The sequence below is a fragment of the Isoptericola sp. b408 genome (assembly GCF_030588085.1).
GTDB classification, from domain to species: domain Bacteria; phylum Actinomycetota; class Actinomycetes; order Actinomycetales; family Cellulomonadaceae; genus Isoptericola; species Isoptericola sediminis.
This window is the reverse complement of sequence record NZ_JAUQYQ010000001.1, coordinates 955,076-1,069,066: the sequence shown is the minus strand read 5'-3', so window position 1 is coordinate 1,069,066 and position 113,991 is coordinate 955,076. Positions and strand designations below refer to the sequence as shown.

The following is a 113,991-nucleotide window of genomic DNA, read 5'->3' as shown; positions in this document are numbered from 1 at the left end:
AACGAGATCGCCGGGGCGCCGACGGGCGGCATGGACCAGGCGGCCTCGCTGCGGTGCTCGGCGGGGCACGCCCTCCTGCTCGACTGCCGACCGGGCCTCTCGGCCCTCGACTCGGCCACCGCCGTGCCGTTCGACCCGGCCGGCGCCGGGCTCGCCCTCCTGGTGGTCGACACCCGTGCCGAGCACGCCCTCGTCGACGGCCAGTACGCCGAGCGTCGCGCCTCCTGCGAACGCGCCGCCGAGATGCTCCGTGTGGCGTCCCTGCGCGAGGTCTCGCCGGACGCCCTGGAGGACGCGCTGCGGCGGCTCGGTGGTGCCGAGGACGCCGAGGTGCTCCGTCGGCGCGTGCGCCACGTGGTCACCGAGATCGCTCGGACCGAGGAGTTCGCGGCGCGGGTGCGCGCCGGCCGCGTGGACGAGGTCGGGCCGCTCATGACCGCGTCGCACGTGTCGCTGCGCGACGACTACGAGGTGTCGGCCCGCGAGCTGGACCTCGTGGTCGACGCCGCGCTGGCCGCGGGTGCGCTCGGGGCCCGGATGACCGGTGGCGGGTTCGGCGGGTCGGCCATCGCCCTGGTGCCCGTCGGGCAGGTCGACACCGTGGTGACCGCCGTCCACGAGGCCTTCGCCGACGCAGGCCTGCCGGCCCCGGGGTTCCTCCTCGCCCCGCCGTCGGCGCCCGCTGCATGACACAGGGCCCGGACCCCGGCGGAACGCGGGGTCCGGGCCCTGAGGAGCCGCAGGGTCGGGGATCAGGCCGGCGAGCCGGTCCCCAGGTCGTCGGCGGGCGTGGACGGCTCCGCCCCGGCGTCCTCCCGGTCGCCGCGGAGCTGCTGCAGCGCCTCCTCGAAGAACTCCCCGACCTCGCGCCACTGCACGGTGGCGTTCGCGAGGTGCTCCTCCAGCCGGTCGATCTCGGCGTGCTGCGCCTCCTGCTGACGCCGCTCGGCCAGCTCGCGGCGGACCTCGGCGAGCCGTGCCTCCGCCTCCTCGACGACGCGCGCGAGCTCCTGCTCGAGCGCAGCGATGTCCTGGCTGCGCTCCGTCGATGACCGGTCGCGCCGGTCGTGGGACGCCGTCACAGCAGCACGGTCAGCCCGATGAGCGCCATCGGCACGCCGACGAACACGCCGAGGACCCAGGCCGCCGCCCAGAGCTTGTTGGCCGCCGCCACGTTGCCGAGCCAGACGGCTCCGCGCAGCGGCACCTGCCGCAGCAGCGGCATGCCGAAGATCACCAGGGCGGCGAAGACGTTGAACATCACGTGCACGAACGCCGCCTGCAGGGCGACCTCGCCCTCCGCCCCCGTGAAGGCGAAGGCCGCGATCAGTGCCGTGACCGTGGTGCCGATGTTGGCACCCACCGTGAAGGGGTAGACCTGCTTGAGGGAGAACGTGCCGGACCCGGCCAGCGGGATCATGAGGCTGGTCGTGGTCGAGGAGGACTGGACCATCATGGTCACGGCCGCACCGCTGGCGACGCCGCTGATCGGCCCACGGCCGACGGACGAGTGCAGCATCTGGGCCGCCTTGCCCACCATGAGCACCTTGAGCAGGCGACCGAGCCAGTTGATGACGCCGAGGATCAGGCCGATGCCCAGCACGATCATGAGCACGCCGTGCCACGGGTCGGGCAGGAACGAGGTCCCGGCCTCGAGGAGGTTCGCCAGCGGCTCGGTGACCGTGTCCACCACGGTGCCGATCGCGGCGAAGAGGGTGGCGACGATGCCGCCGTCGGCTCCCGAGCTCGCGCCGGCCAGCCAGCCGGAGACCCGCTGCAGCAGGCCGAAGGCCAGCTCCAGCGGAAGGAAGATCGCGACGGCGAGGAGGTTGAAGAAGTCGTGGACCGTCGCGGCGGAGAACGCCCGACGGAAGCTCTCCCGGTCGCGGACCATCCCGAGGCTCACCAGGGTGTTGGTCAGCGTGGTCCCGATGTTCGCCCCCATCAGCATGGGGATCGCGATCTGGATCGGCAGACCGCCGGCCACCAGACCGACCGTGACCGACGTCGTGGTCGAGCTCGACTGCGTGGCGGCGGTGAACAGCACGCCGACCATCAGCGCGACGAAGGGGTTGGACGCGAACGCGAACAGCGACTCGGCCGTGTCACCCGTCGCCGCCTTGAACCCGGAGCCGATGAGCTCCACGGCGGTGATCAGCACGTAGACACCGGCGACGACCCCGAGCCAGTTGACGGTCCGCAGCGGCCGGCCGGTCAGGCCGAACCGCTCGAAGGGGCTACGCAGCCGCTTGGGCTCGACCTGCGACGTGTTCGCGGTGGTCACGGACGCCTGCGGGACGACGTCGGTCATGAAGTGGCTCCCATCGGGGTCGAGACGGCGCCAGGTCAGGCCGTCTCAGGGCACGGTGATACCGAGCCAACCAGTGCTGGATGACGACATCTCAGCCTGAAGGTGAACAGCAGATGAACACGCGCCGCGGCGTGCATCACACGTTCATCTTGCCGCGGTGATCTGGGAGGTCGTAGGTCGCGACGACCGGCGCGTGATCGCTCCAGCGGGCGTCGTAGGAGGCGGCACGGTCCACCTCGACCTTCAGGGCGCGGTCCGCCAGCACCGGGTTCGCGAGCTGGTAGTCGATCCGCCAGCCGCGGTCGTTGTCGAACGCCTGGCCCCGCCAGGTCCACCACGTGTACGGCCCCGGGCCGTCGCCACCGAGCGCGCGGCCGAGGTCGCGCCAGCCGGCCTCGAACCACCGGTCCAGGTAGGCCCGCTCGGCGGGCAGGAACCCGGAGCTCTTGAGGTTGCCCTTCCAGTTGGCGATGTCGACCTCCCGGTGGGCGATGTTGACGTCACCGGCCACGAGCACCGGGTGCTCCTCCGCGACGAGCGCGTCCAGGCGCCGCGACACCTGGTCCAGGTGGTCGTACTTGGCCGCCAATGTGTGCTCCTGCCCCGGCTTCGCCGACCCCGAGTGCAGGTAGGCCGAGACGACCGTGAGCCGGTCACCGCCGGGCAGCTCCAGATCCGCCTCGAGCCACCGACCGGAGTCGACGTCCGGCTCGTCCTCGCCGGACCCGACGCCGTCACGGACCGCGGCGAGCGGGAGGCGGGAGACCACGGCGACACCGGCCCGCCCCTTGATCCGGCTGGGCAGGTGGGCGACGTGGTGGTCGGCGAAGTGGGCACGGACGAGCTCGTCGGGGGCGCGCACCTCCTGCAGCAGCAGGACGTCCGGCTCCCGGCGGGCGATCCAGTCGTCGATGCCGCGGCGGACGGCGGCACGGATCCCGTTGACGTTGGCGGTGGCGACGGTCAGCACGCGGGCCATCCCACCACACGCCGCGGACGGCGTCAGCGACGCACCTCACGCACCGCGGTGGGCGGCCTCCAGCGTCGCCACGTCGATCTTGCCCATCTGCAGCATCGCCTGCATCGCGCGCTGGTTCGCCGGCGTGGTGTAGTCGCCGCACAGCTCCTCGAGCTGCCGGGGGATCACCTGCCAGCTCACCCCGAACCGGTCGGTGCACCAGCCGCAGGGACCCGGCTTGCCGCCGTCGGCCGTCAGCAGGTCCCAGTAGTGGTCGACCTCCTCCTGCCCGTCGCACCGCAGGTAGAAGCTGAACGCCTCGTCGAGGCGCAGCGCAGGCCCGGCGTTCAGGCCGACGACCTCGACGCCGCAGACGGTGAACTCCACGATGAAGGGCGCGCCGGCCGTCGCGCCGGGGATGCCCTCCGCGGCGGTGAGCACTCGTTGCACGCTCGAGTCGGGCAGGTGGTCGGCGTAGAACGCGGCGGCCTCGTGGGCCCGGTCGTTCCCGAACCAGAGGTGCGGTCGCACGGTCACCATGGCGGTCCTCCTCGCGTGACGGCCCCGCCGGTCGGGGCCCTGCAGGAGGGACGTCGCACCGCGTCACGACTCATCGGTGCCGCACCGGGGCGACGGTGGCGCCGGCCCCTTCCGGTCGGCGCCACCCTGCCGCGCGGTCAGGCCGCGGGGCCCGCCTGCCGCTCGGCGGTGTCGACGACGTTGGCGAGCAGCATCGCGCGCGTCATCGGCCCCACGCCGCCGGGGTTCGGCGAGTACCAGGCCGCCTGCTCGCGCGCCTCGGGGGCGATGTCGCCCACCACGCGGGACCTCCCAGTCTCCGGGTCGGTGCGGCGCGAGACGCCGACGTCGATCAGCACGGCGCCGGGCTTGACCATGTCGCCCGTGACGATGCCCTCCACACCGGCCGCCGCGACGACGACGTCGGCCCGTCGCACCAGCTCCGGCAGGTCGCGCGTCCCGGTGTGGGTGAGCGTGACGGTGGCGTTGACGGCCTTGCGCGTGAGCAGCAGGCCGATCGGGCGCCCCACGGTGACGCCGCGGCCGAGCACGACGACCTCCTTGCCGGCCCAGTCGACGCCGTGCCGCTCGACCAGCTCGACGATGCCGCGCGGGGTGCACGGCAGCGGGGAGGTGATCTCCCCGCCCACCCGGAGCACGAGGCGCCCCAGGTTGGTGGGGTGCAGGCCGTCCGCGTCCTTGGCGGGGTCGACGAGCTCGAGGATGCGGTTGGTGTCGATGCCGGCGGGCAGCGGGAGCTGCACGATGAACCCGGTGCAGGCCGGGTCCTCGTTCAGCCGGGTGACGGCGGCCTCGATCTCGGCCTGGGTCGCGTCGGCGGGCAGGTCCTCGCGCAGGGACTCGATCCCGACCTCGGCGCAGTCGCGGTGCTTGCCGGCGACGTACCACTGCGAGCCGGGGTCGTCCCCGACGAGCAGCGTCCCGAGCCCGGGCACGACGCCCCGTGCGCGCAGGGCGTCCACCCGTCCGCGCAGCTCGTCCTTGATGGCGGCGGCGGTGGCCTTCCCGTCGAGCTTCTCCGCCGTCACTGGTGCAGACCCGGGTACAGCGGGAAGTCGGCGGTGAGCTTCGCGACCCGCGCGCGCAGGGCCTCGGCGTCGGCCGCGGTGCCGTCGCGCAGCGCCGCGGCGATGATGTCGGCGACCTCGGTGAACTCCTCGTCGCCGAACCCGCGGGTCGCGAGCGCCGGCGTGCCGATCCGCAGGCCGGAGGTCACGCGCGGCGGACGCGGGTCGAACGGGACGGCGTTGCGGTTGACGGTGATGCCGACGGAGTGCAGCAGGTCCTCGGCCTGCTGACCGTCCATCGCCGAGTTCCGCAGGTCGACGAGCACGAGATGGACGTCCGTGCCACCGGTCAGCACGGAGACGCCGGTCCCGGCGACGTCCGCCTGGTTCAGTCGGTCGGCGATGATCCGCGCCCCGCGCCGGGTGCGCTCCTGGCGCTCGACGAACGCCTCGGTGCCGGCGATCTTGAACGCCACCGCCTTGCCGGCGATGACGTGCATGAGGGGGCCGCCCTGCTGGCCGGGGAAGACCGCGGAGTTGAGCTTCTTGGCGTGCTCGTCCGAGGACAGGATGAACCCGGAGCGGGGTCCGCCGATGGTCTTGTGCACGGTGGAGGAGACCACGTCGGCGTGCGGCACCGGGGACGGGTGCAGTCCCGCAGCCACCAGGCCGGCGAAGTGCGCCATGTCCACCCACAGCTTGGCGCCGACCTCGTCGGCGACCTCCCGGAAGGCTGCGAAGTCGAGCTCGCGCGGGTAGGCGGACCAGCCGGCGATGATGACGTCCGGCCGGTGCTCGATCGCGCGCTTGCGCACCTCGTCCATCTCGATCCGGTACGACTCGGGGTCGACGCCGTAGCCGGCCACCTCGTAGAGCTTGCCGGAGAAGTTGATCTTCATGCCGTGGGTGAGGTGACCGCCGTGGGCCAGCTCCAGGCCCATGATCTTGTCGCCGGGCTTGATGAGCGCGTGCAGGACCGCGGCGTTGGCCTGGGCGCCCGAGTGCGGCTGGACGTTGGCGTACTCGGCACCGAACAGCGCCTTCGCCCGCTCGATCGCCAGGTTCTCGGCGATGTCGACCTGCTCGCACCCGCCGTAGTAGCGGCGGCCGGGGTAGCCCTCGGCGTACTTGTTCGTCAGCACCGAGCCCTGTGCCTGCAGCACGGCGCGCGGGACGAAGTTCTCCGACGCGATCATCTCGAGGGTGTCGCGCTGCCGGGCGAGCTCACCGTCGAGGACGGCGGCGATCTCCGGGTCGACCTCGGCGAGAGGGGCGTCGAACGTGGGGTCGGGAGTGCTCATGGGGGCGTTCTCCTGCTGTGTCGGCGGTCCACGGATGTCGTCCGACCGGGCCCAGGCGACCGACCCGTCGTCAGCACAGCGTTGTCGCTTCCCGGTGGTGATCCACCTGCACGCCAGTCACGACCAGTCGATCGTAGCAGCGTCGGTGCGGTCGGGATCGGACGACGAGAGCTCGACGACCCGCGGACCGTCGAACACGACACACGGACGCCTCCGTCGGGGAACCGGGTGCCGGTTCCGGACGGAGGCGCCCGTGGGTCGTTCTGCGGTCCCGGGCACGCCCGGGACCCGGGGTCAGACGGTGGCCAGCTCGAGGTCGTCCGCCGACCGCGAGCGCTCGGCCTTCTGGTCCTCGTAGCGGCGCACGACACGGGAGACCGTGGATCGCGATGCGGAGACCTCGTCGGCGATCTCCCGCTGGGTCAGTCCCTGACGGGCGAGCTCGACGATGCGACGGTCACGGCCCGAGGCCGGCAGGTCGGACGCGTCGGTGCGCGACTCCTGCTCCGCGGCGCGGTCCGACGCCGGGTCACCGGCGGCCGGGGCCGGCGTCTCCTCCGCCGTGTCGGTGTCCACCTGCGGGGAGTCCGCGCCCTCGCTCACGGCGGACCAGGCCGGCCCGTCGGCCTGTGCGGCGCGCTCGGCACGCGCGCGGTCGACCAGGTCGAACATCTCGACCCGGCGTGTGTGCCCGGTCTCCGGCAGCGGTTCCCGGGGCTGCGGCGCCTCGGACGGCGTCGTCTCGGACGGCGTGGTCTCGTCGGTGTGCCGGACCGGCTCGGACTCGGATGCCGGCTCGGCCGTCCCGTGCGTCTCGGCGGCCGCGGCGTCCTCCACCGGTGCCGACCGCTCGTCGTCGACGTCCTGCCGGTCGGAGGACACGGTCGGGGCGGGCGCGGGCGTCTCCTCGACGGTCAGCGCCGCACGAAAGGTGTCGGCGAAGGTCTCGGCCTGCTCGTCCTGCACCTCGGCCGTCGCCGGCTCCCGGGTGGCCGCGGGGGCGAGGACCTCACGCCGCGCGGGCGGCAGGGTGACGGCGGTCGCCTCGCGTGCCGACCCCGGGGTCCTGCCCCGCTTCACCGAGCTGGCGCCGATCGTGTCGAGGCGGTTGCCGTGCCGTTCGGCGGCCTCGAGCCGCTCGACCCAGACCTGCATCCGACGCTCGAAGTCCTCGACCGTCAGGAGCTTCAGCGCACGGTCCCGTGCGGCGCGCTGGCGCTCGTGCAGGGCCCGGACCCGGCGCATGCTGTTGCGGGTGCCGGTGCTGTCGAGGCGAGCGTCCCGCCACAGCTCCAGGGCGGTGACGTACTGGTGCACGCGGTGCTCGCGGCGGCGTTCGTCGAGCGTGTGGCCCGTGACGAGGTGCCGCTCGCCGACGAGCGCCAGGTGCCACATCAGGGCGGCGACCAGCGGCGGCACGAACCGGAAGACCACCATGTAGGGCGTCGACTCGTTCGGGACGGCGATCTCGTGCAGCGCCGCGAACACGCCGGAGGTGCCGGACAGGACCCACGTCAGGGTCAGGAGCACCCCGTACGGACGCCCCTCGAGGGCCGCGTTGCGCGCCATGAGCGCGACGGCCACCAGGCTGACCTCGAGGAACCCGGCGAGTGCGTAGGCCTCGACCGGCGCCATGTTCGCGACCTCGAGCCCGAACAGGACCATGCCGCTGTAGGCCAGCGCCGTGGCGATGAACGCGGCGATGACGACGGCCACCATCGGCAGGTGCCGACCGCGGTACCGGGGCCTCGGTGCGGCGCCGCTCGAGGTGGTCGCCGAGACGTCCTGCTGAGTCACGTATTCCTCCGAAAAATGGTGATGACGCCATATATCAACAGGTGCACGTTCGAGAAGTCAACGCTTCACAGGGCATCGGAGGCCGATCGTGACCAGGCCGGAACACTCGAGGCGCCACCGGGAGCACGCGCGCGAGCGTCCCGGTCCCGGCGGGTCAGCGGGTGACCGCAGGGACAGGGACGCTCGTCGCCTCACGGGTGGGGCGGGTCAGAGCCCCTGGGCGAGCTTGTAGTAGACCTGGTTCCAGCGCACCTGGTCGGCGAACCCGCGGCGCGTCGTGTCCTCGTCGATGACCAGCAGCTCGGTCCCGCTGATCTGCGCGAACATCTCGAACGCCTCGATGCCGACGGCCGTGGACATCACCGTGTGGTGCGCGCCGCCGGCGGTCAGCCAGGCCTCGGCCGACGTGGGGAAGTCCGGCCGCGGCCTCCACACGGCCCGGGCCACCGGCAGGTTCGGCAGCTCCTGCGCGGGCGGCACGACGTCGACGACGTTCGCGGTGAGGCGGAACCGGTCGCGCATGTCGGCCAGCGACACGACGACCGCGCCCTCGGTGGCGTCGGTGTCGAACACCATGCGCACCGGGTCCTCCTTGCCGCCGATGCCGAGCGGGTGGATCTCGACCCGGGGCCTCGACGTCGTCAGGGACGGGCAGATCTCGAGCATGTGCGCCCCGAGGATCAGCTCCGACCCGGGCGTGAGGTCGTAGGTGTAGTCCTCCATGAGGGAGGCGCCGCCGGGCAGACCTTCGCCCATCACCTTGGCGGCGCGCACGAGCACGGCCGTCTTCCAGTCGCCCTCGGCGCCGAAGCCGTAGCCCTTGCTCATGAGGCGCTGCACCGCGAGGCCCGGGAGCTGGCGCAGCGCGCCGAGGTCCTCGAAGTTCGTGGTGAACGCCTTGGCGCCGCGCTCGACCAGGAAGGCCTCCATCGCGAGCTCCTGGCGGGCCGCGTACCGCAGCGACTCGTGGCGCTCTCCCCCGGCGCGCAGCTCGGGAGCGACGTCGTAGCGCTCCTCGTACTCGGCGACCAGCGTGTCGACCTCGGTCGCGGCGACCGCCTCGACGCCCCCGACGAGGTCGTTCACGCCCCAGGTGCTCACGCTGACGCCGAACTGCAGCTCGGCCTCGGTCTTGTCACCCTCGGTGACACCGACGTTGCGCATGTTGTCGCCGAAGCGGACCAGCTTCAGCTCCTGGGTGGCCAGGCGGCCGGCCGCGGCGCGGACCCAGGTGCCGACGCGCCGCTGCACCGCGGGGTCGGACACGTGGCCCACCACGGTGGTGCGGGCGACGCCGAGGCGGGTCAGCATGTAGCCGTACTCCCGGTCGCCGTGCGCGGCCTGGTTGAGGTTCATGAAGTCCATGTCGATCTCCGACCACGGGAGCTCGACGTTCGCCTGCGTGTGCAGGTGCAGCAACGGCTTGCGCAGGGCGTCCAGGCCGGCGATCCACATCTTGGCCGGGCTGAACGTGTGCATCCAGGTCACGACACCGAGGACGTCGTCGTCGCTGTTCGCCTCGAGCATCGCGCGACGGATGGCGGCGGAGTCCTTCAGGACCGGCTTCCACACCACCTTCGCGGGCACGTCGCCGGATGCGTCGAGCGCGGCGGCGACCTCCTGGGACTGCCGGGCGACCTGCTCCAGCGTCTCGGGACCGTACAGGTCCTGGCTGCCGGTGAGAAACCAGACCTCGCGGTCACCGTAGGGCTTGCTCATCATCTGTCCTTTCGAGTCCGACGGCGCCGTCAGCGCTGGCCGTAGACGTTCTGGTAGCGGTCGTAGAGGGCGTCGACGTGCTGCTGCGCGATCGGCACGGGCTCGCCGACCTGCCGGGCGACGTGCACCGCCCGGGCGACCTCCTCGCACAGCACCGCCGCCTTGACCGCGGCCCTGGCGTCCCCGCCGATGGTGAAGGGGCCGTGGTTCGCCATCAGCACCGCCGGGGAGCGGGACCCGCGCAGGGTCTCGACGATGCCGCGGCCGATGGAGTCGTCCCCGATGACCGCGAACGGTCCGACGGGGATCGGCCCGCCGAACTCGTCGGCCATCATCGTCAGCACGCAGGGGATCTCCTCACCCCGCGCGGCCCACGCCGTCGCGTAGGTCGAGTGGGTGTGCACCACGCCACCGACCTCGGGCATGTGCGCGTAGACGTAGGCGTGCGCCGCGGTGTCGGACGAGGGCGAACGGTCCCCCTCGACGAGACGGCCCTGCAGGTCGCACACGACCATGGCCTCGGGGGTGATGTCGTCGTAGGAGACCCCGGACGGCTTGATGACGAGGAGGTCGCTCGCGCCGTCAGGCCCTCCCTGATCGTCCCGGACCCGCTCGGAGACGTTGCCGGCGGTCCACACCACGAGCTCCCAGCGGGGCAGCTCGGCGTGCAGGGCGGCGACCTTCTGCTTGGCGGCGTCGACGGCGGCGCGCAGGTGCGCCGGCACCTCGGTCGGGCGGGCGGCGTTCGGCATGGGGTCTCCCGTTCGGTTCCGGTGGTCGTCAGAGGGCTTCGGTGGCGGCACGTTCGACGGCGAGACCGGCGGAGTACCGCTCGAGGTAGGCCGCGAAGCCGGCGACGTCGTCGGCGTCGGGCCGGGCGACGTCCAGCTCGGCGTCGGCGAAGACGCGGTCGGCGAGGTACCCGTCCAGGGTCAGACCGGGCTCCGCGGCGGCCGCGCGGGTGAAGGCGGCGAGGACCGCGATCCCCCAGGCGCCGCCCTCCGAGGCGGTCCGTCCGACGGCGACGGGCGCGTCGACGGCGGCCGCGAGCAGACGCTGGGCGACGCCGGCCGTCCGGAACATGCCTCCGTGGGCGAACATCGTGTCGACGGCGACGCCCTCGCCGTGCAGCACCTTCATGCCCAGCGCCAGGGTGCCGAAGGCGCCGTAGATCTGGGTGCGCATGAGGTTGGCCAGCGTCAGGCGGCTGTCCGGGGTGCGCACGACGAGCGGACGCCCCTGGTCGAGCCCGGTGATCGGTTCCCCGGCGAGGTAGTTGTAGGCCAGCAGCCCACCGCCGTCGGTCTCGCCGTCGAGAGCGGCCCCGAACAGGGCCTCGAAGACGGCGTCGGCCGGGCTGGGGTGCCCGAGCGCCGTCGCGAACTCGGCGAAGACCCCGGCCCACGCGTCGAGCTCGCTCGCGCCGTTGTTGCAGTGGACCATCGCCACGAGGTCGCCGGCGGGTGTGGTCACCAGGTCCAGCTCGTGGTGGACGCCGGTCAGCGGCTTCTCGAGCACGACCATGGCGAAGATCGAGGTGCCGGCGCTGATGTTGCCCGTGCGCGGCGCGACGGCGTTCGTGGCGACCATCCCGGTGCCGGCGTCGCCCTCGGGCGGGCACAGCACCGGACCGGCCCGCAGCTCGCCGGTGGGGTCCAGCAGGGCGGCGCCCTCGGCGGTCAGGTGACCGGCGTCGGCGCCGGCGGGCAGCACCTCGGGCAGCAGACCCTCGACCTGGAGACCGGGCCGTTCGGCGGCGACGAGGTGGCGGAACTGGTCGAGCAGCCGCCGGTCGTAGTCCCGGGTGACCGGGTCGATCGGGAACATGCCGGAGGCGTCACCGACACCGAGGACGTGCCGGCCCGTCAGCATCCGGTGGACGTAGCCGGCGAGCGTGGTGAAGGACGCGATCTGCGGGACGTGCGGCTCGTCGTCGAGGATCGCCTGGTACAGGTGCGCGATCGACCAGCGCAGCGGGATGTTGTGGCCGAACAGGTCGGACAGCTTCGCGGCGGCGGGGCCCGTGCTGGTGTTGCGCCAGGTCCGGAACGGGACGAGCAGCTCGCCGTCCGCGTCGAACGCGAGATAGCCGTGCATCATCGCCGAGACGCCCAGCGCGCCGTACGTGGTGGGGCGCACGCCGTACCGCTGCTCGACGTCCGCCACGAGCGCCGCGTAGGCGTCCTGCAGCCCGGCGTGCACGGCCTCCAGGGAGTAGGTCCACAGCCCGTCGGAGAGCTCGTTCTCCCAGCCGTGCGTCCCGCTGGCCAGCACCTCGTGCTCCGGGCCGACCAGGCACGCCTTGATGTTCGTCGAGCCGAGCTCGATCCCGAGCGTGGTCCGCCCGGCGGTGATGGCGTCCCGGCTGCCGGTCGCCTCGTCGTGCCGCGTCATCCCAGGTTCCTCCTCGCGTGGTCCGCCTATGTTAACGCTCACATCGTGGATGCCCAAACCTCGGCGTCCGGGCACGTCCGGTTACCTCGCCGTCGGCCGCGGCGGCGCCGTCGAGGACCGCACGACCAGCTCCGGCGCGATGCGCCGGGTCGCCACCGTGTCCCCCGCCAGCGAGCCCAGCACCATCGCCACCGCGTGCGCCCCGACCTCGCCGAACGGCTGACGCACCGTCGTCAGCGGCGGCACGAAGTACGCCGCCCCGGCGACGTCGTCGAACCCCACCACCGACACGTCCTCGGGCACCCGCAGGCCGCGTTCCCACACGGCGCGCAGGACGCCGAGGGCGAGCTGGTCGTTCCCCGCGAAGACCGCCGTCGGCCCCTCCCCCGCGGCCACGGCCTCGGCGAGGTCCCGCCCCGCCGCGTAGCCGTCACCGGCGGACCAGGAGCACTCGCGGGGCCGGGCGGGACGCACCCCGTGCGCGTCGAGCGCCTCGCGCCAGCCGGCCAGGCGCTCGCGCGCGTCGAACCAGTCCTGCGGGCCGGCGACGTGCACGACGTCGGCGTGCCCCAGGTCGAGCAGCAGCTCGGTCGCGAGCCGGGCACCGGCCCGTTGGTCCACGGCGACCGACAGGGTGGACGGCCCGGAGGCGTCCGCCGACGACGGTTCCAGGGCCGCCACCAGCACGACGGGGACCGGGGAGCGGAACGACTCGACCGCGGCGGCCACCGCGTCGTGCGGCGCGATGACGACGATCCCGTCGACGCCCTGCGCCATGAAGTGCTCGAGGACCTGGTTGATCGACGCCGTGTCGTAGCTGCGCAACGTGGCGACCGAGACGAAGTAGCCCTGGTCCCGTGCCGCCTCCTCGACCGCGATGAGCGTGCTCGTCGGACCGAACAACGCCGACCCGGTGGTCACCACGCCGAGCGTCGCGGAGCGGGACGTCACCAGGGCCCGGGCGGCGCTGTTGCGGCGGTACCCGAGCTCCTCGATGGCGGCCAGGACCTTGTCACGGGTCGCCTCCCGGACGCTCGGGTGGGCGTTGAGCACGCGGGAGACGGTCTGGTGGGACACCCCCGCGAGCGCCGCGACGTCCGCCATGGACGGCCGGCGCACCGTGCGCGCCGCCGCCGGACCGGTCACGGGCGGTCGGCGGGCGAACCGGCCGGACGCTCGCCGGCGTTACGCGCGTTCACCTCGTGCAGCACCCGGCGCAGGTAGGTGTAGGTGAGCTCACCCGCCGCCTCGTCGTACTGGGCCTCGTAACCGTGCTTGGTGTACATCGCCAGGTTCTGCTGCGAGTCCTTGCCGGTGAAGGCCCAGATCTCGGACACGTCATCGGGCAGGTGGTCGAGGATCGCGAAGAGGAGCGTCGTCCCCAGGCCACGGCCCTGCTGGTCGGGTGCGACCGCCAGCCGCCCCAGGGTGGCCCGGCCGTCCTGCAGCTCGACCCGGATCGAACCCACGAGACGCTCCCCGGTCCAGGCGCCGATCGTGACGACGTCGTCCCGCGCCATGTCCTCGCGCAGCTCGTGCAGGGTCTGCGTCAGCGGCGGGATGTTCGGGTCGCCGTAGACCTGGGCCTCGGAGACGAACGCCGCGCGGCGCAGCGTCAGCAGCTCGCCGGCGTGCGCGTCGTCGACGAGGGCGATGCGGGTCGGCGCCTCCGAACGGGCAGGCACCTCGTCGGGCCGGCCGGACGTGGCGGTGGTGTCGCTCATGGGTCCATCGTGGCAGAACTGGGCGACAATGGCGTGCGTGACCACGCAGCCGACCTCCGCACCTGCCGAGCCCCCCGCCGCACCGCCCACCGAGTGGGTGCTGACGCTGTCCTGCCCCGACCGGCCGGGCATCGTCCACGCCGTCAGCGGGATGCTCGCCCAGCACGACGGGAACATCACCGAGTCCCAGCAGTTCGGCGATCCGAGCTCCGGGCTGTTCTTCATGCGCGTCCAGGTCGAGTCCCACGCCTCGCGCGACGAGCTGGAGCCGGCCGTCGCGGACGTCGCGGACCGGTTCGGCATGACCTGGGCCCTGGACGTCGTCGGACGGCCGATGCGCACGCTGGTCATGGTGTCCAAGGCGGCGCACTGCCTGGTCGACCTCCTCTACCGCGAGCGCGACCAGGGGATGCCGATCGACGTCGTCGGCGTGGTGGGGAACCACCCCGACCTGGCGGACATCGCCGACTTCTACGGCAAGCCGTTCCACCACGTGCCGGTCACGTCCGCGACCAAGGCGGAGGCGGAGGACCGGTTGCGGTCCCTGGTGGACGAGCTGGACGTCGAGCTGGTCGTGCTCGCCCGGTACATGCAGATCCTGTCCGACGAGCTGTGCCGCGACCTCAACGGCCGCGTGATCAACATCCACCACTCGTTCCTGCCCTCGTTCAAGGGCGCCCGCCCCTACGCGCAGGCCCACGACCGCGGGGTCAAGCTCATCGGGGCGACGTCCCACTACGTCACCGGCGACCTCGACGAGGGGCCGATCATCGAGCAGGACGTCGAACGGGTCGACCACTCCCGGGCCGTCCGTCAGCTCGTGGCGCTGGGCGAGGACGTCGAGCGGCGCACGCTGGCCCGCGCGGTGCGGTGGCACGCCGAGCACCGCGTGCTCCTCAACGGTCACCGCACCGTCGTCTTCCACTGAGCCGGAGGTCAGGGAGCAGGGGGAAGCCCGGGGCACGGTCGCGTTCACGGTCGCTGCGCGACCTGCACTTCGCGATGGACGACCGCGCCCCGGGCTTCCCCCTGCTCCCCGCTCTCGCCGCCGATCAGCCGACCGACACCTCGACGAGCGTGTTCCAGGGGTCGTCGAAGCGCAGGGTCCGGCCGTCGTCGCGCACCGGCACCCGCGCGTGGCGCAGCCGGTCGCGCAGGGCGTCGACGTCGTCCTGGCCGGGGACGGTGAGCGCCACCTGCCCCAGGCCGAGCGACGCGGCCCGCGGCCCCGCCCCGGCGCTGTTCCAGGTGTTCACCGCCAGGTGGTGGTGGTACCCGCCCGCCGCGACGAACAGCGCGCCGGGCAGGTCCGCCATGACCTCGAAGCCGAGGGTGTCGACGTAGAACCGCTGTGCGGTGGGGATGTCGCCGACCTGCAGGTGGACGTGGCCCACCTGGGCTCCCTGTCCGGAGGCGCCGGCCAGCGCCGACTCGTCCAGGTGCTGCTGGAGCCAGGCCTGCGGGTCGAACCAGTCCGTCCCCATCGCGACCCGGCCCCCGGACCGCTGCCAGGTGTCCCGCGGCCGGTCCCAGTAGAGCTCGATGCCGTTGTCCTCGGGGTCGGTGAAGTAGAACGCCCGGGAGACCCGGTGGTCGGCGTTCCCCACGAACCGGGACAGCGGGTGCCGGGCGGCGTGCACCACGGCGGCGGCCAGCGCCTCCTCGGTGTCGAACAGGACGGCCGTGTGGAAGAGCCCGGCCTGGTGCCGTGACGTCGCCGGCAGTCCCGGCGTGTGCCGGAGCACGACGACGGGGGTCCGTCCCCGCCCAAGGACGACCCGGTCGGGTGCGCCGAGGTCCGGCAGCTCCGTGAGGGCGATCGCCTCGCGGTAGTAGGCGCTCATCGCGGCGAGGTCGCCGACGTGGAGCGTGACGGCTCCCATCGTGGTCTCGGCCGCGAGGAGGTCGTCGGTGCGCGGGGTCGCGGTGTTCATGGGTCGGCTCCTGGGCGGGGTGGACGGGGTGGGACGGGTCAGAGCAGCGCGAACCCGGTGGTCCACGCGGTCTTCTCGCCGGCGGCGAGGGTGAGCTGGAGGAAGCCCAGCGCCTCGAGCTCCCGGGCGCGCTGCAGCGACCCGGCGTCGACGACGCGGATGGCGGACCCGTCGAGGGCGGCGGCGAGGGCGGCCTTGGCGTCGGCGTCGTCACCGGCCACGAGGACGGTGGTGGGCACGTCGCCGACGGTGCCGGTGGCGAGGGTGGCGGCGAAGTTGGTGTTGAACGCCTTGAGCACCGAGGCGCCGGGGACGGCGGCGGCGAGCTCGGCGGCGGCGGACGAGTCCGCGGGCACGACGAGGGCGTCGAAGGTCTCGACGTCGAGCGGGTTGGTGATGTCGACGACGGTGCGCCCGGCGAGCTGGTCGCCGTAGGTGGCGACGACGTCGTCGAGGGCGGGGTACGGCAGGGCGAGCACGACGACGTCACCGGTGAGCGGCTTGCCGAACTCCGCGGCGTCCACGGCGGGGTCGACGGCCTCGGCGGCGGTGACCTCGCGGGCTACGACCTGGACCTCGGAGCCCGCGGCGAGGGCGAGGCCGGCGATCGCGGTGCCCATGTTCCCGGCGCCGATGATGCTGATGCTGCTGGTCATGAGTGTTCCTCCTCGGTGGGGGCGCCCGCCATTTGGTTGACGCTACAACCAAGGTAGGACGGTACAGTTGTCGTGTCAACCAATCAGGACGAGGAGACCTTCCCATGGACGAGGGCGAACCCCCGCGCTGGCTCGACGACGAGCAGATGCGCAGCTGGCTCCGCCTGCAGGCCGTCATCAGCCTGCTACCCGCGCTGCTCGACCAGCAGCTCCGCCGTGACGCCCACCTGACGCACTTCGAGTACCTGACGCTGGCGATGCTGTCCGAGGCCCCGGACCGGTCGCTGCGCATGAGCGACCTCGCCCGGCTCACCAGCGCCACGCTGCCGCGGCTCTCCCACGTCGCGCGCCGGCTCGAGGAGCGCGGCTACCTCACGCGCGGCCCCGCGCCCGACGACCGCCGCGCCACCGTCGCCCGGCTCACCGACGCCGGCTGGGAGAAGGTCGTGGCGAGCGCACCGGGGCACGCCCGCACGGTGCTGGAGAACGTCTACGACGACCTCGAACCCGCCGACGTGCGGTCGTTGACGCGGGTGCTGGACGCGATCCTCGCGCACGTCGACCCGCACGACACGTTCGGGCTCGCCGACCACGAACGCCGCTGAGGCGACCCGGGACTCAGGCCGCCCCGGTGATGGCGGCCAGGATCGACTCGTGCGAGGCGGTGGCGCGGAAGGACCCGTTGTTGCGCCCGTGGCGCAGCACCTCGATGCGGTCGGCGACCGCGCGGACGTCGTTGAGGTTGTGGCTGATGAGGATCACGCCCAGACCCAGGTCGCGCAGCCGCTGGATGTGCGTGAGCACCTCGCCGGTCTGGGCCACCGACAGCGCGGCCGTCGGCTCGTCGAGGACGACGATGCGCGGGTCGCCGATGAGCGTGCGCGCGATCGCCACCGCCTGGCGCTGACCGGCCGAGAGCTGGCGCAGCGTGGTCCGCACCGACGGGATGCGCACGGTGAGCCGCTCGAGCAGGCGCCGCGTCTCGACCTCCATCGCGCCGTCGTGCATCAGCCCGAACCGGTTGCGCTGCTCCCGCCCGAGGAACACGTTCGCCGTGACGTCGAGGTTCTCGCACACCGCCAGGTCCTGGAACACGCTGGCCACGCCGAGCTCGTTGGCCGCCGACGGCGAGGAGATCGTCACCGGCTTGCCGGCGATCTCGATCTGGCCGGCGTCCGGGGACAGCACCCCGGCCACGATCTGCGCCAGGGTCGACTTGCCGGCGCCGTTGTCCCCCACGAGCGCGACGACCTCGTGCGAGTGCACCTCGAGGTCGACGCCCACCAGCGCCTCGACGGCGCCGAAGTACTTGCTCACCTCGTGCAGGGCGAGCAGGGGTGTGCGGTGCGGTGCCGGCGGCCTCATCGTCCAGCCATCTCCTCGTCGGTACGGTCGGGGCGCTCGAACACGTCGGTGTGCTGGAGCGCGAGGGCGACGGCACCCACCAGCTCGGCACGCAGACCCAGCGCGGCGGGCACCACCTCGGGGCCGCCGGCCTGGTTGAGCACCGTGCGGCGTTCGAGCGCCGCACGCAAGGGTGCCAGAAACGTCTCGCCCGTCTCGGCGAGCTCCCCGCCGACGACGACGCCCTGGGGCCCGAGCCCCGTCGCGAGCGCGGCGATGACGGCGCCGACCCGCTCCCCGGCGTCGGCCACGATCTCCCGGCAGCCGGGGTCGTCGTCCCCGGCCAGCCGCACGACGTCGCGCAGGGAGAGGTTGCCGTGGCTGGTCTGCAGCGGTTCGAGCAGCGCGGGCAGCCCCACCACGGTGTTCAGGCAGCCGCGGCTGCCGCACAGGCAGATGCGTCCGGCCGGGTCGACCTGGACGTGGCCGATCTCCCCCGCCGTGCCGTCGACGCCGCGGTGCACCGTCCCGCCGATGACGATCCCGGCCCCGACGCCGTGGGAGACGCTGACGTAGACCATGTCCCGCCACGGGCGCCCGACGCCCATCGTCGACTCGGCGAGCGCCCCGAGGTTGGCGTCGTTGTCGACGAACACCGGGCGGGCCAGCCGCTTCTCCAGCACCTGGGCGATCTGCACGGAGTCCCAGCCGCGCAGCACGCCGCGGACGCTGATCATCCCGGTGGTGGGGTGCACGGGCGCGGGGACCCCGAGCCCGATGCCGAGCAGGTCGTCGAGGGTCGAGCCGACCCGCTCGAGCAGGTCCACGACGAGCAGCGCTGCCCGGTCGAGGCTGGTGTCGGACCGGTGGTCGGCCGGCAGCGGGAGCGTCTGCTCGGCGAGGACCTCGTGGGCGACGTCGGCGAGCGCCACCCGCATCGTGCGGTACCCGACGACGACGCCGGCCACCAGGCCGACGCGGTGCGAGAGCGTGACGAGCTGGGCCCGCCGCCCGGAGCGGACGGTGTTGCGGACCTCGACCACCTCGGAGGCGACGAGCTCCTTGACGATGGTCGAGACGGTGGCGGCGGACAGGCCGGTGGCACCGGCCAGCTCCACCTGGGTCAGGCTGCCGTACTTCTTGACGGCGTCGACCACGCGGGAGCGGTTGGCCTCCCGCAACGACGACTGCGTGCGCGCCATCGACTGCCGTCCCTTCACGACCTGGAGTGTAGAGGGGATGCCGACGGGCGGGTGGGACCTCCCACCCGCCCGTCGGCATCGAGCTCCGGACTCAGCGGGCGGCCGCGGCCCGCTTCTTGTTCCAGATGTCGAAGGCGACCGCCAGCAGCAGCACCAGGCCCTTGACGACCTGCTGCATCGACTGCGGCACACCCATGAGCTGCATGCCGTTGGACATGACCGCCATGATCAGACCACCGATCATGGCGCCGCCGACCCGGCCCACGCCGCCGGTCGTCGAGGCACCGCCGATGAAGCAGGCGGCGATCGCGTCGAGCTCGAACATGTTGCCGGCGCCCGGCTGGGCACCGTTCATGCGCGAGGAGTAGACGATGCCGGCGACCGAGGCCAGCACGCCCATGTTGACGAAGATCCAGAAGTTGATCTTCTTGACGGCGACGCCGGACAGCTCCGCGGCGTGCCGGTTGCCGCCGACGGCGTAGACGTGGCGGCCGAACACCGACTTCTGGGTGACCAGCGTGTAGGCGATGATCAGCACGGACAGGATGATCAGCACGACCGGCAGACCGCGCGAGGACGCGAGCTGGTAGCCGAACCACATGACGACCGCCGCGACGAGCACGAGCTTCAGCACGAACAGCGGCATGGACTCGACCGACTGCTGGTAGGCGATCTTGCCCTGACGGGTCCGCCACTGGGAGACGGCGAAGCCGACGACGGCGATGCCGAAGATCACCAGGGTGAAGACGTCGTACCCGTACCCGCCGAGCAACCCGTTGAGGAACCCGTTGGCGATGTCGTAGTAGGTGCCGCCGAACGGCGACAGCGAGGCGTTGTCGAGCACCAGGAAGGTCAGGCCGCGGAACAGCAGCATGCCCGCCAGGGTCACGATGAAGCCGGGGATGCCGACGTAGGCGACCCAGAAGCCCTGCCAGATGCCGACCATGAGGCCGACGATCAGCGCGGCGAGCACACCGGCCCACCAGGGCATCCCGTTGCGGACGACGACGACCGCCGAGACGGCTCCTGTCAGCGCGACCACCGACCCGACGGACAGGTCGATCTGGCCGGCGACGATGATCATCACCATCCCGATCGCGAGGATCAGGATGTAGGAGTACTGCAGGACGATGTTCGTCAGGTTCGTCGGGGACAGGAAGGCGGGGTGCAGGGCGGCGAACAGCGCGACGATCGCGACGAACGCGATGAGGATGCCGCTCTGGCGCATGTTCCGGGTCAGCGCGTCCCGGACCGAGGCGATGGCGTTCATGAGGTGAGTTCCTTCGTGGGCAGGGGCTGGTCGCGCTCGAGGGTCATGAGCTCCATGAGGCGTTCCTGCGTCGCCTCGGCGACGGGGAGCTCACCGGTGATGCGACCGAAGGCGAGGGTGTACACGCGGTCGCAGATGCCGAGCAGCTCGGGCAGCTCGGAGGAGATGACGACGACCGCCTTCCCCGCCGCGACCATCTTGTTGATGATCGTGTAGATCTCGTACTTCGCACCGACGTCGATGCCGCGGGTCGGCTCGTCGAGGATGAGGACGTCCGGGTCGGTGTAGAGCCACTTGGACAGCACGACCTTCTGCTGGTTGCCGCCCGAGAGCTTGCCGACCTCCGCCACGACGTTGGGGGTCTTGATGTTGAGCGAGTCGCGGTACTCCTCGGCGACCTTCAGCTCCTCGTTGCTGTTGACCCAGCCACCGGGGGCGAGCTTGGACAGGCCGGCGGCGGAGATGTTGTGCCGGATGTCGTCGATGAGGTTGAGACCGTACTGCTTGCGGTCCTCCGTGGCGTAGGCGATGTTGTGCCCGATCGCCTCCGCGACAGTCCGGACCTGGATCCGCTTGCCGTCCTTGTAGACGGAGCCGCGGATGTTGCGTCCCCAGGACCGGCCGAAGATGCTCATGGCCAGCTCGGTGCGGCCGGCGCCCATGAGCCCGGCGATCCCGACGACCTCGCCGGCGCGGACCGTGAACGAGGCATCGGTGATGACCCGGCGCCCGGCCTGGGTGGGGTGGTCGACGTTCCAGTCCTCGACCCGCAGCACCTCGTCGCCGATGTCCGGCGTGCGGTGCGGGTAGCGGTTCTCGATGTCGCGTCCCACCATGCCGCGGATGATCCGGTCCTGCGTGGACTCCGTCTCGGACATGTCGATCGTCTCGATCGTCTGCCCGTCGCGGATGATCGTCGTGCGGTCGGCGATCTCCTCGATCTCGTTGAGCTTGTGCGAGATGATGATGCAGGTGATGCCCTCGGCGCGCAGCGCGCGGAGGAGCTCGAGCAGGTGCTCGGAGTCCGTGTCGTTCAGGGCGGCGGTCGGCTCGTCGAGGATGAGCAGGCGCACCTCCTTCGAGAGCGCCTTGGCGATCTCGATGAGCTGCTGCTTGCCGACGCCGAGCTGGCCGATGGGCGTCGTCGGGTTCTCGTGCAGGCCGACGCGCTCGAGCAGGGCGGACGCCTGGTGGTTGGCCGCGTTCCAGTCGACCAGGCCGAAGCGTCCCCGGGTCTCGTTGCCGAGGAAGATGTTCTCGGCGACCGACAGGTACGGCACCAGGGCGAGCTCCTGGTGGATGATGACGATGCCCTCGCGCTCGGAGTCCGAGATGGACCCGAACTCGGCCGCGGACCCGTCGAAGACGATCTCGCCGTCGTAGGTGCCGTGCGGGTAGACGCCCGACAGCACCTTCATCAGCGTCGACTTGCCGGCACCGTTCTCACCGCAGATGGCGTGGATCTCGCCCTGCTCGACGGTGAGGGTGACGTCCGACAGCGCCTTGACGCCGGGAAACTCCTTGGTGATGGAGCGCATCTCCAGGATGGTGCTCATCTACGCTCTCGTCCCTCCTTGGGTGGGGGTACGACCGCGGCGGCTGGCCGGCGGCGGACCCGGGGCGGGCCGTCCGTCGTGGCGGGGTGGCGCACGACGGACGGCCCGGCCGTGATGAGGTGGGTCAGACCCGCGGGATCACTCCGCGGTCTGGCCGGACTCGACCTCGTCCATCGTGTAGTAGCCGGAGTCCACGAGGACCGGCTCGATGTCCTCGGCGAAGACGGTCTCGACCTCGAGGAGGTACGACGGGACGACCTTCACGCCGTTGTCGTAGGTCTCGGTGTCGTTCGCCTCGGGCTCCTCGCCCTCGACGAAGGACTGGGTCGCGGCCACGGCCTGGTCGGCAAGCTTGCGGGTGTCCTTGAAGATCGTCGAGGACTGGACGCCGTCGTTGATCAGGTTGACGTTGGCGATCTCGGCGTCCTGACCGGTGACGATCGGCAGGCCCTCCTCGATCGTCGGGCCCATGCCCGAGCCCTGCAGGGCGTTGATGATGCCGCGCGAGAGCACGTCCGCCGGGGCGAGCACGCCGTCCAGCTTCTTGTCGTTGCCGGTGTAGGTGGAGGTCAGCAGGTCCTCCATGCGGCTCTGGGCGGTCTCGAGCTCCCAACGCTGCGTGCTGACCTGGCCGAAGTCGGTCTGGCCGGACGGGACCTCGACGACGCCCTCGTCCATCAGCGGCTGCAGGACCGACATCGCACCGTCGAAGAAGAAGTGCGAGTTGTTGTCGTCGGGCGAACCGGCGAAGAGCTCGATGTTGTACGGGCCCTCCTCACCGGTCGGCTCGCCGTTCTCGTCCAGGTAGCCGAGGCCGCGCAGCAGGGCGTTGGCCTGGGCGACGCCGACCGCGAAGTTGTCGAACGTGGTGTAGAAGTCCACGTTCTCGCTGTCGCGGATGAGGCGGTCGTAGGCGATGACCGGGATGTTCGCGGCCGCGGCGGCCTCGAGCTGGCTGGTCAGGGCCGTGCCGTCGATCGAGGCGATGATGAGGACGTCGACGCCCTCGGTGATCATCGAGTCGATCTGCTGGGTCTGGGTGGGGATGTCGTCGTTCGCGAACTGCAGGTCGACGTCGTACCCGAGCTCCTCGAGCCCGGCCTCGACGTTGCCGCCGTCCTGGATCCAGCGCTCGTAGGTCTGCGTCGGCATCGCGACGCCGACCTTGACGTTCTCGTCGCCGTCGCCCGCGGCACCGTCCGTGCCGGAGCCCGCGCCCTCGCCACCGCAGGCGGCCAGGGAGAGCGTCAGCGCCGCACCCGCGGCCACCGCGCCCATCTTGTTGCCGAGTCGCATCCTCGCGCTCCTTCTCGTCGTCGAGGGTCCCGCCGGCGGCGACCTTCACCGCCGGTGCCCACCGAGGGCCGGACCAAGGCCGCCGTCATGACGACCGAGGAACACTCTGCTGAGTTCGGGACTCGAAGTCAACGCTCTGAACGGACAAGATCATCACGATCCGGTTACAGGTGAACGTTAACAAGCATCTCTCGGGGCCCGAATTGACCGAAAGAGGAACTTCCTGCGTTTGACTCTCGAACCTATGCGCACCTCGGTCGCCGAGACCGGGGAGCGCAGCAGGCCCCCACGATGCCATGCTCGGAGCATGGACGCGGTCACCGTCTCGGGCCGGCGGATCACCTACCGACGGACGGGCCGAGGCGATCCCCTGGTGCTGCTCCACGGCGGCTTCGGGTTCGACAGCCGGGCGTGGGAGCCGCAGCTCGACGCGCTCGCCGACCAGTTCGACGTCGTCGCCTGGGACGCCCCGGGCGCCGGCGGCTCCGACGACCCGCCGGAGGACTTCACGCTCGACGACTACGCCGACACCCTCGCGGGGTTCGTCGCCGCCCTCGGCCTCGACCGGCCGCACGTCCTGGGGCTCTCGTTCGGCGGCGGGGTGGCGCTCGCCCTGGCGACCCGGCACCCGAAGCTTCCCCGAAGCCTCGTCCTCTGCGGCGCCTACGCCGGCTGGGCCGGGTCGCTCCGGCCGGACGAGGTCGGCCGCCGGCTCCGGCGCGCTGCCGACGACGTCACCCGCGACCCGGACGAGTGGCTGCCGGAGTACCTGCCCGGCCTGCTGACCCCGTCGGCACCGGCCTCTCTGCGGGCGCGGACGCTCGACCTGATGTCCGGCGTCCACCCGCGCGCGAGCCTGACCATGCTCCATGCCATGGCGGCCGCGGACCTGCGCGACGCCCTCGGCGACCTCCGCGTGCCCACGCTCGTGCTGCACGGCGAGCTCGACGTCCGTGCCCCGCTGCCGGTCGCTGCGGCCCTCCACGAGGCGATCCCGGGCTCCCGGCTCGTCGTGCTGCCCGGCGTCGGGCACCTGAGCAACGTCGAGACCCCCGACGCCTTCACCCGGGAGGTGCGGACCTTCTTGGCGGACGCGGGCTCACCGGCGTGAGGACGAGGCGAGGAACGGCGCAGACATGCGCAGGCCGGGAGGCCGACCCTGAGCTCCGCCTCCCGGCCTGCACGTTGCTGTGGACCCCCTGTCAGCCCTGGGGCTCGACCAGCACCGCGACGGTCCGCGCCGGCACCGTCACGCTCCCGGCGTCACCGTCCCAGGAGGTCTCCTGGACGACGGGGTCGACGCCGCCGGCCTGCACCGGCGAGAGCTCGAAGCCCCGTCCGGCGAGGTCGGGCAGGTCGATCGTCGCCGCCTCGGGCGAGGCGTTGAAGACCACGAGTGCCCCGTCGAGCGCCGGGTCGACGTCGGTACCGACCGTGTCGTCGATCGCCATGACGATGACGCCCGGAACGGCGTCCGGACCCGAGCCGGGGAAGGAGACCTTCTCCTGGATGAGCTCGGCCGACCCCAGCCGGAACAGCCCGGTCGACGAGCGCAGCTCCAGCAGCTCCCGCGCCTGCGCGGAGGCCGTGGCGATGTGGTCCGGCGTCGGCTTGAGCGCCGGGTCGGCCAGCAGCGGCGCCATGAGCGGCCACTTCTCCTCGTTGTCCGCGGCCATCGGCAGACCGCGGGCGAACCCGTTGTCCTGACCGGACCAGTCGATGGCGTTGAACCAGTCGCCGGAGTCGTAGGAGTTGCGGTCCAGCGACTTCGAGCGGAGCAGGTCCGTGCCCGCGTGCCAGAACGACGGCGTCTGGGCCAGTGCCGCCGTGCCGAGCGACACGGTGTTCATCCGGACGCGGTCGTCCATCGACGTCGCCTGCGGCAGCTTGAGCGTGAGCAGGTCGAACAGCGTCTCGTTGTCGTGGGCGTCGACGTAGGTCACGACCTCCTCCGGGGACTCGGCGTACCCGGCCGGGGAGCCGCGGTAGTCGAGGTCCTCGCCCCGGGTCATCTCGCCGTCCGAGGTGAGGAACGTGTAGTCCCGCAGGTTGCCGGCCAGACCCAGGCGGACCAGGTCCGTCTGGTGGGCGAGGTCGGCCGCCTCGTCGTCCCCGCCGTCGTTGACCGTGTCGGCTTCGCCCGTGCGGGCCTCGCGCCCGTTCGGGTCGGTGAACAGCCCGGTGCCGAAGCCCTGGGTGAACGTCGACGGACCGTCGACGGGCGACCCGCCGTGCACGGCGTCGCGGAGCCGGTCGCTGAACGTCCCGATCCCCGTGCCGCCGAGCTGGCCCTGCGTGGCCTGCGTGAACAGGGCGTTGTTGGCCACCTCGCCGAAGTTCCAGCCCTCGCCGTACAGGTAGACCGCCGAACCGTCCACGCCGTCCTCGTCGACCGTCAGCGCGTCGAGCGCCTCGCGGACGGCGAGCATGTTGTCGCGCGAGTGGTGACCCATGAGGTCGAACCGGAACCCGTCGACCTTGTAGTCGCGGGCCCAGGTGACCACGGAGTCGACCATGAGCTGCTCGGCCATCGCGTGCTCGGTGGCGACGTTCTGGCAGCAGGTGCTGGTCTCGACGGCGCCGGTGGTCGGGTTCAGCCGGTGGTAGTAGCCCGGCACGACCTTGTCCAGCACCGACTTCTCGGCCTGACCGCTCTGGGCGGTGTGGTTGAACACCTGGTCGAGGACCACCTGGAGCCCGGCCTCGTGCAGCGAGCCCACCATCGTGCGGAACTCGGCCACGCGGGCCCCGCCCTCGCGGTCGACGGCGTACGAGCCCTCCGGCGTCGTGAAGTGGTACGGGTCGTAGCCCCAGTTGAAGGCGTCCTGACCCTGCACCTCCGCGACGGCGGCCTGCTGCTTGGTGGAGTCCGGGGCGAAACCGGACAGGTCGCCGGTGGTCTCCTGGTCAGCCGGGTCCTCGGTGATCGAGGCGATGTCGAACGTCGGCAGCAGGTGCACCGTCGTCATGCCGGCCTCGGCCAGCTCACGCAGGTGCGTCATGCCGTTCGAGTCCGACTCGGCGAAGGCCAGGTAGGAGCCCCGCACCTTCTCCGGGACCGTGGAGTCCTCGACCGAGAAGTCCCGCACGTGCAGCTCGTAGATCGTCTGGTCGACGGGCCGCTCCACGACGGGCTGGGCGCTGGTGCGCCAGACCTTCGGTGCGAACTGCTTGTCGTCCAGCGACACGACCACCGAGTGCGTCGAGTCGGTGGTCAGCGCCACCGAGTACGGGTCGGTGACGACGTTCGTCTCCACCTGCCCGGCGCTGGGGACGTACACCTCGACGGCGAACTGGTAGCGCGCGCCGTACCAGGGGTACTCCTTGTCCTCGGCCTTGCCGTCCAGCGTCCACGAGCCGTCCGCGGTGCGGGCGGTGTCGAAGCGGTCGGGCTCCTCACCCAGGTCGCGACCCGCGGGCCAGACCAGCAGGTCGACGTCCTTCGCCGTCGGCGCCCAGAGCCCGAACAGGGCCCACTTGAGGTTCGGGTGCACCGTGACGCCGAACGGCCGGCTCGCCGCCTCCTTGGCGTACAGGTCGTCCAGCACGCCCGGCACCTGCACGCCGGTGGCGGCCGTGAGGGTGTCGCCGTCGGTGCGGGTCACCAGGAGCTGGCCGGTGAGCAGGTCCTCGACCGTCGCGCGGTCCAGGGCCTCGCCGTCCGACGTCGGCACCAGCGCCGTGTGGTCGGCCAGCGCCGGGAAGTCCTCGGCCACGCCGTCCGGCAGGTCGCCGGGCTCGAGCGTGTAGGAGGCCGCACCCTCGGGCAGCTCGCCGCCGTCGGGTCCGGTCACGGTGGTGCCGCCGTCGTCGCCACCGTCGGGCATGGTGGCCTCGAGGCCGCCCTCGGGGGCGGTCCACAGGGTCCAGGTGTCGCCGGTCCCGAGGTCGCCCGGGGCCAGCAGGAGGTCCTCGCGCACCCAGTGCGCGGCCTGCTGCCCGCTGCCCGCCAGCGGCGGGTTCTCGGTCCCGATGGTGAGCAGGTGCGTCGCGATGTCGTAGGAGAACGTCACGGTGTCACTCTCCCCCACGGAGAAGGAGTAGTTCGCGCCGTTGCGCGCCCCGTCCACGCCGTAGTTCTCGTCCCAGCTCATGCCGTGGGCCACCTTGACCTCGTAGGCACCGCCCGGCAGGGCGTCGGTGGACCAGGTGTAGACGCCGTCGCCATCCGGGTCCTTGGCCCAGGTCGCGAGGCACTCGGGCTGCCAGTCGCCGGGGCAGCCGGCCTCGTCCTGGTAGGAGCCGGGCAGCGTGACGATCGGGCCCTGGGCGGTCGAGGAGAAGTCCTTGCCCACCGGGTCCCAGTAGAAGGTGATCTCGCCGCCGTCGTGGCTGTACGTGGCGTTGGCGCCGTTCTGCTCGCCCCCGGCACCGTAGTTGAGGTCCCACGACCCGTTGATCGCGACCTTGTACTCGTAGTCGCCGGCCGGCAGGTCGAACGTGCCCTCGAACACGCCGTCGGCGCGCTCGGTGAGGCGGGCGTTCTCGCAGTCCGGCGTCCAGTCCCCGGCGCAGCCCATCTCGCTGTTGTGGTTGCCGGGCACCGTCACCATGTCGATGTCGCTCGGAGGCTCCTCCTCGCCGGCGGTACCGGAGACGTCGACCCCCACGGAGGCGAACGTCGAGGCCGCGGCACGGTCGCCGTCGGCGTCGACGGTCACCGCGCGGTACTCGACCAGGGTGCCCTCGGGCAGCCCGGCCGTGGTGTGGAAGACCCGCGGGGTCGTGTCCTCGGCGGTGCCGAGCGGCTGCCAGTCGGTGGTACCGACCTCGCGCCACGCGAAGGAGGTCTCCGCCCAGGCGTCGTCGATCGCGGCCCGCACCGGGGCGTCACCGGACACGGCGGCGCCGGCGGCCGGGACCTCGAGGGTGATGTCGCCCGAGGTGTCCGCACCGACCGTACGGTCGGCGACGAGCACGACGGCGGAGGTCGCCGGGACCGTCACCGTGACCTCGCCGGAGGCGTCGGCCGTGACCTCACCGGTGTCCCCGTACAGCGCGCTGTACGTGGCACCCGGGGTGAGGGTGGCGAAGGTGGCCGTGCGCTCCTCGGAGGCGTTGTTCAGCGCCACGAGGTGCTCGACCTTCTCGTCCCGGTCGACGCGGCTGACGGCGTAGATCCCGGCGCCGTCGGCGACGTGACGCTCGATCTGCGCACCCTGCCCCAGCGCCGGCGTGCCGCCGCGCAGCGCCGACAGGTCGGCGATGAGCGAGTACAGCGGGGCGTCGGTGTCGTACCGGTCCTGGCTGCCGGCGGTCTCGCCGGTGACCAGCTCCTGGTCGGCGTAGGAGTCCACCTGGGTGGCGAACAGCGTCTGGCGGGCGTCCTTGTCACCGCCGGTGCCGGCGAAGCCCTGCTCGTCGCCGTAGTAGACGACGGGCTGGCCCCGCGTGAGGTACATCAGCTCGTGGGCGAGCTCGTCACGTGCCAGCGGGTCGTCGGTGCTGTTCAGCATGTAGCCGACGCGGCCCATGTCGTGGTTGCCGAGGAAGGTCGGCAGCGCGGCCGCGGAGGTGTCCGGCGTCGTGTAGCGGTCGTCACCGGCGAACATCCCGGCGAGTCCCTTCGCGCTGTTGCCGCTGGCGTAGCTGGTGGCCGAGGCCTGGAAGGCGAAGTCGAGCACGGAGCTCATGTCGGTCTCGCGCACGTACGGCGAGAGCAGCTTCGGGTCGGCGTCGTACACCTCGCCGAACATGAAGAACTCGTCCTTGCCGGCGGCGTGGGCGTAGTCGAGGACCTCGGTGGTCCAGGTGTCCCAGAACTCGCGGTTGACGTGCTTGACGGTGTCGATGCGGAACCCGTCGATGCCGAGGTCGACCCAGTCCTGGTACACCTCGACGAACCCGTTCACCACGGTCGGGTGCTCGGTCATGAGGTCGTCCAGGCCGGCGAAGTCGCCGTAGGTGACGGACTCCCCGCTCCAGGTCGAGTTGCCGCGGTTGTGGTAGAGCGTCGAGTCGTTGAGCCAGGCCGGCACCTTGACCTCGGCGTCGGCGTCGGCGACCACCGGGGTGTAGGGGAACGACGTCGCGGCGTCGAGCTCGGGGAAGTCGCCCGTGCCGGCGTAGTCGGCCGGGTCGAAGGTGTTCCCCGCGGCGTCGGTGTACGGCGAGGTGGCCTGGTCGATGTAGGAGTACTCGCCCTCGGCGTAGTCGACGACGTCGGCCGTGTGGTTGGTGATGATGTCGAAGTACACCTTGATGCCACGGGAGTGGGCGTCGGCGATGAGCGCCTCGAGCTCCGCGTTGGTGCCCAGGTGCGGGTCGATCTGGGTGAAGTCGGTGATCCAGTACCCGTGGTACCCGGCGCTGACGTCGTCGCCGCTGCCCTGGACGGGGCGGTTCTTGAACGACGGCGTGAGCCAGATGGCGGTGGTGCCGAGCCCCTCGACGTAGTCGAGGTTGTCGTGCAGGCCGGCCAGGTCGCCGCCCTGGTAGAAGCCCTTGTTCGTCGGGTCGAACCCGGACACCAGCGGGTCGTCGCCGAGCCCGGCGGTGTCGTTGGAGGTGTCGCCGTTGGCGAACCGGTCGGTCATGACGAAGTAGAACTGCTCGTCGCCGCCGGCCTGCCGCGCGGGCGCCGCGACGACCGCGTCGTCGGTGGCGGCGTCGTACTCGCCCGCGAGGCCGAGCGGGGTCAGCGCGGTCAGGTTCGTGGCGTCGTCGTAGGTGACGCGCAGGCGGGTGTCGCCGCCGAGCACGAGGGGGGCGTTGTCACCGCCGCCGTCGCGCCCGTAGGCCTCGTCCCAGGAGTCGTCGATCGCGACCTTGTACTCGTAGGTGCCGGCGGGGACGTCGAACTCGGCCGCATAGGTGCCGTCGCCGACGAGCGCGAGCTCGGTGGCGTCGCACGCCGGGTCCCAGTCGCCGCCGCAGCCCAGCTCGGACTGCAGGTCACCGACGAGAGCGACGGACCGGTCGGCGGCGCTGGCCGCGGGAACACCCGCGAGCGCCAGCCCGCCGGCCACGGCGGGGACGGCCACGGCGAGCGCCGCCAGCGTGGCGACGGCGCGTCGTGGCGCTGGTGGGCGGGGGGCACGGGCCATGGAGGACTCCTTCGTCGACCGGGCGCGTCGATCGCGACCTGCGGAGGACTGTACCGTTGCTGCAACTTTGCAGCAACGGTCGGCCCTCACCCCGCCAGGTGTCCCCAGCGCCGCTCCAGCGCCGACCAGGGCCCCACCTCGGCGACCCGTCCCTCGACCAGCACCACGACCCGGTCCGCCCGCGCCAGCGCCGCTCTCTTCGACGTCGAACCGATCACCGTCAGACCCTGCGCGCGCAGCGCCGCCCACAGCTCGACCTCCGTCGCCGCGTCGAGGGCGCTCGAGACGTCGTCGGCCAGCAGCACCTCGGACCCGGTGGCCAGCGCCCGTGCCAGGGCCAGGCGCTGCACCTGCCCGCCCGAGAGCCGCACCCCGCGGTGCCCGACCACCGCGTCCGCGCCGCCGGCATCGGCGACGTCCGGCGCCAGCCGGGCGACGTCCACCGGCCCCACGACGTCGCGCGCGTGGTCCAGCGTGACGTTCTCGGCGAACGTCCCCGACAGCACCCGCGGCACCTGCGCCACGTGCGCCACCCGGGCCGGACGCAGGAACGTCTCGGCGTCGGTGACGACCTCCCCGTTCCACCGCACGTCGCCGCGGTGCGCCATGAGCCCCGCCGCGGCGGACAGCAGGCTGGACTTGCCCGACCCGACCTGCCCGAGCAGCAGCACCAGCTCGCCCCGCTCGACCTGCAGGTCCACGCCCGTCACGCCGATCGTGCCGTCGTCGTGCACCGCCTCCAGCCCACTCAGCTCCAGCCGGTCGAACGGCGCCGTCGGCGGCGACGCGGGAACGGGCGACGGCGCGGTGCCGTCGAACAGGTCGACGCCCTCGGGCAGCCGGGTGAGGTCCGCGCCGCCCGCGAACGCCTGGGTCGCCCGGAGCCAGGCCCGGGTGCCGGGCGCCTCGGTGATCACCGCGCCGGCGACCACGCCGAAGTACTGGAACCCGCTCACGGCAGCGGTGACGAGCAACGTCGTCGCCAGGTCCCAGGTGCCCGTGAGCAGCAGCATCCACGCCGTCACGACGCCCGCCTGCACCATGACCGTCGGGATGCCGTCCAGCACGGCCTGCACACGGTGCTCGCGGATCGCCGCCCCGACCCGGCCGGCGTCGACCTGGTCCAGGTGACGGTGCACCTGGGGGGTCCTCGCCGCGAGCTTCACGGTGCGCGCCGCGTCCAGCGCCGAGACCAGGGCGCGGCCGAAGCCCGCCCGCGCCTCCGCGGACCGCGTCGCCGTCCGCCCCGCCACCGGCCGCCCCGCGAGCGCGCAGGCGGCGGTCGTCACCATGACGGCGAGCAGCACCAGGCCGGCCAGCGGCTCGCGGCTGACGGCCCAGGTGACCAGCACGACGACCAGGCCGTTGAGGAAGTCCACCCAGCGGTCGACGTAGAGCACGAACCGGTCGGCGTCGAGCGCGCGGGCGACCACCTCGCCCGCCGGGGAACGACGCAGCCGGTGCCGCCGCGTCTGCCCCACCAGCACCGCGACGCGCACCCGCAGCATGATCTCGATCCACCACGACGGGTACAGCCGGACGGCGGCCGCCAGGCACAGGGGCGCGGCGAGGAGCATCGCCACGAGACCCGCCGTCTGGGCCACGGGCGTCCCGCCCGCGGCCACCGTCTCCACCGCGCGGCCCCACAGGAACCCGGCGAGCGCGCCCTGCGCCGCGAACAGCACGCTCAGCAGGAACAGGCCGGTCGCCGCGAGACCCCAGCGGGGCCGGGTCACCAGCGCGTGCAGCACGCTGCGGGCCAGGCCGGGCCCACGACCGGGCTCGGCGAGGGTTGGCGGTTCCCCGACGCGGCGCCGACCTCCGACACTGCCGGACGTCGCGCCGGCGGACCGGTCGGCCGACGGGACGTCGTCGCCGGCGTGCGGCACGGGCTCGCCGGGGTCGCCGTCGATGAGCACGTCGTCCCCGGTCCCACCTCCGGCGGCGAGCAGGTCGCGGAACGGCCCCTCCTGGCGCACCAGGTCGGCGCGCAGCCCTTGCTGGACGACCCGTCCGTGGTCGAGCACCACGACGCGATGGGCGCGGCGCACCGTCCCGAGCCGGTGCGCGACCACCACACCCGTCCGCCCGGCGAGCAGCCGGTGGGAGGCCGCGACGACGCGCTCCTCCGTGTGCGGGTCCATCCGGGCGGTCGCCTCGTCGAGCACCACGAGTCGCACGTCCCGCACGAGCAGCCGGGCGAACGCGACGAGCTGCTCCTCCCCCGCCGACAGGGACGTCCCGCCGGGACCGAGCAGGGTGTCCAGCCCGTCGGGCAACCCCGCCACCCAGTCGTCCAGCCCGAGCTCGTGCACGGCGGCCTCGACGTCCGCGCGGGGCAGGTCGGCGAACAGGGTGATGTTCTGCTCCAGCGTCCCGGCGAGGATCTCCGTGCGCTGGGTCACCACGCCGACGGCGCCGCGCAGGTGCTGCAGGTCGGCGTCGCGCACGTCGACACCGCCGAGGAACACGGTGCCCGGCGGCGGCTCCACCGCCCGGGACAGCAACGAGGCCAGGGTCGTCTTGCCCGAGCCGGTCCGCCCCACGAACGCGACCGTCTGCCCGGCCGCCACGGACAGCGAGACGTCACGCAGCGCGAACGTGCCCTCGTCGTAGGCGAACCGCAGCCCCCGCACCTCGATGTCGAGCGGGCGGTCCGGCAGCGTCGCGCCGCCGACGGGCTCCGGCTCGCTGTCCAGGAGCTGGCGGATGCGCACGACCGCGCCGAGCCCCTCCTGCAGGTCGGGCAGGTGCTGGGCGAGACGGTCGACCTGCCCGACGAACAGCGAGGTGGCCAGGAACAGCGTGACCAGGCGGTCCACGGGCATGCTGCCGGTGACCGCCAGGGCGACCCCCGCCACGACGACACCGGCCAGCAGGGCGTGCAGCAGCACGCCCGCCCGGGCCATGAGCCGGATCTCGACCCGGACCACCGCGAGCAGCGCGCGGTGCACCCGGGCGGACATCTCCGCCAGGCGCCGCAGCGCGAAGCCCTGCCCGCCGGCGGTCCGCAGGTCGTCCCGGGCCGCCACGCCCTCCTCGAGGACGGCCGCCTGGTCCGTCCAGGCCCGTTCCTCGACGACCTTGCGCCGCGCGATCTCGCCCAGCAGCGGTCGGACGGTCCACCACGTCACGGCTCCGAGCAGCGGGAACAGCACGCCCGCCGGCCACCAGGTGAGGGTCGCCACGACCCAGATGGGCCCGACGCCGACGACGGTGCGCCCCATCCCCCACAGCTGGCGGCGGGCGAGACCTCCGACCGAGTGGGTGTCGTCGTCGACCCGGTCGAGGATCTCCCCGACGGCCTGCTCGGTGAGGACGCCGAGCGGCTGGTGCAGGGCGGCGGTGAGCAGGTCGCGACGCAGCCGGCCCTCGGCCCGGTCGACGACGCCGGCCCACGCGACCTGGCCGGCCGCGTCGAGCAGGGCTCCGCCCATCAGGCAGAGCGCGAGCAGCAGGACGCCCGTCGTGGTCGGGTCCTCGGCGAGACCGCCGGCGACGACGGTCCCGAGCGCCGTGCCGACCGTGCCGACGGCCAGCGCACCGAGGGCCACCGCGCTCACGGGGCCGCGCAGGCGTCGCCAGTCGAGGCGTCGCGCCGGGTCCTGGGCGACGGTCGTGGGACGCGCCGGCGGCGCGGAGAGCTCGATCACTCCTCGAGGCTAGGCCGCGGTCGGGCGCCGCTCGACTCCTTTTCCGCCGGCACCGGCGCGGACGCGCCGCCGGGCCCCGGCCCACCGCGGGAGGGGACGAGGCCGGGTCCCGGCGGGCCGACCGACGGGACGACCCGTCAGACGAGTCCGAGCGACCGCACCGTGTCCCGCTCGGCGGCCAGCTCGGCCACGCTGGCGTCGATCCGCTCGCGGGAGAAGTCGTCGATCTCGAGGTCCTCGACGACGTGCCAGGCGCCGTCCGACGCCGTGACCGGGTAGGAGCACACAAGCCCCTCCGGCACGCCGTACTCACCGCGGGACACGATCCCGGCGCTGGTCCAGTCGCCCGCCGGGGTGCCGTGCACCCAGTCGTGGACGTGGTCGATGGCGGCGTTGGCGGCCGACGCCGCCGACGAGGCACCGCGGGCGTCGATGATCGCCGCGCCGCGCTTGGCCACCGTCGGGATGAAGTCGTCGGTCAGCCAGGCCTTGTCGGCCGTCAGCGTGCCGCCGGGGGTGCCGGCGACGTCGGCGTGGAACAGGTCGGGGTACTGCGTGGCCGAGTGGTTGCCCCAGATGGTCAGGCGGCGCACCTCCGCGACCGGGACCCCGGCCTTGTGCGCGACCTGCGACAGCGCACGGTTGTGGTCCAGCCGGGTCATCGCGGTGAACCGGTCGGCGGGCACGTCGGGGGCGTGCGCGGCGGCGATGAGCGCGTTGGTGTTGGCCGGGTTGCCGACCACGAGGACCCGCACGTCGTCGGCGGCGCCGTCGTTGATGGCCTTGCCCTGCGGACCGAAGATCCCGCCGTTGGCCTCGAGCAGGTCGGCCCGCTCCATGCCGGCGCCCCGGGGACGGGCCCCGACCAGCAGCGCGACGTTCGCACCGTCGAACGCCCGCCCGGCGTCGTCGTCGATGTCGATCCCGGCGAGCAGGGGGAAGGCGCAGTCGTCGAGCTCCATCGCGGTGCCCTCCGCCGCCTTGACACCCTGGGGGATCTCGAGAAGCTTCAGCCGCACGGGGGTGTCCGGGCCGAGCATCGCGCCCGAGGCGATGCGGAACAGCAGCGCGTACCCGATCTGACCGGCGGCTCCGGTCACGGTGACGTTCACAGGAGTCCTCATGGCCCCACTCTGGCCTACCCGGGGGCGCACGTCATCCCTTGCGCGCCGGTGTCCCGGAGACCGGCCGACGAGGCGCGGTACGGTGCACCCCGGTGGCAGCGTTCGCCCGCGCGGCGTTCAGGTCGCGTTCAGGGACCGCTGCCAGCATCGCCGCGGCGCCCCGGGCGGCGCCCGCACACTTCTCGACACGAGCAAAGGACACCTCCATGGCCGCGCAGACCGTGACAGCACCGGACGTCGGGACGACGCCACGGGCCCGACTCTTCACCCGCATGACCGCGGAGGCCTTCGGCACCTTCGTCCTGGTCCTCGCGATCCTCGGCACGGCGACCTTCAACTTCGTGAACCAGGGATCGATCATCCCGATCGCCCTCGCCGCCGGCATCTCCCTCATGGCGGTCATCGCCGCCGTCGGCCACCTGTCCGGCGGGCACTTCAACCCGGCCGTGACCTTCGGTCTCACCCTGGCCGGACGGTCCCGGTGGGTCGACCTGCTGCCGTACTGGGTGGCCCAGCTCGTCGGCGGCGCAGCCGCCGGTGCGCTGATGCTGCTCATCGTCCCGAGCACCTTCCCGGCGGCGATCGGCGCGGCGAACGTCGGTGCCGTCCTCGCCGACACCGCCAACGGATACGGCGACCAGTCGCCGCTGGCGCAGCTGTCCCAGGGCCAGGTGACCTTCGACCTGGGCACCGCCGCGATCGTCGAGGTGGTCATCGCCGCGATCTTCGTCGGCGTGATCCTCGGCGTGACGAACGTGCGCGCCAACATCACCTACCCGGCGGTGGTCATCGGCCTCACCCTCACCGCGCTGCACATCGTGTCCTGGCTGGTCACGAACACCGGGCTGAACCCGGCCCGGTCCCTGGCCTCGGTGATCTCCCCCGACGCCTGGACCGCGAGCGGCGGCTTCGGCCAGCTGTGGCTGTTCCTGGTGGCCCCGCTCGTCGGCGCGGCCCTCGCGGCGCTCTTCGCGCGGGCGTTCGCCCCGATGGGCACGACGACGCCGGTCGAGGGCTGGGGCGAGCAGCCCGGCACCGCCGCGGGCACCACCGAGGCCGCGACCGCCGCGGCGGTCGCCTCCGCCACGGCGGCAGCGGTGACGACCGAGGACGCCGTGACCCCCGAGCGGCCCACCGCCGGCGCGGACGTCCCGTCGGACGAGACCACGTCGGATGAGACCACGACCGACGAGAAGGCGACCGGCACGGACACCACCGACAAGGACGCGACCGACGAGAAGGCGACCGACAAGGACGCCACCGACGAGAAGGCGACCGAGAAGGACGCCACCGACGACGACGGCACGGACTCCTCGAAGACGTCCTGAGCCGACGTCCCCCGGCACGACGAACGCCGGGTGGTGGTCCCGCGGGACCACCACCCGGCGTTTCGTCGTGCGGGAGGTGCTAGACGCCCGGCGCGGTGAGGGCCAGCACGGCGACGACGGTCGCGGCGGACCAGCACAGGAAGACGTCGAAGCCGCGGCTGCGGATCGCCAGACCCGCGGGCCCGCCCGGCGCGACGGCCCGCCAGGTGCCGGCCACCGCCAGGGTGCCGGCGATCGTCAGGGAGCCCACGCGGGCACCGACGAGCAGCCCGAGCAGGACGGCCAGCAGGATCCCGGCGAGCACCACCAGGATCGCCGGCACCGGGCTGCGCGCGTCACGATGCTGCCGAGGACCGGCGTCGAGGGCGTGCCAGGGCGGCCGCGCGGGGTGCGGGGTGTCGGGAACCACGGCCTCGAGACTACCTGGCCGACCAGGCACAACCGTCGCCCGCGACGCGAGGACGCCGTCGCAGCCCGGATAGGTTGGTCGGGTGCCATCCAGCCACGACTCCCCCGCCGCGACCTCCCGGCCCCGGACCTCCCGGCCACCGCGCTCCGTCGTCGTCGTCGGAGCCGGTCTGGCCGGCGCCCAGACGGCCACGGCCCTGCGCACCCACGGCTTCGACGGGCGCCTGACCGTCCTCGGGGAGGAGGGGCTGCCGCCGTACGACCGGCCTCCGCTGTCGAAGGAGCTGCTGTCCCGGCCGCAACCGCTGTGGCTGCGCGACGACCTCGGCATCGACCTCGACGCCCTGGTCGACGAGGTCCGGCTCGCCGACCCGGCGGTCTCCGTCGCACCCGGCCCGGTCCTGACGACACGGTCCGGCGACCGGTTCGCCCCCGACGCCGTGGTGCTGGCCTGCGGGTCGCGGCCGGTGCTGCCGCCGGGCTGGGACGCGGACGTGCTGCACACCGCCGCCGACGCGGACCGGCTCCGGCGCGACCTGCGTCCCGGCGCCCGGCTCGTGATCGTCGGCGCGGGCTGGATCGGCGCGGAGATCGCCGGCGTGGCCGCCGGCGCCGGCGTCGACGTCACGGTCGTCGAGGCGGACGAGGCGCCGCTGGCGCGCCAGCTCGGCACGGAGGTCGGCGACCACCTGGCGCCGTGGTACGCCGCGGCGGGCGTCCGGCTGCGCGTCGGGTCGCGGGCCGCCGCCGTCCGCCGTGACGGCGTCATCCTCGCCTCCGGCGAGGAGGTCACGGCCGACGTCGTGCTGGTCGCCGTCGGCGCGCGCCCCGCGACCGCCTGGCTGCGCGAGACCTTCCCCGAGACGGTCTTCGACCCGACCGGCGGGCTGCTCGTCGACGCCGGGGGTGCGGTGCCGGGCGTCGACGGCGTGTGGGCCGTGGGCGACGTGGCCTCGCGCCCGCACCCGGAGCTCGGTGTGGTCCCCGGCGGTCACTGGTCGGCCGCGTTGCACGACCCGGACGCCACGGCCCGGGCGATGCTGGGGCTGCCCGTCGAGCCGCCGCACGCGCCCTACGTGTTCTCCCGACAGCTCGGGCACGACCTGGCACTGTTCGGCCTGCCCGAGGGTGCGCCGGCGGCGTGGCGGGGCACCCCCGGCGAGGGCCCGTGGGCGGCGTTCTGGACCGACCCGCACCCGGACGACGGCACGTCGACGCACGACGCCGCCGTCCGGGCGGTGCTGCTCGTGGACTCCCCGAAGGAGGTCGGGGCGGTCCGCCGGGCGATGAACCGCCCCGGACCCCTGCACCTCGACCTGGAGCGGGCCGCCGACCCGGCCGTCAAGCTGCGCACCGCCGTCGTGACCTGACCCCCTGAGGGCCCCCCTCACGACCCCCTGCGGCCGTCGTGCGTGCGGGAACGGTCCCCCATCAGCGGTGATGAGGGACCGTTCCAGCACGCTCGATGCGGCGACGGGTCAGTGGGCGAAGTGCCGCGTCCCCGTCAGGTACATCGTGACGCCCGCGGCCTTCGCCGCCTCGACGACCTCCTCGTCCCGGATCGACCCGCCGGGCTGGACGACGGCGCGCACGCCGGCGTCGAGCAGCACCTGCAGCCCGTCGGCGAACGGGAAGAAGGCGTCGCTCGCCGCGACGGCGCCGCGTGCGCGCTCGGCACCCTCGGCGAGGGAGTTGGCCCGCTCCACCGACAGCCGGCAGGAGTCCACCCGGTTGACCTGCCCCATGCCGATCCCGACGGCGGCACCGTCGGCGGCGAGCAGGATCGCGTTGGACTTCGCGGCACGCACGGCACGCCACGCGAAGGCGAGGTCGGCCAACGTCGCCTCGTCGGCGGGCTCGCCGGAGGCCAGCGTCCAGGACGCCGGGTCGTCGCCGGCGGCCTGGAACCGGTCGACCGCCTGGACGAGCAGGCCGCCGGAGATCGGCCGCGTCTCGGCAGGTGCCTCCGGGGCGCCCTCGACCACGAGCAGGCGGATGTTCTTCTTGGCCTGCAGCACCTCGAGCGCCTCGGGCTCGAAGCCCGGCGCCACGACGACCTCGGTGAAGACCGGGGCGATCTGCTCGGCGGCGGCCTTCGTGACCGTCCGGTTGGCCGCGATGACGCCGCCGAACGCGGACACCGGGTCGGTGGCGTGGGCGCGGGCGTGCGCCTGGGCGACGTCGGCCCCGACGGCGATGCCGCAGGGGTTGGCGTGCTTGATGATCGCCACGGCCGGGTCGGCGTGGTCGTGGGCGGCCCGCCACGCGGCGTCGGCGTCGACGTAGTTGTTGTAGCTCATCGCCTTGCCGTGCAGCTGGGTGGCCTGGGCCAGACCCGTCGCACCGTCGGTGCGGGTGTACAGCGCGGCACCCTGGTGCGGGTTCTCGCCGTAGCGCAGCACGTCGGAGCGCTCGTAGGTCGCACCGACGACGTCGGGCATGCCGGACGTGGTCGCGGCCTCGTCGGGAGCGTAGGCGCCGGCGAACCACGCCGAGACGGCGACGTCGTAGGTCGCGGTGTGCGCGAAGGCCGCGGCGGCGAGGCGCTTGCGCTCGGCGAACGTGAACCCGCCCGCCCGCGCGGCGGCGGTGACGTCGTCGTACCGGGCCGGGTCGACGACGACGGCGACGCTCGGGTGGTTCTTCGCGGCGGCGCGGACCATCGAGGGGCCGCCGATGTCGATCTGCTCGACGACGGCGTCGGGAGCGGCTCCCGACGCGACGGTGTCGGCGAACGGGTACAGGTTCACCACGACGAGGTCGAAGGGCTCGATCTCGAGGTCGCGGAGCTGGTCCAGGTGGTCCTGCTTGCGGGTGTCGGCGAGGATGCCGGCGTGCACCCGCGGGTGCAGGGTCTTGACGCGACCCTCGAGGCACTCGGGGAACCCGGTGAGCTCCTCGACGCGGGTGACGGGCACTCCCGCGTCGGCGATCCGCGCCGCGGTCGAGCCGGTGGACACCAGCTCGACGCCGGCGCCGTGCAGGGCGGTGGCGAGCTCGGCGAGGCCGGTCTTGTCGTAGACGCTCAGCAGCGCCCGACGGATCGGGCGGCGGGCGTCGTCGGCGAGCTGGACGTCGGGGGTCGAGGGTGCGGGGTGGGCACCGGACATCATGGTCTCCTCGGGGTCGGACCTTCGCGGAAACCCTGGCACCCAGGCGGGCGGCGCGCACGGTGTGGCTCGACGGGGGCCGAGTCGGCCGCTCCCCGGTGGTGGCTCCACCCTCGCCAGTCACGACCGGGGCCGATCCTACCGGCGCGGCCGCGCCGACGGGGAACCGGTGCGGCACCCGGCCGGGACCCGTGCGGTCAGCGCGGCGCCGGCACGACCTCGAACCCCAGCAGGCGCCAGGCGCGCACGGCGTACTGCTCGCGCTCCCAGGACGGGCACCGGGTCAGCGCGGAGGCGACCATCTCGATGCCGAGCAGGACGTCCTCGACCTCTGTCCCAGGAGGCACGTCACCGCGCTCCTGGGCGGCGTCCAGCCGGGTTCCCACGACGACGGCGAGCCGCGCCGTCAGGTCCAGGAGCCGGGGGTCCGGACCGGCCTCCGGGTCGCTCGTCGCCAGGTCGATGCTCACCACCGAGTCGATGGCGTGCCGCGTGATCAGCCCCAGCAGGTCCGGCAGGGTCGCGTCGGGGTCCGCGGCCCGCTCCTCCACGGTCGAGACCTGCTCCTCGAACAGCGCGAGGACCAGCGCCAGACGGTCAGGGAAGTGCCGGTACAGGCTCCCCTGGCCGACCCCTGCCCTCCGGGCGACCGAGTTCAGGGGGGCGTCGGCCCCGTACCGGGCGAAGATCTCGCGTGCTGCCGCCAGCAGCGCCGCGCGGTTGCGCGCGGCGACCCTCGGCCCCTGGTTGGACCGCCTGCCGTCCTTGCTCACCGACGTGGCCACGGTGCCACTCTAGACACGGCAGACCGGACGCCGTCGTCCGGTGACCTCGCGGCCGCGCAGCCGGCACATGATCACGCCGCCGGCCCCCTGGAAGGTGCCGACGGCGTGGTGCGTCGCTCCGTGCTGGACGTCTCACGAACCCGTCGGAGCGCAGCGCTCCGGAGCATCGTCAGTTGACACCCAGCTCCACCTTGTCGAACGGCTCCAGGGTTGCCGTCCTGGAACCGTCGGACCCGGTGTGCAGGACCAGGTACTCGAGCGGGTCCGCGTCCGCGATCGCGATCACGGACACCTTCTCGTCTCGCCCCGTGTTCTCGAGGCGCCCCTGGATGGGCGTCTTGAGGTTCACCACGTGCAGGCGACCGCCGGCCATCCTCTCGGCCGACGTCGCGACCGCACGCGCGAGGACGTCGGCAGCGACGGCCACGGCCACGAACGCGATGACGGCGATCACCATCGCCGTGATCTGTCCTGAGCTGAACTCCACCTCCCTCAGCTGGTTCACCGCCCAGGTACCCACCGACGTGACGACGGGTACCAGGACCACCAGCACCTTGGTCAGACTGAAGGCGTTGCCCTCCACCACGGCGTCGCCCTTGGCCTCCTCGCTCTTGTTCGTGAAGAACTCCCACAGGTTCGTCATGACGCACCTCCCGGCGGATGACCGAGGCCACGTCGGCCTCACTTCAAGCCTCCGTCGGCCCCGGTGCACCCGCACCGTGGCCAAGGGGTGGGCGGACGACCTCGATCGCGTCGTCGGCCCAGCTCGCGGGCAGCCCGATCCGACGCACGGGCCGGGCGCACCACACGCCCACCACCGCGACGCCGAGCACCCCGGCGAGGACGACGAGCGTCGTCGGCAACCCGGCCGAGGCCAGCAGCCCCGCACCGACCAGGGGCGCCGACGGCAGCGCGACGACCCCGGACAGCTCCAGGACCGAGGAGAGCCGGCCCTGCATCTGCGGCGGGGTGATGGCGGCGACGTACCCGGCCAGGCCGGCGTTCGCCGCCGGCACCCCGAGCACGCCGAGGCCGAGCGCCACCACGAGGACCACGAAGTCCTGGGTCGCGGCCATGACGACGGCGGACACGGCCACCATCGCCAGCGAGAGCGGCGTGACCACACCCACGCGCACCCTCGCGACCACGGCCGGCGCGAGGAGCGCACCGACCAGCATCGACGCCCCGGCGGTGCCGGACAGCAGGCCGATCTGCGCCGCCGGCGTGCCGGCGGCGGTCAGGTCGAGCGTGATCGCCACCAGCAGCGCGTTGATGGCCACGTTGATGACCGCGAACAGCCCCAGGCAGATCCGGAACAGCGGGACCGACCACACGTACCGCAGCCCCTCGCGCAACGCGGCGAGGGGTCGGGTGCCCCGCGCCTCGGCGAGGTCGGCGTGCAGCGGCTCGCGCACCAGCCAGGTGCAGAGCGCGGTCATCAGGTGCCCGACGGCCCCGGCGACCAGCGGCACGGCGTGCGCGATGCCGTAGAGCAGCCCGCCGATCGGCCCGGCGGCGAGACCGGCCGCCGCGTCCCGGCCCTGGGCCGCGGCATAGGCGGTCGCGAGCTGGTCCTGCGGCACGACGGAGCGGAAGGCACCGGCCACCGCCGGGTCGACGAAGGACCCGGCGACGGAGGAGACGAGCAGCAACGCCATCAGGTGCCACGCCCCGAGCGTCCCGGCCAGCACCGCGACGGCGCCGCTCGCCCACGCCAGGGCCGCCACCGTCGCCGCCACGACGACGAGGCGACGGCGGTCCACCCGGTCCGCGACGACACCCGCGGGCAGGGTGGCGAGAAGGGCTCCGGCGTGCCCGACGGCGGAGATCACCCCTGCCTGCCAGACGGAGCCGGTCACGGCGTAGGCCAGCAGCGGCACGGCGAACGCCGCCATGCCCGCCCCGAAGGCCTGCGCCGTGAGGCCGGACATCACGAGCAGGTAGGAACGGTTGGCCAGGAGGCTGCGCGGCGGGTGTCCCGAGGTCGGGTCGGCGAGGGTGGTCACCTGCGCAACAGTACGTGCGCACCTGTTATTGCGCAATAGTTCTTGCGCAATAGTCGTTGATAAACTCCGCGGCATGGAGGACACGTTCCTGGTGCAGACCCCGGAGGCGCTGAAGGCGATCGCCCACCCGCTGCGTCAGCGCATCCTCATGGACCTCGTCGTGGCAGGGCACGCCCGGGCGGCCGACCTCGCGCGGTCCGTCGACGCCCCGGCCAACTCGGTCAGCTTCCACCTGCGCACGCTCGCGAAGGCCGGGATGGTCGTGGAGGCGCCGGAGCTGGCGCGCGACGGGCGCGACCGCGTCTGGCGGCCCGTCGCCGAGAACTTCCGGGTCGAGCCGGGGACCGCCGGCACCGCCACGGAGATCCTGCGACCCGCGCTGGCCTGGGTCGAGCGGCTCTTCACGACGGCGAACGACGGCGGGCCCGCCGACGAGGGCACCAAGCGCCGTGCGCTCGTGATCAACAACGTGTCGCTGACCTCCGACGAGGCCCGTGCGTTCCGGGACGAGCTCGTCGCGTTCCACGAGAAGTGGGCCGACCGCGCGTTCTCGCGAGCACGGCAGGACCCGGACGCCCCCCGCGACGCCTACCAGGTCCTCCTGGCGCTCGGTCCTCGCGACGAGGGCTGATCAGCCGATGGCGGCGCGGCGGCCCTCGACGCGCAGCCCCTCCCGGGCCACGCGCCCGACGGTCTCCACGAGCAGCGACCGCTCGGCGACCTTGATCCGCTCGTGCAGCGCCGACTCCTCGTCGTCGTCCAGGACGGGCACGGCCGCCTGGGCGATGATCGGCCCGGTGTCCACGCCGTCGTCGACCACGTGCACCGTGCAGCCGGTCATCTTCACGCCGTAGGCGAGCGCGTCGCGCACGCCGTGCGCCCCGGGGAACGACGGCAGCAGCGCCGGGTGCGTGTTGACGACCCGGCCCGGGAAGCGGGCCAGGAAGTCCGGGGACAGGATCCGCATGAAGCCGGCCAGCACGACCCAGTCGGGCCGGAAGACGTCCACCGCCTCCGTGATCCCCCGGTCCCAGGCGGCGCGGTCGGCGAAGTCGGCCGGCGAGACCGCCACCGACGCCACCCCGGCGTCCCGGGCCAGGTCCAGGGCCCCGGCGTCGGGCCGGTCGGAGACGACCCCGACCACCCGGGCGCCGTACGCCTCGTCCTCGTGCGCGGCCAGCAGCGCCGCGAGGTTCGACCCACCGCCCGAGGCGAGCACGACGAGGCGCGCGCCGGACGTGGGGGGTACAGGATGGCCGGACGGTGTCTGCACGCGCCCACCCTACGTCCCCGGCGGGGTGCTCCCGTCGTCCGGCGCGGCCGGTGATCTCCGGGCGGCCAGCCACCGGCGCGCGACGGCCCCGAGCAGCACCAGCACCGCCCCGCCGCCGATCTCGGCCGCGACGACCCCGCCCGTCACCCAGGCGTCGGCGCCCACGACCGCGAACCGCTCCGCGCCGGCGGACCCGCCGGCGACCTCCTGGAGCACGACGGTCACCGCGCCGGCGGCGACGGCCACGCCGCCGGCGATCCAGGCCAGGTCGGGCACCCGGACGAGGTTCGGCTCGAGCCGGCGCCAGGCGAACCACCCCGCCGCCGCACCGCAGCCGACGACCAGCACCGGCGTCCACTGCGCGACCGGTGTCGACCAGGCCGGGCCCGGCAGCACGCCGAGCAGCGGCAGCCCCGGCAGGGGGCCGGCGTCGGTCGCCGCCGCCGAGAAGGTGCTGTCCGCACCGACCGCGAACCCCGGGCCGGCGAGCCACGCCGTCGACCAGAGCACCAGGTTCGGGACCAGGGCCGCCTGGGTGAGCAGCAGCACGACGACGGCGAACCAGCTCCCGCCCAGACCCGCCGCGACCTCGGCGGCGGTCCCTCGCCCGAGGACGATCCAGACCGTCGTCAGCACCCCGCCCAGCGCGGTCAGCAGGCCGAGCCCCACCAGTCCCGCCCGCAGCCCGAGCCGCGCCGTGTCCGGCAGGACGGGGTCCAGCCGCGGTGTCAGCCCGGCGAGCAGCGGGCCGTCCGGCGCCGAGAACATGCCGAGGGCGAACCCGCCCCCGCCCAGCACGACACCGCCCAGGACGGCGGCGCCGACCTGGACCGCAACCTCACCGACCGCCGGCGACGGGGAGGCACCGGCCGCCAGCACGACCGTCGCCGCCACGAGGGCCAGCGTGTAGGTGATCGTGCCCCCGAGCCACGCGGCCAGCGTCGGCACCGCCGACCGCTTGGCGGTGACGTGCGTGACGAACAGCGCCAGGGCGGTCAGCCCGAGCGGCACGACGGTCACCGTCGCACCGGCCGCCGCGAGGGGCACACCGTGCCCCAGCAGCCACAGGCCGGTCGCCGCCGTCCCGCCGGCCCCCAGGCCGCCGTCGGACCCGGACGCGCTCGGGGAGTCCAGCACCGCCGCCACCGCCAGCAGCGCGACGACCGCGTAGGACAGCCCGGCGGCCTGCAGCGCCGCCCACACCCCCGAGGAGGCCAGGGTGAACCGGTCCCGGAAGGTGCGGGTCGGTTCCGGCTCGACGACGGGGGCGTTGCGGCTGCTGGCGGTGGTGCTCACCGGCCCATCGTCACCCGGGGCCGACGGGCGCCGGTCCCTGCCACGCCGAGGACGACGACGCCCGCCCGGCCCGGCAGGCGCGGGCGGGGCGGGCGTCGGGTGCGTCGGACGCTCAGCGGCTCTGCAGCAGCTCGCGCATGAGACGGGCGGTCTCGGACGGCGTCTTGCCGACCTTGACGCCGACGGCCTCGAGGGCCTCCTTCTTCGCCTGGGCGGTGCCGGAGGAGCCGGAGACGATCGCGCCGGCGTGGCCCATCGTCTTGCCCTCCGGGGCGGTGAAGCCCGCGACGTAGCCCACGACCGGCTTCGTCACGTGCTCGGCGATGTAGGCCGCGGCACGCTCCTCGGCGTCGCCGCCGATCTCGCCGATCATCACGATCGCCTCGGTGGCCGGGTCGTTCTCGAACGCCTCGAGCGCGTCGATGTGCGTCGTCCCGATGACCGGGTCGCCGCCGATGCCGATCGCGGTGGAGAAGCCCAGGTCACGCAGCTCGTACATCATCTGGTACGTCAGCGTGCCGGACTTCGAGACCAGACCGATCGGGCCGGAGCCGGTGATGGTGTGGGGGGTGATGCCGGCCAGCGACTCGCCCGGGGTGATGATGCCGGGGCAGTTCGGACCGATCATCCGGGTGTCCTTGCCGTCGAGGTAGGCGAAGACCTCGGCGGTGTCCTGGACGGGCACGCCCTCCGTGATGACCACGAGGAGGCCGATGCCGGCGTCGATGGCCTCCACGCAGGCGTCCTTGGTGAACGCCGGCGGCACGAAGACGACCGAGACGTCGGCGCCGGTCTCGGCCATGGCCTCCTTGACCGAGCCGAAGACCGGCAGCGTGACCGGGTTGCCCTCGTGGTCGGTGTGCTCGACCGTCTGGCCGGCCTTGCGGGCGTTGACGCCGCCGACGATGTTGGCGCCGGAGGAGAGCATCAGGGCGGTGTGCTTGGCACCCATGCCGCCGGTGATGCCCTGGACGATGATCTTGGAGTCGGAGTTCAGGTAGATCGACATGTCAGTGAATCTTCGCTTTCCGGCGTCTCAGGCGGTCGCGGCGGCCTTGGCTGCTGCCGTCTCAGCGCCGCCGTCCATGGTCTCGGCAAGGGTCACGAGGGGGTGGTTAGCCTCGGTGAGGATCGCGCGCCCCTTCTCGACGTTGTTGCCGTCGAGACGGACGACCAGCGGCTTGGACGCCTCGTCGCCGAGGATCTCCAGCGCGCCGACGATGCCCTTGGCGACCTCGTCGCAGGCGGTGATGCCGCCGAAGACGTTCACGAACACGGACTTGACCTGCTCGTCGTGCAGGATGACGTCGAGGCCGGCCGCCATGACCTGCGCGTTGGCGCCGCCGCCGATGTCGAGGAAGTTCGCGGGCTTGACGCCGCCGTGCGCCTCACCGGCGTAGGCGACGACGTCGAGGGTCGACATGACCAGCCCCGCGCCGTTGCCGATGATGCCGACCTCGCCGTCGAGCTTGACGTAGTTGAGGTCGTGCTCCTTCGCCTTCGCCTCCAGGGGGTCCGTGGTGGCGGAGTCCTCGAGCTCGGCGTGGTCCGGGTGCCGGAAGTCGGCGTTGGCGTCGAGCGTGACCTTGCCGTCCAGGGCGATGATGTCGCCCTGGGAGGTCTTGACCAGCGGGTTGACCTCGACGAGGGTCGCGTCCTCCTCGGAGAACACGGTCCACAGCTGCTGGATCGCCGCGGCGACCTTGTCCTTGACGTCGGCGTCGAAGCCGGCGGCCTCGACGATCTCGGCCGCCTTGGCGGCGTCGATGCCCACGGCCGGGTCGACCGCGACACGGGCCAGCGCCTCGGGCCGCTCGACGGCGAGCTCCTCGATCTCCACGCCGCCCTCGACGGAGCACATGGCGAGGTAGTTGCGGTTGGCGCGGTCCAGGAGCACCGAGAAGTAGTACTCCTCGGCGATCTGCGCACCGGCGGCGATCATGACGCGGTGGACCGTGTGGCCCTTGATGTCCATGCCGAGGATCTCCTCGGCCTTCTGGGCGGCCTCCTCGGGGGAGTGCGCCAGCTTCACACCGCCGGCCTTGCCACGGCCGCCGATCTTGACCTGGGCCTTGACGACGACAGTGCCGCCGCCGAGCTTCTCTGCGCCCGCACGAGCCTCTTCCGGCGTCGTCGCGACGACGCCGCCGAGCACGGGCACGCCGTGCTTCTCGAAGATGTCGCGAGCCTGGTATTCGAACAGGTCCACCCTGCTGCGTCCTTCCATCGGTTGTGCCCCTGGGTCGGCAGAGGCCGGCCTGAGCGATGTCTCGACGTCAAGACATCTGCGCTCCAGAGTAGTGCGCCGCCGTCCGGCCACGGCACCCACAGCGCATTCTGCCCCCTCGACGTGATCGATTCCACAGGCCCCGGGGGGACGCCCTCGCCCGCCGCGGCAGGCATCTCGGACGTTTCGCGCCTACAGCTTGGTGACGGGGCTGAAACGCAGCAGCAGGCGCTTCGTGCCGTCGGCACCGAAGTCGATCTTCGCCACGGCATTCTGACCGGTCCCCTCCAGGCCGACCACCGTGCCCGCCCCGTACGCGTCGTGGGTGACCTTGTCCCCCACCGCCAGCGACGGGATGTCGGTGTCCTGGCGCGGTGTCGCCGACCCGAACCGCGGCCCGCCGGACCCGCCGCCCGTCCGGCCGATCGGCCGCGGCGGACCGCTCGACGGCGCTTTCCCCGCCGCCGCCCGCGACCCGGCACCGGACCCGGCGCGTGCCGGTGCGCGGCCGGCACCGTAGGCGCCGCCGCCCCAGGTCGAGCCGCCGCGCCGCAACGTCTGCGTGGCCGACTCCGCCCGCCGCCAGTCGACGAGCTCGGCCGGGATCTCGTCGAGGAACCGGCTGGGCGGGAACTCGTTGGCCATCCCGAACGCCGAGCGGGTGCCCGCCCGCGACAGGTAGAGCCGTTCGCGCGCCCGGGTGATGCCCACGTAGGCGAGCCGCCGCTCCTCGGCCAGCTCGGCGTCGTCGTGCAGCGAGCGCATGTGCGGGAAGGTGCCGTCCTCCATGCCGGTGAGGAACACGACGGGGAACTCCAGGCCCTTGGCCGTGTGCAGCGTCATCAGGGTGACCACGCCCGGGTCCTCGACCGGCTCCTCGTCGTGCGCGTGCTCGGCGCCCCCGTCGGCGACGTCCTCGTCGGGGATCTGGTCGGCGTCGGCCACCAGCGAGACGCGCTCGAGGAAGTCAGCCAGGTCGCCCTCGGGGTCCATCTCGGTGAACTCGGCGGCCACGGCGTGCAGCTCGGCGAGGTTCTCGACACGGGTGGCGTCCTGCGGGTCGTCGCTGGCCCGCAGCTCGGCGAGGTACCCCGTCCGGTCCAGGACCGCGCCGAGGACCTCCGCCGGGGTGGCGTCGTCCTCGACCATCGCCCGCAGGTCGGCCATCATCGTGGCGAACGCCCGCAGCGGCTTCAGCGTGCGGGTGGTGACGGCGGGGATCTCGTCGACGCGCTGCAGGGCGGCGCCGAAGGAGATGCGCTCCGCCGCGGCGAACCCGGCCACGAGCGACTCGGCCTTGTCCCCGAGTCCCCGCTTGGGCACGTTGAGCACCCGGCGCACCGAGACGTCGTCGTCCGGGTTGGCCAGCGCCCGCAGGTAGGCGACGGCGTCCTTGACCTCCCGGCGCTCGTAGAACCGGGTCCCGCCGACCACCTTGTACGGCAGCCCGACGCGGATCAGCACCTCCTCCAGCGCCCGCGACTGGGCGTTCGTGCGGTAGAAGATCGCCACGTCGCCGGGACGCACGCCCGCGGTGTCCCCGAGCCGGTCGATCTCCTCGGCGACGAACCGGGCCTCGTGGTGCTCGTCGTCGGCGACGTAGCCGACGATCTTCGCCCCGTCCCCGGCGTCGGTCCACAGCCGCTTCGGACGACGACCCGTGTTGCGCGCGATGACGGCGTTCGCGGCCGACAGGATGCTCTGCGTGGAGCGGTAGTTCTGCTCGAGCAGGATCGTCCTCGCGTCCGGGTAGTCCTGCTCGAACTCGACGATGTTGCGGATCGTGGCCCCGCGGAAGGCGTAGATCGACTGGTCGGCGTCACCCACCACCGTCAGCTCGGCCGGGACCGCGTCCTGCTGGCCGGGCTCGTCCCCCGGCGTGCCGCCGACGAGCTCGCGCACCAGGACGTACTGCGCGTGGTTGGTGTCCTGGTACTCGTCGACCAGCACGTGCCGGAACCGGCGTCGGTAGTGCTCGGCGACGTTCGGGAACGCCTGGAGCAGGTTGACCGTCGTCATGATGATGTCGTCGAAGTCCAGCGCGTTGGCCTGTGCCAGCCGCGCCTGGTAGCGCCGGTAGACGTCGGCGAGCACCGTGTCGAACGCCGGCACCGAGGCGTCGGCGATCCCGCCGCCGGCCACCGCCCGCTCGCGCCACCCCTCCTCGGTCGCGTCGGTACCGGCCTGCTGCGCGTAGGCGTCCGGGTCGACCAGCTCGTTCTTCAGGTCGCTGATCTTCCGCGCCAGCGAGCGCGGCGGGTACTTCTTGACGTCGAGGTCCAGCTCCCGGCACACGAGGGTGATCAGCCGCTGGGAGTCGGCCGCGTCGTAGATGGAGAAGCTGGAGCGCAGCCCCAGGGTCGTGGCCTCACGGCGCAGGATGCGCACGCAGGCGGAGTGGAACGTGGACACCCACATCCGCCGGGCCGCCGGCCCCACGAGCTGCTCGACCCGCTCGCGCATCTCGGCCGCGGCCTTGTTCGTGAAGGTGATCGCCAGGATCTCCCCCGGCCGCGCGCGCCGGGTCGCCAGCAGGTGCGCGATGCGATGGGTCAGCACGCGCGTCTTGCCCGAGCCCGCACCGGCGACGATGAGCAGGGGCGCCCCGGCGTGCACGACGGCCTCGCGCTGCGGCTCGTTCAGGCCCTCCAGCAGCGCCTCGGCCTCCTCGGTGTCGGCGCCGGCACCCGCCCCCGGCTCCGTAGGCGGCTCGGGCACCCAGTCCGGAGCGCCGCCGTCGTCCCACCGCGGTGCGGTCGTGGGCAGGCGTGCGGTGTCGCCGGCGGGCGCCGGATCCAGTCCGGGGAGCGAGAGGCTGTCGAAGAGCGAAGTCATGGCGCACCCAGCCTAGGCGGTGCGGCCGACACCCGACGCCGCGCCGGGCGGTCCTACCCTCGCTATCGTCTCCGCATGGAGAGCCCCGCACGAGGCGGCACCGAGAGCACCGAGAGCACCGGGACGACCGCCGGCGCTCCACCCGTCCTGAGCCTCCAGGAGCTGCTGGCCCACCCGAGACGCCTGGTCAACCCCTCGACCGTGGGTGGGGCCATCGCGCTGGCCGTCGGCCTGGTGCTGGTGCTGGTGCCGGCCCTGTCCCACGAGCTGACGGAGGCGGTCGTCGGCATCGGCCTGCTGGTCTCGGGCGCGAACGACCTGTGGACGACCGTGCGGCGCCGGCAGGTCCGCGCGACGGTCCGGATGACGTCCGCCGTCCGCGGTCTCGCCTCCGTCCTGCTCGCGCTGGTCTTCCTGCTGTCGGCCCGCGCCGCGCTGGCCGCCACCATCCTGCTCGGAGCGATCTACCTGCTCTTCCGCAGCGTGCTCACGCTGCTGCTGGCCGCGTTCAGCAGGTCCCGCGACAAGCGGGCCCCGCGATTCGCCGCCGGCGGCGTCGGGCTCGCCCTGTCCGTGCTGATCCTCGCCGTCCCCGGCGCGTACGTCGACTGGATCGCGGCGATGGTCGGCGTCGTCGCCGTCCTCGGGGGCTCGATCACCCTCGCCTACGGGTACCGCGTCGCCGCCGGCCGGCTCCCGGCGCCCGACGGGCTGTACCCCTCGTTCACCGAGATCATCTGGACCTGGGTCGAGCACGTGGACGTCGGGACGACGCGGCGGGTGCAGATCGCCGACCAGCTCTACCTCGAACGTCCCGAGATGGCCGCCAAGCAGATCGCCTGGTGGACGATGCTCGTGCTCAGCGTGTGCATCGCCACCCTCGCCGTCCTGCAGGACTCGACGGCGGTGGTCATCGGGGCGATGCTCGTCGCCCCGCTCATGACGCCCATCCTGGGGCTCGCGGCCGCCCTGGTCAGCGGCTGGGCGTTCCGTGCCGTGCGCTCCCTGGCCCTGATCCTGGCCGGGACGGCGGTGGCGATCCTCCTCGCCTTCGTCATCGCCGCCTGGGTGCCGATCGTGGTGCCGTTCGACACGAACAGCCAGATCACCTCCCGCGTGGAACCGACCCTGCTCGACATGCTCGTCGCGATCGCCGCCGGGGCCGCGGGCGCCTTCGCCACGGTCGACCGGCGGGTCGCCGCCTCCCTCGGCGGTGTCGCCATCGCCGTGGCGCTGGTCCCGCCGCTGTCCGTGGTCGGCGTCGCGCTCAGCGACGGCCGCCTGGGTGACGCGGGCGGGGCCCTGCTGCTGTTCGGCACCAACTTCGTCTCGATCGTGCTGGCGGCGGCCGTGGTGTTCGTCCTCACCGGGGTGGCCGACCCGCGTCAGCTGCGGCGCGGCGGCCGCAAGATCCTGCTCACGATGGCACCGTTCGTCACCGCGGCGCTGGTGATCCTGCTACCGCTGCTGCTGACCACGGACGGCCTGCTCGAGACGTCGTCCCAGCAGCGCACGGCCCAGGGGGTCGTCGACGACTGGTTGCCCGACTCCTCGCGGCTCACCCTGACCTCCGTCTCGGTCTCCGACGGCACCGTCCAGGTCGACCTGGCCGGTGCCGCGGACGACCTGCCCGAGCTCGCCGACCTGCGGACCGCGCTGGACGAGCAGCTCGACGGCTCCTACGCCGTCGACGTGGCCGTCACGCCGGTCGAGATCGAGAGCGTCCCGGCCGTGTCGCCCTCGCCGTCGCCCTCACGGCTGAACATCGACCTCGGCTGACGCCGGCTGGTCGCACCCCGCTAGCTCGTCGAGGCGCCCGCCCCGACCCGCCGCATGGGCGTGTGCGGGATCCCGTCCTCGAGGTACTCGGGGCCGTCCGGCACGAACCCGAAGGTGGCGTACCAGCCGACCAGCGGGGACTGGGCGCCGAGCACGACGTCCTGGCCCGGCGAGGCGGTCGTGGCGGCCTCCACCGCAGCCCGCATGAGCACGGCGGAGGCGCCGGTCCCGCGCACGTCCGGGTGGCAGACGACGCGTCCGACGCGCTGCTCGCCGCCGTCGTCGAGCACGCGGGCGGTCCCCACGAGCCGACCCGCGTCGAGCAGCAGGACGTGCCGCGTCGCGGGCTCGAGGTCGCGGTCGTCGAGGTCCGGGTAGGCGCACGCCTGCTCGACGACGAAGACGTCCTGCCGCAACCGGCACAGGTCGAAGACGGTCCGGGGGCCGAGGTCGTCGAGTCGACGGGTGAGGATCTCCACGGCGTCATCGTCACACGCCCGTGCGTCCCGCGGCTCAGGTGAGGACGAGCCCGACGATCCAGACGCCGGTCGCCAGCAGCCCGCCGAGGAGCTGGATGCCGATGGTGATCGCGGTCGCCTGGAGCGCGGCGACGGTCGCCTGCCAGGCGGCCGCTCGGTCGCGGCGCCGCACGAGCTCGACGAGCATCACCGCGAGGGTGAAGAACAGGAAGAGCCCGACCACGGGCACCAGGAAGAACCCGACGATCCCCGCGATGCCCCCGACGGCGAGCGTGAACCACGGCACCTCGGCACGCCGCATGTGCCGGCCGGCCACGAGCCAGTTGCCCGTCTCGGCCGCGACGATCAGCAGGGCGGCGACGGCGAAGACCACCCACGCCGTCGTCCCGCCCGTGGCCCAGGCCCACAGCAGCAGGGCGCCGCCGACCAGGGCGTTGCCCGGCAGCACCTGGACGACGATGCCGACGAGGCCGACGGCGATCGCGAGGCCGACGAGGACCTCGCCGAGCACGCTCACGCGCCGCCCCCGGAGGGTGCGACGGGAGGAAGGTGGGTCACCAGAAGACGGCGACGACGATGTTGACCAGCGTCAGGGCGCCGATCGTGTGCTTGAGGCCGGGGGTGACGGCACCCGTGCCGTTGTCCCCCTTGCGGCCCTGCCGCTTGGCGACGAAGGCGAGCACCGTGATGACCAGGGCGACCGCGAGCTTCACGCCGATCTTCGCCATAGAAGGAGCGTCGTCGGGGTCCTCCCATAGACCGCCGACCTCGGCGACGCCCACCATGAGGATGCCTGCCACCAGGGCGGTCGCGGCCCCGTGGAACACGCCGCGGTACAGGCCCGGGGTGCGCAGCGAGGCGAGGTAGCCACCCAGGACGATGGCCCACCCGACGAAGTGCAGCACCGTGAAGATGTTGTAGAGGAACTCCATGGGGGCCAGCCTAGCGACGGGACGGTGGCGCCCGGACCACCGCAGCCGTGGGACGCCTCACGTGCCGCGCGCACGTCCCATGATGCGGACCGCTGCTTTCGCGGGCCGACCGCCTCGGGTTACATTCGTCGCCATGACCACGGCCACGCCCCGGACGCGCACGACGAACCGTCGTGCCATGTCGGCGTGCCCGCTGCACCTGTGCATGTGCAGCTGTCAGTGCTGCTGTCGCTGATCGCGCCCCTCTCAGCACCTCCGCACCGCGGACCTGAGCACCGGCGCGCGCCGTCGGTCCTCACCCACCCCCGCTGAGTCCCGTCGTCGCGCGCGTCCCACCCCGAGGACCCGAGGACTCTCCCCCGATGACGACGCAGACCACCACGCCGCAGGACGCCGCCGGCCGCCCGGCACGCCCCGCCCGGACACCGAAGCCGAACGGCCAGTGGAAGATCGACGGCACCACGCCGCTGAACCACAACGAGGAGTTCAAGCAGGAGGGGCCGCCGCTCGAGGTGCGGGAGCGCATCGAGTCGACGTACGCCCACGAGGGCTTCGACTCCATCGCCGACGACGACCTGCACGGCCGGTTCCGCTGGTGGGGCCTCTACACCCAGCGCAAGCCCGGCATCGACGGCGGCCGCACCGCCACGCTCGAGCCGCACGAGCTCGAGGACCGCTACTTCATGCTGCGCGTGCGGACCGACGGCGCGGAGCTGACCCCGGACGCCCTGCGCGTGCTCGGCGGCATCTCGGACGAGTTCGGCCGCGGCACCGCGGACGTCACCGACCGGCAGAACATCCAGTACCACTGGATCGAGATCGAGAGCATGCCGGAGATCTGGCGCCGCCTCGACACCGTCGGTCTCGAGACCACGACCGCCTGCGGCGACTCGCCCCGCGCCTTCCTCGGCAGCCCCGTCGCCGGCATCGCCTCCGACGAGATCATCGACGCCACGCCGGTCATCGACGAGATCAAGCGCCGCTTCATCGGCGACCCCGCGCTCGCGAACCTGCCCCGCAAGTTCAAGACCGCCATCTCCGGCCACCCCAGCCTCGACGTCGTGCACGAGATCAACGACATCTCGCTGGTCGGGGTGGAGCACCCCGAGCGGGGTGCTGGCTTCGACCTGTGGGTCGGCGGGGGCCTGTCCACCGCCCCGCGCCTGGGCGAGCGCCTCGGCGTGTTCGTCACGGCGGACCAGGCTCCCGACGTCTGGCACGGCGTGATCCGGATCTTCCGCGACTACGGCTACCGCCGGCTGCGCAACAAGGCCCGGCTGAAGTTCCTGCTCAAGGACTGGGGCCCGGAGAAGTTCCGCGAGGTCCTCGAGACCGAGTACCTCGGGTACGCCCTGCCCGACGGTCCTCCCCCGGCGCCCGCGACCAGGCCCGGCGACCACGTCGGGGTCCACGAGCAGAAGGACGGGGACCTCTACGTCGGGGCGGCACCGGTCGTGGGCCGCGTGGGCGGCGGGACCCTGACCGGCCTCGCCGACCTGCTCGAGTCGGTGGGGGCCCGCTCCGCCCGGCTCACCGCCCACCAGAAGGTCGTCGTGCTGGGGGTGCCCGCCGACCGCGTCGACGAGCTGGTCGACGGTCTGGAACCGCTGGGCCTGACCGCGCGGCCCTCCCTGTTCCGACGCAACACGATCGCGTGCACGGGCATCGAGTTCTGCAAGCTCGCCATCGTGGACACCAAGGACACCGCGGCACGGGTCATCGCCGAGCTGGAGCAGCGGCTGGACGAGCAGGCCGAGCAGCTGGACCGCCCGATCTCGCTGAACGTCAACGGCTGCCCCAACTCCTGCGCCCGCATCCAGACGGCGGACATCGGGCTCAAGGGCCAGATCATCACCGTCGACGGCGAGCAGATGCCGGGCTTCCAGGTCCACCTGGGCGGCAGCCTCGCCGGTCAGGGCCACGACGCCGGGGGGCTCGGGCGCACGGTGCGCGGGCTCAAGGTCCCCGCCACCGAGATCGCGGACTACGTCGAACGCGTCGTCCGCCGCTACGCGGCAGACCGCACCGACGGCGAGTCGTTCGCCGAGTGGGCCCATCGCGCCGACGAGGCGGTGCTGCAGTGACGGCGGTCCAGGTCGGTCTCGGCGTCGGCCCCACCGCCGGGACGCGATCCGGCACGTCCTCGCTGGCCGGGGCCGCCGCAGCCGCACGGCGTCGGTCCGCCGAGCGGGAGATGTCGCGCGCCCGCCGCAACGCCCGGGTGGACGGCCGCGAGCGCCGACGGCGCTCCGACGTCGAGCTGTCGCAGATCGCGGAGCGCGGCCGTCGGGAGCTCGGCGGGTCCGGGCCCGGGTCGGCGGACGAGGCCTCGGCCGAGGAGGTCGTCGCCTGGGCGGTGGCGGAGTTCGGCGACTCCCTCGCCGTGGCCTCGTCCATGACCGACTCGGTCCTGGCCGCCCTCGTCAGCGCCCAGCTCCCCTGGGTGGACGTGCTGTTCGGCGAGACCGGCTACCACTTCGCCGAGACGCTCGGCACGCGGGACGCCGTCGCGCACTCCCTCGACGTCACCGTCGTGGACGTGCGCCCGCTGCTCAGCGTCACGGAGCAGGACGACGCCTACGGCCCCGACCTGTTCGCCCGCGACCCGGAGGCCTGCTGCCGCATGCGCAAGGTCGAGCCGATGCGCCGCGTGCTCGCGGGCTACGAGGCCTGGGCCACGGGTGTGCGCCGGGCGGACTCCGGATCCCGCGCCAGGGCCGAGCTCGTCGCGTGGGACGCGTCCAACAACCTGGTCAAGATCAACCCGATCGCGGCGTGGAGCGACGACGAGCTGGTGGGCTACGCCCTGCGGCACGGACTGACGGTCAACCCGCTGCTGCAGGACGGCTACCCGTCGATCGGCTGCGAACCGTGCACCCGGCGCGTCGCTCCCGGCGAGGACGCCCGGGCCGGCCGCTGGGCGGGGGCGGACAAGTCCGAGTGCGGCCTGCACATCTGAGACCGACGAGGAACACCCTGTGAACGACATCTACCCCCTGGGTCTGCGCGTGCGGGACCGGCTCGTCGTCGTGGTCGGCGGCGGGCCGGTCGCCGCGCGTCGTACCCGCGGCCTGCTGGACGCCGGCGCGCGCGTGCGCGTCGTGTCCCCGGTCGTGGTCGACGAGCTGGCCGACGCGGCCGCCGCCGGCACGATCGAGCACACCGCTCGCGCGTACCGCGCGGGCGACCTCGACGGCGCCTGGCTCGTGCACACCGCCACCGGCGTGCCCGCCGTCGACCGCGCGGTGGCCGCCGAGGCCGAGCGGACGCAGACCTTCTGCGTCGTGGCGGCCGACGCGGACGCCGCCACGGCCTGGGTCCCCGCCTCCACCTCCCTGCCCGCGGCGGATGCCCGGGCGTCGGACGACTCCGGGCCGGACCCCTCCGCGGCGGACGTCGTCGTGTCCGTGCACGCCGGTCGTGACCCCCGGCGCGCGGCCCGGCTGCGCGACGCCGTCGCGGCGGCGCTGACCTCCGGCGAGCTGCCCCTGCGTCGCGTCCGCGAGGTCCGGGGAGACGGGTCCGACGGCGGCCGCACCGGACGCGTCGCTCTCGTCGGCGGCGGGCCGGGCGACCCCGGACTGCTCACCGGACGCGGGCGACGTCTCCTGGCGAGCGCCGACGTGGTCGTCGTGGACCGTCTCGCCCCCCGGGGCGTCCTGACGGCGCTCGCGGACGACGTCGAGGTCATCGACGTGGGCAAGACCGCCGGCAACCATCCCGTGCCGCAGGAGCGCATCAACGAGCTCCTCGTCGAGCACGCGCGCGCCGGACGCGACGTCGTGCGGCTCAAGGGCGGGGACCCGTACGTCTTCGGCCGAGGCGGCGAGGAGCTGACGGCCTGCCGGGCCGCGGGTCTCGACGTCGAGGTGGTGCCCGGCGTGACGTCGGCGGTGTCCGTGCCGGCCGCCGTCGGGATCCCGGTCACGCACCGCGGGGTGGCGGCCGGGTTCAGCGTCCTCACCGCGCACGAGGCGCTCGACGCCGTGCCCGGCGGGCCGGAGCACACGCTGGTCCTGCTGATGGGCGTCACCCGCCTCGCCGCGACGGCCACGGCGCTGGTCGCCGCCGGCCGCCCGGCCGACACCCCCGTCGCGGTGGTCGAGGACGGGTACGGACCCCGTCAGCGCGCCACGGTGGGCACCCTGGCCGACATCGCCGCCCGGGCCGCCGCGGCCGACGTGCAGCCGCCCGCGGTCACGGTGATCGGTGACGTCGTGCGGCTGTCACCCGCCTGGGCGGCTCACACCGCCGCGACCGAGGGTGTGAGCCCCTCGTGACACGGCGTGACACGGCCGACACCGGACCGCACGATCCGTCGCGTAGCGTGCCCGTCATGACCGTCCCGACTCTCCTCGCGATCTCCCACGGCACGTCCTCCGCGACCGGAGCGGCCGCCGTCGCCGGGCTGGTCGACGCCGTCACGGACCGGCTCGCCGGCACGGTGCCGGTCCGGGCCGGGTTCGTCGACGTCCAGGAGCCCGACGTGCCCACCTGCCTGGCCGCGCTGCGCGAGACCTCCACCGTGCTCGTCCCGCTCCTGCTGTCCGCCGGGTTCCACGTGCACGTCGACCTGCGCGAGGACGTCGAGGGCGCCGTCGCCGCCGGGCAGCAGGTCGCGCTCGCCGGGGCCCTCGGGCCGGACGACCGGCTGGTGGACCTCCTGGAGCGTCGGCTGGCGGACGCGGGGCTGGCCGCGGGCGACGTCGTCGTGCTGGCCGCGGCGGGGTCCTCCGACGCGCGGGCCGTGGCCGACTGCGAACGCACCGGCGAGCTGCTCGCCGCACGCACCGGGCACCCGGTCCGTGTCGGCTACCTCGCCAACGCCACGCCGACCCTGCGGGACGTCGTCGCGGCCGTGCGCGAGGAGCACCCGGGGGCGCGGGTGGCCACGGCGAGCTACCTCATCGCCCCCGGCTACTTCCAGACCCTGGCGGAGCGGGCCGGCGGCGACACGACCTCCGCCCCGCTGCTGCTGCCGGAGGGCCCCGCTCCCGAGGAGCTCGTCGAGATCGTCGTCGACCGCTACCGGGCCGCCCGCTGAGCCGACCGCGACGACCGTCAGAGCAGACGCCGCGCGGCCGCCCACCGGGTCAGCTCGTTGCGGTTGGACAGCTGCAGCTTGCGCAGCACCGCCGACACGTGGGTCTCGACGGTCTTGACCGAGATGAACAGGTCCGAGGCGACCTCCCGGTAGGTGTAGCCGCGGGCGATGAGCCGCATCACCTGCTGCTCGCGCCGGGAGAGGCGGTCGAGCTCGTCGTCGGCCACCGCGACGTCGCCCGCCGAGGTGCCGAACGCGTCGAGCACGAAACCGGCCAGCCGCGGGGAGAACACCGCGTCCCCGCCGGCGACACGGACGACCGCGGCGGACAGGTCGGACGCCGAGATGTTCTTCGTGACGTAGCCGCGTGCCCCCGCCCGGATCACCGCGACCACGTCCTCCGCGGCGTCGGACACCGACAGCGCCAGGAACCGCGTCCCGGTGAGCAGGTCGGTGCAACGACGCACCACCTCGGCCCCGCCACCGCCGTCGCCGCCGGGCAGGTGGACGTCGAGGAGCACCACCGGCGGCCGGTGCTCGTGCACGACGGCCACCGCCTCCTCGACGTCGGCGGCCTCCCCGACGACCCTGACCCGTTCGTCCAGGCTGGCCCGCACGCCGGTACGGAACATGTGGTGGTCGTCGACGAGCACGACGGGCACCGGGGTGTCGGTCACGGGCGGACTCCTTCGGTCTCGGGGGCGGACGACGCCGAGTCGGCGGACGGTGCGGTGCGGACGTCGGCCGACCGAGGCACCAGCAGGTGCACCTCGGTGCCCCAGCCGGGGCGGCTGGTCACCTCGGCGGTGCCGCCACGCCGCCGCACCCGACCCAGGATGGACTCGCGCACGCCGAACCGGTCCGGCGCGACGTCGTCGACGTCGAAGCCGTCGCCGCGGTCCCGCACGAACACCTCGACCGCGGTGTCGGTCACCTCGAGGTAGACGGTCACCGGCGCGGCACCGTGCACGGCGGCGTTGACCAACGCCTCGCGGGTGGCCTGCAGCAGCGCGGTGGTCGCCTCGGTCGGCGGGCAGTCGCCGACGGCGACCGTCTCGATCTCGGCCGCGCGGCCGTCCTCGACCTCGCCCACCAGGGCGCGCAGCTCGGCCGCGAGCGACGTGCCCTCCGCGGGTCGGTCGTCGTACAGCCACTCGCGCAGCTCGCGCTCCTGCGCGCGGGCCATACGGGCCACCTCCTCGGGATCCGTCGCGCGGGCCCGGATGAGGGACAGCGTCTGCAGCACCGAGTCGTGCAGGTGGGCGGCGATGTCGGCCCGCTCGGCCTCGCGGGCGCGTGCCGCCCGCTCGTCCCCCAGCTCCCGCACCAGCCGGAGCCACCACGGGGCGAGCACCAGCGCCACGCCGACGAGCACCGCCAGGGAGGCGAGCGTGACCGTGAGCAGCTCTCCCGGCGGGGTGCCCTGGACGAACAGCAGCAGCACGCCCGCGGTCACGAGGACCAGGCCCCCCGCCAGGCGCAGCAGCATCCCGGACCGTGAGGCCGGGGCCTCCCCGGCCCGCGCGCGCTGCACGGCGTCCAGCTGGCTCCAGGCCAGGGCGGCGCCCCCGCCCACGATGAGCAGCGGCAACCAGGCCGAGGGGAGGTCCCAGCCGGCACGCACGGCGACCAGGACCAGGGCGCCGACGAGCAGGCCGACACCGATCATCACGTCGCGGCGGGACATCGCCTGCACGGTGCCCGCGCGGCGCAGCCGGGGGGCCAGTCGGGCGGCGGCGGCGGGCCGCGCGGCGACGGCCGTGTCCTGAGGGTCGCCGGCCGGCACCGTGACCCACCAGAAGACGTACACCGCGAGTCCCATCCCGCCGGCGAGGGTCAGCAGGACCAGGGCCAGCCGGACCAGCCCGACCGGCACGTCGAGGTGCGCCGCGAGCCCGGCGCACACGCCGCCGACCCACCGGCCCTGGCGGGGCCGGCGCAGCGGCAGCCGGGTGGGGATCGGGGACGTCACCCCCTGATCGTGGCACGTCAGGGTGCCGCCGCGCCCCGGATCCGGGGTCGTGACCGCCGGAATCAGGGTCGGTTCAGGGCGTCCCCCGATGCCTTCCGGCACGCGCGCGGAGCACGATGAGGACATGACCACGAACGACACCCCGCCACCGAGCGGCGGCCCCGGCCCCGGCGACACCGGTCCCGGGACCCCGCCCCCACCGCCACGTCCTGCCGGCGACGGCTTCTTCGACTCGTTGCGCCGCACGGGTGTCACCCGTGCCGAGGACCGCTGGGTCGGCGGCGTCGCCGCCGGAGTCGCCCACCGGTTCGGCCTCGACCCGCTGCTGGTGCGGGGCCTGCTGATCCTCAGCTTCTTCGTCACCGGTGCGGGCCTGGTGCTGTACGGCGCCGCCTGGCTGCTGCTCCCCGAGGCGTCCGACGGCCGGATCCACCTGCAGGAGGCGATCCGCGGGAGGTTCGACGTGGCGGTCCTCGGCGCCGGCCTGACGATCGTCGCGGGCATCGGCTGGGGCGGCGGGATCTGGCCCTGGTGGGACGGGTTCCCCGAGTGGATCGCGGTCCTGTTCTGGATCGGGTTCTGGGTGGCCGTGGTCTGGCTGATCGTCAAGCTCGTCCGCTCCCGGCAGCAGGGCGGGGCAGCGCCGCCCGCCGCGCCGGCGGCACCGGCGGCACCGGCGGCACCGGCCGAGGCCCCCCCGGGGCCGTCGGCCGCCCCGTTCGAACCCGCGCCGCGGGTGACCTACGCCTCGGCACCGCCCGCCGCGCCGGCTCCCCGGACGCCGGCGCCGACCACCCCGGCCGTCCGCGCCGCGGGCGGCGGGACGATCGGCGTCGTGGTCGGCCTCGCGCTGCTGGCCGGAGCGGCGCTGCTGGCCGCCGACATCGTGCTGGGACTGACGATGCCGGTGTGGGGCCTGTGGCTCGGGACCACGGTCGCGATCGTCGGCGCCGCCCTCGTGGTCACCGGCCTGCGCGGACGCCGCGGCGGGTGGCTCACCGCCTTCGCCGTGCTCGGCCTCGTCGCGACCCTGGTGACGTGGCCGTTCGCCGACCGGCACACCTGGTGGGACGAGTGGCCCTGGGACGACGGGCGCGGTGTCACGACCTCGTCGGGCACCACCGTCAGCTCCGGCATGGTCACACCGCGGTCCGTGGCGGCCGCCGAGGAGGGCGTGCGGGTCCAGTTCGGCGAGGCGTGGGTGGACCTCACCGAGCTCGACCTCACCGACGTCGAGCCGGGGTCGCCCGTCGAGGTCCCGATCGAGATGACCGCCGGGCGCACGGTCGTGGAGATCCCCGCCGACGCGGCCGTGGTGGCCTCCGTCGACGTCAGCGCCGGGAGGTTCGTCTGGGACGTGGACGGCGAGTACCGCACCGTCGACGGGTTCAGCGGCGGCCCCACCACCTACACCAGCGACGAGGCCAGCGAGGCGGGAGGGCCCGTGCTGCTGCTCGACGTCGACGCCCGCGCCGGAGAGATCGTCATCCAGGAGGACCGATGAGCACCGACCCGTACCGCACACCGGGCGCCGAGCCCGAGCCCTCTCCCGACCACCCGACCGTGGAGATCCCCCGGGAGGCCGCGAGCACCGCCGGGGACGCCGCGGGCTCCCCCGCGGACACCGCGGGCTCCCGCGGGGACGTCCCGCAGGAGTCGACGTCCACGACCGCCGACGCCGCCACGAGCGCGACTGCTCCCGGCCCCGACCCGGACGTGTCGGCCCCGGGGCGCGCCCGACCGCGGACCGGCACCGTCGTCTGGGGCATCGTCGTGGTGGCCGTCGCGGTCGGCCTGCTCGCCCGCACCGCCGGGGCGAGCATCGACGCCGAGCTGGCCGCCATCCTCGTGCTCGGCACCGCCGGCCTGCTCCTCGTGGTGGGCTCCGTCGTCGGGGCCGCCCGGCGGCGCCGACGCACCGGTCGCTGACCCCGCACGCACGTCGGGGCGAGCACACCGGCAGTGGTGTGCTCGCCCCGACGTCCGTGCTGGTCCGGGAGCTGCGACTCAGGCGGTCCTGGCCGGCGCGGGCCCGCCCGGCGGAGCGGCCGCCGCGGCGACCTTCGGGCCCCCGAGCCGGACGAGGGCGAAGCCGATGAGCACGAACATCACGCCCAGGCCGATCACCAGGGCGGAGACGCCGAACGAGACCACCGAGGTGAACAGCGAGGCCCGCAGGAACGAGGCGTTCATGACCGTGTCACGACGCGGGTCCTCGCGGTCGAGCTCCGCGTACGTCATGCCCTCCGAGGCCTCCAGCGCGTGCTGGTTGATGACGTCGGCCTGCGCGTAGGCGGTGAAGGGCCCGGCGACCTCCTGGCCGGCCATCATGCTGGCGTCGTCGGAGACCGTGATCTGCTCGTCGGACAGCGTGGACGAGACCACGAACCAGACGACGGCACCGGCGATGATCATCAGGATGCCGGCGATGATGGTGAAGACGCCGATCCCGCGGACACCCTTGGCGGATTGGACGGTTACAGAGCTGGACATGAGTCTGCCTCTCGTAGCGCTTCTGCGGTTGTTGACCGGTAGTTGACGCCCCTGGCCGCCAACTTACCGCTCCCGACCTGCCCCGTCACGACGAACCCGAAGGTCAGAGCAGGAATCCGGCGTCATTCACCCGGTACCGAGAACGTCGGCATGCCCCAGCCGAGCCGGACGGCGAGCAGACGCACCGTGAGGATGAGCACCAGCGGCACCCAGAACACGATCGCCGGATCGGCCCCCAGCTGACGCAGGCCGAGCTGGACCGCCGCCCCGAGCAGCGCCGCCGTGGCGTAGAACTGCGCGTTGCTCAGCACCTCCGGCACCTCGTTCGCCAGCACGTCGCGGATCACGCCCCCGCCGACCCCGGCCATCACCCCGACGACGGCCGCCGAGACCTCGTTCGCCCCGGCGGACAGCGCGACGTTCGTGCCGATGACGACGAACAGCGCCATGCCGGCCGCGTCGGAGATCTCGATGATCTGCAGCCGGCGCAGCAGGTCGAGGGTGCGCGTGCGCGCCAGCGGCACCACCAGGAGCGACGCGACCACGCCGACCAGCAGGAACGTCGGCTCGGTCACCCAGAACACCGGCGTCCGGCCGATGAGCAGGTCGCGCAGCGTCCCGCCGCCGATGGCCACGGCGCTGCCGAGGACGACGACGCCGACCAGGTCCATGCGCTTGCGCCCGGCGGCGAAGGCCCCGGAGATCGCGAACGCGACCGTGCCGAGGTACTCCAGCACCCGCTGCACGACGCCGAGGGTCGTGGTGACGGCGTCCGGCTCCGTCGCCAGCGCCGCGGCGAGCTCCCCGGTCACTCCCACTCGATGGTGCCCGGGGGCTTGCTCGTGACGTCGAGCACGACCCGGTTCACCTCGCTGACCTCGTTGGTGATGCGGGTGGAGATGACCGAGAGCACGTCGTAGGGCATCCGGGTCCAGTCCGCCGTCATCGCGTCCTCGCTGGAGACGGGACGCAGCACGACGGGGTGGCCGTAGGTGCGGCCGTCGCCCTGGACGCCCACCGACCGCACGTCGGCCAGCAGCACCACAGGGCACTGCCAGATCTCGCCGTCCAGACCAGCCTTCGTCAGCTCCTCGCGGGCGATGGCGTCCGCGCGCCGCAGGACCTCGAGCCGCTCGGCCGTGACCTCGCCGATGATCCGGATACCCAGTCCGGGGCCCGGGAAGGGCTGACGGGCGACGATCGGCTCCGGGACCCCCAGCTCGCGGCCGACGGCGCGCACCTCGTCCTTGAACAGGGTGCGCAGCGGTTCGACCAGCTCGAACTGCAGGTCGTCGGGCAGGCCGCCCACGTTGTGGTGGCTCTTGATGTTGGCCGCGCCCTCGCCGCCGCCGGACTCCACGACGTCCGGGTACAGGGTGCCCTGGACCAGGAACTTCACCTCGGAGCCCTCGCCGTGCACGGCGTGCTCGTGCCCCTCGGCGACGATGTCGCGGGCGGCGTCCTCGAAGACGCGGATGAACTCGCGGCCGATGATCTTGCGCTTCGTCTCCGGGTCGCTGTGCCCCTCGAGGGCGTCCAGGAACCGCTTGCGCTCGTCGCGGACCACCAGGTTGACGCCGGTGGCGGCGACGAAGTCGCGCTCGACCTGCTCCACCTCACCCTCGCGCAGCAGACCGTGGTCGACGAACACGCAGGTCAGCTGGTCCCCCACCGCGCGCTGCACGAGCGCCGCGGCGACCGAGGAGTCGACGCCGCCGGACAGCCCGCAGACCACACGGGCGTCCCCGACCTGCGCGCGGATCGCGGCGACCTGGTCGGCGATGACGTTGTCCGGCGTCCAGTCGGGCCGCAGCCCGGCACCCTCGTAGAGGAAGTGCTCCAGCACCGTCTGCCCGTGCGCCGAGTGCTTGACCTCGGGGTGCCACTGGACGCCGTACAGGCGACGGCCGCGGTCCTCGAAGGCCGCCACCGGCGACCCGGACGACGTCGCCAGCACCTCGAACCCCTCCGGTGCGGCGTGCACGGAGTCGCCGTGGCTCATCCAGGTGGTCTGGGTCGTCGGGGTGTCCGCCAGCAGCACGCCGGCCGAGCACACCTCGACCTCGGTGCCGCCGTACTCGCGGGTCCCGGTCTGGGCGACCTTGCCACCCAGAGCCTGCGCCATCGCCTGGAAGCCGTAGCAGATGCCCAGCACGGGCACGCCGGCGTCGAAGAGCGCGGCGTCCACGAAGGGCGCGCCGGTGGCGTAGACGGAGGACGGACCGCCCGAGAGGATGATCGCCGCGGGGTTGCGGGCGAGCATCTGCTCCGGCGTCCACGTGTGCGGGACGATCTCGGAGTAGACGTTCGCCTCGCGCACGCGGCGGGCGATGAGCTGGGCGTACTGGGCGCCGAAGTCGACCACGAGGACGGGTCGGGGCGTGCTGTCGGGAGCGGTGGCGGGAGACGTCACCGCCTCATCCTATCCGCCGTCGCGCGCCGGTCCGGGGTGCCCGCCGGCCTCAGGCCCCGAGCCGCTGCCGCAGGGTCCGCGCGGCCCGCTCGGGGTCCGCGGACTCCGTGATCGCGCGGACGACGACGACCCGTCGCGCCCCGGCGTCGAGGACCGCGTCGAGCCGGTCGGCGTCGATCCCCCCGATGGCGAACCAGGGCGTGGTCGGCGCGGTGCGGGCCACCTCGCGCAGCAGGTCGATGCCGACGGCGGTCCGGCCCGGCTTGGTGGGCGTCGCCCAGAGGGGGCCCACGCAGAAGTAGTCGACGTCCCCGTCGGCCTCCGCCGCGGCCGCCTGCGCGGCCGAGTGGGTGGACCGGCCCAGGACCGGGGCCGGGCCGAGCAGGGTCCGCACCGCCGGCACCGGGAGGTCCCCCTGCCCCATGTGCACCACGGGTGCACCGGTGAGCCCGGCCACGTCCGCCCGGTCGTTGACCGCCCACAGCGCGCCGTGTTCGGTCGCGACCCGCGCCACCAGCGCCTGCAGCTCGAGCTCGCGGGCGACGTCGAGGGTCTTGTCGCGGAGCTGGACGACGTCCACGCCGCCCCGCAGCGCGGCGTGCAGGAACTCCTCCAGGTCGCCGCGCTCCTCGCGGGCGTCGGTGCACAGGTAGAGGCGGGCGTCGGCGAGGCGTGCGCGCAGGTCGGAGGTCTCCATCGGGGCCGAGTCTAGGGACCGGCGGGAGTAGGGTGGGCGCAGCACGGGAGCCTCGCGGAGGCTGAGAGGGCGCCGGGCGCCGACCGTCGAACCTGATCTGGATCATGCCAGCGAAGGGAGCACCGTGGACCGACCCCTGTCCACGCCGCCGGACGGCGTGCGTGACCTCCTCGTCGTGGGCGGCGGCATCATCGGCCTCGCCGTGGCGTGGCGCGCGCTCGAGGCCGGGCTCAGCGTCACCGTCCTGGACCCCGACGCGGGCGACGGGGCGACCCGGGCGGCAGCGGGCATGCTCGCCCCGGCCACCGAGGCCGAGTTCACCGAGGACGCCGCGCTGGCCCTGCACCTGGCCGCCGCCGGCCGCTGGTTGACGTTCGCCGCCGACCTGGAGGCCGCCGCCGGCACCGGGGTCGGGCTGCGGGAGTCCGGCACGCTCACCCTCGCCTACGACGACACCGACGCCGCGCTGCTGCGACGGCTCCTCGCGCTGCAGGCCCGGCACGCGGTGAGCTCGCGGGTGCTGACCATCGCCGAGGCGCGCCGGCACGAACCGCTGCTCGGACCGCGGCTCAGCGGTGCCGCCTGGGTCCCGGGCGACCACGCCGTCGACCCCCGCGCCGTGCACGCCGCCCTGCAGCGGGCGATCGCCGACGGGCACGGCGCGGTCGTCCCGCGGGCCGCGGTCCGGCTCGTGCGGCACGACGGACGCGTCGTCGGCGCGCTCGACGACGCGGGCCGGGTGCACCGCGCCGGCTCGACCGTCGTGGCCGCCGGCTGGGCGTCCGCGCCGCTCCTGGCGGACCTGCCTGACGTCACGGTCCCGGTCCGCCCCGTCAAGGGCCAGACCCTGCGGCTCCAGGCCGACCCGGACCTGACGCCGCGGCACGTCGTGCGCGGCCTCGTCCAGGGCCGGCCCGTCTACGTCGTGGGCCGGACACCGGCGACCGAGGGGCCGTGGGCCGGGCACTGCGAGATCGTGGTCGGGGCCACGACGGAGGAGAACCCCGACGACCGCCGCGCCACCGCCGGCGGGGTGTTCGCGCTGCTGCGGGACGCCCGCGTTCTCCTGCCGGCGATCGACGAGGCGGCGCTCGTCGAGGTCACGCCCCGGGCCCGGCCGGCGACGCCGGACAACCTGCCGCTGGTCGGTCCGACCCACGTGCCCGGTCTCCACCTGGCCACCGGCCATCACCGCAACGGCATCCTGCTCGCCCCCCTCACGGCCGAGATCGTCGTGGCGGGCCTGACGGGTTCGTGGTTCGACGTCGACGTCACCCGCGCCGACCCGCCGACCCTGCTCGCCGCCCTCCGGGCGTCGGACCCGCGCCGGTTCCCGCCGCCCGACCCCGACACCCGCCGCACCGACGGAGGACCCCGATGACCAGCACCGACCGGCACACCGCCCCCGCCCGCAGCCGGGCCCTGGTGAACGGCGCTCCCTACGACCTCGGGCCGACCGGCACCGTGCCGCTCACCGCGCTGGTGGCGCACCTGGCACCCGGGCACGTCACCGACGGGGAGGTCCGCGGCGTGGCCGTCGCCGTGGACGACGTCGTCGTGCCGCGCGGCGCCTGGGAGTCCACGGCGGTGCGCGCCGGCGACCGCGTCGAGATCGTCACCGCCGTCCAGGGCGGCTGAGGAGGAACCATGACCACGACCGACCCGACCGCCGACGGCACCGCACCGCTCGTCGTCGCAGGGACCGAGATCGCCTCCCCGCTGGTGATGGGCACCGGGGGCGCCGCCAACCTGCTCACGCTGGAGGAGGCCCTGGTCGCCTCCGGCACGGGGCTGACCACGGTGGCGATGCGCCGCGTGGCCCCGCGGGCCGGCGGCGAGGCGACCCGGGACGCGGGGATCTGGGGGCTGCTGGAACGCCTCGGCATCCGCGCCCTGCCGAACACGGCCGGGTGCTTCTCCGTGCGCGAGGCGGTGCTCACCGCCCGGCTCGCCCGTGAGGCGTGCGGGACGGACTGGGTCAAGCTCGAGGTGATCGCCGACGACGTCACGCTGCTGCCCGACCCGGTGGGCCTGGTCGAGGCCGCCGACGAGCTCGTCCGCGACGGGTTCGTCGTGCTGCCCTACACGAACGACGACCCGATCCTCGCCCGGCGCCTCGAGGACGTCGGCTGCGCGGCGGTGATGCCGCTCGGCGCACCGATCGGCTCCGGGCTCGGGATCCTCAACCCGCGCAACATCGCGGCGATCGCGGAGGCCGCCCGCGTCCCGGTGATCCTGGACGCGGGGATCGGGACGGCGTCCGACGCCGCGCTGGCGATGGAGCTCGGCTGCTCCGGGGTGCTGCTCGCCACCGCGGTCACGCGGGCCGAGGACCCCGTGCGCATGGCCCGCGCGATGCGGCTGGCCACCGAGGCGGGGCGGCTCGCGGCCGGGGCCGGCCGCATCCCGCGGCGCGAGGGTGCGCTCGCCAGCTCGCCGCCCGAGGGGCGGCTCGACCTCGCCCTGTAGGAGGGTCGCTCAGCCGAGCAGCGCGGGGACGCCGCCGACGACGGACCGCGCGTCGAGGCCCGCCGCCCGGGCCACCCGGGCGACCTTCGTCGACCGCGGCCCGGCCGCGCACACGAGCAGCACCGGCCGGTCGGTGGGCAGGGTGTCGAGCGCGGACCGGGCCGCCGCGTCCGGGGCTCCCGCGGCGGTGCCGAGGAACGTCCCGCTGGGCACGAGCCGGGCGCCGGCCACGGGGCGCGCCCGGGCCTCCCACTCCTCACGCACGTCCACCAGGACGGCGGGGCGCTCGGCCGCGAGCAGCGCCCGGGCGTCGGCGACGGTGACCTCCGGCGACCCGGGGCCCGGGTCCCCGGCCGGCGCCAGCCCGCAGAAGGCCACGTACGCGTCGTCACCCGGCAGCATCGCCGTGACGGGTTCGCGCGCCGGGTCGGGCCGGACGGTGAGCGAGCGCCAGTCCGCGGCGAGGGCGTCGTGCACGGCGAGCCGCCCGTGCAGGACGTCGCCGACTCCCGTGATCAGCTTGAGGGCCTCGGTGGCCATCGCGGAGCCGACCGTGCCGCACATCGCGCCGAGCACGCCGCCGGTGGCGCAGTCCGGGACGACGCCGGGCGGCGGCGGGTCGGGGAAGACGTCGCGGTAGGTGACGCCCCGGCGGGACGTGGTCCCGCCGTCCGCCGCCGTGTACCGCGGGGCGCCCCAGAAGACGCTGACCTGGCCGTCGAAGCGGTCGATCGACCCCCACACCACGGGGAGCCCGAGGACCTCGGCGGCGTCGGAGACGAGATAGCGGGTCGGGAAGTTGTCGGCCCCGTCGAGCACGACGTCGTAGCCGCCCAGCACGTCCAGGACGTTGCCGGGGTCCAGGCGCACCGGGTGCTCGACCACCTCGACGTGCGGGTTGACCTCCGCGATCGCCGCGGCCGCCGACGTCGTCTTGGGCCGGCCCAGGTCCGCCTGGCCGTGCAGCACCTGGCGCTGGAGGTTCGTGACGTCCACGACGTCGTCGTCGACGACCCCGATCACGCCGACGCCGGCGGCCGCCAGGTACAGCAGGGCCGGGCTGCCGAGCCCACCGGCACCGACCACGAGCACCCGGGCGGCCGCGAGCCGCCGCTGCCCGTCGAGGCCCAGCCCGGGCAGCGCGAGATGCCGTGCGTACCGGTCCAGCTCGGCGTCGGTCAGCCCGGGCGCCGGGTCGACCAGGGGCGCCAGCCGGTCGGTCGTCCGGTCCGGGGCGTCGGCGTGCACCGTCACACCCCGTACCGGTCGGCGAGCGCCACGAGCTTGGCGTCGGCGTCGGCGTGCACCCGCTTCTCCAGCACGAACGACATCACCGGGACCACACCCGCCAGCACCATCGTGGTCAGCCGGCCGAAGCTCCAGCGCATCTTGGCCCACAGGTCGAGCACCGTGACCAGGTAGACGACGTAGATCCACCCGTGGGCGAAGGGCACCCAGCCCATGTAGTCGATGACGGCCTGGACCGGGACCAGGTACTTGAAGACCATCTCCACGCAGAGCACGAGCAGCATGACGCCGGTGACGATCGCCAGCACCCGGTAGCGGGTCAGGGCGCCGCGTGCCTTGCGGATGGCGGTCGCCGCCTGGTCGGTGGTGGCCGTCGGGGTGTTCTGCTCGGTGCTCACGGCACCAGGATAGGCGGGGAAATTCCGGTGCCCGACGGGTCCGGCCCGCCCTACTCTGACGACCGTGCTCCCGCTCCCCCTGCCCGACCCGGGCTCCCCGCCGCTGTCCTCGCCCGCCCGCCTGCTGGGCTGGCAGGCGTGGCGTCAGCGCTCCGTGATCGTCAGGGCGGTCTCGGCGGGCAGCGTCTCCCTGCTCGCCGCCGCCGCCGCACCCCTCCTGCTCGGCCGCGCGGTCGACTCGGGTCTGGCCGCGGGGTTCGGGACCGAGCTGCTCCTGTGGTGCGGCCTGATGCTCGTGTCGGGTGCCGCGATCGTCGTCGCCGGCGTCCTCAGCCACACCTTCGACGTGGAGAACTGGCTGCGGGCCTCCTTCTCGTTCACCACCCTCGTCGGGGAGAAGGCGACCCGCGCCGGCCACGCCGTCACGCAGAAGCTGCCCACCGGTGAGGTCGTGGCGGCCGTCGCGAACGACGCCCTGCGAGCCGGCGACATGTTCGCCATGTCCGGCCGGTTCGTCGGCGGCGTGCTCGCGTACGTCGCCGCAGCCGGCTACCTCGTCTCCCAGGACGTGGTGCTCGGCCTCGTGGTGGCTCTGGGGATACCGCTCGTGGCCGCCGCGCTCGCGCTGCTGGTCCGCCCGTTGCAGCGTCGCCAGCAGGACCATCGCGAGTCGGTGGGCCGGCTCACCGCGCTCGGCGCCGACACCGTGTCCGGCCTGCGGATCCTGCGCGGCATCGGTGGCGAGGACGTCTTCTCCGCACGCTACGCACGCCAGTCGCAGGAGGTGCGACGCCGTGGCGTACGGGTCGCCGGCGTCCAGTCCGTCCTCGACGGTCTGCAGGTGCTGCTGCCCGGGCTGCTCGGCGCGCTCGTCCTGTGGCTGGGTGCCCGTGCCGTCGTGCGCGGCGACCTGAGCGCCGGCGAGCTCGTGACCTTCTACGGGTACACCGCGTTCCTCGCCTGGCCGGTGCAGATGGCCACGCAGATGCTGCAGGCGTCCACCAACGCGGTGGTCTCCGCGCGCAAGATCCTCGGAGTGCTGCGGATCACCGAGGCGACACCCCCGTCCGCCGCTCCCACGGAGGCGCCGCCGTCGGGCAGCGAGCTGGTCGACCGCGCCTCGGGACTCGTGGTCCCCGCGGGGCGGGTGCTGGCGCTGGTGTGCGCCGACCCCGACGTGTCGGCCGCCGTGGCCACACGGCTGGGCCGGTTCGACGACGACGCCGAGGCCGTCACACCCGTCACGCTCGGCGGCGTGCCGCTCGCCGAGCTCGACAAGGAGACGCTGCGCCACCGTGTGGTCGTCTCCGAGGCGACGCCGCACCTCTTCTCCGGGATCCTCGGTGAGGAGCTCGACGCCCGTGGCCGGGCGAGCGAGGCCGAGCTGACGGCCGCGATCCTGGCCGCGGACGCCCAGGACGTGCTCGACTCCGTCCCCGGTGGTCTCAGCGGGGAGCTGCCGGAGAAGGGCCGGTCGCTGTCCGGCGGCCAGCGTCAGCGCGTCGCGCTGGCCCGTGCCCTGCTCACCGACCCCGAGATCCTCGTGCTCGTCGAGCCGACCAGCGCCGTGGACGCGCACACCGAGGCACGGATCGCGGAACGCGTCGCCGAGGTCCGGCGTGGACGGACCACGCTGGTCGTCACCGCCAGCCCGCTGGTCCTCGACCACGTCGACGAGGCCGTTCTGCTGTCCGTGGACGGCCGCGTCGTCGCCCGCGGGACGCACGCCGAGCTGCTCGGCCGCCCGGACGAGCACGGCGTCCGGTACCGCGCCGTCGTCGGGCGGTCCATGGCCGAACCCGCACCGGACGCCGCGGCGGATGCCGAGGCACCGGCCGCCGGCGGGGCCGGACCCGCCCTGGAAGGAGCCACCCGATGAGCCCGACCACGTCCGCACCGCCGTCCACGCCGACGGAGTCCTCGAACCGGCTGCCGATCGCCGACCGGCACGCGGTCCGCCGCACCGTGGGCCGGCTGTTCCGCAGCCACCGCGGCGAGCTCGCCGGCATCGCGACGCTGCACGCCCTCGCCGCGGTGGCGGGGCTGACCGGGCCGTTCCTCATGGGCCGGTTCATCGACGAGGTCACCACCGGCACCACCGTGGCGCGGGTCGACCGGATCGCACTGATCCTGGTGGGCGCCGTCGTCGTGCAGGCCGTCGTGACGCGGTTCACGCAACGCCTCTCCATGGTGTTCGGCGAGCAGGTGTTCGCCGAGCTGCGCGAGCAGTTCATGACCACGGCCACGCGACTGCCCCTGTCGATCGTCGAGAAGGCGGGGACCGGCGACCTCGTCGCCCGTACCACCAACGACGTCAACAAGCTGCAGCACGCGGTCCGCTTCGGCGTGCCGCGGGTGCTGGTGTGCGTCGTGACGATCGGGCTGACGCTGGTGGCGGCCTTCCTCACCGACCCGCTGGTCGCCCTCGGCCTGCTGGTCGGCGTGCCGGTCATCGTGGTCGCCGTCCGCTGGTACCTGCGCCGGGCGACACCGGGCTACCTGCGCGAGTCGGCCGCGTACGCGACCGTCAACGGCACGATCACCGAGGCCGTCGAAGGGGCACGCACCGCGGACGCCCTCTGGCTCGGATCCCGGATGCGCCGTCGACTGCGCCGGAACCTGTCGGAGGCCTTCGCCGCCGAGAGCTACACCCTCGGGCTGCGCCAGCGGCTGATCCCCGCCCTCGACACCGCGGTGGCGGTCGCCCCCGTCGCCGCGATCGTCTGGGGCGCCTGGCTGGTCTCGCAGGACCTGACCACCATCGGTGCCGTGGCGACCATCGCCTTCTACGCGCACCAGATGGGCGGACCGGTCTTCGACCTGGTGTTCTGGCTCGACGAGCTGCAGGTCGCCGCCGTGGCGCTGGCCCGCGTGGTCGGCGTCGGGCTCGTGGGACCGGACCGGACCACCTCCGGTGAGGTGCCGACGTCGGACGAGGTGCGGGCCCACGAGGTCCGCTACGCCTACCGGGAGGGGCAGGACGTCCTGCACGGGGTGTCCGTGGACCTGCGGCCCGGTGAGCGGCTCGCCGTCGTCGGTCCGTCGGGTGCGGGCAAGTCGACGCTGGGCCGGATGCTCGCGGGGATCCACCCGCCGACCGGTGGGTCGGTGACCGTCGGCGGCGTCCCGCTGGTGGACCTGCCCCTGGAGGACCTGCGGGGCCAGGTCGCCCTGGTGACCCAGGAGCACCACGTGTTCGTCGGGACCCTGGCCGAGAACCTGCGGCTGGCCGACACCACGGCGTCGGAGGTGGAGCTCTGGGAGGCGCTGGGGGCCGTCGACGCCCGGGAGTGGGCCGCGGCGCTGCCGGACGGGCTCGAGACGGAGGTCGGCTCCGGCGGGCACCCGCTCTCGCCGGCACAGGCGCAGCAGGTGGCGCTGGCCCGGCTGGTGCTGCTCGACCCGCACACGCTCGTGCTCGACGAGGCGACGTCGTTGCTCGACCCTCGGGCTGCCCGGCACCTGGAGCGCTCCCTGAACGCCGTGCTCAGCGGGCGGACGGTGGTGGCGATCGCGCACCGGCTGCACACCGCGCACGACGCCGACCGGGTGGCCGTGGTCGACGGTGGTCGGATCACCGAGATCGGCCCGCACGAGGAACTCGTGGAGGCCGACGGCGAGTACGCGCACCTGTGGAGATCCTGGCAGCACGGGTGACGCCCCGCCCCCCCCTGAGGCATCGAGCGTGCCGGCTTCGCCCCTCATCGCCAGGAGTCCGGGACCAATCCAGCACGCTCGATGCAGGAGGAGTGTCCCGGCGGCACGGGGGTCGGCACCCACCCCGCCCCGTCGAGCTCACGGGCGAGCTCCCGGGCCGCCGTCCCGTCGCGCGCCTCGGCTCCGGTGAAGCGCCGGACGACGGTACACCGCGCGTCGATCCGGTTCTGCCGTCGCCGGTCGGCCAGCAGGGCTCCGGGCGTCGAGTGGACGTCCCGTCCGTCGATCTCCGTGAGCAGCACGCCGCCGTCGGGCAGGATCCACGCGAGGTCGACGCGCGCCACGACCCTGCCGTCGGCGCGCACGACGCGGAGCTGGACGGCGTCCGGCGGCACCCCGGCGTCTCCGCAGGTGATCCGGGCCCACGACTCGGCCGGCGACTCGGCCCGCGCGTCGGAGAGCGCCCACCACGCGTGGCTGCGACGAGCCCCGCGCCGACCGGTCGCCAGGGTGCGTGCGCGCCGCACCCCGGCGTCGTCGACCAGTCCCTGGTGTCGTGCCGAGTCGATCATGGCGACGGCTTCGAGACGGGTCAGGGCCGGCACGGCGAGCGCCAGGGAGTCGACGACCGGTGCCACGAGGATGCCGTCCACCTCCTCGGGTGACGGGACCAGCACGCGCCGCACCCGGACCCTCTCGTCACCGCGGCGCGGAGCCGCCTTCACCGCAGCGACCTCCGCGACGAAACGCGTCGGAGCCCCGTGGACGCCGTGCAGCACCAGGGCGCCCACACTGACGGCCGCCGTGCCCGGGTGGCGGAGCGGACCGAGACAGGCGGTGCGTCGCCGGGCCAGGTCGAACCCCTCACCGACGGTGCCGGGCCGCACGACGCCGGCGTCGCAGACCCCCCGAGCCACCCGTTCCCATTCCTTGCGCCGCACCCGTCCGTCGACCTGACGCCTCGTCATCCCGTGCTCGAGGCACTGGCGGACGGCGACGAGTCCCGCCTGACGACGGGCGACGGCGAGCAGGGCGGGAGGGACGGGACAGGGAGGCTTCGACACCTGCTGAGGGGACCAGACCTCCGGGCCGGACCGCCGACGGCATCCACACCCTCGCCGACGTGCGTGCGCCTTCAGTCCCTCATCCACAGCTTTCGGGTACCGAGTGAGCACGCTCGTTGCACGAAGGGGTCAGGACGACGGCAGCCCGGCGATCCCGGTGCCGACCGGGTCGTCGTCGCGCCGCCCGCCCTCGCGGGGGTGCCGGTCCCGTCGTCGTTCTCGACGCCCGCCGGCCATCTCGTCCCGCACGAGCCGGACCCACAGGGCCACGGCGAACAGCCCGAACACCCACCACTGCAGGGCGTAGAAGAAGTTCTGCAGGTTCACGTCGGTCCCGCCGTCGAGCACGGGGCGGGGCAGGGGCGCCGGACCGCCCGACGCGGCTGCGGGCTGCGCCGGGTCGGACGACGTCAGCACGGCGTACGCGGAGTAGATCGGCCCGTCCCACGTGTTCGCGAGCGCCGACGCGGCGATGTCCTGCGTCAGCGGCGGACCGTCCGGGTTGTCGGGGACGGTCCCGGTGCGCGCGGTGGACTCGGAGGCCTGCAGCCAGCCCGTCACGTCGACCTCACCGGCGGGCACCTCGAGGGCCGCGGGCCCCGGGGCCGGCGAGTCGACCCAGCCGCGGACCACCGGCAGCACGGGCGGCCCGGACAGCTCGGCCCACGACGCCCCGCCGGTCCCGTCGTCGGACACGCGCAGCGGCGTGAGCACGAGGTACCCCTCGACGCCGTCCAGGGACCGGCCGGCGACGAGCATCTGGCCGTCCGGCTCGTAGGTCCCGGTGACCCGGGCCTCGCGTCCGACGAGCTCCCCGGGGAACGCCTCCTGCGGCGCCAGCAGCTCGCCGAGCTCGGCCGGTCCGGAGGCCTCCTGCTCGGCCGCCTCCTGCTGGGCGGCGAGGTTCGCCCGCTCGTAGGCACGGTCGATCTGCCAGACGCCGAGGCGTCCGCACACGGCGGCGGCGAGCAGGAGCAGCAGCAGGACGACGAGCATGCGCGGCTGGCGGGCGACCGCCCAGAACGAGCGTCGTGCGGGCGGGGCGTCGGACACGGCCCCACGGTATCCGCGTCGACGCCACCGACGGGAATCCGATATGGTCTGACCACAGGGCCGGGACACCGGCGGGCAGCAGGAACCAGGCACGCCCGCCATCCTGTCCTCCCCCTGCACTCGGGCCCCGGGTGCGGTGGAATGAGGTCACGAGCACGGCCCTGACGTCCCGAGCGGAGGAGTGGCAGATGAGCACGACGACCCCGAGCACCACGACCTGGCCGGCCACCGGTGTCACCGAGCTGTCGGACACCGACGTCGACCGGCTCGACCAGTGGTGGCGCGCGGCCAACTACCTCTCGGTCGGCCAGATCTACCTGCTGAGCAACCCGCTGCTGCGTGAGGAGCTGACGCGCGACGACGTCAAGCCCCGCCTCCTCGGGCACTGGGGCACCACGCCGGGTCTGAACTTCCTCTATGCGCACCTCAACCGGACGATTCGCGAGCGCGAGCAGTCGACGGTCTACGTGGCGGGCCCCGGCCACGGCGGACCCGGCCTGGTGGCGAACACCTACCTCGAGGGCACCTACACCGAGACCTACAGCGACATCACCCAGGACGCCGAGGGCATGCGCCGGCTGTTCCGGCAGTTCTCGTTCCCCGGCGGGATCCCCAGCCACGTCGCCCCGGAGACCCCGGGATCGATCCACGAGGGCGGCGAGCTCGGCTACGCGCTCTCGCACGCCTACGGCGCGGCGTTCGACAACCCCGACCTGCTGGTCGCCGCCGTCGTCGGCGACGGCGAGGCCGAAACCGGGCCGCTGGCGACCAGCTGGCACTCCAACAAGTTCGTCAACCCCCGCACCGACGGTGTCGTCCTGCCGATCCTGCACCTCAACGGGTACAAGATCGCCAACCCCACGGTGCTGAGCCGCATCAGCGACGACGAGCTGCGCGCCCTGATGGTCGGCTACGGGCACACCCCGTACTTCTTCACGGGCGGTTTCGACGGCGAGGACCACGCGGCCGTGCACCGGCGCTTCGCCCAGCTCCTCGACGAGGTGATGGACCACATCGCCCGCATCAAGGCCGACGCCGCCGCCGGGAACGACGAGCGACCGGCCTGGCCGATGATCGTCTTCCGCACCCCCAAGGGCTGGACCTGCCCGCCGGAGATCGACGGTCACAAGACCGAGGACTCCTGGCGCTCCCACCAGGTCCCGCTGTCCAGCGCCCGCGACACGACCGAGCACCTCGACGTGCTCCGCGACTGGCTGCAGTCCTACCGCCCCGAGGAGCTGTTCGACGACGCGGGCCGGCTGCGCGAGGAGATCGCGGCCCAGGCCCCGACCGGCGACCTGCGGATGAGCGCGACCCCGTACGCCAACGGCGGGCGGCTGCTCAAGGACCTGCGCATGCCCGACTTCCGCCGCTTCGCCGTCGACGTGCCCGAGCCGGGCGGTGCCGTGGCGGAGTCGACCCGCGTGCTCGGTTCGTGGCTGAACGAGGTGGTGCGCCGCAACCCGGACAACTTCCGCATCTTCGGGCCCGACGAGACGGCGTCGAACCGGCTGCAGGCGGTCTACGAGACGACGGACAAGCAGTGGAACGCCGACTTCTACGGCCCGGACGTCGACGAGCACATGGCACGCGCCGGCCGGGTCATGGAGATGCTGTCCGAGCACCAGTGCCAGGGCTGGCTGGAGGGCTACCTGCTCACCGGCCGCCACGGCCTGTTCACCAGCTACGAGGCGTTCATCCACATCGTCGACTCGATGTTCAACCAGCACGCCAAGTGGCTCAAGGTGACCAACCACATCCCGTGGCGGCGGCCGATCGCGAGCCTCAACTACCTGCTGTCCAGCCACGTGTGGCGTCAGGACCACAACGGCTTCAGCCACCAGGACCCGGGTTTCATCGACCACGTGGTCAACAAGAAGGCGGAGATCGTGCGGGTGTACCTGCCGCCGGACGCCAACACGCTGCTCAGCACGTACGACCACTGCCTGCGCAGCCGCCAGTACGTCAACGTCGTCGTGGCCGGCAAGCAGCCGGCCCCGCAGTTCCTGTCCATGGACGACGCGATCGCGCACTGCACCCGCGGGCTCGGCATCTGGGAGTGGGCCGGCACCGAGGTGCACGGCGAGGACCCGGACGTCGTGCTCGGCTGCGCCGGCGACGTGCCCACCCTCGAGGTGCTGGCCGCCGCGGACATCCTGCGCACCGAGCTGCCGGACCTCAAGGTGCGCGTGGTCAACGTCGTCGACCTCATGCGGCTCCAGGACGAGCACGAGCACCCGCACGGGCTCTCGGACAAGGACTTCGACGGGCTGTTCACGCCCGACCGGCCGGTGGTCTTCAACTACCACGGCTACCCCTGGCTCATCCACCGGCTCACCTACCGCCGGCGCAACCACGGCAACATCCACGTGCGCGGGTACAAGGAGGAGGGCACCACGACCACCCCCTTCGACATGGCGATGCTCAACGACATCGACCGGTACCACCTGGTGATCGACGTGATCGACCGGGTGCCGGGACTGGGCTCGAAGGTCGCGGGGCTGCGCCAGCGGATGGTCGACCAGCGGCTGGCCGCCCGCCAGTACACCCGCGAGCACGGCGAGGACATCCCCGAGGTGCGCGACTGGGTGTGGCCCGGGGCCCGCCGGGTGGTCGGCGAGGGGGCTGCCGGCATGCAGGACACCGGCGGCGACAACGAGTGACCGCGTGCGCGGCGGCGGGCCCCGTGCCCACCGCCGCGCACGCCGTCCTGGGCGTGACGCACCCGACGTCCGGAATCGGTGCACCGTCCGTCCCGATGCGGTGGAATGGGGTTGACCACCGCCCAGCACAGAGAAGCAGGCAGGCAGTGAGCACTCGCAGCATCTACATCGCCTCCCCCGAGGGGGACACCGGCAAGTCCACCGTCGCACTGGGGGTGCTCGACCTTCTGGTCCGCCAGGTGCAGCGTGTCGGCGTCTTCCGCGCCGTCTCCCGCGTCCCCGAGCGCCCGTCGCCCGACGGCGGCACGTCGCTGCGCGACCACGTCCTGGAGCTGATGCTCGAGCACGACGGCGTGGACCTCACCTACGCGGAGACCGTCGGTGTGACCTACGACGACGTCCACGCGGACCCCGAGGCCGCGCTGTCGCGGATCGTCGAGCGGTACCACCGGGTGGCCGCGCAGTGCGACGCCGTCGTCATCCTCGGGACCGACTACACCGACGTCTCGGGCGCCACCGAGCTGTCGTTCAACGCCCGCGTGGCCGCCAACCTCGACTCCCCCGTGCTGCTCGTCGTCTCCGGGCGCGACCGCGGGATCGACGAGGTCACGACCCTGACCCGGCTCAGCCTGGCCGAGCTGCGCGCCAACCACGCCCAACCCGTCGGCGTCGTCGTCAACCGGGCCGAGGGCGCGGTGCGCGACGCCGACGCGGCGACGGTCGCCCGGTTCCCGGGCGAGGACCTGCCCGCCTGGGTGATCGGCGAGGAGCCCTTCCTCGGAGCGCCGACGGTCGCGCAGCTCGCCGAGGCGGTCGACGGCACGCTGCTGCTGGGCGACCGGGACCTGATGTCCCGCGAGGCCCTCGACCTCATCGTCGGGGCCATGACCTTCGAGCACATGCTCGGCCGCCTCGCCGACGGCACCGTGGTGATCACCCCGGGCGACCGGACGGACATCCTGCTCGGCCTGCTGGCCGTGCAGGCGGCCGACCGTTTCCCCTCGCTGGCGGGGATCATCCTCACCGGGGGGCACCGGCCGACGGGACGCACCGGTCAGCTCGCCGCCGCGCTGCAGCCCCACGTGCCGATCATCGCGACCGCGCACGACACCTACGAGGTCGCGCGGACGGCGTCGCGCACCCGGGGCCGGATGTCCCCCGACGCCCAGCGCAAGCACGACGTGGCCCGCGCGATGTTCGAGCAGAGCATCGACGGCGACGAGCTGCTGGAACGGCTGGCCGTGGAGCGGACGCCCGTCGTCACCCCGCTGATGTTCGAGCACGAGCTCATCGAGAGGGCCCGCGCCGACCGCCGCCGCGTCGTCCTGCCCGAGGGCGACGACGACCGGATCCTGCGCGCGGCCTCGACCGTGCTCGCCCGCGGCATCGCGGACCTCACGATCCTGGGCGACGAGGCCGCGATCCGGAAGCGTGCCGCCGAGCTGGGGCTGGACATCACCGACGCGCAGGTGCTCTCCCCGACCGACCCGGAGCACGTGGAGACGTTCGCCGCCGAGTACGCCCACCTGCGCGCCCGTAAGGGCATGACGGTCGAGCGGGCACGCGAGATCGTCACGGACGTCTCCTACTTCGGCACGATGATGGTGCACCTGGGCCTGGCCGACGGCATGGTCTCCGGCGCGGCGCACACGACGGCGCACACGATCCGCCCGTCGTTCGAGATCATCAAGACCCAGCCCGGCGTCTCCGTCGTGTCCTCGGTGTTCCTCATGTGCCTGCCGGACCGGGTGCTCGCCTACGGCGACTGTGCCGTGAACCCCGACCCGACGGCCGAGCAGCTCGCCGACATCGCGGCCTCCTCGGCCGCCACGGCCGAGCAGTTCGGCGTCGACCCGCGGGTGGCCATGCTGTCCTACTCCACCGGGACCTCCGGGTCCGGCGCGGACGTCGACAAGGTGCGCGCGGCGACCGCGCTCGTCCAGGAGCGGCACCCCGAGCTGTCCGTGGAGGGCCCGATCCAGTACGACGCCGCCGTGGACGCCTCCGTGGCCGCCTCGAAGCTGCCGGACTCCTCGGTGGCCGGCAAGGCGAGCGTCTTCATCTTCCCGGACCTGAACACCGGCAACAACACCTACAAGGCCGTGCAGCGCTCCGCCGGCGCCGTGGCGATCGGCCCGGTCCTGCAGGGGCTCAACAAGCCGGTCAACGACCTCTCGCGCGGGGCGCTCGTGGCCGACATCGTGAACACGGTCGCGATCACCGCGATCCAGGCCCAGTCGACGTCGAACGGAGAGACCGCATGAGCATCCTGCCCGCCTCGGAGCGACCGAACCCGTACAGCGCCTACGGGGCGCACGGTTCGGTGCTGGTGCTGAACTCGGGGTCGTCCTCGTTGAAGTACCAGCTGGTCAACCCGGTGGGCGGCGAGGCGATCGCGGCAGGGACGGTCGAGCGGATCGGCGAGCCGAGCGGGATCGTCACCCACACCTACGCCGGGAACCGTACGCGCCGGGAGCTGGAGGTCGCCGACCACGGCGACGCGCTGAAGCTCGCGCTGGGCATGTTCGACGAGGCCGGCCCCCCGCTGAGCGAGGCGGGGATCCACGCCGTCGGGCACCGCGTGGTGCACGGCGGGGCGGAGTTCTCCGGCCCGGCCGTGGTCGACGACGGCGTCATCGAACGCATCGAGGCCCTGGTCCCGCTGGCCCCGTTGCACAACCCGGCGAACCTCCAGGGCATCCGGGTGGCGCGTGACCTGCTCGGCGACGTGCCGCACGTGGCGGTGTTCGACACGGCCTTCTTCCAGGCGCTGCCCGCGGAGGCCTACACCTACGCCATCGACCGTGAGGTCGCGCGCGAGCACGCCGTGCGGCGCTACGGCTTCCACGGCACGAGCCACCAGTACGTGGCCGGCAAGGTGGCCCGGGTGCTGGGCCGGCGGGTCGAGGACCTCAACACGATCGTGCTCCACCTGGGCAACGGGGCGTCGGCATCGGCCGTGCGCGGGGGCGTCCCGATCGACACCTCGATGGGCCTCACACCGCTGGAGGGCCTGGTCATGGGCACCCGCTCCGGCGACATCGACCCGGCGGTGGTGTTCCACCTGGCACGCAACGCCGGGATGAGCGTCGACGAGCTCGACACCCTGCTCAACAAGCGCTCGGGGGTGCTGGGACTGTCCGGCGTCAACGACTTCCGCGAGCTGCACCGGCTCGTCGACGAGGGTGACGAGGACGCCGCCCTGGCCTTCGACGTGTACATCCACCGGCTGCGCAAGTACGTGGGCGCCTACACGGCGCTGCTGGGCCGCGTGGACGTCATCGCGTTCACCGCGGGGGTCGGCGAGAACGACGCCGCGGTGCGGGCCGCGGTCTGCGCGGACCTGGAGGCGCTCGGGATCGCCGTCGACGACGACCGCAACGCCGCTCGTGGCGGGGAACGCATCATCTCCCCCGACTGGGCCCGGACGCTGGTCATGGTGGTCCCGACGATGGAGGAGCTGGCGATCGCGCGGCAGAGCGTCGAGGCCGTCGACGGCCTGGACCCCTCGTCGGCGGTCACGGCCGGCTGACGGCGGCGCGTCGGCCGGCTCAGGCGAGGTCGAGCCGGTCGACGACGGTGTCGACGATGTCGGCGGGTTCCGCGGCGACGCCGACGACGATCCCGTCCTCGTCGGCCTGGAGCGGTTCGAGCGTGGCGAGCTGCGAGGACAGCAGGGTCGCGGGCATGAAGTGCCCCGTCCGTCCTCCCATCCGCTCGGCGAGGAGCTCGGGCGGGCCGTCCAGGTGCACGAACCGCACCTGCCCGCGAGCGTCGCGCAGCACGTCACGGTAGGCACGGCGCAGGGCGGAGCAGGTGACGATGCCGGGACGGCCCGCGTCGGCCTCGGCGCTGAGCCAGTCGCGGATCGTGGCGAGCCACGGGGCACGGTCCGCGTCGGTGAGCGGTGTCCCGGCGGCCATCTTCGCGAGGTTCGCCGCGGGATGGAACTCGTCACCCTCCGCGGAGGTGACACCGAGGCGGTCGGCCAGGTGCGTGGCGACCGTGGTCTTGCCCGAGCCGGAGACGCCCATGACGACGACGTGCCCGACGGTGTCGGGATCGGCAGGACTCTCCAGGGTGGTGGCGTCGGGGTCCATCGGTTCGACTTCCGGGTCGGGGGTGCGTGCCCCGAGCATCGCCCATGGGTGACGCCTTCGACAAGGCACCGGCAGCACCCGTTGCGTCCGACGGCGACGTCGATAGGCTCACCGCATGCCGACGTCCGCCCTGCACAGCACCGTGCTCCACGCGGTCGGGCGGTCGATCACCAGCGGCGAGACGTCGTGACGGTCCTCGTCGACCCGCCGCTCTGGCCCGCGCACGGCCGCCACTGGTCCCACCTGGTCTCGGACCGGTCCCTGCACGAGCTGCGGACCTTCGCCCGCGCCGCCGGCATCCCGGACCGCGGCTTCGACCTCGACCACTACGACGTACCCGCCGACCGGTACGAGGACCTGGTCGCCGCCGGCGCCGTGCCCGTCGTGGGACGCGAGCTGTCGTCGGCGCTCGCCGCCTCCGGCCTGCGGGTCCCCGGGTGGGAGCGGGCCCGCGCCAGGCCGGCGGCGTTGCGGGCCCGGTGGGCGCGGCTGTGGGTGGACCAGGGAGCGACGCCGGCCGGGCCGACCGCCGCCGTCGGCGAGGAGCTCGTCGAGCGTTGGGGCGAACCGCACCGCGTCTACCACTCGCGGCTGCACCTGGCCGACACCCTCGACGCCCTGGACGGGCTGCTGGCCGCCGGGACCGCGGAGACCACGGACGGGGCCGGGCGGCTCGCGGCGCTCGCCCTGTGGTTCCACGACGCCGTGCACGACGGCGCCACCCCGGCCGACGAGGAGGAGTCGGCAGCGCTCGCGCGCACCCTGCTGCCGCCGTGCCGCGACGAACGCGAGGCGTCCCGCACGCCGGGACCCCCGGGTGACGGGCAGGCGGAGGAGGTCGCACGGCTCGTCCGGGTGACCGTCGACCACGACCCGGCTCCCACCGACCACGTCGGTGCGCTCGTCAGCGACGCCGACCTCGCGGTCCTCGGCGCCACACCGGCGCGCTACGCGCGGTACACCGCCCAGGTGCGCGCCGAGTACGGCCACGTCGACGACGGCGCCTTCCGGGCCGGGCGCGCCGCGGTGCTGGAGGGGCTGCTCGCCCTGCACACCGGACGCGGGTTGTTCCGCACGGAGGCCGGCCGCCGGCGCTGGGCCGCCCGTGCCGCGGAGAACCTGCGCGCCGAGCTGGCCGCGCTCACCGCGTGAGACGGCGGGTCAGGGCGTCCGTCAGGGCATCCGGAGGCGCCGCATCGCCCGCAGCGCACCCGTGAGCACCCGGCTGGGCACGTCCCCGCCGAGCTCGTACAGGGCATCCACCGAGATCCCGAGACCGTGCCCGCGCTGCGCGACGACGCTCTGCGTCTCGGTCACCGCCTCGATCGCCTCCCGGCCGTGCCGCCGGCCCAGGCCGGAGGCCTTCATCCCGCCCATGGGTGCCGCGGCCGAGCCCCAGGCGTGCAGGTAGCCGTCGTTGACGACGACCGTGCCGGTCTCGACCCGGGCCGCGAGGCGCCGGGCACGGGCGACGTCGGTCGACCAGATCGAGGCGTGCAGGCCGAAGTGCGTGTCGTTCATGACGCGCACCGCCTCGTCGTCGCCACCGACCCGGGTCACGGCCACGACCGGGCCGAACGTCTCCTCGTGCCGGCACGCGGCGTCGTCCGGGACGTCGTCGAGCACGGTCGGGGCGTAGAAGTACGGACCGACGTCGCTGCGGTGGACCGCACCGACCAGGGCCCGGGCGCCCTTGGCCAGGGCGTCGTCGACGTGCCCCGCCACCCGCTCGAGCTGGTCGGCCGAGACGAGCGAGCCGACGTCGGCCGTGTAGTCCAGGCCGGTGCCCAGGGTCAGTGCCCGCACCGCCGGCACGAACCGCTCGAGGAACCTCTCGGCGATCCGTTCGTGCAGCACGAGGCGCTCGCTCGACATGCACAGCTGGCCGGCGTTCGTGAAGCAGGCGCGCAGCACGCCGGGCACGGCACGGTCCAGGTCGGCGTCGGCCGCGACGTACAGCGGATTCTTGCCACCGAGCTCGAGGGTCGCCCCGATCAGCCGCTCCCCCGCCCGGGCCGCGATCTTCCGCCCGGTCTCGGTGGAGCCGGTGAACGCGACGTGGTCGACGTGGTCCACCAGCTCCGCCCCGATGTCCACGCCGCCCGCGACCACGGCGAAGAGGTCGTCCGGCAGCCCCGCCTCGGCCAGGAGCTCGGACGCCCACAGCGCCGACAGGGTGGTCTGCGGGTCCGGCTTGAGCACGACGGCGTTGCCCGCCAGCAGGGCGGGGACGGTCTCGGACAGGGCCAGGGTCAGCGGGAAGTTCCACGGGGCGATGATCCCCACGACGCCCACCGGCCGGCGGTGCACGCGCACCCCGGTCAGGACCGACAGGGCCCCCGGTTCGCGCCGGTCGGCGAGGTAGCGCTCCGCACGGCGCACGAAGTGCCGGCAGGTCTGCGCGATGTCGGCGACCTCCTCGAAGGCGTTGCGGCGCGACTTGCCCGACTCCATCTGGATCAGGTCGAGGATCTCGGACTGCCGCTCGAGCACGAGCACCCCGAGCCGGTCGAGCACGCGGGCGCGCTCGCGCAGCGGCAGGGCGGCCCAGTCGTGCTGAGCGGCCCGCGCCGCCCGGGTCGCTCCGACGACGTCCTGCGGGCTCGACAGCGGGACGGCCGCCAGCGGCGCACCGGTGAACGGCAGCTCGCTGCGGTGGGTCCCCGCGCCGTGGGAGGTCACGACGCGGCGGACCAGCGGGGCCACGATCTCGGGCTCCAGGACGTAGGTGGAGGCGGGCAGCTCCGGGTCGATGACGTCCCCCAGAGCACCGTCGCCCTCGTGCGCAGTTGCCATGGGCGACAGCCTACGCGGACCAGGTGACATCCGTGTCACCGCAGGTCGGCGGGGATCTTCACCCCGCTCGGCGCGGGTCGTCGAGCGTCCGCCCGAGCACGCGCGTCTCCTGGTCGACGTACCCGAGGTGCTCGTAGAACCCCAGCACCGCGGTGTTGGCGCTGCGCACCATGAGGCGGACCTTGCGCGCGCCCGCCCGTCGCAGCCACGTCTCGGCCGCCTCGACCACGGTCCGACCGAGCCCCGTCGTCCGCCGGTCGGGATCCACGGCCACGTAGTAGAGCCAGCCGCGGTGCCCCTCGTACCCGGCCAGCACGGAGCCGACGACGACGTCCCCGTCCCGTGCGACGAGCACCGTCGCGGCGGGGTGGGCCCGCGCGTCGGCGATGTCCCGGTACGGGTCGTTCCAGGGCCGGGTCAGGTCGCAGGCCCGCCACAGGCCGACGACGCCCTCGACGTCGTCGTCACCGATCTCCGTGACCCGCACCCGCGACGGCGGTCCCTGCCTGACCGGTGGCCCGGCCGGCACGGGTCCGCTCACCGCGGCTGGTACGGCGAGACGACGACCTCGACGCGCTGGAACTCCTTGAGGTCGGAGTAGCCCGTGGTGGCCATCGCGCGGCGCAGCGCGCCGACGAGGTTCGTCGTGCCGTCGGCGGTGTGCCCGGGGCCGAAGAGGATCTCCTCCAGCGTCCCGGCGGTGCCGACCTCGACCCGCTCGCCGCGCGGGAGCTGGGCGTGGTGGGCCTCGGGGCCCCAGTGCCACCCCTCGCCGGGCGCCTCGGAGGCGCGTGCCAGCGCGGCACCGAGCATCACGGCGTCGGCCCCGCAGGCGATGGCCCGGACGATGTCTCCCGAGTGACCCACGCCGCCGTCGGCGATCACGTGCACGTACCGACCGCCGGACTCGTCGAGGTAGTCGCGGCGGGCCGCCGCGACGTCCGAGACCGCGGTGGCCATCGGCGCGTGGATGCCGAGGCCGACGCGGGTGGTGTGCGCGGCACCGCCGCCGAACCCGACGAGCACGCCGGCCGCCCCGGTGCGCATCAGGTGCAGGGCGGCGGTGTAGCTGGCCGCGCCGCCGACCACGACGGGCACGTCGAGCTCGTAGATGAACCGCTTGAGGTTGAGCGGCTCGGCGCTGGTCGAGACGTGCTCGGCCGAGACGGTGGTGCCCCGGATGACGAACAGGTCCACCCCGGCGTCGAGCACGGTCTGGTAGTGCTCCTGGATCCGCTGCGGCGACAGCGCGCCGGCCACGGTGACCCCCGCGGCGCGGATCTCCTTGAGCCGCTGGGTGATGAGCTCCGACTTGATCGGCTCGGCGTAGATCTCCTGCATGCGCCGCGTCGCCTCCGCGGCGGGCAGCGCACGGATCTCCGCCAGGAGCGGGGCCGGGTCGTCGTAGCGGGTCCACAGGCCCTCGAGGTCGAGCACCCCCAGACCACCCAGGTTGCCCAGCGCGACCGCGGTGGCCGGGCTCATCACCGAGTCCATCGGCGCCGCCACGATCGGCAGGTCGAAGTGGTAGGCGTCGATCTGCCACCCGGTCGAGACGTCCCGCGGGTCGCGCGTCCGGCGCGAGGGGACCACCGCCACGTCGTCGAAGGAGAAGGCGCGACGCCCGCGCTTGCCACGTCCGATCTCGATCTCGTTGCTCACACGGGTCAGCCTACCGGCCGCCGTGTCGGTGGCCCGTGGCATCGTCACCGACGTGAGGACACGAGAGGGGATCGACATGGACGACGCCGGCTGGACCGTCGGGCCGCTGCTCGGGTTCGACACCGAGACGACCGGCGTCGACGTGCACCAGGACCGCGTCGTCACGGCGGCCGTCGTGCTCCGCACGCCGCTGACGACCGAGGTCCGCACCTGGCTGATCGACCCCGGGGTCGAGATCCCCGAGGAGGCGGCGGCGATCCACGGGGTGACGACCGAGCACGCCCGCGCGCACGGCGTCGCCCCGGCCGAGGCGCTCGAGGAGATCGCCGCGCTGCTCACCACGCACCTGCGCGAGGACGTCCCGGTCGTGGCCTACAACGCCGCGTTCGACCTGACGCTGCTCGACGCCGAGCTGGCGCGCCACGGCCTGCCGACCCTGCCGGAGCGGCTCGGACGGCCCGTCGCCCCCGTGCTGGACCCGCTCGTGATCGACCGGTGGCAGGACCGGTACCGCCGGGGGAAGCGTCGGCTGGGCGACCTGTGCGAGCTCTACGGCGTGGTCGGCGACGGCGAGCTGCACAGCGCCGACGTGGACGTGCTGGCCACCCTCGACGTGCTGGACGCGCAGGTGCTGCGGTTCCCCGACCTGCGCTCGGTGGCGCTCGACGCCCTGCACGCGGCGCAGCGCGACGCCCACCGCTCGTGGGCGGAGAACTTCAACGCCTGGCGCGACCGCAAGGGTCTGCCGGGACCCGGCGCGTCCACGTCCTGGCCCACCACACCGCGCGCCGCCGGCTGACCGGACGGCGGCCGCGCCGCCGGGCGAGGTCAGCCGACCTTGTAGTTCGGCGCCTCGACGGTCATCTTGATGTCGTGCGGGTGGGACTCCGCCAGCGAGGCCGAGGTGATCCGCACGAACTTGCCCTTCTCCTGCAGCTCCGGCACGGTGCGCGCACCGACGTAGAACATCGTCTGGTGCAGCCCGCCGACGAGCTGGTGGGCCACGGTCCCGAGCGTGCCCTTGTAGGGCACCTGGCCCTCGACACCCTCGGGCACGATCATGTCGTCGCTCGTGACCTCCGCCTGGAAGTAGCGGTCCTTCGAGTAGGACTTCTTGCCGCGCGAGGACATCGCGCCCATCGAGCCCATGCCCCGGTAGGCCTTGAACTGCTTGCCGTTGATGAGGATGGTCTCGCCGGGCGACTCCTCCGTGCCGGCGAGCATCGACCCGAGCATGACCGTCTCGGCGCCGGCCACGAGGGCCTTGCCGATCTCGCCCGAGTGACGCATGCCGCCGTCGGCGATGACCGGGACCCCGGCCGGGCGCGCGGCCCGCGACGCCTCGTGGATCGCGGTGATCTGCGGGACGCCGACGCCGGTCACCACGCGGGTGGTGCAGATCGACCCGGGGCCGACGCCGACCTTGACGGCGTCCGCGCCGGCGTCGACGAACGCCTGGGCCCCGTCCTGGGTGGCCACGTTCCCGCCGATGACCTGGACGTGGCGCGTCGCCGGGTCGGACTTCAGCGCGCGCACCATGTCGATGAGCATGCGGACGTTGCCGTGGGCCGTGTCGGCGACGAGCACGTCGACACCGGCGTCGATGAGCGTCGTGGCCCGCTGCCACGCGTCACCGAAGTAGCCGATGGCGGCACCGACGAGGAGCCGGCCCTGGGAGTCCTTGGAGGCGTTGGGGAACTGCTCGGACTTGACGAAGTCCTTGACCGTGATGAGGCCGGCGAGGCGTCCGTCGTCGTCGACCAGCGGGAGCCGCTCGAGCTTGTGCTTGCGCAGCAGGGCGGTGGCGTCCTCGCGGGAGATGCCGGCGTCGCCGGTGATCAACGGCTGCCGGGTCATGACGTCGGCGACGGTCGTCTCCGCCCACTCGGCCACCGGGGTGAAGCGCAGGTCGCGGTTCGTGACGATGCCGACGAGACGGCCGGCCTCGTCCAGCACGGGGAACCCGGAGACCCGGTACTCCCCCGCCCGCTGGTCGAGCTGCTCCAGGGTGGCGTCCGGACCGATCGTCACGGGGTTCGAGATGATCCCCGTCTGCGTCCGCTTGACCAGGTCCACCTGGTACGCCTGGTCCTCGATCGAGAGGTTGCGGTGCAGCACGCCCAGACCGCCCTGCCGGGCCATCGCGATGGCCATCCGGGACTCGGTCACCGTGTCCATCGCGGCGGAGACGAGCGGGGTCCGTAGCGAGATCTCCCGCGTCAGGCGCGAGGTGGTGTCGATGTCCGAGGGCGCCAGGTCCGAGTAGCCGGGCAGCAGGAGGACGTCGTCATAGGTCAGCCCCAGGAAGCCGAACGGATCGTGGGCGGGCGAGGTCGTCTCCGTCATGTCCCGAGTCTACGGCGCGCACGGAGGGGTCAGCCGCGGTCTCCGTCACACCGCGGCGCCTCCCGCCGACGCCCCGGCCGGCCGGCCGGGTCAGGCGCCGATGACCGCCAGGACCTCGTGCAGCAGGCCGGTGAAGGAGCGCACGCGCTGGACCTGGGCGGCCAGCGGCAGCTCGCTGGCGGCGTCGTCCCGTCGCAGCCCGACGAAGATCGGCAGCTCGGGGAACCCGTCGTGCACGGCGTGCACGACGTCGAGGTCCGGTCGACGCTGCCCGGTGGCCAGGACCAGCGCGGCGGGCCGCACCATCGTGACCAGCTCCAGGGACCGCCGGGCACTGGCCGGCCCGGTGACGATCCGCGCCGTCTTGCCCTTGGCCGTCAGCGCGGCGGCGAGGGCGTGCGCGGACAGCGGCACGGTCTCGTCGGGACCCGCGAAGATGAGCACGATGTTGCGCATCCGGCTGGGGTGGTTGGCCGGCGGCCCGCCGTTCTGGACCACGGACTGCTCGAAGGCCTCGGTGAAGGATCGCAGCGCCTGCAGCGCGGCCGTCGCGAGGACGATCTCGGGGACGGCGCCGGGCCCGGCCAGCACGGTCCGCTCGGCCACGCGGCTCCACGCCGGTTCGAGCAGCTGCGCCCACCAGGCGGCGGGGTCGCCGTGCGGCGGGATGCGCACCAGGTCGTCGCACCGCGCCTGGTCGTAGGCGAGCGCCGCGTCCACCACGGCGGAGACCCTGCCGGACGCCTGCTGCCCCTGCTGCGCGCCGGCGCCGCGGCCTCCCTGGCCGCCACCGGGCAGCGCCCGCAGGTGGGCCCGCCCTGCTCGGGCGGCGGAGTCCGCCGAGTCCGCGGACTCCTCGGCCTCGTCGGCGGCCGCGTCCTCGGGCGGGCTCGGCGGCGCGGACCGACGGGCCTCCTCGAGCTCGTCGACGTCCGCCTCGAGGGCGGCCTGGGCGGCGTCGACGGGGGCGACGCCCTCGAGCGTGAGCCGTCGCATGACGAGCAGCCGGGCGACGTCCTCGGGGGTGTAGCGCCGGTGGGAGCCGGCCGTGCGGTCCGAGGGGCCGAGACCGTAACGACGGTCCCACGTGCGCAGCGTGGCGGGGGCCACGCCGAGGCGCCGCGCGACGGCCGCGACCGCGAGCCCGGGGCCGGACGGACGCGTAGCCCCGGCATCCTGGACGGGTCGCGAACGGGTCATGCGTCGATTCTGCCCAGGGGTTCCCGGGACCGCCACCGCGCCGGGTGGCCCGTCTCACCTTGAGTCCGAATCGATCATCGAACCTGGTCATGAAGCGATAGCAAGCGGTTCAGGCCCTGGTCACCCCTTTTCACCCACACCCACTTCAATCGGGTCGACCTGCTACTTGAACAACTTCTGCACAACTTGTAGGTTGTTCGCCATGACGGAGATCTCGCGGTTGCCAGGACCGGTTATGGAGTTGTGGGAGTGGCAGTACCAGGGGTCGTGCCGTGACGCGGACGACACCCTCTTCTTCCACCCCGAGGGTGAGCGCGGATCCACCCGCCGACGACGCGCGGAGGCCGCCAAGGCGATCTGCCGCAGCTGCCCGGTGATGATGGAGTGCCGCGAGCAGTCGCTGCGGGTCCGGGAGCCGTACGGCGTCTGGGGCGGCCTGAGCGAGGACGAGCGGTCGGCGATCCTCAGCGGTCGCGACCGCGAGCACAAGAAGGCGAGCTGAACCGACCTCGGTCGACGGCCGGTCGCACCCCCTCGCCCGCGCCCCCGTCCGAGCAGACGACGAGAGCCCCGCACCGGATCGGTGCGGGGCTCTCGTGCGGGGAGGGGGACCCGGCCGTCAGGCCAGGGCTCCCGCCCGGCGTCGCGGCGTCAGCCGACGACGACGGCGAGGATGTCGCGCGAGGACAGGACCAGGTAGTCCTCCCCGGCGTACTTGACCTCGGTGCCGCCGAACTTGCTGTAGATGACCTTGTCGCCGACCTTCACGTCGACCGGGACGCGCTCGCCCTTGTCGTTGAAGCGGCCGTCACCCACGGCCAGGACCTCGCCCTCCTGGGGCTTCTCCTTGGCGGTGTCCGGGATGACCAGGCCGGAAGCGGTCGTGGTCTCGGCCTCGACGGCCTTGACGACGATCCGGTCCTCGAGCGGCTTGATGGGGACCGACACGTCGGACCTCCTTGTTCGCGATGACTAGCGTTGACTGGGTCGCGCCCGGCCGCTGTCCGTCGTCGCGGGTGCCGGCACAGCGCGTGCGCTGGGACCAAATCTAGGCAGCCCTTAGCACTCTGACAAGTCGAGTGCCAGAAGCGGTCCCGTCGGGACGGCCTGAGAGCATGGACGGATGGACGTGGCCTCGCTCAGCAAGCTTCTCAGCCCCGAGGGCTGGACCCTGCTCAACGACCTCCCCCCGTACGAGGAGTCGCAGGCCATGGCCCTGGCGACGCGGATGCGCGCCGAGGGTGTCGATCCGGACCTCGCGGCCGCGGCCCTCACGCAGTCCCGGCTCCGCGCCCGTGCCCGGGCCAAGCTCGGCCCGTTCGCCGACGGGATGCTGTTCACGCCGGACGGGCTGGAGCAGGCGACCCGGCTGACCGTCGCCGCCGTGCACGCCCGCCGGTACCTGGCCGCGGAGGTGCACAAGGTCGCCGACCTGACCTGCGGTCTCGGCGCCGACGCCCTCGCCTTCGCGGGCGTGGGCCTGCAGGTGCTGGCCACCGACGTCGACGAGGTCACCGCCGCGCTGGCGACCGTGAACCTGCGAGCCTTTCCCGAGGCCGAGGTCCGCCACGGGGACGGGCTGGCGCTGGACCTGGTCGCCGAGGGCGTCGACGGGGTGTACGCCGACCCGGCCCGCCGGACGCGCGGCGGCCGGCGCGTGTTCGACCCGTCGGCCTGGGCCCCGCCGCTGGACGCCGTGTGGGGGCTGCGGGACCAGGTCCCCGCCGTCGGCATCAAGGTCGGCCCCGGCATCGGCCATCAGGGCCTGCCCGAGGACGCCGAGACCCAGTGGGTCTCCGTGGACGGCGACGTCGTCGAGGCCGGCCTGTGGTTCGGGCCCCTCGCCCCCGACGGCCCCGGACGCTCCGCCCTGATCCTGCGCACCGAGGACGGCGGCACCGTCTCGCGGCTCGTGCGTCCCGGCGCCGAGGGCGTCGACCTCGCCCCCGACGTCGGGGCGGTCGGCTCGTACCTGTACGAGCCGGACGGGGCCGTGGTCCGCGCCGGGCTCGTCGCGCACGCCGCCGCCGAGCTCGACGGCCGGCTGGTGGACCGGACCATCGCCTACGTCACCACCGACGCCCCGGCGGCGGCGCCTCCCCCGGGCACCGCGCCGCTGGCCACCGGCTACCGGGTGCTGGACGTCATGCCGTTCAACCTCAAACGGCTCAAGGCCTACCTGCGCGAACGGGGCGTCGGCCGGCTGACCGTGAAGAAACGCGGCACCGCCGTGACCCCCGAGCAGCTGCGGGCCCAGCTCTCCCTCCGGGGGGACGCCGAGGCCACGCTGGTGCTGACCCGCGTCGCCGGGCGTCAGCACGTCCTCGTGGTGGAGCCGCTGGGGGGCTGATCCCGGCCCCGTGGTGCACCGCCACCACGCGTGGAAGCATGGCTGCATGGTCCTGGAGTTCCAGCCCTCCCGGCGATCGAGCGTCGGCCTCGAGTGGGAGCTGGCGCTCGTCGACGCCGACTCCGGCATCCTGCGCCAGGTGGCCCCTGCCGTCATGGCCGAGCTCGGCCCCGACGCGCGGGCCCGGCACGTCAAGCCCGAGTTCCTGCGCAACACCGTGGAGATCGTCTCGGACGTGTGCGCCACCGTCCCCGGGGCGATCGCCGACCTCGAGAACGGGCTCGCCCGGGTCCAGGAGGTCATCCGCCCCATGCGGGCCGAGCTCATGGGTGCCGGCACCCACCCCTTCGCGCCCTGGTCGCAGCAGCAGGTGACCGACAAGGAGCGGTACGCCACCGTGGTCGACCGCGCCCAGGTCTGGGGCCGCCAGCAGGTGGTCTACGGCGTGCACATGCACGTCGGCGTCGAGGACCGGGCCAAGGTGCTGCCCATCCTGCGCTCGCTGCTGGTCCACGTCGCGCACCTGCAGGCGCTCTCGGCGTCGTCGCCGTACTGGGACGCCGCCGACACCGGCTACGCCTCGATGCGTGCGCTGCTGTTCCAGCAGCTGCCGACGGCGGGGCTGCCCTACCAGTTCACCGAGTGGAGCGAGCTGGAGCGGTACACCGCCGACATGCTCAAGACCGGCGTCATCGACGACTTCACCGAGGTCCGGTGGGACGTGCGGCCCGCCCCGCACTTCGGCACCGTCGAGGTCCGCATCTGCGACGGCACGTCCAACGTGACCGAGCTGGCCTCGCTCGCGGCCCTGGTGCACTGCCTGGTCGAGCACTTCTCGACGCTGCTCGACGAGGGCCGGCCGCTGCCGACGATGCCGCGGTGGTTCGTCCACGAGAACAAGTGGCGGGCGGCCCGCTACGGCATGGACGCCATCATCATCCTGGACGCCGACGGGAACGAGGAGCTCCTCACCGACGCGCTGCCCCGGCTGCTCGAGGAGCTGGCCCCCGTGGCCGAACGTCTCGGCTGCGCCCCGGAGCTCGACCGGATCCGGGACATCGTCCGCCACGGCGCCTCCTACCAGCGCCAGCGCGCCGTGGCCGCGGCGCACGGCGGTGGCCAGACCGGGCTCGAGGCCGTGGTGCGCTCCCTGGTGGCCGAGCTGCACGCCGGCCACCCGCTGACGCCGTCCGCCGCGGAGTGACCCGCGGCCGCTAGACCGTGATGGTCGTCAGCGGCATCGAGGAGTCCACCCCGATGTCCAGGTCCGACGGCGGCAGCCCCGCCCGCACGACGGCGGAGCCCAGCGCGGCGATCATCGCCCCGTTGTCGGTGCAGTAGCGGATCGGGGGGATGCGCAGGTCGATCCCCGCCGCGGCGCATCGCTCGGCCGCCATGTCCCGCAGCTGGCTGTTGGCCGAGAACCCGCCGCCGATGATGAGGGTCCCGACGTCGTGGGCACGGCAGGCCGCGATGGTCTTGGCGGTGAGCACGTCCGCGACGGCGGCGGCGAAGGAGGCCGCGACGTCGGCCACGGGGACCTCCTTGCCGGCGTCCTGCCGGGCCTCGACCCAGCGGGCGACGGCCGTCTTGAGGCCGGAGAAGCTGAAGTCGTAGGCGTGCTTGGCCTGGTCCTTCGGCGCCGTCAGGCCGCGGGGGAACCGGATCGCCTCCGGGTCGCCCTCGCGCGCGAGCCGGTCGATGTGCGGGCCGCCCGGGTAGGGCAGCCCGAGCAGCCGCCCGACCTTGTCGAAGGCCTCCCCCGCGGCATCGTCGAGCGTCGAGCCGAGCTCGGTGACGTCCGTGGCGATGTCGTCGACGAGCACCAGCGAGCTGTGGCCGCCGGAGACGACCAGCGCCATCGACCGCTCGGTGAACGGCCCGTCGACGAGCTGGTTCACCGCCGCGTGCCCGATGACGTGGTTGACGCCGTACAGCGGCTTGCCGAGACCGATCGAGAGCGCCTTGGCCGCGCTGGCACCGATCGTCAGCGGGCCCACCAGGCCAGGACCGGCGGTGACCGCGACGGCGTCGATCTCCGACAGGTCGACGTCGGCCTCGCCGAGCGCCCGCCGGATCGTGGGGGTCATCGCCTCGAGGTGGGCACGGCTGGCCACCTCCGGGATGATGCCGCCGTAGCGGGCGTGCTCGTCCATGGAGCTCGCCACGGCGTCGAACAGGAGCTCGTCTCCGCGCACCAGGGCGACACCGGTCTCGTCGCAGGACGTCTCGATGCCGAGGACCAGGGGATCAGCCATGGCCCACATTCTGTCACCACCGCCGGCCCCGCTCCGGAACCGTCGTGACCAACGCCACGCCGGCCGCCAGGAATCATGCGAACGCATGGACGGTTCCCCACGGACATGACCGACACCCTGCTCGAGACCGCCACCCTCGCCGTCGACGAGGCGTCCGCCGACCGCCTCTTCCGTCACGCCCGCTCCACCTCGCAGTGGACCGGCGCCGAGGTCACCGACGCTCAGCTGCAGGCCGCGTGGGACCTGGCCAAGCTCGGTCCGACCGCGATGAACACCCTGCCCCTGCGCCTGCTGGTCGTGCGCAGCCCCGAGGCGAAGCAGCGGCTGGTCGAGCACATGGGCGGCGGCAACAAGGCGAAGGTCGAGGCCGCGCCGGTCTCCCTCGTCCTGGCCGCCGACCCGGCCTTCCACGAGCACCTCGACGAGCTCTTCCCGGTCTACCCCGGGATCCGCGAGCAGCTCGCCCCGGCGACGGAGGTCCGCGAGCAGATGGCGCGCAAGAACGCCCTGCTGCAGGCCGGGTACCTGATCGTCGCGCTGCGCGCCGCCGGTCTCGCGGCCGGGCCCATGGACGGCATGGACGCCGACGGCATCGACCGGGAGTTCTTCGCGGAGTCCGGCTGGCGGTCGCTGATGGTCGTCAACGTCGGCGAGGCCGACGGCGAGGGCTCGCCGCACCCCCGCGGGCCGCGCCTCGACCTGGGGCAGGTCTCCCGCACCCTCTGAGACCGCCCTCTGCTGTGGGTATGAGATCGGCAGCCCCGGACGGGTTCGGGGCTGCCGATCTCATACCCACAGCGTTGTCGCGGGTGCTGGGAGCCCTGCGTCAGGAGACGGCGACCGGGCGGCCCGGGTCGTTCGACCACTGGGACCAGGACCCCGGGTAGAGGGCCGCCGGCACGCCGATCGACGCCAGGGCGGCGATCTCGTGCGCCGCGGTCACCCCGGACCCGCAGTAGACGCCCACCGTCGCGTCCGGCCTCACCCCGAGGGAGGTGAACCGGGCACGCAGCTCCGCCTCGCTGCGGAAGGCGCCCTCGTCGTCCAGGTTCTCCGTCGTCGGCGCCGAGACGGCGCCCGGGATGTGGCCCGCCTGCGGGTCGACGGGTTCGACCTCGCCGCGGTACCGCTCGGCGGCCCGGGCGTCGAGGAGCACACCCGAGGTCGCCAGGTCCGCCGCGTCGTCGGCGTCCAGCACCGGCATGCCCCCGGGGTGCGCCACCATGTCGCCGGGCACCCGGCGGGTGATCCCGACCTCGAGGGGGTGGCCCGCCCGGCGCCACGCCTCGAGCCCGCCGTCGAGGATGCGCACGGCGTCGTGACCGAACCAGCGCAGCAGCCACCACGCCCGGGCGGCGGAGGTGCCGCCCACCTCGTCGTACACCACGACGCGGGAGTCGGAGCAGACACCCCACCCCCGGGCGGACTCCTGGAACTCCGCGGCGGACGGCAGCGGGTGCCGTCCGGCCTCCGGCGACGGCACCGCGGCGAGCTCGGCCTCGAGGTCCACGTAGACCGCACCCGGCAGGTGACCGGCCTCGTAGCGGTCCAGACCGTCGGTCCGGCCCAGCGCCCAACGCACGTCCAGCAGCAACGGCGCGCCGCCGAACGGGTCCTGCAGGCCGCCGAGCTGCAGGTCGGCGGCGACCGTGTCCGCGTCGACGAGCACCCGGTCACGTGCCGGGGACGTCACCCGGCGCGTCACGCGGCACCGCCGGCACCGGTCGTCGCCCGCGTGCCCGGCGAGGGGTCCTCGGGGACCGACAGGTCCAGACGCATCGTGTAGGCGTCCGTGCCCTCCGGCTGGTAGTAGCGCTTGCGGAGGCCGAGCTGCTCGAACCCGAACTGCCCGTAGAGCGCGAGCGCGCTGTCGTTGTCCACGGCGACCTCGAGCAGCAGCGCCTCGGCACGCAGCTGTCGCGACCGGTCCACGAGAGCCTGCAGGAGTCGCCGGCCCACGCCGCGCCCCTGGTACTCACGGGCCGTGCCGATGGTCATCACCTGGGCGACGTCACCGTCGAACCACAACCCGGCGTACCCGACCACGGGACGTCGTCCCGGCCCGAGCCCCACGGCGTCCGGACCGTCGAGCTCCGCCACGACGTACCAGCGCCCGAGCCCGGCCAGCTCGTCGGCCAGCATGCCGTACGTCCACGCCCCCGGTCCGAACAGCTCGTGCTCGAGCTGGAGGATCCGGTCGAAGTCGCTGCTCACCAGCGGCCGCAGCCGCACCGACACGGGACGGTCCGTCATGCCGCTCCCCCGGTGGCGCGCTTGGCCCCGGCCGGCTCCTGCACGTCCGGACGGCGCAGGTACAGCGGCTCGGTCGGCTGGTCGACGCCCTCGGCCCGACGGGCCAGGGCCAGCCGGGCGAGCACGGTCGCGTCCGGCAGGACGGGGGCGTCCTCGTCGGCCACCAGGTGGTCCGGGTAGAGACCCGCACCCTCGCCCACGACGGCGAGCCGGGCGCCGTCCGCCGTCGGCGGGTCGAGCTGGGAGGCCGCCACGTCGGCCGCCCGGCCGACCTCCGGACCGCGCTCCACCGCGACGACCGGCACACCGTGCGGACCTTCGTGCGCCACGACGCGGTACCGGGCCCAGTAGACCTCCTTGCGCCGCGCGTCGGTGGCCACGAGCACCTCGTCGCCGGGGTCGAGGCCGAGGTCGGCGACGGCCTCCACCGCGAGCGCGTCGATGCTCGGCACGCCGAGGACGTCGATCCCCAGGCTCAGCGCCAGCGTGCGGGCCGTGACCAGCCCGACGCGCAGACCGGTGAACGGTGCGGGTCCGGTGCCACCGACGACGGCCGTCAGGTCGGTGCGCTCGAGCCCCGCCGCGGCCAGGGCGTCGGCGATGAGGGGGGCGAGGGACTCGGCGTGCCGTCGGCGCTCGTCGGCGTTGCGGACGGCGAGGCGGCCACCGTCGTCGTCGACCACGGCGACGGAGACGGCGGCGGAGGTGTCGATCGCGAGAACAGCCACGGGACCAGCCTACGGCGAGCGGGGGATCAGCTCGGGCGCGGGCGCGGCACCAGGCGGGTGAGGTCGACGCCGGCCCAGCGCGGGCCCACGGCGCGCACCGTGGCGCGCCGGACACCGGCCTCGGGGTGCTCCGGGTCCACCTCGCCGCCGCGAGGCCGCTGCAGGTCGACCTCGAGACGGTCCTCGGTGAGGGCCTCGGCCAGCCCGCGGCCCCACTCGACGACGGTCACCGACTCGTCGAGGGAGGAGTCCAGGTCCAGGGCGTCCAGCTCGTCCAACCCGCCCAGCCGGTAGGCGTCCACGTGCACCAGCGCCGGACCGGTCGTGCCGTCCTGGCGCCGCAGCGGCGGGTGCTCCCGGGCGACGATGAACGTCGGGGACGCGATCTGCCCCCGCACGTTCAGCGCCCGGCCCAGGCCCTGGGTGAGGGTGGTCTTGCCCGCTCCGAGGTCACCGGTGAGGATCACCAGGTCCCCGGCGCGGAGCAGGCCGGACAGGGCTCCGCCCAGCGCCCGGGCGTCCGCGGCACCCGGCAGCTCCAGCTCCACCTGCGCGACGACGTCACTCACGGCTCTGCCTCTCTCCTTCGGGGTCGTCTCCGGTCGGGGCCGGCGCGGGCGTGCCGATCGCGCCCGTCCCGGCCGCGGGGACGTACACGCGGGGCACGCGCGGCGCCAGCCGCGTCACGATCTCATAGCTGATGGTCCCGGCGGCCTCGGCCCAGTCCTGGGCGTTCGGCAGCGGCGACCCGTGCGCCACCCCGTCCGAGGCGCCGAACAGGGTCACCAGGTCGCCGGCGCGTTCGGTGGCACCGGGCCCGAGGTCCAGGACGAACTGGTCCATGCAGACCCGCCCCGCCACCCGCAGCACGCGGGCGGTGGCCCCGTCGCCGACGGCCACGGGCGCTCCCGGGCTGCCGGCACCGCCGGAGCCGTGCCGGGGGACGCCGTCACCGTACCCCAGCGGGACGAGCCCGACGGTCGTGTCCTGCGTCGTGGTGTAGGTGTGACCGTAGGAGACGCCCTCGCCGGCGGCCACCTGCTTGACGTTGGCCAGCCGCGACTCGAGAGTCATCGCCGGCCGCAGCCCGAACCGTCCCGGCGGGCCGACGCCCGGGCCGGGCGAGTTGCCGTACACGGAGATCCCGGGGCGGACGAGGTCGTGATGCAGGTCCGGGCGGGTCAGGGTCGCCGCGGAGTTCGCCAGGTGCCGCACCTCGGGGCGCAGCCCGGCCCGTGCGACCTGCGCCAGCGCGCCGTCGAACGCCGCGCCCTGGCGGTCGATCGACGGGTGTCCGGGTTCGTCCGCGCAGGCCAGGTGGGAGAACACACCGACGACCCGCAGCTCGCCCGACGCCTCGAGCTCGGCGGCCCGGCGGACCACCGCCGGCAGGTCGCGCATCGCGACACCGTTGCGGGACAGCCCCGTGTCGACCTTGACGTGCACCCGGGCGGTCCGCCCGGCCGCGCGCGCCCCGGCCGCGACCTCCTCGAGCGCCCACGGCGCCGCCACGGTCACGTCCACGTCCGCGGTGATCAGCTCGGCGAACGGCGCCCCGGGCACGAGCAGCCAGACCAGCACGCGAACGTCGGTGTCGAGCCCCGCCCGCAGGGCGATCGCCTCCTCGGCGGTCGCCACACCCAGCCACGTCGCCCCGCCGGCCAGCGCGGCGCGGGCCGCCGGGAGCATCCCGTGTCCGTAGCCGTCGGCCTTGACGACCGCCATGAGGTCCGCCGACGGCGCGTGGCCGCGCAGCGCGCGGACGTTGTCGCGGATCGCGTCGAGGTCGACGATCGCGCGGGCAGGGGTGCCGTCGGCGAAGGCGGGAGTCGTCACGGTGGCGATTCTCTCACTGGCCCGTGGGCCAGTCGCCCAGCCGACGGCGGGAGGTGAACGTGCGCCGCTCCCCGGTCAGCGGGTCGTCGAACCTCAGCGAGCGGGCCAGCAGCTGCAAGGGTTCACCGCGGTCGTCCGCGCCGTCGTCGGCCCCGGCCCGCAGCACGGGCCAGAACGGGTCGTGCCGGATCGGCAGCCCCAGACCGGCCATGTGCAGCCGGAGCTGGTGCGTCTTGCCGGTGTGCGGCTCGAGGCGGTACAGCCCCAGCCCTCGCCGCTCGTCGCGGTCCACCAGGTCGATCCACGACTCGGCGTTGGGCTCGCCGGGCACCTCCTCGGCGCGCACGACGCCGCGGCGCTTGACGATGCGCGAGCGGACCGTGCGCGGGAACCCGGTGCCGTCGGACCCGTCCGGCAGCGGGGCGACGGCCTCGTACACCTTGCGGACGCGCCGCTCCTGGAAGACGAGCTGGTAGGGCCCGCGGACCTCGGGCCGGACCGTCAGCACCAGCACACCCGCCGTCGGGCGGTCGAGGCGGTGGGCGGGGACGAGGTCCGGCAGGTCCAGCTCGCGCCGCAGCCGCGTCAGCACCGTCTGGGTGACCCAGCGGCCGCGCGGCATGGTGGCGACCCGGTGCGGTTTGTCGACCACCAGCAGGTTCTCGTCCCGGTGGAGCACCTCGAGGTCCGCGAGCGCCGGCACGGCGGGTCCGTCGGCCGGCGGGTCCCGGTACAGGTAGAGGAACCCCCGCGGTTCGTAGGGGGTGTCCCGCGTGACGGGTGTGCCGTCCCCCGTGACGACCTCGCCCGCGGCCAGCTTGTCCCGCAGCCGGTCGGCGTCGTCGGGGAACCGCGCCAGCAGGTACCCGGCGGCCGTGGCGTACCGCGCCACGGCGGCGTCGTCGTGCGGCAGCACGAGCCGGGTGGGGTTCAGGCCGTCCCGCACCGGCAGGGGCGGGACGTGCTTGCGCGGGGACGGCATGGCACCCATTCTCGCGCGCCGTCATGACCCCGTAAGGCGCCGGACCCTGGGCAGGGGCCCGGCCCCGGCACAGACTGGGGGCATGCGAACGACACGAGGTGCGGCGACGGCCGCCGTGACCCTGACCCTCCTGCTCGCGGCGGGGTGCGCCGCCGAGGAGGACACCTCGGCGGGCGGGGCGTCGACCACCACCGAGATGTCGGAGGGGTCGGCAGACGCGGAGATGTCCGGTCCCGAGGACGACGCAGCGGCCGAGGAGGAGATGTCGGAGGGCGAGGACGCCGGCGACATGGCGTCGGGCGATGCCGCGCCGGTGTACGACTTCTCGGCCACCACGCTCGAGGGCGGGACGTTCGAGGGCAGCGAGCTGGCCGGGGCGCCGGCGGTGCTGTGGTTCTGGGCACCGTGGTGCCCGACCTGCATCGGCCAGATCCCCACCGTCACCGGCCTCGCCGAGGAGTACGACGGCGAGGTCGCGGTGGTCGGCGTGGGCGGCCTGGACGATGCCGAGACGATCCGTGAGATGGCCGAGAACGACATCGCCGGGCCGACCCACCTCGTCGACGACGCCGGTGAGGTCTGGCAGCACTTCGGCATGACCCAGCAGTCGACGTTCGTCGTCCTGGACGCCGAGGGCGAGGTCGTCCTCGAGGGTCAGGTGCCGGGCTCCGAGCTCGAGTCCGTCGTCGCCGAGCTCGCAGGTTGAGCGTCGTGCTCGACGGGGCGTTCGCGCTCGCGCTCGGGGCCGGGCTGGTCGCGGCCGTGAACCCGTGCGGGTTCGCGCTGCTGCCCGCCTATCTCGCGACGCTGGTCCGGCCCGACGACGGCCGGGCCGCCGCCGTCGGCCGTGCGCTGCGCTCGACCGCGGCGCTCACCCTCGGGTTCGTCGCGGTGTTCGGCGCCTTCGGGCTGGTCGTCGCCCCGGTCGCCAGCTCGGTCCAGCGCTGGCTGCCCGTGTTCACCCTGGTGCTCGGGGTCGTGCTCGCCGCGGCGGGGGTCTGGGTCCTGACGGGGCGCGAGCTGCCGGGTCTGCGACTGCTGCGCACCGGGTCCGGGCGGCCGCTCACGGACCGGTGGTGGTCCGTCGTCGGGTTCGGGGCTTCCTACGCCCTGGCGTCGCTCACCTGCACGATCGCCCCGTTCCTCGCCGTGGTCGTGACGGCCTTCCGCGCCGGGTCGGTGGCAGAGGGTGTGGCCCTGTTCGCCACCTATGCGGCCGGCATGGCCCTGCTCGTCGGCACGGCCGCCGTCGTCGTCGCCGTGGCCGGTGCCGGAGTGGTCTCCCGCGCCCGGGGGGCGGGACCGGTGCTCGCCCGGGTCGGGGGCGGGATCCTCGTCGTCGCGGGGCTGTACGTCGCCTGGTACGGGTTCTGGGAGCTGCGCGTGCTGCACGCCGGGGCCGGCACGGACCCGGTGGTCGAGGGTGCCGCCGCCGTCCAGCGGTGGCTGGCCTCGGCGGCGGAGGGGCTCGGCTGGGTCGGGCTGCTCGTCGTCCTCCTCGTGGTGCTGGCCTCGGTGGGGGGCCTGACCTGGTGGCGCCGGCACCGGGCATGATGGGGCCCATGGACCTCTACGACATCCCCTTCGACCGGATGGACGGCAGCACCGCGACCCTGGCCGAGCACCGCGAGGACGTGGTGATGGTCGTCAACGTCGCCTCGCGCTGCGGCCTGACCCCCCAGTACACGGCCCTGGAGCAGCTGCAGCAGAAGTACGCCGACCGCGGCTTCACGGTCGTCGGGTTTCCCAGCAACCAGTTCTTCCAGGAGCTGTCCAGCGACGAGAAGATCGCCGCGTTCTGCTCCGCCACCTACGGGGTGACGTTCCCGGTGGTCTCCAAGGTCAAGGTCAACGGCCGGAAGGCCCACCCCCTGTACCAGGAGCTGACGAAGACCCCGGACGCGGGCGGCCACGACGGCCGCATCCGCTGGAACTTCGAGAAGTTCCTCGTGCTGCCCGGGGGCGAGGTGCGCCGCTACGCCCCCCAGACCGTGCCGGACGACCCCGAGATCGTCGAGGTCATCGAGGCCCACCTCCCGCGCTGATCCCGCAGGGGCCGGGCAGGTCGGCCGCCAGCAGCACGCCGACACCGCCGGCGAACCGCACGCCGTGCAGCACCGGGGCGCGCACCACCTCGTGGAAACCCCAGCGCCGGTGCAGCGCGAGCGACGCGGTGTTGCGGGCGTTGGCCAGGTAGAACACCCGGGCGGCCCGGCCCGCGAGCCAGTCCATCCGGGTGGCGGTCAACGCCGTCCCGACGCCGCGGCGCCGCCAGGCCGGGGTCACGGTCACCCCGCCCAGGTAGTGCCCGGCCGGCGCGACGCCGTCCGTCCAGCGGAACAGGTGGGTCTTGGCCCAGCCGATCACGGCCCCCTCCGCCTCGGCGACCAGGACGAGACGTTCCGGGTCGGGCACCGCCGCGCGGACGCCGTCGAGCAGCTCGGCACGACCGGCCGCCTCCTGGACCTCCTCGATCGCCGGCACGTCGCCCTCGTGGGCCGGGCGGACGGTCACCGCTGCGACCGAGTCCGCGGTCATCTCGGTCACCGGAGCCCGAGCAGCGTGGACACCGTGCCCGGCACGGCCTCGGCGACGTCCAGGGCGGCGACGGGGCCGCCGGGGTTGGCGCGTTCGGCGGCGAACCCGTGGACCAGCGCGGCCGCAGCCGCGACCTCGGCGGCGAGCGCCGGCCGCTCGACGACGTCGGTCGCGCGCGCGGCGAGCATCGTGCCCAGGATCCCCGCGAGCACGTCCCCGGCACCGGCCGTGGCGAGCCATCCCGGGGCGTCCGCCTGGGCCCAGGCGCCCTCGGTGCCGGCGACGACCGTCACCCCGCCCTTGAGCAGCACCGTGGCCCCGGTGAGCTCGTGGGCGCGTCGCGCCCAGCGCAGAGGCGCCGCCTCGACGTCGTCCCGGTGGACGTCCTCCCCCCGGGACCGCAGCAGACCCGCGAGCTCACCGGCGTGCGGGGTGAGGACGAACCACGGCGGGCTGGACTCCCCCAGCAGCGGCAGACCGCCCGCGTCGACGACGGCGGGCACCGGTCCGTACGGCATCCCCGGCAGGTCGCCCCGTGCCACCGCGAGGGCGCCCCGGCCGCGGTCGTGCTGCCCGTCGTCCGCCGGGTCGTCGCGGTCGCGCGTGGTGGGGACACCGGGCCCGACCACCCACGCCTGGACACGTCCCGTGGCGGTGACGACCTCGGGACGCGCCGCGAGGACCGCCCGGGCCACGGCGTCGGAGCCGCGGTAGCGCACCATCCCCGTGCCGGTGCGCACCGCGGCGGAGGCCGCGAGCACCGCGGCACCCGGGTACGTGGCGGTGCCGGCGACGAGCCCGACGAGCCCGCGGGTGTACTTGTGGTCGGACGGGCCGGGGACCGGCCAGGAGACGGCGACGTCGGCGGCCTCCAGGCGCCGCACCGCCGGCGGACCGACGGGCTCGAGGCCGATGTCGACCACGGTGACCTCGCCGACCACCCGGGCGGCGGGTGGCAGCAGCAGACCGGGTTTGGCGACGCCGAAGGTGACCGTGCGGTCCGCCGCCAGCACCGGTCCGGGCAGCGTGCCGTCGTCCACCCCGATCCCGGAGGGGAGGTCGACCGCGACCACCCACGGCCGCCGCTCCCGCTCTCGACCAGCCCCTGGTGCTGTGGGTATGAAATCTGCAGGATCGGAACGTTCCGATCCTGCAGATCTCATACCCACAGCGAGGCGGGAGACGAGAGCCGTGACGAGGTCGGCGGCCGGTCCACGCAGGGCCCCGCGGGCACCGATGCCGAGCAGCCCGTCGAGCACGACGTCGGCGGCCGACACCTCGGCCGCCACCGCCGGGGCGCGGTCGGGTGCCGCGGCCAGCTCGACGACGCGTCCCCCGGCGCCGCGCAGCGCGGCGAGCCCCTCGCTGTGGACCCGCTCGGCGGTGAGCACCGCCGTCACCGCGACGCCTCGCCGGGCCAGCACGGCGCCCGCGTGCAGCGTGTCGCCACCGTTGTTCCCGGCACCGACCAACAGGGCGGCCCGCGCCCCGCGGACGTGCCGCCGTCGGGCCCGCAGGTCGGCAAGGACCTGCGTCGCCAGGGCGAAGGAGGCGCGCTCCATCAGGGGCGTACCCGCCGCGAGGAGCGGCTCCTCGGCGGCACGGACGTCGTCGGCGGACCACGCGGAGATCATGCCGTCGATCATGCCGTCTCCCCCGGTCGACTCGCAGCGGCGCCACGCGACGGTGCCGGACGGCGCCCGGCTCGGTGGAGGAATAGGCTCGGCGGCATGCGATTCGGACTCTTCATCCCGCAGGGCTGGCGGATGTCGCTCACGGACGTCCCGCCGGAGCAGCACTGGGAGACGATGCTCTCCCTCCTCCACTACGCCGACAACGCCGCCGCGGGCGAGGCGGTCCCGGGGGGTGAGTTCGCCTGGGAGTCGGTCTGGGTCTACGACCACTTCCACACGGTGCCGGTGCCCAGCACGGAGGCCACCCACGAGGCCTGGTCGCTGATGTCGGCCTTCGCGGCGGCCTCCCAGCGGGTGCGCCTGGGCCAGATGTGCACCTGCATGGCCTATCGCGAGCCCACCTACCTGGCGAAGGTCGCCTCCACCGTCGACGCGATCTCCGGCGGCCGGGTCGAGATGGGCATCGGCGCCGGCTGGTACGAGCACGAGTGGCGGGCCTACGGCTACGGCTTCCCGTCGGCCGGCGAGCGCCTGCGCGCGCTCGACGAGGGCGTGCAGATCATGGCGAACATGTGGCGCACCGGCTCCTCCGGCACCTTCGAGGGCGAGCGCTACCAGGTCGACGGCGCCCGGTGCTACCCGCAGCCGCTGCAGAAGCTGCCCGTCGGTGACGGCGGCGCCGAGGTCCCGAGCATCCCGTTGTGGATCGCGGGCGGCGGGGAGAAGAAGACGCTGCGCACCGCCGCGAAGTACGCGCAGTACACGAACTTCTCGGGCGAGCCGGAGGCCTTCGACCACAAGTCCCGGATCCTGGAGCAGCACTGCGCCGACGTCGGCACCGACTTCGGGGCGATCACCCGCTCGGCCAACTACAACGTGGTGATCGGCGAGAACCAGGCCGAGATCGACGACAAGCTGGCCTGGGTCGAGTCCCACTTCTCGCGGTACGCCCCCGGCGAGCCCGGGGAGCGGGAGATCGCCAACTGGCGCAACGGCCCGCTGGTCGGCACCCCGGAGCAGATCGTCGAGACGCTCCAGGACCTGAAGTCGCGCGGCATGACGTACGCGATCACGTACTTCGCCAACGCCGTCGGGGACCGCGACCAGATCGAGCTGTTCCAGCGGCAGGTCGTCCCGGCGCTCCAGGACTGATCCCCCGCCCTCGCCCCCTCCGCCGAACATGCCCGGGCGGCCCGTCGGCTTCGCCGGACGGACACCGGCGGCATGGTCGGCGGGGCGGGGAGGTCAGTCCTCGGCGACCACCATCGCCGAGGAGATCCCGGCGTCGTGCGAGATCGACAGGTGCCAGCGCCGGATCCCCAGCTCGTCGGCCCGGGCCTGCACCGAGCCGCGCAGCTCGACCTGCGGCGGCCCGCCGACCACCCGGTGCACGGTCGCGTCGTGCCAGTGCATGGTGCCCGGGGCGCCGAGGGCCTTGGCGATGGCCTCCTTGGCCGCGAACCGCGCCGCCAGGGACGACGCCGGCAGGTCGCGCTCGGCCTCCGTGAACAGCTTCTCCCGCAGCCGCGGGGTCCGCTCCAACGTGGCCATGAACCTCTCGACGTCCACGACGTCGATCCCCACCCCGATGATCACCGGCGCACACCCTCCTCGTCCTGCGGCTCCACCAGGTGCCGCCAGCGGAACCACTTGCGCTGCACCTCGGCGTCGAGGTCGGCGTCGAACCGGCGCGCCACGAGCAGCAGCATCCCGAGGACGTCGGCCAGCTCCGCGCGGAAGGCCGCGTCGACCGCGGCCGCGTCCTCGCCCCGGTCGCGCGAGCGCCCCGAACGCGCCAGGTAGGCCTGGGTCAGCTCCCCGACCTCCTCGTGGAGCTTGAGGACGAGCCAGTCGTCCGAGCGCGGCACGTCGAACACGCGCTCGTAGACCCGCGAGATGATCTCGATCTCGTCCGCGAGCCCTGCGAGGGTCCGTGCGTCGCCCATGGTGCCGATCATGCCCTCCCGGCGGCCGGTCCGGCGAGAGCAGGCCGGACGGCGCGGTGCTCGGCGGGACGGCGCGTCCGCCCCGCCGGCACCCGCGTCACTCGACCGTGACCGACTTGGCCAGGTTGCGGGGCTGGTCCACGTCCAGGCCCTTGGCGCCGGCGAGCGCCATCGCGAAGATCTGCAGCGGCACCACGGCCAGCAGCGGCTGCAGCAGCGACGGGGCCTGCGGGATCCAGAAGATCTCGTCGGCGTACTTGCGCACCTCGTCGTCGCCGTCCTCGGCGATCACCAGCGTGCGCGCGCCGCGCGCCCGGATCTCCTGGATGTTGGAGACCACCTTGGAGTGCAGCTGGTCGCGGCCCCGCGGCGACGGCACGACGACGAAGACCGGCTGACCCTCGTCGATGAGCGCGATGGGGCCGTGCTTGAGCTCGCCGGCCGCGAACCCCTCGGCGTGGATGTAGGCGAGCTCCTTGAGCTTGAGCGCCCCCTCCATCGCCACGGGGTAGCCGACGTGCCGGCCGAGGAACAGGACCTTGTCGGCGGCCTCCATCGAGCGTGCGGTGGCCCGCACGTACTCGCCGCGCTCGATGACCGTCTGCACCTTGCGGGACATGTCGCGCAGCTCGTCGAAGAGCTGGGCGACCTCGTCGGGGAACTTGTTGCCGCGCAGCTGGGCCAGGTACAGCCCGAGGATGTAGGCCGCGGTGATCTGCGCCAGGAACGCCTTGGTCGAGGCGACGGCGATCTCCGGGCCGGCGTGCGTGTACAGCACGGCGTCGGACTCGCGCGGGATCGTCGAGCCGTTCGTGTTGACGATGGCGAGCACCTTGGCACCCTGCTCGCGGGCGTGCCGGACGGCCATCAGGGTGTCCATCGTCTCGCCGGACTGCGAGATCGCGACCACCAGGGTGCGCTCGTCGACGATCGGGTCGCGGTAGCGGAACTCGTGGGCGAGCTCGACCTCCACCGGGATGCGGCACCAGTGCTCGATGGCGTACTTGGCGACGTGGCCGGCGTACGCGGCCGTCCCGCAGGCGATGACGATGATCTTGTCGACGCTGCGCAGCACGGCCTCGTCGATGCGCAGGTCGTCGAGGATGATGCGGCCCGCCGCGTCCGTGCGGCCGAGCAGCGTGTCGGCGACGGCGTGCGGCTGGTCGTGGATCTCCTTGTCCATGAAGGAGTCGAAGCCGCCCTTCTCGGCGGCGGCCGCGTCCCAGTCGACGGTGAACCGCTTGCCCTCGGCGGGGTTCCCCGCGAAGTCGGTGACGGTCACCGCGTCCGGGGTGATCGTGACGATCTGGTCCTGCCCCAGCTCGAGGGCCTCCTTCGTGTGCTCCACGAACGCGGCGACGTCGGAGCCGAGGAAGTTCTCGCCCTCCCCGAGCCCGACCACGAGCGGCGAGTCGTGCCGCGCCCCGACGACCGTCGTGGGGTCGTCGGCGTGCACGGCGAGCAGCGTGAAGGTGCCGTCGAGCTGCCGGGCCGTGGCCGCCATCGCGGCGGTGAGGTCCCCGGTCGTGCGGTACTCGCGGGCCAGGAGCTGTGCGGCGACCTCGGTGTCGGTCTCGGAGAGGAACTCGACGCCGCTCGCCGTGAGCGCCTGCCGCAGGGCGCTGAAGTTCTCGATGATGCCGTTGTGGATGACGGCGAGCCGGTCGCCGTCGGCCAGGTGCGGGTGGGCGTTGGTGTCGGTGGGGCCACCGTGCGTGGCCCACCGCGTGTGCCCGATCGCGGCGGTCGCGGGGGGCAGGGGGTGCAGGGCGATCTCGCCGACCAGGTTGTCGAGCTTGCCGGACTTCTTGGCGAAAGCCGCCACGTCCCGCCCGGGGCCCACCAGCGCGACCCCGGCGGAGTCGTAGCCCCGGTACTCGAGCCGCTTCAGCCCGGCGAGGGCGACTTCCAGCGGGCGCTCGTTCGCGCCCAGGTCTCCGGCGACGGCGTCCGCTCCTGCAGAGCGCGCCCCGGCGTATCCGACGATGCCACACATGCCGCGGAGTCTACCCGCGCACCCGGTCCGCGCCGGTGCCCGCGGGACCCGGACGAGACCCGGCGGCGGCACCTGCCGGGGGCCGGATTGTCGGCATCGCCCCCGTCTCGGGCAGAATCGTTCCTGTGACCTTCGCGAGCCAGTCCAGCCCGGCGGGCGCCCCGGTTCCGCCGCACCCGCTGAGCGAGCACCTGTCCCGGTTCGCCCCCGTCTCGCCGTACGTCGACTTCGACCGGGCGGCGTGGAGCCGGCTGTCCGAGCAGACGCCGCTGCCGCTCACCGACGAGGACGTCGAGCGGTTGCGGGGCCTCGACGACCCGATCGACCTGGCCGAGGTCGACGCCATCTACCGGCCGCTGTCCCGGCTGCTCAACCTGTACGTCACGGCGACCGGCGGGCTGCACCGGGCGACGTCGACCTTCCTCGGCGAGGACCCGCCCCGTACCCCGTACGTGATCGGTGTCGCGGGGTCGGTCGCGGTGGGCAAGTCGACGACGGCACGCGTGCTGCGCGAGATGATGGCGCGCTGGCCCGAGACGCCGCACGTCGAGCTGATCACCACCGACGGGTTCCTCTACCCGAACGCCGAGCTGGAGCGGCGCGGTCTCATGACGCGCAAGGGGTTCCCCGAGTCCTACGACCGCCGTGCGCTCATCCGGTTCCTGTCCCGGATCAAGGCGGGGCAGGCCGAGGTCCGCGCCCCGGTGTACTCCCACGTGACCTACGACATCGTGCCGGGCGAGCGGACCGTCGTGCGCCGCCCCGACGTGCTCATCGTCGAGGGCCTCAACGTGCTGCAGCCGGCACGGTACTCCTCGATCGACGAGTCGACCGTCGCGGTCAGCGACTTCTTCGACTTCTCGATCTACGTCGACGCCCGCACCCGCACGATCCGCCAGTGGTACGTGGACCGCTTCCTCAAGCTGCGCCGCACGGCGTTCAGCCGACCCGAGTCCTACTTCCGCCGCTACGCCGAGCTGTCGGACGCCGAGGCGACGCAGCGGGCGCTGCACATCTGGGAGACGATCAACGCCGTCAACCTCGAGCAGAACGTCCTGCCGACCCGCAGCCGCGCCACGCTCGTCATGAGCAAGGGTGCGGACCACTCGGTCCAGCGGGTCCGGCTACGCAAGCTCTGAGTCGTCGGCGCCGACGCCGACCTCCTGCGGCAGCGGCGCCTGCTCGCGCATCTCCTCCAGCACCTCTTCGCGCGGGGTGAAGAGCTGGACGACCCGGTCGACGAGGAGGCCGAGCAGCCCGCCGCCGACGACCCCGACCGCCATGGCCAGCAGCGGGTCGTGCCCGAGCACGCCCGCCGCGGCGACGCCGATGAGGGTCGAGTAGGCCGACCAGAGCACCGCGGCGATGCCGGAGAAGATCATGAACCGGCGCTGCGGGTAGCCGACGGCGCCGGCCGTCATGTTGACCGCGACGCGGCCCACGGGGATGTAGCGGGCGGCGATGATGAACACCGCGCCCCGACGGGCCAGCGCCCGGCGCGCCCACGAGACGGCCTTCCGTCCGCGGCGGGAACGCAGCATGCCGATCCGGTCGGTGCCGACCCGTCGGCCGAGGACGTAGGCGAGGTTGTCGCCGCACCAGGCGCCGATGCCGGCGATGGGGATGATCAGCCACAGCCAGGGCAGGCCGGTGGCCTGGGCGGAGATCACGAGGGTGACGAGGACCGACTCGCTGGGCACCGGGGGGAAGAAACCGTCGATGAAGGCCGACGCGAACATGGCCGGGTAGATCCACACCGACGCGGCGATCTCGAGGATCCATCCCTCGATCTGCCCCAGCAGCGTCGTCAGTCCTGGCACGCGATCCCTCGGTTCGTCGGCCGGGCGGTCCCGGTGTCCCGTGGCACCGTCCGGTGCCCGGGAACCAGCGTAGGGGGCCCGGCGGGCCGGGGCCGTCCCCCGACGCCCTCGGGAGCGCTCGCGCCACGAACGTTCACAGGGGATTCACGGACCCGTCCCGCGACCTCGACGAGCAGCCCCGCAGGGCGGGCCCCCTCACCGGTCGGGCAGCTCGAACCCGAGCGCCCGCGCGGCGCGACCGGGGTCCGGGTCCGCGCCGAAGTGCCGCAGCAGGTTCTCGGTCGTGGCCAGCGACCGCGTCTCGGCCCGGTCGAGGTAGAGCCGGCCGGCGAGGTGGTCGGTCTCGTGCTGCACGATGCGCGCCGGCCACCCGGACAGGACCTCCTGCACGGGTGCGCCGTGCTCGTCGCGGCACGTCAGCCGGACGTGCCGGGGCCGCGCCACGACCGCCTGCCAGCCGTCCACGGACAGGCATCCCTCGTAGAACGCGGCGTCCGGCGCCGGGGCGTCCTCGCCCACGGGCTCGTAGCGCGGGTTCACCAGCACGCGGTACGGCAGCGGCCCCCGGTCGCGCGGGTCGTCGGGGACCCCGGCGTCCTCGCAGACCGCGATCGCCAGCCCGATGCCGATCTGCGGGGCGGCGAGGCCGACGCCCGGTGCGGCGTGCATGGTGCGGCGCATCGCCTCCAGCAGCCGCGGCAGGACGTCGCCGAGCTGACCGGTGTAGGGCGCCGCCGTGCGGCGCAGCACCGGGTCCCCGGCCTGGACGACCGGCAGCACGCCGGGCTGCTCGGGCTGCCGGTCGGCCACGTCGAGCAGGTCGGCGACGGCCGCGGCGAGCTCCGGCACGACGGGGCCCGGCCAGCCGGTCACAGGGCGAGCTGCTCCCGCACCACGGCGGCGAGCCGTTCCGCGACGCCGTCCGCCTGCGCCTGGCTGGCGGCCTCGACCATGACCCGGACGACCGGCTCGGTGCCCGAGGGGCGCAGCAGGACACGGCCCGTCTCGCCGAGGACCGCCTCGGAGGCCGCCACGGCCTCGACCACGCGCTCGTCGGTGCTCGCGCGGGTCTTGTCGACGTCCTTGACGTTGATCAGCGTCTGCGGCAATCGCGGGATCTCGCCCGCGAGGTCGGCCAGGCGCTTGCCGGAGGCCTTGACGCGTGCGGCCAGGTGCAGGGCGGTGAGCACGCCGTCACCGGTCGTGGCGTGCTCGGCCAGGATGATGTGCCCCGACTGCTCACCACCGAGGCCGAAACCGCCCGCGCGCATGTCCTCCAGCACGTAGCGGTCGCCGACGGCGGTCTGGCGCGTGGTGATCCCGGCGTCACGCATGGCCAGCAGCAGGCCGAGGTTGCTCATCACGGTGACCACGAGGGTGTCGTGCGGCAGATGCCCGTCCTCGCGCAGCGACTTGGCCAGGATGCCGAGGATCTGGTCCCCGTCGACGAGCACACCGCCGTGGTCGACGGCCAGGCAGCGGTCGGCGTCGCCGTCGAAGGCCACGCCGAAGTCGGCCTCGGCGGCCACGACCACGGCCTGCAGCTGCTCGGGGTGCGTCGAGCCGGCCTTCTCGTTGATGTTGCGGCCGTCGGGGCTGGCGTTGATGACCACGACGTCGGCCCCTGCCTCGCGCAGGGCCTCGGGGCCGACCTGGCTGGCGGCGCCGTTGGCGGCGTCCACGGCGATGCGCAGGCCGTCCAGCGGCCGGTGGTCGGGCGTCGTGCCGATGCTGGCCGTCACGTGGTCGACGTACTCGCGGGTCGCCAGGCCGGCGTCGGTCCGCATCCGGCCGACGTCGGCTCCGGTGGGCCGCACCCGGCTGGTGCCCAGGAGCGCCTCGATCTCGTCCTCGACGCCGTCGTCCAGCTTCCGTCCCCCGCGGGCGAAGAACTTGATGCCGTTGTCCGGCATCGGGTTGTGGGAGGCGGAGACCATGACGCCGAGGTCGGCCTGCATGGCGCTGACGAGGTAGGCGAGCGCGGGGGTCGGGACCACGCCGAGGTCGACGACGTCGACGCCCGACCCGGCGAGCCCGGCCGAGACCGCGGCCGACAGGAACTCGCCCGAGGCGCGCGGGTCCCGCCCGACGACCGCCTTGGGGCGGTGCCCGACGGTGTCGGTGCGCCGGCCGAGCACGTCGGCGGCCGCGCTGCCCAGGTCGAGCGCGAGCTCGACGGTCACGTCACGGTTGGCCAGGCCACGGACACCGTCCGTGCCGAAAAGTCGTCCCATCAGTCCTCCTTGGACACCCGGTCGATCCTAGTCGGCGTGGCGGGGTCCGCCGCGCCGGTCCCGGTGACGAGGGGTCGCCGGGCACGCGAACGGCCCCGTCGGGCGGACCGACGGGGCCGTACGGGTGAAGCGTCGGCGATCAGCGCTTCGAGTACTGCGGGGCCTTGCGGGCCTTCTTGAGACCAGCCTTCTTGCTCTCCACCGCGCGGTCGTCGCGGGTGAGGAAGCCGGCCTTCTTGAGGGCGGCACGGTTGGCCTCGCGGTCGATCTCGTTCAGGGCGCGGGCGATCGCGAGACGCAGCGCACCGGCCTGGCCCGAGGGGCCACCGCCGCCGATGCGGGCGATGACGTCGAAGCGGCCCTCGACCTCGACCAGCTTCAGCGGGTCGTTGACGAGCTGCTGGTGCACCTTGTTCGGGAAGTACTGCTCGAGGGTGCGACCGTTGATCTTCCACTCACCGGAACCCGGCACGAGGCGGACGCGCGCGACGGCCTCCTTGCGGCGGCCGAGGGCCTGGCCCGGGGCGGTGATGGACTGACCGCTGTTGGCCACGGGGGCCTCGGTCTCGGTGGTGTAGTTGCTGGGCGTGTTCTCGTCCAGCTCGGTGTCGACGGTGGTGTCAGCCACAGGTATTCCTTCGCTCAACGGGCAGCGGCTCAGGCCTGCTGCGACAGCTGGGTGATCTCGAACGGCTTCGGCTGCTGCGCCGCGTGCGGGTGCTCCGCGCCGCGGTAGACCTTCAGCTTCTTGAGCTGCTCGCGGGCGAGCTTGGTCTTCGGCAGCATGCCGCGCACGGCCTTCTCGACGGCCCGCTCGGGGTCCTTCTCGAGCAGCTCGCCGTACGAGATGG

At 73.7% G+C, this 113,991-nt stretch carries 102 protein-coding genes and 2 riboswitches (2 of these 104 only partly in view); of the genes, 33 read left to right on the top strand and 69 right to left on the bottom strand.

Annotated elements, in window-relative coordinates; genetic code table 11:
* Positions 1 to 690: the 3' portion of a galactokinase gene (galK, locus tag Q6347_RS05015; RefSeq protein WP_304602435.1), read on the top strand. 540 nt of this gene lie to the left of the window's left edge; the window shows 690 of its 1,230 coding nt (coding positions 541-1,230); the start codon falls outside the window, past its left edge; the stop codon is at positions 688 to 690.
* A 62-nt stretch (positions 691 to 752) separates the two neighbouring features.
* Here galK and Q6347_RS05010 read toward each other — a convergent pair whose 3' ends face one another.
* The 12 genes from Q6347_RS05010 to Q6347_RS04955 form a co-directional block, all read right to left on the bottom strand.
* Positions 753 to 1,082 carry a hypothetical protein gene (locus Q6347_RS05010; RefSeq protein WP_304602436.1) on the bottom strand — a complete coding sequence of 110 codons (330 nt, stop codon included), beginning with the start codon at positions 1,080 to 1,082 and terminating at the stop codon, positions 753 to 755.
* Complete coding sequence (locus Q6347_RS05005) at positions 1,079 to 2,311, bottom strand: Na/Pi symporter (protein ID WP_304606820.1); 1,233 nt, start codon at positions 2,309 to 2,311, stop codon at positions 1,079 to 1,081. The genes Q6347_RS05010 and Q6347_RS05005 overlap by 4 nt, the downstream gene beginning before the upstream one ends.
* A gap of 136 nt (positions 2,312 to 2,447) precedes the next feature.
* Positions 2,448 to 3,281 (bottom strand): exodeoxyribonuclease III, encoded by an 834-nt coding sequence (locus Q6347_RS05000; protein ID WP_304602438.1) that lies wholly within the window; start codon positions 3,279 to 3,281, stop codon positions 2,448 to 2,450.
* 45 nt (positions 3,282 to 3,326) lie between these two features.
* Entirely contained in the window at positions 3,327 to 3,809 is a 483-nt protein-coding gene (locus tag Q6347_RS04995; RefSeq protein WP_304606819.1) for a VOC family protein, read from the bottom strand.
* Between the two features lie 137 nt (positions 3,810 to 3,946).
* Complete coding sequence (locus Q6347_RS04990) at positions 3,947 to 4,837, bottom strand: bifunctional methylenetetrahydrofolate dehydrogenase/methenyltetrahydrofolate cyclohydrolase (RefSeq protein ID WP_304602440.1); 891 nt, start codon at positions 4,835 to 4,837, stop codon at positions 3,947 to 3,949.
* The gene (glyA, locus tag Q6347_RS04985; protein ID WP_304606818.1) at positions 4,834 to 6,117 is read right to left on the bottom strand and encodes a serine hydroxymethyltransferase; all 1,284 of its coding nucleotides are present in this window, start codon (positions 6,115 to 6,117) and stop codon (positions 4,834 to 4,836) included. Before glyA ends, Q6347_RS04990 begins: the two co-directional genes overlap by 4 nt.
* A gap of 42 nt (positions 6,118 to 6,159) precedes the next feature.
* Positions 6,160 to 6,248, bottom strand: a riboswitch (ZMP/ZTP riboswitch).
* A 163-nt stretch (positions 6,249 to 6,411) separates the two neighbouring features.
* On the bottom strand, positions 6,412 to 7,914 hold the full coding sequence (locus Q6347_RS04980) for a helix-turn-helix domain-containing protein (protein ID WP_304602442.1): 1,503 nt from the start codon (positions 7,912 to 7,914) through the stop codon (positions 6,412 to 6,414).
* 207 nt (positions 7,915 to 8,121) lie between these two features.
* A complete protein-coding gene (gene araA, locus Q6347_RS04975) occupies positions 8,122 to 9,633 on the bottom strand; it encodes an L-arabinose isomerase (RefSeq protein ID WP_304602443.1) in 1,512 nt (503 codons plus the stop codon).
* A gap of 29 nt (positions 9,634 to 9,662) precedes the next feature.
* Positions 9,663 to 10,385 carry an L-ribulose-5-phosphate 4-epimerase gene (locus Q6347_RS04970; protein ID WP_304602444.1) on the bottom strand — a complete coding sequence of 241 codons (723 nt, stop codon included), beginning with the start codon at positions 10,383 to 10,385 and terminating at the stop codon, positions 9,663 to 9,665.
* Between the two features lie 28 nt (positions 10,386 to 10,413).
* Positions 10,414 to 12,027, bottom strand: a complete 1,614-nt coding sequence (locus Q6347_RS04965; RefSeq protein ID WP_304606817.1) for a xylulokinase — start codon at positions 12,025 to 12,027, stop codon at positions 10,414 to 10,416.
* Between the two features lie 81 nt (positions 12,028 to 12,108).
* On the bottom strand, positions 12,109 to 13,131 hold the full coding sequence (locus tag Q6347_RS04960) for a LacI family DNA-binding transcriptional regulator (protein WP_304602446.1): 1,023 nt from the start codon (positions 13,129 to 13,131) through the stop codon (positions 12,109 to 12,111).
* Between the two features lie 38 nt (positions 13,132 to 13,169).
* Positions 13,170 to 13,751, bottom strand: a complete 582-nt coding sequence (locus Q6347_RS04955; RefSeq protein ID WP_171245467.1) for a GNAT family N-acetyltransferase — start codon at positions 13,749 to 13,751, stop codon at positions 13,170 to 13,172.
* 28 nt (positions 13,752 to 13,779) lie between these two features.
* On the opposite strand from Q6347_RS04955, the gene purU reads away from it, so the two are divergent.
* A complete protein-coding gene (gene purU / locus Q6347_RS04950) occupies positions 13,780 to 14,679 on the top strand; it encodes a formyltetrahydrofolate deformylase (protein ID WP_304606815.1) in 900 nt (299 codons plus the stop codon).
* Positions 14,680 to 14,803: 124 nt separating this feature from the next.
* Here the strand turns inward: purU and Q6347_RS04945 are convergent, their stop codons facing one another.
* Together Q6347_RS04945 and Q6347_RS04940 are read right to left on the bottom strand one after the other, a co-directional pair.
* On the bottom strand, positions 14,804 to 15,685 hold the full coding sequence (locus Q6347_RS04945; protein ID WP_304606814.1) for a VOC family protein: 882 nt from the start codon (positions 15,683 to 15,685) through the stop codon (positions 14,804 to 14,806).
* 38 nt (positions 15,686 to 15,723) lie between these two features.
* Positions 15,724 to 16,341 carry an NADPH-dependent F420 reductase gene (locus Q6347_RS04940; protein ID WP_304606813.1) on the bottom strand — a complete coding sequence of 206 codons (618 nt, stop codon included), beginning with the start codon at positions 16,339 to 16,341 and terminating at the stop codon, positions 15,724 to 15,726.
* A gap of 104 nt (positions 16,342 to 16,445) precedes the next feature.
* Between Q6347_RS04940 and Q6347_RS04935 the strand changes: the two genes are divergently transcribed.
* Positions 16,446 to 16,946: a MarR family winged helix-turn-helix transcriptional regulator gene (locus Q6347_RS04935; protein WP_304602450.1), complete on the top strand. Its 501-nt coding sequence runs from the start codon at positions 16,446 to 16,448 to the stop codon at positions 16,944 to 16,946.
* A 13-nt stretch (positions 16,947 to 16,959) separates the two neighbouring features.
* On the opposite strand, the gene Q6347_RS04930 is transcribed toward Q6347_RS04935, so the two are convergent.
* From Q6347_RS04930 to chvE, 5 genes are all read right to left on the bottom strand, one after another.
* Complete coding sequence (locus tag Q6347_RS04930) at positions 16,960 to 17,706, bottom strand: ATP-binding cassette domain-containing protein (RefSeq protein WP_171245462.1); 747 nt, start codon at positions 17,704 to 17,706, stop codon at positions 16,960 to 16,962.
* Positions 17,703 to 18,887: an ROK family protein gene (locus tag Q6347_RS04925; protein ID WP_369810811.1), complete on the bottom strand. Its 1,185-nt coding sequence runs from the start codon at positions 18,885 to 18,887 to the stop codon at positions 17,703 to 17,705. Before Q6347_RS04925 ends, Q6347_RS04930 begins: the two co-directional genes overlap by 4 nt.
* Positions 18,888 to 18,978: 91 nt before the next feature.
* Positions 18,979 to 20,157, bottom strand: a complete 1,179-nt coding sequence (mmsB, locus tag Q6347_RS04920; protein WP_304602452.1) for a multiple monosaccharide ABC transporter permease — start codon at positions 20,155 to 20,157, stop codon at positions 18,979 to 18,981.
* A complete protein-coding gene (mmsA, locus tag Q6347_RS04915; protein ID WP_304606812.1) occupies positions 20,154 to 21,713 on the bottom strand; it encodes a multiple monosaccharide ABC transporter ATP-binding protein in 1,560 nt (519 codons plus the stop codon). The genes mmsB and mmsA overlap by 4 nt, the downstream gene beginning before the upstream one ends.
* A gap of 138 nt (positions 21,714 to 21,851) precedes the next feature.
* Complete coding sequence (gene chvE / locus Q6347_RS04910) at positions 21,852 to 23,009, bottom strand: multiple monosaccharide ABC transporter substrate-binding protein (RefSeq protein ID WP_304602454.1); 1,158 nt, start codon at positions 23,007 to 23,009, stop codon at positions 21,852 to 21,854.
* A 307-nt stretch (positions 23,010 to 23,316) separates the two neighbouring features.
* Here chvE and Q6347_RS04905 point away from each other — a divergent pair, with 307 nt between their 5' ends.
* Positions 23,317 to 24,120: an alpha/beta fold hydrolase gene (locus Q6347_RS04905; protein WP_304606811.1), complete on the top strand. Its 804-nt coding sequence runs from the start codon at positions 23,317 to 23,319 to the stop codon at positions 24,118 to 24,120.
* Between the two features lie 91 nt (positions 24,121 to 24,211).
* Here the strand turns inward: Q6347_RS04905 and pulA are convergent, their stop codons facing one another.
* The 3 genes from pulA to Q6347_RS04890 form a co-directional block, all read right to left on the bottom strand.
* The gene (pulA, locus tag Q6347_RS04900) at positions 24,212 to 30,055 is read right to left on the bottom strand and encodes a pullulanase-type alpha-1,6-glucosidase (RefSeq protein WP_304606810.1); all 5,844 of its coding nucleotides are present in this window, start codon (positions 30,053 to 30,055) and stop codon (positions 24,212 to 24,214) included.
* Positions 30,056 to 30,141: 86 nt separating this feature from the next.
* A complete protein-coding gene (locus Q6347_RS04895) occupies positions 30,142 to 33,708 on the bottom strand; it encodes an ABC transporter ATP-binding protein (RefSeq protein WP_304606809.1) in 3,567 nt (1,188 codons plus the stop codon).
* 137 nt (positions 33,709 to 33,845) lie between these two features.
* Positions 33,846 to 34,832, bottom strand: a complete 987-nt coding sequence (locus Q6347_RS04890) for a malate dehydrogenase (RefSeq protein WP_171245455.1) — start codon at positions 34,830 to 34,832, stop codon at positions 33,846 to 33,848.
* A 206-nt stretch (positions 34,833 to 35,038) separates the two neighbouring features.
* Here Q6347_RS04890 and Q6347_RS04885 point away from each other — a divergent pair, with 206 nt between their 5' ends.
* On the top strand, positions 35,039 to 36,160 hold the full coding sequence (locus Q6347_RS04885; RefSeq protein ID WP_304606808.1) for an aquaporin: 1,122 nt from the start codon (positions 35,039 to 35,041) through the stop codon (positions 36,158 to 36,160).
* Positions 36,161 to 36,239: 79 nt separating this feature from the next.
* Here the strand turns inward: Q6347_RS04885 and Q6347_RS04880 are convergent, their stop codons facing one another.
* Positions 36,240 to 36,569, bottom strand: coding sequence for a DUF3017 domain-containing protein (locus tag Q6347_RS04880; RefSeq protein ID WP_171246324.1), 330 nt, complete (start codon positions 36,567 to 36,569; stop codon positions 36,240 to 36,242).
* A gap of 82 nt (positions 36,570 to 36,651) precedes the next feature.
* Between Q6347_RS04880 and Q6347_RS04875 the strand changes: the two genes are divergently transcribed.
* Positions 36,652 to 37,938 (top strand): NAD(P)/FAD-dependent oxidoreductase, encoded by a 1,287-nt coding sequence (locus tag Q6347_RS04875; protein ID WP_304606806.1) that lies wholly within the window; start codon positions 36,652 to 36,654, stop codon positions 37,936 to 37,938.
* 108 nt (positions 37,939 to 38,046) lie between these two features.
* Here the strand turns inward: Q6347_RS04875 and purH are convergent, their stop codons facing one another.
* The 4 genes from purH to Q6347_RS04855 form a co-directional block, all read right to left on the bottom strand.
* Positions 38,047 to 39,678 (bottom strand): bifunctional phosphoribosylaminoimidazolecarboxamide formyltransferase/IMP cyclohydrolase, encoded by a 1,632-nt coding sequence (gene purH, locus Q6347_RS04870; protein WP_304602461.1) that lies wholly within the window; start codon positions 39,676 to 39,678, stop codon positions 38,047 to 38,049.
* A gap of 197 nt (positions 39,679 to 39,875) precedes the next feature.
* Positions 39,876 to 40,463 carry a helix-turn-helix domain-containing protein gene (locus Q6347_RS04865; protein WP_304606805.1) on the bottom strand — a complete coding sequence of 196 codons (588 nt, stop codon included), beginning with the start codon at positions 40,461 to 40,463 and terminating at the stop codon, positions 39,876 to 39,878.
* A gap of 169 nt (positions 40,464 to 40,632) precedes the next feature.
* Positions 40,633 to 41,106, bottom strand: coding sequence for a hypothetical protein (locus Q6347_RS04860; RefSeq protein WP_304606804.1), 474 nt, complete (start codon positions 41,104 to 41,106; stop codon positions 40,633 to 40,635).
* Between the two features lie 43 nt (positions 41,107 to 41,149).
* Positions 41,150 to 42,469, bottom strand: a complete 1,320-nt coding sequence (locus Q6347_RS04855) for an MFS transporter (RefSeq protein WP_304606803.1) — start codon at positions 42,467 to 42,469, stop codon at positions 41,150 to 41,152.
* A gap of 73 nt (positions 42,470 to 42,542) precedes the next feature.
* Between Q6347_RS04855 and Q6347_RS04850 the strand changes: the two genes are divergently transcribed.
* Positions 42,543 to 43,100: a helix-turn-helix transcriptional regulator gene (locus Q6347_RS04850; protein ID WP_304606802.1), complete on the top strand. Its 558-nt coding sequence runs from the start codon at positions 42,543 to 42,545 to the stop codon at positions 43,098 to 43,100.
* Here Q6347_RS04850 and purN read toward each other — a convergent pair whose 3' ends face one another.
* From purN to pcrA, 5 genes are all read right to left on the bottom strand, one after another.
* On the bottom strand, positions 43,101 to 43,742 hold the full coding sequence (gene purN / locus Q6347_RS04845) for a phosphoribosylglycinamide formyltransferase (protein WP_304602465.1): 642 nt from the start codon (positions 43,740 to 43,742) through the stop codon (positions 43,101 to 43,103).
* Positions 43,743 to 43,751: 9 nt separating this feature from the next.
* On the bottom strand, positions 43,752 to 45,038 hold the full coding sequence (locus Q6347_RS04840) for a DUF6350 family protein (RefSeq protein WP_304602466.1): 1,287 nt from the start codon (positions 45,036 to 45,038) through the stop codon (positions 43,752 to 43,754).
* A 112-nt stretch (positions 45,039 to 45,150) separates the two neighbouring features.
* Positions 45,151 to 46,047: a succinate--CoA ligase subunit alpha gene (gene sucD / locus Q6347_RS04835; protein ID WP_171246331.1), complete on the bottom strand. Its 897-nt coding sequence runs from the start codon at positions 46,045 to 46,047 to the stop codon at positions 45,151 to 45,153.
* Between the two features lie 27 nt (positions 46,048 to 46,074).
* Positions 46,075 to 47,247 (bottom strand): ADP-forming succinate--CoA ligase subunit beta, encoded by a 1,173-nt coding sequence (gene sucC, locus Q6347_RS04830; RefSeq protein WP_304602467.1) that lies wholly within the window; start codon positions 47,245 to 47,247, stop codon positions 46,075 to 46,077.
* A gap of 210 nt (positions 47,248 to 47,457) precedes the next feature.
* Entirely contained in the window at positions 47,458 to 50,100 is a 2,643-nt protein-coding gene (gene pcrA, locus Q6347_RS04825) for a DNA helicase PcrA (protein ID WP_304606801.1), read from the bottom strand.
* A gap of 75 nt (positions 50,101 to 50,175) precedes the next feature.
* On the opposite strand from pcrA, the gene Q6347_RS04820 reads away from it, so the two are divergent.
* Positions 50,176 to 51,879, top strand: a complete 1,704-nt coding sequence (locus Q6347_RS04820; RefSeq protein ID WP_304602469.1) for a DUF389 domain-containing protein — start codon at positions 50,176 to 50,178, stop codon at positions 51,877 to 51,879.
* 20 nt (positions 51,880 to 51,899) lie between these two features.
* On the opposite strand, the gene Q6347_RS04815 is transcribed toward Q6347_RS04820, so the two are convergent.
* From Q6347_RS04815 to Q6347_RS04805, 3 genes are read right to left on the bottom strand one after another with little or no spacing between them, the layout of a single operon-like run.
* On the bottom strand, positions 51,900 to 52,358 hold the full coding sequence (locus Q6347_RS04815) for a GNAT family N-acetyltransferase (protein ID WP_304602470.1): 459 nt from the start codon (positions 52,356 to 52,358) through the stop codon (positions 51,900 to 51,902).
* Between the two features lie 34 nt (positions 52,359 to 52,392).
* Positions 52,393 to 52,875, bottom strand: a complete 483-nt coding sequence (locus tag Q6347_RS04810) for a DUF456 domain-containing protein (protein ID WP_304602471.1) — start codon at positions 52,873 to 52,875, stop codon at positions 52,393 to 52,395.
* A gap of 37 nt (positions 52,876 to 52,912) precedes the next feature.
* Entirely contained in the window at positions 52,913 to 53,290 is a 378-nt protein-coding gene (locus Q6347_RS04805) for a hypothetical protein (RefSeq protein ID WP_304606800.1), read from the bottom strand.
* A 362-nt stretch (positions 53,291 to 53,652) separates the two neighbouring features.
* On the opposite strand from Q6347_RS04805, the gene Q6347_RS04800 reads away from it, so the two are divergent.
* Genes Q6347_RS04800 through Q6347_RS04785 form a run of 4 tightly spaced genes read left to right on the top strand, consistent with a single transcriptional unit; the run spans position 53,653 to position 58,334 of the window.
* Positions 53,653 to 55,374 carry a nitrite/sulfite reductase gene (locus Q6347_RS04800; protein ID WP_304602473.1) on the top strand — a complete coding sequence of 574 codons (1,722 nt, stop codon included), beginning with the start codon at positions 53,653 to 53,655 and terminating at the stop codon, positions 55,372 to 55,374.
* Positions 55,371 to 56,249, top strand: a complete 879-nt coding sequence (locus tag Q6347_RS04795) for a phosphoadenylyl-sulfate reductase (protein WP_304602474.1) — start codon at positions 55,371 to 55,373, stop codon at positions 56,247 to 56,249. Before Q6347_RS04800 ends, Q6347_RS04795 begins: the two co-directional genes overlap by 4 nt.
* Positions 56,250 to 56,268: 19 nt before the next feature.
* Entirely contained in the window at positions 56,269 to 57,570 is a 1,302-nt protein-coding gene (gene cobA / locus Q6347_RS04790) for a uroporphyrinogen-III C-methyltransferase (protein WP_304606799.1), read from the top strand.
* 56 nt (positions 57,571 to 57,626) lie between these two features.
* Positions 57,627 to 58,334 carry a sirohydrochlorin chelatase gene (locus tag Q6347_RS04785; RefSeq protein WP_171246340.1) on the top strand — a complete coding sequence of 236 codons (708 nt, stop codon included), beginning with the start codon at positions 57,627 to 57,629 and terminating at the stop codon, positions 58,332 to 58,334.
* Positions 58,335 to 58,351: 17 nt separating this feature from the next.
* On the opposite strand, the gene Q6347_RS04780 is transcribed toward Q6347_RS04785, so the two are convergent.
* Positions 58,352 to 58,966 carry a response regulator transcription factor gene (locus Q6347_RS04780; RefSeq protein ID WP_216077385.1) on the bottom strand — a complete coding sequence of 205 codons (615 nt, stop codon included), beginning with the start codon at positions 58,964 to 58,966 and terminating at the stop codon, positions 58,352 to 58,354.
* A 41-nt stretch (positions 58,967 to 59,007) separates the two neighbouring features.
* Positions 59,008 to 60,306 carry an ATP-binding protein gene (locus Q6347_RS04775; RefSeq protein WP_304602476.1) on the bottom strand — a complete coding sequence of 433 codons (1,299 nt, stop codon included), beginning with the start codon at positions 60,304 to 60,306 and terminating at the stop codon, positions 59,008 to 59,010.
* Between the two features lie 124 nt (positions 60,307 to 60,430).
* Here Q6347_RS04775 and Q6347_RS04770 point away from each other — a divergent pair, with 124 nt between their 5' ends.
* Positions 60,431 to 61,810, top strand: coding sequence for a PspC domain-containing protein (locus Q6347_RS04770; RefSeq protein WP_304606798.1), 1,380 nt, complete (start codon positions 60,431 to 60,433; stop codon positions 61,808 to 61,810).
* Positions 61,807 to 62,235 (top strand): hypothetical protein, encoded by a 429-nt coding sequence (locus Q6347_RS04765; RefSeq protein ID WP_304606797.1) that lies wholly within the window; start codon positions 61,807 to 61,809, stop codon positions 62,233 to 62,235. The genes Q6347_RS04770 and Q6347_RS04765 overlap by 4 nt, the downstream gene beginning before the upstream one ends.
* 78 nt (positions 62,236 to 62,313) lie before the next feature.
* On the opposite strand, the gene Q6347_RS04760 is transcribed toward Q6347_RS04765, so the two are convergent.
* The 4 genes from Q6347_RS04760 to thiE all read right to left on the bottom strand — a co-directional run bounded on the left by Q6347_RS04760 (position 62,314) and on the right by thiE (position 65,909).
* Complete coding sequence (locus tag Q6347_RS04760) at positions 62,314 to 62,799, bottom strand: aromatic ring-opening dioxygenase LigA (protein WP_171246344.1); 486 nt, start codon at positions 62,797 to 62,799, stop codon at positions 62,314 to 62,316.
* A 122-nt stretch (positions 62,800 to 62,921) separates the two neighbouring features.
* Positions 62,922 to 63,611 (bottom strand): trimeric intracellular cation channel family protein, encoded by a 690-nt coding sequence (locus Q6347_RS04755; protein WP_304602479.1) that lies wholly within the window; start codon positions 63,609 to 63,611, stop codon positions 62,922 to 62,924.
* Positions 63,608 to 65,212 (bottom strand): glutamine-hydrolyzing GMP synthase, encoded by a 1,605-nt coding sequence (gene guaA / locus Q6347_RS04750; protein WP_304606796.1) that lies wholly within the window; start codon positions 65,210 to 65,212, stop codon positions 63,608 to 63,610. The genes Q6347_RS04755 and guaA overlap by 4 nt, the downstream gene beginning before the upstream one ends.
* 49 nt (positions 65,213 to 65,261) lie before the next feature.
* Positions 65,262 to 65,909: a thiamine phosphate synthase gene (gene thiE, locus Q6347_RS04745; protein WP_304602481.1), complete on the bottom strand. Its 648-nt coding sequence runs from the start codon at positions 65,907 to 65,909 to the stop codon at positions 65,262 to 65,264.
* A 33-nt stretch (positions 65,910 to 65,942) separates the two neighbouring features.
* A riboswitch (TPP riboswitch) is annotated at positions 65,943 to 66,045 on the top strand.
* Here thiE and thiO point away from each other — a divergent pair.
* The 3 genes from thiO (at position 66,034) to Q6347_RS04730 (ending at position 68,378) form a co-directional block, all read left to right on the top strand.
* A complete protein-coding gene (gene thiO, locus Q6347_RS04740) occupies positions 66,034 to 67,290 on the top strand; it encodes a glycine oxidase ThiO (protein ID WP_304606795.1) in 1,257 nt (418 codons plus the stop codon). (Overlaps the previous riboswitch by 12 nt.)
* Positions 67,287 to 67,547 carry a sulfur carrier protein ThiS gene (thiS, locus tag Q6347_RS04735; RefSeq protein ID WP_304606794.1) on the top strand — a complete coding sequence of 87 codons (261 nt, stop codon included), beginning with the start codon at positions 67,287 to 67,289 and terminating at the stop codon, positions 67,545 to 67,547. Before thiO ends, thiS begins: the two co-directional genes overlap by 4 nt.
* A gap of 9 nt (positions 67,548 to 67,556) precedes the next feature.
* On the top strand, positions 67,557 to 68,378 hold the full coding sequence (locus tag Q6347_RS04730; RefSeq protein WP_304606793.1) for a thiazole synthase: 822 nt from the start codon (positions 67,557 to 67,559) through the stop codon (positions 68,376 to 68,378).
* Between the two features lie 9 nt (positions 68,379 to 68,387).
* On the opposite strand, the gene Q6347_RS04725 is transcribed toward Q6347_RS04730, so the two are convergent.
* Both Q6347_RS04725 and Q6347_RS04720 read right to left on the bottom strand, forming a co-directional pair.
* A complete protein-coding gene (locus Q6347_RS04725) occupies positions 68,388 to 69,626 on the bottom strand; it encodes a ThiF family adenylyltransferase (RefSeq protein WP_304606792.1) in 1,239 nt (412 codons plus the stop codon).
* A 2-nt stretch (positions 69,627 to 69,628) separates the two neighbouring features.
* Positions 69,629 to 70,024 carry a DUF3817 domain-containing protein gene (locus Q6347_RS04720; protein ID WP_171246350.1) on the bottom strand — a complete coding sequence of 132 codons (396 nt, stop codon included), beginning with the start codon at positions 70,022 to 70,024 and terminating at the stop codon, positions 69,629 to 69,631.
* A gap of 64 nt (positions 70,025 to 70,088) precedes the next feature.
* Here Q6347_RS04720 and Q6347_RS04715 point away from each other — a divergent pair, with 64 nt between their 5' ends.
* Together Q6347_RS04715 and Q6347_RS04710 are read left to right on the top strand one after the other, a co-directional pair.
* Positions 70,089 to 71,903 (top strand): ABC transporter ATP-binding protein, encoded by a 1,815-nt coding sequence (locus tag Q6347_RS04715; RefSeq protein ID WP_304602486.1) that lies wholly within the window; start codon positions 70,089 to 70,091, stop codon positions 71,901 to 71,903.
* Positions 71,900 to 73,681 carry an ABC transporter ATP-binding protein gene (locus Q6347_RS04710; RefSeq protein WP_304606791.1) on the top strand — a complete coding sequence of 594 codons (1,782 nt, stop codon included), beginning with the start codon at positions 71,900 to 71,902 and terminating at the stop codon, positions 73,679 to 73,681. The genes Q6347_RS04715 and Q6347_RS04710 overlap by 4 nt, the downstream gene beginning before the upstream one ends.
* Positions 73,682 to 73,725: 44 nt before the next feature.
* Here the strand turns inward: Q6347_RS04710 and Q6347_RS04705 are convergent, their stop codons facing one another.
* Both Q6347_RS04705 and Q6347_RS04700 read right to left on the bottom strand, forming a co-directional pair.
* Positions 73,726 to 74,745, bottom strand: coding sequence for a type IV toxin-antitoxin system AbiEi family antitoxin domain-containing protein (locus tag Q6347_RS04705; RefSeq protein WP_304606790.1), 1,020 nt, complete (start codon positions 74,743 to 74,745; stop codon positions 73,726 to 73,728).
* 129 nt (positions 74,746 to 74,874) lie between these two features.
* Positions 74,875 to 75,798: an SURF1 family protein gene (locus tag Q6347_RS04700; protein WP_304602489.1), complete on the bottom strand. Its 924-nt coding sequence runs from the start codon at positions 75,796 to 75,798 to the stop codon at positions 74,875 to 74,877.
* A 188-nt stretch (positions 75,799 to 75,986) separates the two neighbouring features.
* Here Q6347_RS04700 and Q6347_RS04695 point away from each other — a divergent pair, with 188 nt between their 5' ends.
* The 3 genes from Q6347_RS04695 to Q6347_RS04685 all read left to right on the top strand — a co-directional run bounded on the left by Q6347_RS04695 (position 75,987) and on the right by Q6347_RS04685 (position 81,993).
* Positions 75,987 to 78,461, top strand: coding sequence for a phosphoketolase (locus Q6347_RS04695; RefSeq protein ID WP_304602490.1), 2,475 nt, complete (start codon positions 75,987 to 75,989; stop codon positions 78,459 to 78,461).
* 146 nt (positions 78,462 to 78,607) lie between these two features.
* Positions 78,608 to 80,725 (top strand): phosphate acetyltransferase, encoded by a 2,118-nt coding sequence (gene pta, locus Q6347_RS04690; protein WP_369810804.1) that lies wholly within the window; start codon positions 78,608 to 78,610, stop codon positions 80,723 to 80,725.
* Positions 80,722 to 81,993, top strand: coding sequence for an acetate/propionate family kinase (locus tag Q6347_RS04685; RefSeq protein WP_304602493.1), 1,272 nt, complete (start codon positions 80,722 to 80,724; stop codon positions 81,991 to 81,993). Before pta ends, Q6347_RS04685 begins: the two co-directional genes overlap by 4 nt.
* Positions 81,994 to 82,012: 19 nt before the next feature.
* Here the strand turns inward: Q6347_RS04685 and Q6347_RS04680 are convergent, their stop codons facing one another.
* Entirely contained in the window at positions 82,013 to 82,561 is a 549-nt protein-coding gene (locus tag Q6347_RS04680; protein WP_304606787.1) for a gluconokinase, read from the bottom strand.
* A gap of 186 nt (positions 82,562 to 82,747) precedes the next feature.
* Between Q6347_RS04680 and Q6347_RS04675 the strand changes: the two genes are divergently transcribed.
* Positions 82,748 to 83,713: a DUF4031 domain-containing protein gene (locus tag Q6347_RS04675; RefSeq protein ID WP_304606786.1), complete on the top strand. Its 966-nt coding sequence runs from the start codon at positions 82,748 to 82,750 to the stop codon at positions 83,711 to 83,713.
* A 21-nt stretch (positions 83,714 to 83,734) separates the two neighbouring features.
* Here the strand turns inward: Q6347_RS04675 and Q6347_RS04670 are convergent, their stop codons facing one another.
* From Q6347_RS04670 to Q6347_RS04660, 3 genes are read right to left on the bottom strand one after another with little or no spacing between them, the layout of a single operon-like run.
* Entirely contained in the window at positions 83,735 to 85,357 is a 1,623-nt protein-coding gene (locus tag Q6347_RS04670; protein ID WP_304606785.1) for a succinic semialdehyde dehydrogenase, read from the bottom strand.
* Positions 85,358 to 85,415: 58 nt separating this feature from the next.
* Positions 85,416 to 85,844, bottom strand: coding sequence for a GNAT family acetyltransferase (locus Q6347_RS04665; RefSeq protein ID WP_304606784.1), 429 nt, complete (start codon positions 85,842 to 85,844; stop codon positions 85,416 to 85,418).
* Between the two features lie 50 nt (positions 85,845 to 85,894).
* Positions 85,895 to 87,019 carry a GuaB3 family IMP dehydrogenase-related protein gene (locus tag Q6347_RS04660; protein WP_171246360.1) on the bottom strand — a complete coding sequence of 375 codons (1,125 nt, stop codon included), beginning with the start codon at positions 87,017 to 87,019 and terminating at the stop codon, positions 85,895 to 85,897.
* 76 nt (positions 87,020 to 87,095) lie between these two features.
* On the opposite strand from Q6347_RS04660, the gene Q6347_RS04655 reads away from it, so the two are divergent.
* Entirely contained in the window at positions 87,096 to 87,818 is a 723-nt protein-coding gene (locus tag Q6347_RS04655) for an exonuclease domain-containing protein (RefSeq protein WP_304603072.1), read from the top strand.
* Positions 87,819 to 87,847: 29 nt separating this feature from the next.
* Here Q6347_RS04655 and guaB read toward each other — a convergent pair whose 3' ends face one another.
* Positions 87,848 to 89,365, bottom strand: a complete 1,518-nt coding sequence (gene guaB, locus Q6347_RS04650; protein ID WP_304602496.1) for an IMP dehydrogenase — start codon at positions 89,363 to 89,365, stop codon at positions 87,848 to 87,850.
* A 90-nt stretch (positions 89,366 to 89,455) separates the two neighbouring features.
* Positions 89,456 to 90,565, bottom strand: coding sequence for a MerR family transcriptional regulator (locus tag Q6347_RS04645; RefSeq protein WP_304602497.1), 1,110 nt, complete (start codon positions 90,563 to 90,565; stop codon positions 89,456 to 89,458).
* Positions 90,566 to 90,767: 202 nt separating this feature from the next.
* Between Q6347_RS04645 and Q6347_RS04640 the strand changes: the two genes are divergently transcribed.
* Positions 90,768 to 91,067, top strand: a complete 300-nt coding sequence (locus Q6347_RS04640; RefSeq protein WP_171246363.1) for a WhiB family transcriptional regulator — start codon at positions 90,768 to 90,770, stop codon at positions 91,065 to 91,067.
* Positions 91,068 to 91,216: 149 nt separating this feature from the next.
* On the opposite strand, the gene groES is transcribed toward Q6347_RS04640, so the two are convergent.
* On the bottom strand, positions 91,217 to 91,513 hold the full coding sequence (gene groES / locus Q6347_RS04635) for a co-chaperone GroES (protein ID WP_171246364.1): 297 nt from the start codon (positions 91,511 to 91,513) through the stop codon (positions 91,217 to 91,219).
* Between the two features lie 175 nt (positions 91,514 to 91,688).
* Between groES and Q6347_RS04630 the strand changes: the two genes are divergently transcribed.
* Both Q6347_RS04630 and Q6347_RS04625 read left to right on the top strand, forming a co-directional pair.
* A complete protein-coding gene (locus Q6347_RS04630) occupies positions 91,689 to 92,915 on the top strand; it encodes a class I SAM-dependent methyltransferase (protein ID WP_304602498.1) in 1,227 nt (408 codons plus the stop codon).
* Between the two features lie 46 nt (positions 92,916 to 92,961).
* Positions 92,962 to 94,119 (top strand): glutamate--cysteine ligase, encoded by a 1,158-nt coding sequence (locus tag Q6347_RS04625; protein WP_304606783.1) that lies wholly within the window; start codon positions 92,962 to 92,964, stop codon positions 94,117 to 94,119.
* 10 nt (positions 94,120 to 94,129) lie between these two features.
* Here Q6347_RS04625 and tsaD read toward each other — a convergent pair whose 3' ends face one another.
* Positions 94,130 to 95,173, bottom strand: coding sequence for a tRNA (adenosine(37)-N6)-threonylcarbamoyltransferase complex transferase subunit TsaD (gene tsaD / locus Q6347_RS04620; protein ID WP_304606782.1), 1,044 nt, complete (start codon positions 95,171 to 95,173; stop codon positions 94,130 to 94,132).
* A gap of 105 nt (positions 95,174 to 95,278) precedes the next feature.
* Here tsaD and Q6347_RS04615 point away from each other — a divergent pair, with 105 nt between their 5' ends.
* A complete protein-coding gene (locus tag Q6347_RS04615; protein ID WP_304606781.1) occupies positions 95,279 to 95,899 on the top strand; it encodes a malonic semialdehyde reductase in 621 nt (206 codons plus the stop codon).
* Between the two features lie 100 nt (positions 95,900 to 95,999).
* On the opposite strand, the gene Q6347_RS04610 is transcribed toward Q6347_RS04615, so the two are convergent.
* Genes Q6347_RS04610 through Q6347_RS04585 form a run of 6 tightly spaced genes read right to left on the bottom strand, consistent with a single transcriptional unit; the run spans position 96,000 to position 100,972 of the window.
* Positions 96,000 to 96,878: a sulfurtransferase gene (locus Q6347_RS04610; protein ID WP_304606780.1), complete on the bottom strand. Its 879-nt coding sequence runs from the start codon at positions 96,876 to 96,878 to the stop codon at positions 96,000 to 96,002.
* The gene (rimI, locus tag Q6347_RS04605; RefSeq protein WP_304606779.1) at positions 96,875 to 97,426 is read right to left on the bottom strand and encodes a ribosomal protein S18-alanine N-acetyltransferase; all 552 of its coding nucleotides are present in this window, start codon (positions 97,424 to 97,426) and stop codon (positions 96,875 to 96,877) included. The genes Q6347_RS04610 and rimI overlap by 4 nt, the downstream gene beginning before the upstream one ends.
* Positions 97,423 to 98,154: a tRNA (adenosine(37)-N6)-threonylcarbamoyltransferase complex dimerization subunit type 1 TsaB gene (gene tsaB, locus Q6347_RS04600; protein WP_171246370.1), complete on the bottom strand. Its 732-nt coding sequence runs from the start codon at positions 98,152 to 98,154 to the stop codon at positions 97,423 to 97,425. The genes rimI and tsaB overlap by 4 nt, the downstream gene beginning before the upstream one ends.
* 26 nt (positions 98,155 to 98,180) lie before the next feature.
* Complete coding sequence (tsaE, locus tag Q6347_RS04595) at positions 98,181 to 98,723, bottom strand: tRNA (adenosine(37)-N6)-threonylcarbamoyltransferase complex ATPase subunit type 1 TsaE (RefSeq protein ID WP_304606778.1); 543 nt, start codon at positions 98,721 to 98,723, stop codon at positions 98,181 to 98,183.
* The gene (gene alr, locus Q6347_RS04590) at positions 98,716 to 99,990 is read right to left on the bottom strand and encodes an alanine racemase (protein ID WP_304602505.1); all 1,275 of its coding nucleotides are present in this window, start codon (positions 99,988 to 99,990) and stop codon (positions 98,716 to 98,718) included. Before alr ends, tsaE begins: the two co-directional genes overlap by 8 nt.
* 13 nt (positions 99,991 to 100,003) lie before the next feature.
* Positions 100,004 to 100,972: a pseudouridine synthase gene (locus Q6347_RS04585; protein ID WP_304606777.1), complete on the bottom strand. Its 969-nt coding sequence runs from the start codon at positions 100,970 to 100,972 to the stop codon at positions 100,004 to 100,006.
* Between the two features lie 82 nt (positions 100,973 to 101,054).
* Between Q6347_RS04585 and Q6347_RS04580 the strand changes: the two genes are divergently transcribed.
* From Q6347_RS04580 to Q6347_RS04570, 3 genes are read left to right on the top strand one after another with little or no spacing between them, the layout of a single operon-like run.
* Positions 101,055 to 101,678, top strand: coding sequence for a redoxin family protein (locus tag Q6347_RS04580; RefSeq protein WP_304602507.1), 624 nt, complete (start codon positions 101,055 to 101,057; stop codon positions 101,676 to 101,678).
* A 5-nt stretch (positions 101,679 to 101,683) separates the two neighbouring features.
* Positions 101,684 to 102,526: a cytochrome c biogenesis CcdA family protein gene (locus tag Q6347_RS04575; RefSeq protein ID WP_304606880.1), complete on the top strand. Its 843-nt coding sequence runs from the start codon at positions 101,684 to 101,686 to the stop codon at positions 102,524 to 102,526.
* Between the two features lie 8 nt (positions 102,527 to 102,534).
* Complete coding sequence (locus tag Q6347_RS04570) at positions 102,535 to 103,017, top strand: glutathione peroxidase (protein WP_304606776.1); 483 nt, start codon at positions 102,535 to 102,537, stop codon at positions 103,015 to 103,017.
* On the opposite strand, the gene Q6347_RS04565 is transcribed toward Q6347_RS04570, so the two are convergent.
* On the bottom strand, positions 102,992 to 103,510 hold the full coding sequence (locus Q6347_RS04565; RefSeq protein WP_304603074.1) for a GNAT family N-acetyltransferase: 519 nt from the start codon (positions 103,508 to 103,510) through the stop codon (positions 102,992 to 102,994). The two genes, Q6347_RS04570 and Q6347_RS04565, sit on opposite strands and share 26 nt — an antisense overlap.
* A gap of 5 nt (positions 103,511 to 103,515) precedes the next feature.
* Entirely contained in the window at positions 103,516 to 105,144 is a 1,629-nt protein-coding gene (locus tag Q6347_RS04560; protein WP_304606879.1) for an NAD(P)H-hydrate dehydratase, read from the bottom strand.
* 96 nt (positions 105,145 to 105,240) lie between these two features.
* On the opposite strand from Q6347_RS04560, the gene Q6347_RS04555 reads away from it, so the two are divergent.
* Positions 105,241 to 106,296, top strand: a complete 1,056-nt coding sequence (locus Q6347_RS04555) for a TIGR03560 family F420-dependent LLM class oxidoreductase (RefSeq protein WP_304606775.1) — start codon at positions 105,241 to 105,243, stop codon at positions 106,294 to 106,296.
* Positions 106,297 to 106,389: 93 nt separating this feature from the next.
* On the opposite strand, the gene Q6347_RS04550 is transcribed toward Q6347_RS04555, so the two are convergent.
* The 3 genes from Q6347_RS04550 to glmS all read right to left on the bottom strand — a co-directional run bounded on the left by Q6347_RS04550 (position 106,390) and on the right by glmS (position 109,086).
* Positions 106,390 to 106,740, bottom strand: coding sequence for a holo-ACP synthase (locus Q6347_RS04550; protein WP_171246377.1), 351 nt, complete (start codon positions 106,738 to 106,740; stop codon positions 106,390 to 106,392).
* Positions 106,737 to 107,090, bottom strand: a complete 354-nt coding sequence (locus Q6347_RS04545) for a pyrophosphatase (RefSeq protein WP_304606774.1) — start codon at positions 107,088 to 107,090, stop codon at positions 106,737 to 106,739. Before Q6347_RS04545 ends, Q6347_RS04550 begins: the two co-directional genes overlap by 4 nt.
* Positions 107,091 to 107,187: 97 nt before the next feature.
* Entirely contained in the window at positions 107,188 to 109,086 is a 1,899-nt protein-coding gene (gene glmS / locus Q6347_RS04540) for a glutamine--fructose-6-phosphate transaminase (isomerizing) (RefSeq protein ID WP_171246379.1), read from the bottom strand.
* Positions 109,087 to 109,265: 179 nt separating this feature from the next.
* On the opposite strand from glmS, the gene coaA reads away from it, so the two are divergent.
* Positions 109,266 to 110,225: a type I pantothenate kinase gene (gene coaA / locus Q6347_RS04535; RefSeq protein WP_304603075.1), complete on the top strand. Its 960-nt coding sequence runs from the start codon at positions 109,266 to 109,268 to the stop codon at positions 110,223 to 110,225.
* On the opposite strand, the gene Q6347_RS04530 is transcribed toward coaA, so the two are convergent.
* The 5 genes from Q6347_RS04530 to rplM form a co-directional block, all read right to left on the bottom strand.
* Positions 110,211 to 110,906: a DedA family protein gene (locus Q6347_RS04530; RefSeq protein WP_304606773.1), complete on the bottom strand. Its 696-nt coding sequence runs from the start codon at positions 110,904 to 110,906 to the stop codon at positions 110,211 to 110,213. The genes coaA and Q6347_RS04530 overlap by 15 nt on opposite strands.
* A gap of 195 nt (positions 110,907 to 111,101) precedes the next feature.
* Positions 111,102 to 111,779: a peptide deformylase gene (locus tag Q6347_RS04525; protein ID WP_369810803.1), complete on the bottom strand. Its 678-nt coding sequence runs from the start codon at positions 111,777 to 111,779 to the stop codon at positions 111,102 to 111,104.
* Positions 111,776 to 113,140, bottom strand: coding sequence for a phosphoglucosamine mutase (glmM, locus tag Q6347_RS04520; RefSeq protein WP_304602512.1), 1,365 nt, complete (start codon positions 113,138 to 113,140; stop codon positions 111,776 to 111,778). Before glmM ends, Q6347_RS04525 begins: the two co-directional genes overlap by 4 nt.
* A gap of 139 nt (positions 113,141 to 113,279) precedes the next feature.
* Complete coding sequence (rpsI, locus tag Q6347_RS04515; RefSeq protein WP_171246383.1) at positions 113,280 to 113,768, bottom strand: 30S ribosomal protein S9; 489 nt, start codon at positions 113,766 to 113,768, stop codon at positions 113,280 to 113,282.
* Between the two features lie 29 nt (positions 113,769 to 113,797).
* On the bottom strand, positions 113,798 to 113,991 hold the end of the coding sequence (gene rplM, locus Q6347_RS04510; protein ID WP_171246384.1) for a 50S ribosomal protein L13. The gene runs 256 nt beyond the window's last position; 194 of the gene's 450 nt are visible here — the last part of the coding sequence; its start codon lies off the right edge, out of view; the stop codon is at positions 113,798 to 113,800.

Excerpts from the sequence above, each read along its gene's own strand:
- Q6347_RS05005 (WP_304606820.1), bottom strand. The coding sequence starts at position 2,311 with ATGACCGACGTCGTCCCGCAGGCGTCCGTGACCACCGCGAACACGTCG.
- Q6347_RS04995 (WP_304606819.1), bottom strand. The coding sequence starts at position 3,809 with ATGGTGACCGTGCGACCGCACCTCTGGTTCGGGAACGACCGGGCCCAC.
- glyA (WP_304606818.1), bottom strand. The coding sequence starts at position 6,117 with ATGAGCACTCCCGACCCCACGTTCGACGCCCCTCTCGCCGAGGTCGAC.
- araA (WP_304602443.1), bottom strand. The coding sequence starts at position 9,633 with ATGAGCAAGCCCTACGGTGACCGCGAGGTCTGGTTTCTCACCGGCAGC.
- Q6347_RS04970 (WP_304602444.1), bottom strand. The coding sequence starts at position 10,385 with ATGCCGAACGCCGCCCGCCCGACCGAGGTGCCGGCGCACCTGCGCGCC.
- Q6347_RS04965 (WP_304606817.1), bottom strand. The coding sequence starts at position 12,027 with ATGACGCGGCACGACGAGGCGACCGGCAGCCGGGACGCCATCACCGCC.
- Q6347_RS04960 (WP_304602446.1), bottom strand. The coding sequence starts at position 13,131 with ATGGCGGACGTCGCGGCGCTCGCGGGGGTGTCCCACCAGACCGTCTCC.
- Q6347_RS04955 (WP_171245467.1), bottom strand. The coding sequence starts at position 13,751 with ATGAGCGACACCACCGCCACGTCCGGCCGGCCCGACGAGGTGCCTGCC.
- purU (WP_304606815.1), top strand. The coding sequence starts at position 13,780 with ATGGCGTGCGTGACCACGCAGCCGACCTCCGCACCTGCCGAGCCCCCC.
- Q6347_RS04945 (WP_304606814.1), bottom strand. The coding sequence starts at position 15,685 with ATGAACACCGCGACCCCGCGCACCGACGACCTCCTCGCGGCCGAGACC.
- Q6347_RS04940 (WP_304606813.1), bottom strand. The coding sequence starts at position 16,341 with ATGACCAGCAGCATCAGCATCATCGGCGCCGGGAACATGGGCACCGCG.
- Q6347_RS04935 (WP_304602450.1), top strand. The coding sequence starts at position 16,446 with ATGGACGAGGGCGAACCCCCGCGCTGGCTCGACGACGAGCAGATGCGC.
- Q6347_RS04930 (WP_171245462.1), bottom strand. The coding sequence starts at position 17,706 with ATGAGGCCGCCGGCACCGCACCGCACACCCCTGCTCGCCCTGCACGAG.
- Q6347_RS04925 (WP_369810811.1), bottom strand. The coding sequence starts at position 18,887 with ATGGCGCGCACGCAGTCGTCGTTGCGGGAGGCCAACCGCTCCCGCGTG.
- mmsB (WP_304602452.1), bottom strand. The coding sequence starts at position 20,157 with ATGAACGCCATCGCCTCGGTCCGGGACGCGCTGACCCGGAACATGCGC.
- mmsA (WP_304606812.1), bottom strand. The coding sequence starts at position 21,713 with ATGAGCACCATCCTGGAGATGCGCTCCATCACCAAGGAGTTTCCCGGC.
- chvE (WP_304602454.1), bottom strand. The coding sequence starts at position 23,009 with ATGCGACTCGGCAACAAGATGGGCGCGGTGGCCGCGGGTGCGGCGCTG.
- Q6347_RS04905 (WP_304606811.1), top strand. The coding sequence starts at position 23,317 with ATGGACGCGGTCACCGTCTCGGGCCGGCGGATCACCTACCGACGGACG.
- pulA (WP_304606810.1), bottom strand. The coding sequence starts at position 30,055 with ATGGCCCGTGCCCCCCGCCCACCAGCGCCACGACGCGCCGTCGCCACG.
- Q6347_RS04890 (WP_171245455.1), bottom strand. The coding sequence starts at position 34,832 with ATGAGGACTCCTGTGAACGTCACCGTGACCGGAGCCGCCGGTCAGATC.
- Q6347_RS04885 (WP_304606808.1), top strand. The coding sequence starts at position 35,039 with ATGGCCGCGCAGACCGTGACAGCACCGGACGTCGGGACGACGCCACGG.
- purH (WP_304602461.1), bottom strand. The coding sequence starts at position 39,678 with ATGTCCGGTGCCCACCCCGCACCCTCGACCCCCGACGTCCAGCTCGCC.
- Q6347_RS04860 (WP_304606804.1), bottom strand. The coding sequence starts at position 41,106 with ATGACGAACCTGTGGGAGTTCTTCACGAACAAGAGCGAGGAGGCCAAG.
- Q6347_RS04850 (WP_304606802.1), top strand. The coding sequence starts at position 42,543 with ATGGAGGACACGTTCCTGGTGCAGACCCCGGAGGCGCTGAAGGCGATC.
- sucD (WP_171246331.1), bottom strand. The coding sequence starts at position 46,047 with ATGTCGATCTACCTGAACTCCGACTCCAAGATCATCGTCCAGGGCATC.
- pcrA (WP_304606801.1), bottom strand. The coding sequence starts at position 50,100 with ATGACTTCGCTCTTCGACAGCCTCTCGCTCCCCGGACTGGATCCGGCG.
- Q6347_RS04820 (WP_304602469.1), top strand. The coding sequence starts at position 50,176 with ATGGAGAGCCCCGCACGAGGCGGCACCGAGAGCACCGAGAGCACCGGG.
- Q6347_RS04805 (WP_304606800.1), bottom strand. The coding sequence starts at position 53,290 with ATGGAGTTCCTCTACAACATCTTCACGGTGCTGCACTTCGTCGGGTGG.
- Q6347_RS04800 (WP_304602473.1), top strand. The coding sequence starts at position 53,653 with ATGACGACGCAGACCACCACGCCGCAGGACGCCGCCGGCCGCCCGGCA.
- Q6347_RS04785 (WP_171246340.1), top strand. The coding sequence starts at position 57,627 with ATGACCGTCCCGACTCTCCTCGCGATCTCCCACGGCACGTCCTCCGCG.
- Q6347_RS04780 (WP_216077385.1), bottom strand. The coding sequence starts at position 58,966 with ATGTTCCGTACCGGCGTGCGGGCCAGCCTGGACGAACGGGTCAGGGTC.
- Q6347_RS04770 (WP_304606798.1), top strand. The coding sequence starts at position 60,431 with ATGACCACGAACGACACCCCGCCACCGAGCGGCGGCCCCGGCCCCGGC.
- Q6347_RS04765 (WP_304606797.1), top strand. The coding sequence starts at position 61,807 with ATGAGCACCGACCCGTACCGCACACCGGGCGCCGAGCCCGAGCCCTCT.
- Q6347_RS04760 (WP_171246344.1), bottom strand. The coding sequence starts at position 62,799 with ATGTCCAGCTCTGTAACCGTCCAATCCGCCAAGGGTGTCCGCGGGATC.
- thiE (WP_304602481.1), bottom strand. The coding sequence starts at position 65,909 with ATGGAGACCTCCGACCTGCGCGCACGCCTCGCCGACGCCCGCCTCTAC.
- thiS (WP_304606794.1), top strand. The coding sequence starts at position 67,287 with ATGACCAGCACCGACCGGCACACCGCCCCCGCCCGCAGCCGGGCCCTG.
- Q6347_RS04730 (WP_304606793.1), top strand. The coding sequence starts at position 67,557 with ATGACCACGACCGACCCGACCGCCGACGGCACCGCACCGCTCGTCGTC.
- Q6347_RS04710 (WP_304606791.1), top strand. The coding sequence starts at position 71,900 with ATGAGCCCGACCACGTCCGCACCGCCGTCCACGCCGACGGAGTCCTCG.
- Q6347_RS04695 (WP_304602490.1), top strand. The coding sequence starts at position 75,987 with ATGAGCACGACGACCCCGAGCACCACGACCTGGCCGGCCACCGGTGTC.
- Q6347_RS04685 (WP_304602493.1), top strand. The coding sequence starts at position 80,722 with ATGAGCATCCTGCCCGCCTCGGAGCGACCGAACCCGTACAGCGCCTAC.
- Q6347_RS04680 (WP_304606787.1), bottom strand. The coding sequence starts at position 82,561 with ATGGACCCCGACGCCACCACCCTGGAGAGTCCTGCCGATCCCGACACC.
- Q6347_RS04670 (WP_304606785.1), bottom strand. The coding sequence starts at position 85,357 with ATGGCAACTGCGCACGAGGGCGACGGTGCTCTGGGGGACGTCATCGAC.
- Q6347_RS04655 (WP_304603072.1), top strand. The coding sequence starts at position 87,096 with ATGGACGACGCCGGCTGGACCGTCGGGCCGCTGCTCGGGTTCGACACC.
- guaB (WP_304602496.1), bottom strand. The coding sequence starts at position 89,365 with ATGACGGAGACGACCTCGCCCGCCCACGATCCGTTCGGCTTCCTGGGG.
- Q6347_RS04645 (WP_304602497.1), bottom strand. The coding sequence starts at position 90,565 with ATGACCCGTTCGCGACCCGTCCAGGATGCCGGGGCTACGCGTCCGTCC.
- Q6347_RS04640 (WP_171246363.1), top strand. The coding sequence starts at position 90,768 with ATGACGGAGATCTCGCGGTTGCCAGGACCGGTTATGGAGTTGTGGGAG.
- Q6347_RS04630 (WP_304602498.1), top strand. The coding sequence starts at position 91,689 with ATGGACGTGGCCTCGCTCAGCAAGCTTCTCAGCCCCGAGGGCTGGACC.
- Q6347_RS04625 (WP_304606783.1), top strand. The coding sequence starts at position 92,962 with ATGGTCCTGGAGTTCCAGCCCTCCCGGCGATCGAGCGTCGGCCTCGAG.
- tsaD (WP_304606782.1), bottom strand. The coding sequence starts at position 95,173 with ATGGCTGATCCCCTGGTCCTCGGCATCGAGACGTCCTGCGACGAGACC.
- Q6347_RS04615 (WP_304606781.1), top strand. The coding sequence starts at position 95,279 with ATGACCGACACCCTGCTCGAGACCGCCACCCTCGCCGTCGACGAGGCG.
- rimI (WP_304606779.1), bottom strand. The coding sequence starts at position 97,426 with ATGACGGACCGTCCCGTGTCGGTGCGGCTGCGGCCGCTGGTGAGCAGC.
- Q6347_RS04585 (WP_304606777.1), bottom strand. The coding sequence starts at position 100,972 with ATGCCGTCCCCGCGCAAGCACGTCCCGCCCCTGCCGGTGCGGGACGGC.
- Q6347_RS04580 (WP_304602507.1), top strand. The coding sequence starts at position 101,055 with ATGCGAACGACACGAGGTGCGGCGACGGCCGCCGTGACCCTGACCCTC.
- Q6347_RS04570 (WP_304606776.1), top strand. The coding sequence starts at position 102,535 with ATGGACCTCTACGACATCCCCTTCGACCGGATGGACGGCAGCACCGCG.
- Q6347_RS04565 (WP_304603074.1), bottom strand. The coding sequence starts at position 103,510 with ATGACCGCGGACTCGGTCGCAGCGGTGACCGTCCGCCCGGCCCACGAG.
- Q6347_RS04560 (WP_304606879.1), bottom strand. The coding sequence starts at position 105,144 with ATGATCTCCGCGTGGTCCGCCGACGACGTCCGTGCCGCCGAGGAGCCG.
- Q6347_RS04555 (WP_304606775.1), top strand. The coding sequence starts at position 105,241 with ATGCGATTCGGACTCTTCATCCCGCAGGGCTGGCGGATGTCGCTCACG.
- Q6347_RS04545 (WP_304606774.1), bottom strand. The coding sequence starts at position 107,090 with ATGGGCGACGCACGGACCCTCGCAGGGCTCGCGGACGAGATCGAGATC.
- glmS (WP_171246379.1), bottom strand. The coding sequence starts at position 109,086 with ATGTGTGGCATCGTCGGATACGCCGGGGCGCGCTCTGCAGGAGCGGAC.
- glmM (WP_304602512.1), bottom strand. The coding sequence starts at position 113,140 with ATGGGACGACTTTTCGGCACGGACGGTGTCCGTGGCCTGGCCAACCGT.